Below are 113107 nucleotides of genomic sequence, written 5' to 3'. Positions count from 1 at the left end.
ATGGAAACGCTTGCAAAACAGGCGGCTTGGCTGTTGATGCGGCCAATCCAACTCTTAGCCGCGAATGTGCCGCCATGACAATTGATCCGCTTCACCCCGACCTGTCGCGCCGTGACGTCCTGCGCACGGCCCTTGCGGGGGGCGCCTTCTTCCTTCTGCCCGAACTGGCCCGCGCCCAGACCAAGGCCACCGGCCAAGGCAAGGCCACGCCCTTCTCTTTCGACATCCTGAAAGAGATGGCACGCAGCCTGTCGGCCAAGCCCTATGCGGCGCCCAAGGAGGCCGATGGCAAGATCCTCGACCAGATCGACTATGACGCCCACAACGCGGTCGAGTTCAGGAAGGACGCCACGCTCTGGCTGGACGACGGCGAGACCTCGCCGGTGCAGCCCTTCTTCCCGGGCCGCTATTTCCGCACCCCGGTGCGGATCTTCACGCTGGATCAGGGCATGGCGACCGAATGGCCCTTCTCTCTTGACCTGTTCAAGATCCCCAAGGACAACCCGGCCCGCAAGCTGACCCATACCAAGGGCTTTGCCGGCTTTCGCGTGATGGATGCGAAGTCCGAGCGCGACTGGATGGCCTTCCTCGGCGCCTCCTACTGGCGGACCGAAGGGTATTCCGGCCAGTTCGGCCTTTCGGTGCGCGGTCTGGCGATGGACACCGCGATCCCCGACGGGCCGGAAGAGTTCCCGCTCTTCACCCAGTTTTGGCTGGAACCGGCCGCCAATGGCGACATGACCGCCTATGCGCTTTTGGAAAGCCCGCGCGCCACCGGGGCCTACAAGATCGTTTCGACCCGCGACAAGGGCGTGATCCAAGAAGTGACGGTCAGCCTGTACCTGCGCGGCGATGTCGAACGGCTGGGCATGGCGCCGCTGACCTCGATGTATTGGTTCGGCAAGCATGACCGGTCCATCGCAATCGACTGGCGCCCCGAGGTGCATGACAGCGACGGGCTGGAGATTCACACCGGCGCGGGCGAGAAGATCTGGCGTCCGCTGAACAACCCGCCGCGCAACATGGCCAATGCTTTCTCCGCCCCCGGGGTCAAAGGCTTTGGCCTGATGCAGCGCGAAAGGGATTTCACGCAATATCAGGATGATGGCGTCTTCTACAACAAACGCGCCAGCGCCTGGGTCGAGCCTTTGGGCGATTGGGGCGATGGCGCGGTGTCCCTGGTCGAGTTGCGCACCGTGGACGAGACGCATGACAATATCGTCGCCAGCTGGCAGCCCGGCCCGGCGGCCAAAGCGGGCAATTCCTATGACTTCGCCTACCGCCTGTCCTGGGTCGAGGATTGCCCGGTGCCGCCGGTCGTGGCGCGCTTTGTGGCGACAAGGATCGGCGTCGGCGGGGTGCCGGGACAGGACCGTCAGCCCGATGTGGTGAAGGTGGTCTGCGATCTGGACAACCGCGGGATGGAAGCACTGACCCGCGCCGATGGGGTCGAGGTCGTGGCCAGCGCCTCGCGCGGCAAGATCACCGCCCCGGCGGTCTATCCGGTGGTGGGCGAGCCGAACTGGCGGACGATGTTCGACCTCGACATCTCGGAAATCCCGGCAGGCGACGACACCCCGATCGACCTGCGGATTTTCCTGAGCCAAAAGGGCCAGGCCAAAAGCGAGACCATGCTGTTGCAGCTGTTCCCCTCGCAGCTGCGCCATCTGCTGGCGACTGCGCCATGAGCGTCCTTGTAAGCGACGCTTTGGCGGCTTTGGAGGCTTTGGCAGATCCTGCCAAAGCCGAGGCGGCGCAGGCCTATCACAAAACCGAACGGCCCTATCTGGGCGTGACCGTGCCGCAGATCACCGAACTGGTTGCCGCCTGGCGGGCCGAACTGGACTTGCCGGGCCGGGTGGCGCTCGCCTCTGGCCTCTGGGCAAGCAACATCCACGAAGCGCGGGTGGCGGCGGCCAAGCTTCTGGTGCAGGCGCGAATGGCCGATGATGGCGCGGTCTGGGATCTGATCGCCTCCTGGGTGCCGGGGCTGGACGCCTGGGCGATTGCCGATACCGTGTGCGACGCGGGCGGGCGGCGGCTGATGGCCGACCCCTCCCGGCTCGATCAGGTCGAGGCCTGGACTTTGTCGGAAAACATGTGGACAAGGCGCGCCGCGCTGGTGATGACCCTGCCCTGGACCAAGCAGAATTTCCCCAAAGATCAAGATCTTGCGATCCGTGAACGGGTGCTCGGCTGGTGCGTCAGCTATGCCGCGGACAAGGATTGGTTCATCCAGAAGGCGGTGGCCTGGTGGCTGCGCGATCTGTCCAAACACGATGCCGGCCGGGTCGATGCCTGGCTCGAAGAGCATGGCATGACGCTGAAGACCTGGGCCCGCAAGGAAGCCGGGCGGCTTTTGCCGCAAGATGGGCAGATTGCCCATCCTACCGGACAGGACGCGCCTAGTGGAGACGAAACTCTCCCGTGACATTGCGCCACTCACCGGGGGAGATCATCTTCCGGTGGGTGAAGCGCACCGAATGCAGCGGGCCGTCGAGCTTTTCCTGCCAGAATTCGATGAACTTGAAGAGCGTCGGATAATCCGGCGCCAGATCATAGTCTTGCCAGATGTAGCTGTTGAGGACATGGCGGTAATCCGGCATCCGGTAGAAGAATTCCGCCGTGGTCAGCCCCCAGCCTTTCAGCATCAGTTCGGTTTCACTTGGACCGGTTTGCGAGCGCATGTGTGCCTCCTGTACTGCCTGATGAACCCAGTGTGACAAAGACGGATTAATTTGCAATTAAAACAGTGTGTTGTCACTCTCTCCCCGTGGCTGCCAGCATAAGAATCCAGCCCGCCTTGCACCTTGCCTCTGCTATGGGGTAAACTGCCGCCAACACGATCCTGACCTTGCACATGAAGGCGCGCCCCACGTGAGCGACACCACAGAACCACCGGAAAACACAGAAGATTCCCCGCGTCCGACCTATCACGGCCCGCAGGTGGACATCTCGACCGAGATGCGGACGGCCTATCTGGATTATGCGATGTCGGTCATCGTCAGCCGGGCCATTCCCGACCTGCGCGACGGCCTAAAACCTGTGCACCGCCGCATCCTTTTTGCGATGTCGGAAACCACCAACACGCATGACAAGCCCTACCGCAAGTCGGCGCGCCCCGTGGGCGACACGATGGGGAAATACCACCCCCACGGCGACTCGGCGATCTATGACGCTCTGGTGCGGATGGCGCAGCCGTTTTCGATGAGCCTGAAGCTGCTCGACGGTCAGGGCAACTTCGGTTCGATGGACGGCGATAACGCGGCGGCCATGCGCTATACCGAAGTGCGGATGGACAAGGCGGCCTCGTTCCTGCTGGCGGACATCGACAAGGATACCGTTGATTTCCAGGACAATTACGACGGCAAGGACAAGGAGCCGACCGTCCTTCCGGCCCGCTTCCCCAACATGCTGGTCAATGGCGCCGAAGGCATCGCGGTCGGCATGGCAACCCGCATTCCGCCGCACAACCTTGGCGAAGTCATCGACGGCACGCTGGCGCTGATCGAAAACCCCGACCTTTCAACCGAGCGGCTGATCGAGATCATCCCGGCGCCCGATTTTCCGACGGGTGCCCTGATCCTTGGCCGCTCCGGTGCCCGCAAAGCCTATCTCGAGGGTCGCGGTTCGGTCATCATCCGGGCGAAAACCCATATCGAAGAGGTCCGCAAGGACCGCTTCGCCATCGTGATCGACGAGGTGCCCTATCAGGTCAACAAGGCCCGGATGATCGAGATCATCGCCGAACAGGTGCGCGAGAAGAAGATTGAGGGCATCTCCAACGTCGCCGACGAATCCGACCGGATCGGCGTGCGCGTGGTGATCGAGCTGAAGCGCGACGCGACGCCGGATGTGGTGCTGAACCAGCTCTTCCGCTTCTCGCCGATGCAGACCTCTTTCGCCTGCAACATGCTGGCCCTGAACGGCGGCCGGCCCGAGACCCTGATGCTGCGCGATTTCCTCACGCATTTCATCACCTTCCGCGAGGAAGTTGTGGCGCGCCGCACCGCCTTTGAACTGCGCAAAGCCCGCGAGCGGAGCCATATCCTGTGTGGTCTGGCCGTGGCCGTCTCAAACGTCGATGAGGTGGTGCGCACCATCCGCGCCTCCGCCGACGCCGCCGAAGCGCGTGAAAAACTGATGACGCGGCGCTGGCCCGCCGCCGAGATTGCCGCCTATATCCGGCTGATCGACGACCCGAGCCATACGATGAACGACGATGGCACCTATAACCTGTCGGAAGCCCAGGCCCGCGCCATCCTGGAACTGCGCCTGCAGCGCCTGACCGCCCTCGGGGTCAAGGAAGTCACAGACGAGCTGGAAGAACTGGCCGCCAAAATCCAGGATTACCTGGAGATTCTGGGCTCCCGCGACCGGATCATGGCGATCATCTCGGATGAACTCCGCGAAGTGAAGGCCCTGTTCGCCGTCCCCCGCCGGACCGAGATTGTCGACTGGTCGGGCGATATGGAGGACGAGGACCTCATCGAGCGTGAGGATATGGTCGTCACCATCACCTCGGGCGGCTATATCAAGCGCACGCCTCTGGCCGAATTCCGCCAGCAGAACCGCGGCGGCAAGGGTCTGTCCTCGATGCAGACCAAGGATGACGATGTGGTGACCACGCTGTTTGTGGCCAACACGCACACCAACCTGTTGTTCTTCACCACCGATGGCATGGTCTACAAGCTGAAGTGCTGGCGCCTGCCGCTGGCGGGGCGCACCGCCAAGGGCAAGGCCATCGTCAACATCCTGCCGATCGTGCCGGGCATTTCGATCGCCGCCCTGATGCCGGTCGATGTGCCCGAGGAAGACTGGGACAGCCTGCAGATCGTCTTCGCCACTTCGGACGGCGATGTGCGGCAGAACGATCTGTCGGACTTCACCAACGTCAAACGCAACGGCAAGATCGCGATGAACCTGCCGGAGGGTGTGACTCTGGTCAACGCCGCCATCTGTGACGATCAGGACGATGTGATGCTGGTGACCGCTCTGGGTCGCGCCATCCGCTTCTCGACCACCGAAATCCGCGTCTTCAAATCGCGGGGGTCAACCGGCGTGCGCGGCATCCGTCTGGCCGAGGGTGACAAGGTCGTCTCGATGTCCGTCATCGGCCATTTCGAGGCCGATCCGGCGGAACGTGAGGCTTACCTCAAGCAGCGCCGCCTCATGGCCGGTGTGACGGAAGAGGCCGAAAGCGACGAGGAAGAAACCGTCGAGGCCGGCCAGCTTTCCCCCGAACGCTATGCCCAGATGTCGGCGGCCGAGGATCTGATCCTGACCATCACCACCTCGGGCACCGGCAAGCTGTCCTCCAGCCACGACTACCCGGTGCGCGGACGCGGCGGCATGGGGGTCAAGGCGATGGATTCGGCCATGCGCGGCGGCAATCTGATCGCCTCCTTCAAGGTGGATCTGTCGGATCAGATCATGCTCGCCACCTCGACCGGCCAGTCGATCCGGGTGCCGGTCGACCAGATCAGCTTCCGCTCGCGCGGGGCTGGTGGGGTCAAAGTGCTGAACACCCGCGACGGCGAAGAGGTCGTCTCGGTCGCCCGCGTGCCGGAACAGGACGAGGAATGATCGAAGGCCTGACAGCGCGGCTGGACGACCTGGCCGCGCTGAACCAGACGGTGACCTATGGCAAGCTGGCGCGCGATCTGGGCCTGACCGGCCCCGCCACCATCGCCCGCCTGACCGCCGCCCTGGAGGCGCTGATGGAGGAGGATGCCGCCCTGGGCCGTCCCTTCCGCGCCGTGGTCCTGTCGGGGCGTCTGGCTCGCGACCTGCCCGCGCAAGGGTTCTTCGACAAGGCCGCAGCCCTTGGCCGCTACCGGGCGCAGGACCCCGAGGCCTATATCGCCGAGGAGCGCCGTGCGCTCCATACCCTCCAGCGCCAGCTTGGTGCAAACGAGCCCATCTAACCCAAACCCTGTGCAAAAATGCAGAGCGACCCTGCGGTGATCGGCGTATATTGGCCGATCCACTTGCGGTAGTGCTGCCCGATGCCCAATGCGGCCCCTCAAAGGATCACGATCTTGAACAAACTGAACGCTTACGTCCCCTTCGTCGCCCGCCTTCTGATGTCGGTGCTTTTCATCGTTGCGGCCTATGGCAAGCTGTCGAATGTCGAGGGCTTTACCGGTTACCTGACCTCGGGCGGCCTGCCGGCTTTCCTCGCCTGGCCCGCAATCCTGTTTGAGGTAATCGTGGCCGCCTCGTTGATCCTCGGCTACCAGCTGCGCATCGTGGCCCTTCTGGCGGCTGGCTTCTGTGTGCTGACCGGCCTGATGTTCCACTTCGTCCCGGCAGATCAGATGGCGATGACCATGTTCTTCAAAAACCTTGCCATGGCTGGCGGCTTCCTGATGTTCTACGTCCACGGCGCCGGCAAAGTGGCGCTCGACAAAGCCTGATCTACACGGCCAGAGTTCGACGGGGTCCGGGGGATGTCCATCCCCCGGCCTTTCCTTTTCCCGCGACATCGCCTAAATCCGCCGCATGGAACCCTTACACATCATTGGCGGCGGCATGGCAGGCTCTGAAGCCGCCTGGCAGGCCGCGCAAGCCGGCGTCCCCGTGGTGCTGCACGAGATGCGGCCCCAGGTCAAAACCTTTGCCCACCGCACCGGCGACTTTGCCGAGATGGTCTGCTCGAACTCCTTCCGCTCGGACGACAGCGAGCAGAATGCCGTGGGCCTCTTGCATTGGGAAATGCGCGCCGCCAAGGGTCTGATCCTTGAGGCAGCCGAGGCGCACCGCCTTCCCGCCGGCGGCGCCCTGGCCGTGGACCGCGACCCTTTCGCGTCTTACGTCACCGCCAAGCTGAAATCACACCCGCTGATTTCCGTGTCCTATGAAGAAGTTACCGAACTTCCTTCATCCGGCCATTGGGTGATTGCGACCGGCCCCCTGACCTCCTCCGCCCTTGCCGAGAGCATTCGCGCCGAAACCCATGCCGAGGCTTTGGCCTTCTTCGACGCCATCGCCCCCATCGTCTATGCCGATACGGTCGACATGTCGGTAGCCTGGATGCAAAGCCGCTACGACAAGGGCGAGACGCTGGAAGAGCAGACCGCCTATATGAACTGCCCGATGACGAAGGAGCAGTACGAGGCCTTCATCGCGGCCCTTCTGGCGGCAGACAAGACCGAGTTCCACGAGGGCGAAACTGCCGGCTATTTCGACGGCTGCCTGCCGATCGAGGTCATGGCCGAACGTGGCCCGGAGACCCTGCGCTTTGGCCCGATGAAGCCGGTCGGTCTGACCAATCCGCATGATCCGACCGTCAAGGCCTATGCCGTGGTGCAACTGCGCCGCGACAACAAGCTTGGCACGCTCTACAACATGGTCGGCTTCCAGACCAAGATGAAGTACGGCGCGCAAGCCTCTGTTTTCAAGATGATTCCGGGGTTGGAGAATGCCAGCTTTGCAAGGCTCGGCGGCATCCACCGCAACACCTTCATCAACTCTCCCACCTTGCTTGATGACCAGATGCGCCTGAAATCGCGGCCGAACATCCGCTTTGCCGGCCAGATCACCGGGGTGGAAGGCTATGTCGAATCCGCCGCAATGGGCCTCGTGGCTGGCCGGATGGCCGCCGCCGAACTCAAGGGGCAAAGCCTGCCGCCGCCGCCGCCCGACACGGCCATGGGGGCGCTCATCACCCACATCACCGGCGGGGCGGAGGCCAAGACCTTCCAGCCGATGAACGTGAACTTCGGTCTCTTCCCGCCGATCGACGCCAAGGGCGGGCGCCGCGGCCGCAAGGACCGCTACAAGGCTTATACCGACCGCGCCAAGGCCTCTTTCACCCAATGGCTCGCGTAACCCGCTTCGCACCCTCGCCGACCGGGCCGCTCCATCTGGGCCATGCCTATGCCGCCCTGATCGCCGCCGCCCGCGGCGACAGGTTTCTGGTCCGGATCGAGGATATCGACCGCATCCGCTGCAAACCGGAGTATGAGGCCGCGATCTACGACGATCTGCACTGGCTGGGCCTGAGCTGGGAGGAGCCGGTGATGCACCAATCCGCCCGCCAGCCCGCCTATGACGCCGCTCTGGCGCAGCTCACCGCGCTCGGTCTGACCTATCACTGCACCTGCACCCGCGCCAAGATCGGGGCCGACATCCGCGCCGCCCTGAGTGCCCCGCAGGAAGGCACCGATGGCCCGATCTACCCCGGCACCTGCCGCGAGGCGGGCCACACAAGCGGCGCCCTGCGGCTGAACCTGACCAAAGCCGCCGCCCTCTTGCCGACGTTAAGCTTCACCGAAACTGGCATACACCCCGGTTCCTATGCCGTGCCTCCCAGCGATCTCATCATCACGACCGGAGACGTCATCCTCTCCCGCCGCGATATCGGTGTCGCCTATCACCTGGCCGTGGTGGTCGATGACGCGGCACAAGGCATCACGGAGGTCACGCGCGGTGAGGATCTGTTTGCCGCCACCCCGCTGCACACAGCCCTCCAGCACCTGCTAAACCTGCCGACACCGCAGTACCACCACCACGCGCTGATCCGCGATCCCCAGGGCAAGCGCCTCGCCAAACGCGACGACGCCCGCGCCCTGTCGAAATACCGTGCCGAAGGCGCCAGCCCGCAAGACATCCGTCGCCTGATCGGGCTCTGACCCATTTCATTGGTCCATAAATATCCCGCAGGGGGTCCGGGGGGCGCGAAGCCCCCCGGCCTTGGCGGCCGCAGGCCCAAGCCCTGACCTGTCAGGGCTTCTTCGGCCCATCGAGGTGCTTGCGCAACCGCGAAGGCGTGTTGAACTTGGGGTTCTTGAAGGGGTTCTTGTCGCCCTGTGACCGCAGCATCAGGCGGATCGGCGTGCCGGGCATGTCGAAATGCTCGCGCAACCCGTTGACCAGATAGCGCTTGTAGCTGTCGGGCATGTCCTCGGGGTGGGAGCACATCACCACGAAACCCGGGGGCCGGGTTTTCACCTGGGTCATGTAGCGCAGGCGGATCCGCTTGCCGCCCGGGGCCGGTGGCGGGTGGGCCTCGGTCATCGCACCCAGCCAGGTGTTCAGGCGGTTGGTCGCCACCCGGCGGTTCCAGACGGCATGGGCCTTCAGCACAGCCTCGTGCAGGCGGTCCATGCCGCGCCCAGTCTTGCCCGAGATCGTGACCAAGGGCGCGCCGCGCAGCTGGGGCAGCAGGCGTTCGAACATCTCTTTCAGTTCGGCCAGCTTTTCCTGCTTCTCGTCCTCAAGATCCCATTTGTTGATCGCCACGACCACGGCGCGCCCCTCGGTCTCGGCATAGTCGCAGATGCGCAGGTCCTGGGTCTCGAAGGGGATTTCCACGTCGAGCAGGACCACCACCACTTCGGCAAAGCGCACGGCGCGCAACCCGTCGGCGACCGACAGTTTCTCAAGCTTTTCCACGACCTTGCCGCGCTTGCGCATCCCTGCCGTATCGAAAATCCGCATCGGCGTGCCGCGCCAATCGGCCTTGACCGAGATGGCGTCGCGGGTGATGCCGGCTTCGGGCCCAGTCAGCAGGCGGTCATAGCCGAGGATCGTGTTGATCAGCGTCGATTTCCCGGCATTCGGGCGGCCGATGACGGCGATCTGCAAGGGATGCTCGGCCGAAGGCGCAAAGGATTTCTCGTCGCCCTCTTCCTCGGCCTCTTCTTCGCTGATCTCGACATCGACCAGCGGTGCATCGGCCTCGGCCCGCGCCTTGAACAGCTCTTCATAGGGCTTCAGGGCGTTGTAGAGGTCGTCGATCCCCTCGCCGTGTTCGGCTGACAGGCGGATCGGCTCGCCCAGACCCAGGCTCCAGCCTTCCAAGGCACCGGCGTCACCGGCCTTGCCCTCGGCCTTGTTGACCCCAAGGATCACCTTGGCGCCCTTCTTGCGCAGGATCTCGGCGAAGGTCTCGTCGGAGGGGGTCACGCCGACGCGGCCGTCGATCAGGAACAGGCTGACGTCGGCCATATCCACCGCGCGTTCGGTCAGGCGGCGCATCCGGCCTTGCAGGCTGTCGTCGGTGATCTCTTCCAGACCCGCTGTGTCGATCACGGTGAAGCGCAGGTCAAAGAGCTTGGCATCGCCCTCGCGCAGGTCGCGCGTCACGCCGGGCTGGTCATCGACCAGCGCCAGCTTGCGGCCCACGAGCCGGTTGAAGAGGGTGGATTTGCCCACATTCGGGCGCCCCACGATGGCGAGGGTAAAGCTCATCTGCATTCCTTGCGCGTTTGCAAGAGGGTGCCTTACACCGGAACCCGGTCAGCGGAAAGCCAGAAGTTGACCCTTGGTGTTCATCACGACCAGCAATCCCTGCGCCAGCGCCGGCGGCGTCGCCGCCCCGCCCGGGATCGCGACCTGGGCGGCAAGGCTGCCATCGGTTGGATTGAAGGCGCGCAGGTAACCGTCGGAGGTGACGACCACGACATGACCGCCCGCGAGGACCGGACCGAAGCTTGCATAAACCGCCTGCTGCTTCTTGGCCTTGTCCTTGACATAGAAGGGCAAGGCCACCGACCAGATGGTCGATCCGTCCTTGGCCGACAAGCGCACGAGGCGGCCATCGTCATTGGCGACAAAGACCGAGCCGCCCACCACCAGAGGCGGGCTCAAGGCGCCCTCCTCGGCAGTCCAGAGCCGCTGGCCGCTGGCCAGGCTATAGGCCCCGGTGCGCCCGCCCTGGGTGCCGACATAGATCGTCCCGCCCGACAGGACAGGATCACCGGTCACATCGCCCGAATCCGCGCCTGAACGGCCCAGGCGGCGGCCCGAGACGGCGGCGGTCCAGGTCTCGGCTCCGGTGGCGGCATTGACCCCGGCCAGGATTCCGCTGGCGAAGGGCAGGACCACGGTATTGCCCTCGACCGCCGGAGAGGCGCCGGCATCGAAGCGGAAGGACTCGACGCTGTCGGCCCCGGTGTATTGCCAGACGAGCCGGCCCGAGGCGGCATCCAGCGCCACGGCGCTGCCGTCATTGTTCAGGACATAGACCCGGTTGCCCGCGACAGCCGGCGCGCCGGCCGGCATCGCGTTCATCCGCTGACGCCACAGGATGCGGCCATCGGCGGCGTTGAGCGCCACCGTCTCGCCATAGCCGGTCGTCGCAAAGACCCGGCCCGCATCGACCGAAAGCCCGCCACCCGACAGGCCGCCGCCGTTGTCGAAGGCCGCCGTCAGGTCGGTGTGCCAGACCGTCCCGCCCTGCAGCGCGACCGCCGTCACCCCGGCGCCGGAATCCATCGCGAAAGCCATGCCGCCGGCGATCACCGGGGCGGCGTTGATCCGGTTCTTGTGCGAATTGCCCTTGCCGACCTGCGCCGACCAGACCAGTTGCGGGGTGGCGGACAACAGGGCATGCGGCCCGGCATGGCGGACATTGCCGCCACGCTGCGGCCAGTCGGCGTTGGAGATCATCGCCGGCAGGCCGATCGGCACCGCCTGGTTGGCGGGCAGATCCGGCGGCGGCACCGGCGCGGGCTGGCCATCGACCGGGATCGAGGCTTCCAACGGCGCACGCACCGGAAAGCGCGTGCCCTGCAGGATCACTTCCTTCTGACAGGCCGCAAGGAGCCCCGCCGCCGCCGTCAGCGCCAGAACCGGAAACCTGATCTTCACGCTGCGCATGCTGCCCAAACCACCACCAAGTGCCATCTGAATTCCTGCCTCACCCGGCCGAGGGCGCTGCGGCCCCTGCCGCAGGCTTGGCTTCGGGAACTTTGCCGCCGAGGGCGGTGATTGCCAAGGCCACGCGCTGGCGCAGGCCCGCCGGGGCCTCCTGATCCTGGATCAGGGTGATCAGCGCGGCCAGAGCTTCATCCTTCTTGCCCTCTTCGATCAGAAGATAGGCGAGTTGTTCTTCGGCGAGCACCCGCAAGGGGCGGCCCGCCACGTCGATCGCGGCGAGGGCCGCACGGCGGTCGGCCAGGGGTTCATCGGTGCCGGCAATCGCCACGCGCTTCAGCACGGCCAGATCGCGGTAGATCTGCGGGACCTTGCCGTCGGCCACCAGCGCATCGAGGGCGGCCAGCGCGCCGGCCTTGTCGGTGGCCGGGGTTCCGGCCTTCAGCAGGGCCAGCAAGGCGGTCTGGTCGCCATCGGCGGGCACGGCGGCCAATGCGCTGACGCGGGCGGCGGGATCGGGCAGTTCCAGCGCCGCCATGACGCTGTCGCCAAAAGCCTCGGCCCGGGTCCGCGCCTGCGATTTCTGCCATTCGTTATAGGCCGCGCCGCCGACGATCAGCACCACAAGCGCCACCCCGATCCAGCCATAGCGGCGGAAGGTGGCGTAAAGCCGGTCACTCCGGACGGCATCGGTGACTTCATCGACGAAACTGTCTGGCGTGCTCATGTCGGCTCCTCAACTTCAGGCCTGTCTTACAGGCAAACCGCGCGGCTTGCCAAGCCCTTGGGCCGAGAGCCGGGGCTGCGCCCGGCAAGATCGGGCCGGTGCAAGGTTTGTGCGGGTTTGTCTAGGTCAGCAGCAACTGACTGCTCAGATCGCCCGCRCCGACGCCGTGGAGGACCAGTTTCTCGCCGCCATTGAACAGGAACCGGACGGAGCCGTCGCCCAGCACCGTGGCGTAGTGGTCATAGACCTGTTGTGCCGTCGTCTCCCCGGCCAGAAGCAGATGGTTCAGCCGGACGACATCGCCATCGGCAATCGAGAAATCCCAGACGTCATCCTGCCCGCCGCCCACGCCGAACAGGATGGAATCGGCCCCGGCCCCGCAATAGATCCCGTCATTTCCAGCGCCCCCCGCGAGAAGGTCAGCACCGCCGCCACCATAAAGACTGTCCGCGCCGCGCCCGCCGTACAGGCTGTCCGCTCCCGTCAGGTCGCGCACATTGGTATCGCCGCCGAACAGACGGTCGGCACCAGTACCGCCCAGGACCAGATCTCCACCCAGACCGCCATAGCACAGGTCATTGCCCGCCCCGCCATCGACTTGGTCGGCGGCGGCGCCGCCGCTCAGCGTATCGGCGTCCAGCCCGCCATAGACCCGATCCTTCGCGTCCCCGCCCTCCAGCCAGTCGGCGCCGCCATTGCCCTCCAGAAGGTCGCGCCCCAGACCGCCATACCAGGTCTGCGCCGCGCCATCGCCGGAAAGCCGGTCATTCTCGGTGACGCTGATCGTGTTCGAGGTGCCATCGAGGATGATCGGATCGGCGGGCGAAAAGCTGCCCCGGGTGATCTGGCCGGCATCGCTGGTCAGATCCTCGATGAAGGGCAGAAGCTGCGTCAGGCTGCCCGCGCCAAAGACCGGCAGGGCGCCGTCCAGCCCCATGTAATACTCGCGGTGGGTGGCAAGGTCGCTGATGCCCCAGACATAGCCGGAAAACGCATTGCTGCCCGTGGTCTCGCCCAGAAAGATCGTATTCGAGGTGCCATCCGCGATGTCGTTGATGAAGCGGACCGAGCCGTCGCCGAAGCCGAATTGCAGCCCGTCTGGCTGGCGGAGCAAGTCCACCGGCGGGGCGCTGCCGCCGCTCCACCCGTCGGCGTAACTGTAGCTGAGGCTGTGGCCGCCGGTCCATCTGACCTCGGCGGTGCCGTAATCGACGATGGCCGTATGGCCCGCGTTCCATTCGACCCAGAGGCTGGACATCGTAATCGTTGTCATAATTCCCCCCATTGCTCAAATGGGGGAAGTGTCCGCCGCTTTGCCGAACCGGTCAAGCCGCTTCAGTCGTGGCGCAGGTCAGCTGGCGACGGTCACATGGGTAAAGCGGCCGCCGCGGCGCAGGGTCGAATATTCCGGTTCTTCGGGAGCAGGCTCCTCGGGGGCGACGCCCTCGGTTTCGCTTTCCTCGGCCGACTGGCGTTCCCACATCTGGGTATAGCGGCCGCCCTTGGCCAGAAGCGCCTCATGCGTGCCCTGCTCGACCACTTCGCCGGCTTCCAGCACCAGGATCTGGTCGCTGTCGGCGATGGTGGACAGGCGGTGCGCGATGGTGATGACGGACCGGCCCTGCCCCATCTCGTGCAGACTTTCCTGGATGTCGCGCTCGGTTTGGGTGTCTAGCGCCGAGGTCGCCTCGTCCAGCACCAGAATCGGCGGGTTCTTCAGAAGCGTGCGGGCTATGCCGACACGCTGCTTCTCGCCGCCCGAGAGTTTCAATCCGCGCTCGCCCACCTTGGCCTCGTAACCATCGGGGAGCGACATGATGAAGTCATGGATCTTGGCCGCCTTGGCCGCCGCCTCCACCGCCTCGCGCGGGGCGTCGGGGTTGCCATAGGCGATGTTGTAATAGACCGTGTCGTTGAAGAGGACGGTATCCTGCGGCACCACGCCAATCGCCTGATGCAGGCTGGTTTGCGTCACGCTGCGGATGTCCTGCCCGTCGATCTTGATCGACCCGCCGGTGATGTCATAGAAGCGGAACAAGAGCCGCCCGATGGTGGATTTGCCCGAGCCCGAGGGCCCGACCAGCGCGATCTTCTGCCCCGGGCCTACGCGCAGGCTGACGCCCTTCAGGATCGGGCGGTTCTCGTCATAGGCAAAGCGCACGTCGTCAAAGACCACCTCGCCCTGCGGCACGGTCAGATCCGGCGCGTTCGGGGCATCGACCACTTCAGCGGGCTGTGCCAGAAGGCCGAACATCTCGCCCATGTCGACGAGGGCCTGACGGATCTCGCGGTAGACGGTGCCGAGGAAGCCCAGGGGCAGCGTGATCTGCATCATGTAGGCGTTGACCATCACGAAGTCGCCCACGGTGAAGCGGCCCTGCTGCACGCCGATGGCCGACAGGACCATGACGATGATCAGGCCCACGGTGATGATGACATTCTGCCCGACGTTGAGCACCGACAGCGACTGGCCGGTGCGGACGGCAAAGCCCTCATAAGCCTGCATCGCGCGGTCGTAACGCGCGGCCTCGCGGGCTTCGGCGTTGAAATACTTGACGGTTTCATAGTTCAGCAGGCTGTCGATGGCCTTCTGGTTGGCATCGGTGTCCTGATCGTTCATCGCCCGGCGGATCTGCACGCGCCATTCGGTGACCTTGAAGGTGTAGGTCACATAGATGGCGATCGTGGCCAGCACGACGACGCTGTAGGCCCAGCCGAAGTAGACCGCGAAAATGACCGAAACCATGGTCAGTTCCAGGATCAGGGGGATGATCGAGAAGAGCATGAAGCGCAGAAGGAAATCGACGCCCTTCACCCCGCGCTCGATCACCCGGGACAGGCCGCCGGTCTTGCGGGTGATGTGATAGCGCAAGGACAGGCGGTGGATATGGGTGAAGGTCTCGAACGCCAGCTTGCGCAGGGCGCGCTGGCCGACGCGGACAAAGACCCAGTCCCGCATCTCGCCAAAGAAGACCGTGCCCATCCGGGCGAGGCCGTAGACCACGGTCAGCGCCACAGCGCCCATCAACAAGGGCGTGGCGGGATCAAGGCTCGCGTGGTTGGTCAGCGCATCGACGGCCTTCTTGTACAGATAAGGCGTGAAGACCGAGACGATCTTCGACACCACCAAGAGACAGAGCGCCAGAACCACACGCTGACGCACCCAGGGCTCGTTCTTCGGCCAAAGGTAGGGGGCGACGCGGCGCATCGTGGTCCAACCATTGGCGGGGGTCTTGGCGATATCGGCAGAGGTGGCAGTGGTGGTCAGGCGGCGCATGCGATGTCCTTTGGCCCCCGGAGGCGGGACATGCCGCCGGGGCATGGCAGACTTGGGTCAGCCGCGACCGGAAGTAAACCCCCGGCGCCGATTTTCGACACAGGGGGCCTTATTGGGGGCCAGTATTCGCAGACGGTTCTTCCGGTTCAGACCAAGGGCCCGAGGGCGCGGTGCGGGCCTTCCTGAAGCCGGGCGCTTCAGGTTTCGGCGTTCTGCTCCTGGATCTCAGTTCTTGGGCAGGGTGAAGACCTGTCCGGGATAGATCAGATCGGGGTTCCTGATCTTGTCCTTGTTGGCCTCCCAGACCTGCACATAGAGGAAGCCCGACCCCATCTGTTTGCGCGCGATGCCCCAGAGCGTGTAGCCCGGCTGCACCGTGACCGAGACCGAGGCTGGCGGTGCGGGCGGGCTTTCCGCCGCGGGCGCCGGGGCTGGAGCGGCGGCCGTGGCCTCTGCCGAGGGGGCCGTCTCGGGTGCCGGGGCCGCGGCATCGGGGCTTGCAACTGCGGAGGTCGAAGGGCTTGCCGCAGGGGCTGTCGCCACGGTGTCCGAGGGCGCTGCGGCGGTTCCGGACGAAGCGGTGCCGGATGCGGGGGCCGGCGTTGCGGCAGACGCCGCCTGCGCGGCTGCGGCCAGGGCCTCGGGCGTCTCGCGCTTGAAGGGCGTCTCGAAGCGCGAGGTCACCTTGCCGGTGGCATCGACCTCATCGACGCGCAGCGTGTAGATCTTCGGCGCGATCCCGGCCTCGGTGACCGTCCAGGCGCCATCGGTGCCGATCGGAGCGGCCTCGCCCAGGGCGGCATTGTCGAGGTAAAGCCGCACGAAGGCGCCCGCCGTGCCATGACCGGCGAATTGCACGCTGTCGGGGGTCGGATAGGCGATGACCTCAAGGCTGACATTGGCCGCGACCTCGGCCGGGACCGGGGTGCCGGACTGGACGAGCTTGGCGCCCTGGTCGGTGACCACAAGCGCGGTGGTTCCGGTCGCGGCGGGCGCAGGCGCTGCCGGCGCGGTCGTCGCACCCTCAGCGGGCGCGGGCGATGTCGTGCCGGCATCGGCCACGGCAGCCGGTGCCGCAGCAGGCGCTGAGGTCGCCGCCAGAGCGACGGCGGCGCCCGCCTCGGTCATCGTGCCATCGGGCAACGTGGTGATCATCGTCATGAGCCGCCCGGCCCCTGCGGCGGGCAGGGTGAAGAGGGCGACGAACTTGCCATTGGCATCAGGGATCGGGGCGGCAATCTCGATCCCGTCAACCAGAAGCGAGACCTTGGAGCCCGGCGCCACCTGCCCGGCCACGACCGCCGCGCCATCCGGGGCGACGCGGATCACGTCGAAGCTGGACGCCGGTGCCGGCGCTGCGGCGGATTCTGTCGGTGCCGGTGTGGGTGCCGTGCTGGAATCTGCGGCAGCCTCGGTCGCGGGCGCCGGAGCGGTCGCATCCGCTGCAGGCGCAGTGGCCGCTTCCGTGGCCGGCGCCGTTGCAGCATCTGTCGCCGGCGCAGCTGCAGGCGCTGTGGCGGGCGCCGTGCCTGTTGCAGCCTCCGGCGCGGCGGGTACTGCGGCCTCGGGCGCCGTGGTGGGCGCCACGGCCGCAGGTTCGGCCATCTTGGCGGCGGTCTTCTCCCCCTCCGGTTCCTCGGTCTTGAATATTTCGTAGGCGCCGGTTCCCAGAAGGATGACGATGATCGCAATCAGCGTCACCTTGGACCCCGAACTCATATCTTTCCACGCAGCCATACCGTCCCCCAAGTCGTAAAAGGTCAGCGGGAACTGTTGCCGTCCCCTGCTTTCCTTTGGTCACAATCCCGGATATCTGTGGCAAAGCAACTGGTTTTGAGAGATTTTTCCGATATGTCACCGCAAGGTTTCGCTTCGCAGAGCGTCACGGCCCCGCATCACGGTTCGGTCTGTGTGTTTTGTGGCGCGCGGTCCGGGACAAACCCGGCGCATCGGGCGGCGGCACAGGCCACCGGGGCTGCGATCGCGGCGGCGGGCTGGCGGCTGGTCTATGGCGCGGGCGATGTCGGGCTGATGGGCGAGGTGGCGCGGGCCGCTCAGGCGGCGGGGGCGCCGACGCTGGGGGTGATCCCGACCCACCTGCTGGGGATGGAGGTCGGCAAGCGCGATCTGACGACTTTCGTCATCACCGAGACGATGCATGAACGCAAGAAGGTCATGTTCATGAACGCCGATGCGATTGCCCTCTTGCCGGGCGGCGCAGGCTCCTTGGACGAGTTCTTCGAGGTGCTGACCTGGGCGCAGATCGGGCTGCACCGCAAACCGATCTGGCTGATCGACGTGGCCGGCTACTGGCAGCCGCTGATCGCCCTGATGGACCATGTGATCGCCGAGGGTTTCGCCGATGCCTCGCTGCGCGACCTGTTCACCGTCCTGCCCGGCGTGGAGGACTTCGCCGCAGCGCTGCGCTGACCCGAAGATGGGCAGATTGCCCATCCTACCGTCCGGCGGCGTCCTGCTTGGCTAGGCCGCCCTGCCCCGCCCGAGGCTCCGTCCCGGGCCAAGGCTGTAGATCGAGATCGCCGCCCAGATCAGCAGCAGCGCCACCCCGTGCCAGGGTGTCACCCGCTCTCCCATGATCAGCCAGGCCGAGAGGAATTGCAGCGTCGGGTTGAGGTATTGCGTCAGGCCCGTGGTGGCCAGCCGCACCCGCTGTGCGCCATAGGAAAACAGGATCAGGGGTCCGCCGCTCAGGGGCCCGGCCAAGGGCAGCATCAGGCTGTGATAAAGGTCGCGCCCGAACCAGCCCTGGCCCTGCACCGCGAGCCAGACCAGCCAGGCCAAAAGCGCCGGACAAAGCACCAGCACCTCGACCAGGACCGAGATCAGCGCCGGCGACCGTATCCGCTTCTTGGCCGCCGAATACAGCGCGAAGCTGACCGCCAGCGCCAGGGCCACCACCGGGGCCACGCCCAGCCCCCAGGTCAGAAGCCCGACCGCCAGCGCCACCAGGCCGATGGCCAGGGCCTGGGGCCCGCGCAACGCCTCGCCGAACAGCAGCATCCCGAGGAGGGCCGAGACCAGGGGATAGATGTAATAGCCCAGCGAGGCCTCGACCGCGCGGTCCGACACAACAGCCCAGATGAAGAGATACCAGTTGAAGCCGATCAGCAGCGCCGCGGCCAGGATCCGCCAGCGGTCCTCGCCCGTCAGCAGGGCGCGGACCTGGCCCCAGCGTCCGGTCAGACTGACCACAAGGCCAAAGCTGACCGCCGTCCAGACCGTGCGCTGCGCCATCATCTCGACAGCAGGCACCTCGCGCAGCGCGTGATAATAGAGCGGCGCAAAACCCCAGATCGCGCAGGCCGCGATGATGGCGAGAACGCCCTTTTGGGGATCGGTCATGAGCGGTGTCCGGTAGGATGGGCAATCTGCCCATCTTGCAAGAAAAAGGCCCGCCGATGGGGCGGGCCTTCAGCGGTTGGGAGGAGGCCTAGAGCTTGGCGGCCACGGCTTCCCAGTTCACCAGCTTTTCTAGGAAGTTGGACAGGTAAGCCGGGCGCTTGTTGCGGAAGTCGATGTAGTAGGAATGCTCCCACACGTCGCAGCCCAAAAGGGCGGTCTGGCCGAAGCAGAGCGGGTTCACGCCGTTCTCGGTCTTGGTGACCTTGAGCGCGCCCGATGCGTCCTTGACCAGCCAGGCCCAGCCCGAGCCGAACTGGCCGGCGCCGGCGGCGGCGAAGTCTTCCTTGAACTTGGCGACCGAGCCGAAAGCCTCGACCAGGGCCTTTTCCAGCGCGCCCGGCATCGTCTTGCCAGCGGTGCCCATCACTTCCCAGAACAGGTTGTGGTTCCAGTGCTGCGAGGCGTTGTTGAAGATGCCGTTCTGGGCGACGGAACCTGCGACATAGGTGCCCTTGATGATGTCTTCCAGCGACTTGGTTTCCCACTCGGTCCCGGCAATCAGCTTGTTGCCATTGTCGACATAGGCCTTGTGGTGCAGGTCGTGGTGGTATTCCAGCGTCTCTTTCGACATGCCGAGCGATGCCAGCGCATCATGGGCATAAGGAAGTTCGGGAAGGGTGAAAGCCATCAGAGTCTCTCCAATTCTTGTGTTCGCTGCGGTCAATAAGTGCCCAAGCGCGGCCAAGGTCAAGGCCGCTTGGACCCGGCAGCGCAATTTCGCGCCAAGGCCGCAGGAACCCGCCGCATTGGTGCGGGCTGGCCGCGCACCGGCGAGGGGCTGGCGCTGCCCCCCTGCCCTTTGCTCAGCCTCCGGGCACGCCAGGCTGATGCTACTTCATCGGCTTGCAGGTGCCGTCGCGGCTTTCCCTGTTCTCAAAGGCGCCGACGATGCTCTTTTCGAAGATCTTCATGTCGGCCTTCAACAGGGTCGCGTGGAAGGACACCTGTTCCTTGCTCGTGCCGAAGGACACGTTCTCGACGATCCAGTCGATTTCAAGCCGATTGGCGTTGTCCAGCCGGACCTTGGCCTTCATCGGCGCCTTGTAGACCTCCTTCACGACGCCATCGAAGACGCTGATCTCGTTGGTGGCAACGTCGCGCAGGATAAACAACCGGTCCCCGATCAGATTGGGATCACCGTTTGTGAAAGTGCAATCCAGAACCTGCAGATTCTCAGGAGGGGCGGTCTTGGCCTCCGCGCCTCCCGCAGCCAGCGCCAAGCCGAGAGGCAATGCCAGGGGCAAAGCCCGCAAGAACAACCCAAAACTCATTTACGAACTCCATTCCCTTCGATCACCGTGGTTTCCATCTGCCGCGCGCCCGCCCGAGGCTAGTTCGCTTGCAGGGCACAGGTGCCGCTGCGGCTTTCCTTGTTGTCAAAGCCGCGCACGACAGCTTTCTCCGAAACCGTGCTCTGCGCCTTGAGGAAGATCATGTGATAATCGACCGTGGTCGAACCGCGAGTGCCTGGCAGATTGGCCATGGTCCAGTCGATCTCCAGCCGGCTGGCACTGTCCAACACGACCTTGGCCGGGATCGGCTTCTTGAACACACGGTTGATAATGGGGTCCAAAACCTTGATCTCATTGGTCTTCAGGTCGCGGACGATGAAAAGCTTGTCCTTGATCCAGTCCACCTCGCCGCCGACAAAGTGGCATTCATAGACCTGGCTGGCGGCCGCAGGGCTGGTTTTCGCTGTGACCGCCCCGGGCAGCAGCGCTAAGGCGCATGACAGGGCGACAAGCAGGGAAGAATATCGCATCGAGAAAGATCCTTGATCAACAAACAGGTTACGGGTTCTGCACAGGCCCATTCAGGCACCTGAGGCGACGCTAGCCGTGCGGTTGACGCCATGCAACATCAGGTTGCATGGTCGGCGCCAAAAATCGCAAGCCCTGCCCGTCAAAGTGGCTCAGGGTAACGCAAAAAGCGGCCCCCGGGGGGGGACCGCTTTGCTTACGGACGTCGGATTGTGATGCCTCAGGCCAGTTCGGAACCCGGCTGGGCCGAAGTCTGCAACAGACCCATCACATAGCTCGCCACCGAGCGGAAGCAGACGAGGGTGAAACCGCCCTCCTCGGCCCAGAAGGCCGCCGCAACTTGCGCGGCGCGCGAGCGGCGCAGTTCGCCGGGGGCAAGGCGGTCCATGTCGACCGGGCTCAGCTTGCGCAGGACCTGGTCGGCCTTGGGGCCTTCGATGCGGAACACCGCGCGGGCGTCGGAGACGTTGACGGCCAAGTGGTGCTGGCCGGCAAGGCTGGCGGCGAGGCTCGCCAGGGCGGCATTCACCTCGGCATAGGGCAGGACGATCAGATATTCGTCGGGCCCCATCCAGCCGGCATGCCGCCCGCCCTGCGCCACGATGCGGCGCTGGTCGGGAAGGCTCAGACCAAGGCCCGCGAAAGCCTCGGCCAGGCCGGGGACATCGCGCTTGGCACGCAGGGTGATCATGCCGATCGGGCCGATCTCCCTGACCGTGGCAAAGCCGTCAAAACGGGCGCCCGACAGCGCCGAAACCGGATCAGCCATTCTGCTTGCTCCCTTCCTTGTCATAGAACACCGGGTCGACCACCCGCGCCTTGATCGTGCCGCCGGCGATCTTGGTGAATTCCACCTCGTCGCCCAGACGGTCCATGCCGCCCTTGATCAGCCCCATCGCGATGCCCTTCTTGAGCGTCGGCGAATAGTAGGTCGAGGTGACGCGGCCTTGCGTCCCCGCATGGCCATGGGCGTTGACGCCCGGTGCCACGATATAGGCGCCATCCGGGATCACCGAGCCATCGGGGGTTTCAAAGCCGGCGAGTTTCCAGCGGTCGGGCGAGGTCAGATAGCTGCGCTCTTGCCCGCGCTTGCCGATGTAATCGGCCTTTTTCTTGGAAATCGCCCAGCCGAGGTTGAGGTCCTGCGGCACCACGGTGCCATCGGTCTCGTCCCCGATCATGATGAAGCCCTTCTCGGCCCGCATGATGTGCATGGCTTCCGTGCCGTAGGGCATCACGCCGAACTCGGCCCCGGCCTCGATCAGCTTTTGCCACAGCTGCAACCCGTAACCCGCCGGAACCGCGATCTCGAACGACAATTCGCCCGAGAAGCTGATCCGGTGCACCCGCGCCGGGATGCCGCCGAGGTCGCCTTCAACGAAGGTCATGAAGGGCAAGGCCTCCGGCGACAGGTTCATGCCGCCGAGTTTCTCCAAGAGCAGGCGCGCTTTCGGGCCGGCCACGGCGATCTGGGCGTATTGCTCGGTCACATTGGCGGTATAGACCTGCCAATCCCACCATTCGCATTGCAGCCAGTCTTCCATATGGGCGTGGATGCGCTCGGCCCCGCCGGTGGTGGTGTGGCAAAGCCAGGAATCCTCGGTCAGGCGCACGACCACGCCGTCATCCGACAGGAAACCGTTTTCGTTGCACATCAGGCCATAGCGGCATTTGCCGACGCCGAGGTTCGACATGACATTGGTGTAAAGCATGTCGAGGAAGCGGCCCGCGTCCGGCCCCTTGACCACGATCTTGCCCAGGGTCGATGCGTCGAGCAGCCCGACATTGGCGCGGGTGTTCAGGATCTCGCGTTCGACCGATTGGCCGTGGGTTTCGCCGCCCCTTGTGTAGCAATAGGCGCGGCGCCAGAGGCCGACCGGCTCGAAATAGGCGCCGTTGGCACCGTGCCAGGACTGGATCGGCGTGGCGCGCAAAGGTTGGAAGATCTCGCCGCGAGCCTCGCCAGCCAAGGCGCCGAGCGTGACCGGCGTATAGGGCGGGCGGAAGGTCGTGGTGCCGACATTGGGGATCTCGGCATTCAAGGCGCCAGCCAGCACGGCCAGACCGTTGATGTTGCTGAGTTTCCCCTGATCGGTCGCCATGCCGAGCGTGGTGTAACGCTTGGTATGTTCGACGCTCTCGTAGCCTTCACGGGCGGCGAGCTGCACGTCAGCCACCTTCACGTCGTTCTGGTAATCCAGCCACATCTTGGACTTGAGCTTGACGCCCGCGCCCTGCGGCATGACCCAGACCGGCTCCAGCGGTGCTTCCTCGCGGGGTTCAGCGGTGGAAGCGGTCATGGGGGCGGCGCCTGCGGCCTCGGCCCCTGCCCTTGCGGCATCGGTCAGCGCCTCAGCGGCTTTCAGCGCGCCATTGGCGGCACCGGCGGGATAGACCATCGCCAGACCGTCATGGCTGGTCGGCGGGCGGGTCGCATCGGGGCGGAACATCGCGTTGGCGGTGTCCCAGTTCAGCTTGCCGCCGCAATGGCTCCAGAGGTGCACCACTGGCGACCAGCCGCCCGACATGGCGACGGCGTCGCAGGAGATATCCTCCAGAGGCGCACCCTCGCCCGCCTGCATGCAGAGCGAGACGCCGGTGACGCGCTTGCCGCCCTTGACCTTGGCGATGCCCTTGCCGGTTTCAACCCTGATGCCCATGGCACGCGCCTTGGTCGGCAAGGGGCCATTCGCCTGAGCGCGGGCATCGACGATGCAGGGCACGGCAAGGCCGGCTTCTTTCAGCGCGATAGCGGTGCGGTAGGCGTCGTCGTTGTTGGTGACGACCACGGTGCGATCACCGGGCGAGACCGCATAGTTCACGACATAATCGCGCACGGCGGCGGCGAGCATGACGCCCGGCACATCGTTGCCGGCGAAGGACAAGGGACGCTCCAAAGCACCGGTCGCAGCCACGATGCGCGTGGCCCGGATGCGCCACAGGCGCTTCTTCGGGCGGCCGTCGCCGGGGGTGTGGTCGGCGATACGCTCTTCGGCCAGGACATAGCCGTGGTCATAGACGCCCGAGGCCATGCAGCGGGCGCGAAGGGTGACGTTGGGCATCGCCTCCAGCTTGGCGAGGGTCTGGGTGATCCAAGCGCCAGCCTCCATCCCGTCGATCACATCGCCATCGACCGGGGCGCGTCCGCCCCAGACCGGGGTCTGCTCCATCAGGATGACCCGTGCGCCTTGCGAGGCGGCAGCCAAAGCCGCCTGCAGGCCCGCGATGCCGCCCCCGGCGACGAGCACGTCGCAGAAGGCATAGGCCTGTTCGTAGCGGTCGGCGTCGGTCTCGGTCGGGGCCTTGCCCAGACCGGCGGACTGGCGGATCACCGGTTCGAAGATGTGTTTCCAGGCGAAACGCGGGTGGATGAAGGTCTTGTAATAGAAGCCACCCGGCAGGAAGCGCGACAGCGAGTTGTTGACGACACCCACGTCGAATTCCAGGCTCGGCCAGTGGTTCTGGCTTTGCGCCTCAAGCCCGGCGAAGGTCTCGGTCGTCGTCACGCGCTGGTTCGGCTCCAGCCGCGCGCCGCGGCCGAGGTTGACGAGGCCGTTCGGCTCTTCGGCGCCGGATGCCACCAACCCGCGCGGGCGGTGGTATTTGAAGCTGCGGCCGACCAGCATCTGGTCATTGGCCAGAAGCGAGGCGGCGAGCGTATCGCCCTTGAAGCCGCGCAGGCGCTTGCCGTTGAAGGTGAAATCCACCGCGGCGGAGCGGTCGATCAGACGGCCCCCTTTGGAAAGACGGGTGCTCATTGGAAACCCTTCCAGTCGGGCCGTTTGGCCTTGATCTTGTCTTGCAGGTCGGCCGGCGGGGCCGAGGATTGGGCGGGATAGGTGCCGAACACCTCCAGCGTGGCGGTGTCGCGGGCGGCGAGGAACCACTTGCCGCAGCCATAGGCATGGCGCCAGCGTTCGAAATGCACGCCCTTGGGGTTCTTGCGGGCGAACATATAGGCCTCGAACTCTTCATCGGTCGAGCCGGGGCCGAAGCGCTTGAGATGCGCCTCGTAGCCGGGGCTCAGTTCGGTCTCTTCGGCCATGACGCCGCAATAGGGACATTCAAGCGTCAGCATAGCTGGTCTCCACGCAGAAAAACGGCGAGCGCGGAAAGGCGCTCGCCGAGAGGGGAAGGGGCAAAAACGGGAAGCAGGCAATCACGCTGCCGCAGAAACCTGCGACAGCGCCAGAGACGACAGTGTTACGGCGCAGCCGGAGCCGGAGCGGCCGGAGCCGGGGCAGCCGGTGCAGGCGCTGCGGGAGCGGTTGCCGCAGGCGGGGTTGCCGCAGGGGCAGGCGCTTCGATGGTGACGGAGGTGCTGGTGGAAGAGCCGGTGCCGACATGCTTGGGGCTGCCGCCATACATGAAGTAGCCGATGATCCCGACAGCGACGACAACGCCGCCGAGGATGAAGGCCATGGCAGAGATCCCGCCAGCTTCTTTCTTGGTTTCGACGGTTCGGATTTGATCAACCATGATGTACGCTCCAGATAAGGATATTTCACCTCATCAACGCCACCCGTCGGCAAAGGGTTCCCGCCCTTTGCATTTTTATTGTTCAAACTGCGGTTCAGCATGGCACCGTGCCGCATTTGAGCAGCTCGACCGGGATATCCCCGAAGGCCCAGATCAAGGTGCCGATGAACAGCCAATAGGCCTGCGCCCGCAAGGCCATGTCGTGCGCCCTTTGATGCGCCTGCTTGGCCTCCTGATAGCTGATGTTGCGCGCCTCGGCCAATTTGTTGAAGGATTGCGCGATCTTGGCCTGCTCCAGCGCCCGGCGCCGCGCGATGGATTGCGCGCGCGTCTTGACCGGCTCGGTCAGGTCCTCCAGCGCAGGGTCGAGCTTCTCGCGCTTGAGCACGGCAGGCGTCGTCTGCTTGCGGATCAGCCACCAGTCGTCCGTCGTGCGCGGATCGAAGAAATACACATAGGCGGCCACCCCGGCCACGATCGCCCCGGCGCGCGGCAACCAGAGCCCGGTGAGAAAGCGGTCCATCACCGCACCGATCAACAGGATCACGGAAAACCAGAAATGATAGAAGACCGCGGTCCGGCCCTCCAGAAAATGGCTGAGCGCGGTCCTGTGGCGCTTGTGGATCACGGGCGCCCCCGGTGAGGTTGATGGCTGAAGCTCCCATGGTTCAATGCGCGACCCCGGCAGCGACGCTTTCGTCGATGAAACGGCCTTCCTTGAAGCGCCAGAGGTCGAATTCGGCAGCCAAGCTGCCCGGTTCGCCCTTGGCCATCAGTTCGGCCATGGCCCAGCCCGACCCCGGGATGGCCTTGAAGCCGCCGGTGCCCCAGCCGCAGTTGATGAAGCAATTGCCGAGCGGGGTTTTCGAGATGATGGGCGAGCGGTCGCCGGTCATGTCGACGATGCCGCCCCATTGCCGCAGCATCTTGAGCCGCGAGATCATCGGGAAGGTCTCGATCAGGGCGCGCAGCGTTTCCTCGATATGCTGGAACGACCCGCGCTGGGTGAAGTTGTTGAAGCCGTCGGTGCCGCCGCCGATCACCAGCTCGCCCTTGTCGGACTGGCTGAGATAGCCGTGCACGGTGTTGGCCATGACGACCACGTCGATGCAGGGCTTGATCGGTTCGGAGACGAGGGCCTGCAGCGCCACCGCCTCGACCGGCAGGCGGAAGCCTGCCATCTCGGCGACCTGGCCCGAATGGCCAGCCACGACGATGCCCAGCTTCTTGGTGCCGATGAAGCCCTTGGTGGTCTCGACCCCGGTCACCTGCCCAGCCTCGGAGCGGACGCCCTTGACTTCGCAGTTCTGGATGATGTGCATGCCCATGGCCGAGCAGGCCCGCGCATAGCCCCAGGCCACCGCATCATGCCGCGCCGTACCGCCGCGCGCCTGGTACTGCGCGCCAAGGATCGGATAGCGCGGCCCGTCGATGTTGATGATCGGCACCAGTTCCTTGACCTTGGCGGGCGAGATCCACGAGGTCTCGACCCCCTGCAGCGAGTTGGCATGGACGGTGCGCAGGTAGCCGCGCATCTCGTGATGGGTCTGCGCCAGCATCAGAAGGCCGCGCGGGCTGAACATCACGTTGTAGTTCAGGTCCTGGCTCAGATTCTCGTACAGGCTGCGCGCCTTCTCGAAGATCGCGGCGGAGGGGTCCTGCAGGTAGTTCGACCGGATGATCGTGGTGTTGCGGCCGGTGTTGCCACCGCCGAGCCAGCCCTTCTCGATCACCGCGACATTGGTGATGCCGAAGTTCTTGCCCAGGTAATAGGCCGTGGCGAGGCCATGGCCCCCGGCGCCGATGATGATCACATCATAGCTGGCCTTGGGCGCGGGCGAGGCCCAGGCTCGTTCCCACCCCATATGGTAGGACAGCGCCTCACGCGCCAAGGCAAATACGGAATAGCGTTTCATGAGGGGCCCCTTCACTCGCAAAGGCGATGCGTCTTTAAATGGCAGGCAAGGTCGGTATAGCCACAGCCAGCAGCGGCACAATGGGGAAAATTGCGACAAAAGCGGTGACAAAGCGCAAGCCCGCCGCGAATGGCGCAGATTCGCCGGTTCACGATGTCGCGGCAGGGGCTTGGCCGGGGCATTTGCGCTTTTGCTGGGCGGCTGAAGCCGCTAATCAGGCCGCAACATGAGGAGCGGTGATGGTCGGATTCTGGATCTCTGCGACGGCGATGGTTTTGATGGTGGCGGTGGTGCTGGTGCAAGCCTTGCGGCAGGCCCGCGGCCCGGATGCCGGACCGCAGGGCGCCCCGGTGTCCGAAGTGGCGGAAGACCTGATCCTTTACCGCGATCAGCTGAACGAGGTCGAACGCGATCTGGCGCGCGGCGTCATCCCCGCCGAAGAGGCCGGTCGCCTGCGCATCGAAGTACAGCGCCGCATGCTGGAGGCCGACCGCGCCGCCCGCCCCGGCACAGGGACACCCGCTGCGCGCAGCGTCAGCCTGCCCCTTGCGGCGGGGGTCGTGGCGCTGGCGCTGGCCGGTTCGGCGGTCTTGTATTTCTATCTCGGGGTGCCGGGCTATCCCGACCTGCCCATCGCGGAACGTCTGGCCGCCGCCGAGACCGAATACCGGAACCGCCCGCATCAGGACGCGCTGGAGGCCAAGGCCCCGCCCTTTGTGGCACCCCCTGGGGTGGATCAGGACGCGCTTGACCTGATCGGCAAGCTGCGGACCCTCATGGCAAAGCGCCCCGACGATCTGACCGGGCAGAGCCTGCTGGCCGAGAACGAGACCAAGCTTGGCAACTTTGCCGCCGCCCACAAGGCGCAGGAGGCGGTGATCCGCCTCAAGGGCGAAACGGCCACGGCAGAGGATTACAGCACGCTCGCCGTGCTGATGATCTATGCCGGCGGCGGCATCGTCTCGCCCGAGGCCGAGACGGCGCTGGCCGAAACCCTGCGCCGCGACCCGAAAAACGGCTCGGCCCGCTTTTATCTGGGTGTGATGGCGGCCCAGGTCGGACGGCCCGACCGCACCTTCTCGATGTGGAAGCCCTTGCTGGACGAAGGCCCGGAAGATGCCCCCTGGATCGCCCCGATCCGCGCCCGCATCCAGGATGTGGCCGATGAGGCGGGGATTGCCTATGAGGCTGCCGACATGGCCCAGGTCACCAAGGGGCCGGATGCCACCGACATGGCCAATGCCGCCCAGATGTCGCCCGAGGACCGCCAGAAGATGATCGAAGGCATGGTCGGCGGCCTCGAATCCCGCCTGATGGCCGAAGGCGGCCCGGTCGAGGACTGGACCAAGCTGATCAACGCTTTGGGCGTGCTGGGCGCCGAGGACCGCGCCAAGGCCGCCTATGCCAAGGCCGAAGCGGCCTTCGCGGGCAAGCCGGGCGAACTTTCCGCCCTGCATGCCGCCGCCGTTCAGGCCGGGGTGGCGCAATGATCTATCCCGACATTCTGGAATTTGCGAAGATCCTGCCGCCGAACCGGGCGATCTGCGGCCTTGATCTCGGCGACAAGACGATCGGCGTCGCGATCTCGGACCTGCGGCGGCTGGTGGCAACGCCGGTCACCGTGATCCGCCGGGTGAAATTCACCCTCGATGCGGCAGCGCTGCTGAAGCTGCTGGCCGAGCGGCAAGTGCAGGGCATCGTGCTGGGATTGCCCCTGAACATGGACGGCTCCTCGGGCCCGAGGGTCCAGACGACGCAGGCTTTCGCGCGCAATCTCGTGAAGCTCTCGGACCTGCCCATCACCTATTGGGATGAACGCCTGTCGACCGTGGCCGCCGAAAGAGCGCTGATCGAGGCGGATACGTCACGAAAACGTCGCGCCGAGGTCATTGATCAGGTGGCAGCCGGGTATATCTTGCAGGGAGCGCTGGATCGGCTGGACGCCCTGGCCCGGTCCTCGCTGCAAAAGGACGCCTGAGATGGAAGACGAGATCTGGACCCGTAGCGAGGTGCAATCGCCCTGCATCAAGATCTGCGTGATCCACCCCGAAGAGCGGCTCTGCGTCGGCTGCTTCCGCTCGATGGAGGAAATCGCCCGCTGGTCCGCCATGACGGCCGGGGAACGCCAGACCGTGATGGCCGACCTGCCCGCCCGCGCGCCACGCCTGAGCAAGCGCCGCGGCGGCAGACTCGGCCGGCTCGACCGTTAGGCCCCGCCGGGCCGGAGGCCCCGATTTTTCGCAGAAAAATCGTCCTGCGCCCGGGCAAACGATTTTTCGTCGAGAAATCGCGGGAAAAATCGTGGCTGGCGTCCCGACAAACGATTTTTCTGCGAAAAATCGAGGCCAGGGTCTTTGGGGCCAGCGCCCTCGGCCCCCCCCATAGCCCGGCGATCCCTTGCTCAGCCCTGCTGACGCCCCATCCGCCCGCCGCGCCGGTGTGGCGGTTGAGGGGCGGCCAGACCCTCTTTCAAGGTTTGCGTCATCGGGTGATCGGGGGCCTCGGAGCCATATTGGACCAGAAGCACTTCGATCGCGGCGGACGTGTCCGCCCCGACCGGCAGGCTCAGCGCCCAGTCCAGAAAGATCGAGCGGCATTCGCCCGGCGTGATCCCTTCCATCCGGTAGCTTTCGCGCACCAGACCCTTGGGGTCTGCTGCGGCTCTTTGTGCCGTCTGGTCCATCAGTCCGTTCCTCCCGTCAAGGCCGGGGCAATGATTGCCTCTGCCGCCTCTGCCGCCCTGTCCAAAGCCGCGGTCAACCCGGCGGCATCCGCAGCCTCGGTCTCGCGCAGCAGAAAGGCCTGCGCGCCCTCACCCAGGGTCGCCGGATCCAGCACCCGGTCCGACAGAAGCCGCGCGCCCGCCTGCATCCGCCAGAAAAGCCTCATCGCATCCAGAAGCACCGTCTCGTCCGTTTGCGACAGATTGCCGGCCGAACGCCCCGCCGCCAGCTGCCGTTCGACGTTGCGCGCCGGGCTGCCGGCCTGCAGGGCCAGCATCTGGGCGAAAAGCTCAATGTCCAGCAACCGGCCCGGGCCGTTCTTGGCCTCCCACGCGCCCTGGGCGGGCTTGGCCTCGGCCAGCCTGGCGCGCATTTCGGCCACGTCGGGGCGGACCTTTTCGCCCTGCCCCTTGCGCGCCAGCAGATCGCGGCGAAAGGCCTCGACCGCGCTGCCCAGTTCGGCCTGCCCCGCCAGCACCCGCGCCCGGGTGAGGGCGAGATGTTCCCAGGTCCAGGCCTCGCCCTCCTGATAGGTGCGGAAGGCGTCGAAGGAGGTCGCAACCGGCCCCTGCCGCCCCGAGGGGCGCAGCCGCATGTCGACCTCGTAAAGCCGGCCCTCGGCGGTCTGGGTGGTCAGCGCCGTCACCAGGGTTTGCGTCAGCCTTGCGAAATAGGGCCGCGTGGCCAGCGGGCGCGGCCCGGTCGAGGTTTCCGCCCCCATCGGGTCATAGATCACGATCAGATCCAGATCCGACCCGGCGTTGAGCCGCGCCGCGCCGAGCGAGCCCATGCCCAGCACCACGGCCCCGCGCCCGGGCGGCGGGCCATGACGACGGGCGAACTCTGCCAGCACCACGGGCCAGAGCCCGGCAATCACCGCCTCGGCCAGATCGGCATAGGATTTCCCGGCCTCGAAGGCGTCGATCAGCCCGCGCAGGTGGTGAACGCCGATGCGGAAATGCCATTCCTTCATCCAGATCCGCGCCAGCCCCAGCGCCTTCTCATAATCGCCCGCGGTGGCGAGCACGCGGCTCAGATCCTCCAGCAGTCCGATCTTTCCCGGCCAGGGCGCAAAGAATGATCCGCCGATCACCGCATCCAGCACGGCGGCATTGCGCGACAGGTAACGGGCCAGCGCCGGCGCCGTGGCTGCGATGTCGATGATCAGGTCGACCAGCGGCGGGTTGGCCTCGAAAAGCGAAAAGATCTGCACGCCTGACGGCAACCCGGCCAGAAAGCCGTCGAGCGCCACCAGCGCCTCTTGCGGATGGGCCGAGCGCATCAGCTGACGCAGGAGCGTCGGCCGCAGCCGGGCGAAGATCGCCTGGGCGCGGTCCGAGCGCAGGGCGGGGTAATGCGGCCAGCGCGCGACGATGCCGCGGGCCTGAGGCGAAAGCTCGGGCAGTGCTGCCTCGGCCGGGTCGGCGGGGGCGAAGAAGCCTTCGGTCAGCCGGTCGACCTCGGTCAGGCGGGTGAGGAAGCTCTGGCGGAAGCCGGCCTCATCCTCGCCGCAGAAGGCCGCGATGCGGGCGATGGCCTCGGCCTGGGTCGGCATGGTCTGGGTCTGTTCATCCAGCACCATCTGCAAGCGATGCTCGATCTCGCGCAGGGCGCGGTAGGCTTGCGCCAGTTCTGCGGCCACCTCCTGCGGCAGCCAGCCCTTGGCGGCGAGCGCCTGCAGCCCCGCTTCGGTGCCGCGCGCGCGCAGGTCCGGATCGCGACCCCCGGCGATCAGCTGGCGGGTCTGGGTGAAGAACTCGATCTCGCGGATGCCACCGAGGCCGAGTTTGACATTGTGCCCCTCGACCACCAGGGGGCCGTTCAGCCCGCGATGTTCGCGGATCCGCAGCCGCATGTCATGGGCATCCTGGATCGCGGCGAAGTCGAGGTGCTTGCGCCAGACGAAGGGGATCAGGCCGCGCAGGAAGCGGTCGCCGGCTGCAATGTCGCCGGCGCAGGGCCGCGCCTTGATATAGGCGGCGCGCTCCCAGGTCCGGCCCTCGGCCTCGTAATAGGCCAGGGCCGCCGCCATCGAGATGCAGACCGGGGTCACCGAGGCATCGGGGCGCAGGCGCAGGTCGGTGCGAAAGACATAGCCCTCCGAGGTGAGGTCGGACAGAAGCGCCGTCATCTTGCGGGTGACGCGGATGAAAGCCGCCCGCGCCTCCTGTTCAAAGCCGGGGTGGCGGGTCTCGTCGAACAGGCAGATGAGGTCGATGTCGGAGGAATAGTTGAGCTCGAAGGCCCCCATCTTGCCCATGGCGAGCACGACCATCCCAGCCCCGTCACCGGGCGCGCCTTCCGAGGCGGGCAGCTTGCCGCGCCGGATTTCCTCAGCCACCAGGGTTGTGACACAGGCCTGCACCGCCGTGTCGGCGAGCCGGGTCAGGGCGGTGGTGACCTCGGTCAAGTCCCAAAGGCCGCCGAGGTCGGCCAGAGCGATCAGCAAGGCCGCGCGCCGTTTGGCCTGGCGCAAGAGCCCCGCGATGCTGTCGGGCGTCACGGCCTCCAGATCAGCCAGCACGGCGGCGAAGGCGGCCTCCGGCCCGGCAGCCAGGGCGGCGCGCAGCCAGGGCGCCTCGCGCCGGATCAGATCGCGCAGGTGGGGGGCACAGGAGGCGCTGGATGAGAGCAGGCCCTGCACCTGGGGCGGCAGATCGGCGAAAGCGGCGGCCAGTTCCGCCGCGACCGCAAGATCATGCGGCAGCGGCATCCGGGTGATGCGGGAGGCGAAACCTTGGTCCATGCCCCAGTCATGCCTTCTGCGCCAGGGCGGGTCAACCGCCCCGAGGCGCGCTCCCGGATGCCCGCCGCCACGACCTGCTTGCACTTTCCCGTTGCGCTTTGCCAAATACTCCCGCCGGAGGCCCCGACCGCCCCCGCGGCGCCCCATTTCAGAACCCACCCCTGCGAGACCCTGATGAGCAAAAGCCTGACCCGTGTGAAAACCGCCCTTGAGGCGCTTGGCCTGGCGCCCGAGATCATGGAAACCCCCGCCTCGACCCGCACGGCAGCCGAAGCGGCCTCGGCGGCGGGGGTGGCGCTGGACCAGATCGTGAAGTCGATCCTGTTTCAGGGGGCTGAGGGGCAGCTGGCCCTGTTCCTGACGGCGGGAGGCAATCAGGTCGATGGCACCAAGGCCTCGGCCCTGGCGGGGATGGCGCTGCAGCGGGCCGAGGCGGCGCGGGTGCGGGCGGTGACGGGCTTTGCGATCGGCGGCGTGTCGCCTCTGGGCCATCTGACACCCCTGCCCCTGTGGATGGACCCGCGGCTCTTGGATTTTCCGGTGATCTGGGCCGCGGCGGGGACGCCGAACCATATCTTCGCGCTGGCCCCCGCAACCCTGCAGCGCGTGACGGGGGCGGTGGTGGCGGATTTCACGCTGTGATTTTGCCCGGGTTCCGGGGCGCGCGCGGCGGCTCCGGCTGGGGGGCTGCGCGCCCCCCCGCAGCGCAGCAAACTGCTTCGCACCCCCCGCGGGATATTTCGGTCTGGATGAAGGGGAAAGGGGTGGCTTGCCTCGGGCCGCGATACGGGCCAATCAGGGGGAAAGGATGAGGTGACGTTTTGGCCACGATTGACGGACTGCCGCCGCTGCGCGAGGTGATCAATGCCCATGATCTGGTGGCCAAGCGGCAGCTGGGGCAGAATTTCCTGCTTGATCTGAACCTGACGGCGAAGATCGCGCGCCTTGCCGGCGACATCGCGCATTCCGATGTGCTGGAGATCGGGCCCGGGCCCGGCGGATTGACGCGGGGCTTGCTGGTCGAGGGGGCGCGGCGGGTCGTGGCGGTGGAGAAGGATCCGCGCTGCATCGTGGCGCTGAACGAGGTGGCGGCAGCCTACCCCGGGCGGCTGGAGGTCATCGAGGGCGATGCGATGGAGATCGACATGGTCTCCCTCCTGACGCCGCCGGTGCGGATCGCGGCCAACCTGCCCTACAACGTCGGCACTGAACTGCTGATCCGCTGGCTGACGCCCAAGATCTGGCCGCCGTTCTGGACCTCGATGACGCTGATGTTCCAGCGCGAGGTGGCGCTTCGGATCACCGCCAAGCCCGGGGACGATCACTATGGGCGGCTTGCCATCCTGTGTCAGTGGCGCTCGGACGCCAAGATCGTCATGCATCTGCCGCCCGAGGCCTTCACCCCGGCGCCCAAGGTGCATTCCGCCGTCGTCCACTTGACGAGGCTGGAGGAGCCGCGTTTTCCGGCCGATGAAAAGACGCTGAGCCGGATCGTCGCCGCGGGCTTCAACCAGCGCCGCAAGATGCTGCGGTCGAGCCTGAAAGGCATCGCGCCGGATATGGAGGCGGTGCTGGAAAGCGTGGGCATCCCGCCGACCGCCCGGGCCGAGGAGATCTCGCTGGAGCGGTTCTGCGCCCTGGCGCGGGCGGTGGCCGCTCGCGGCTGAGGTCAAGCTCTCAGCGGCCGCAACCGCCGTTTTGGAAAAGGAAAAGGGCGCCTCGGGCGCCCTTTTCCATGCCGTTTCGATGATTGGGTCGGCTTTACTCGCTGACCGGTTCCGAAGGCGACGCGGGCGGCATCACAGAATCCACCGGCTTTTTCGGGGTGCGCGGGCGTGTGGTTCGCGGCGCCGTGGCGGGTGCGGCTGCTTCGGGGGCGGCAGCCTCCGGGGCAGCGGCCTCGGTGGCGCGGGGGGCAGAACTGCGCGAGGTCGTGCGCGGCGCCGTCGAAGTGGTGCGCTTCTTGGCGGCGGGCTTGGCAGCCTCAGACGCCTCGGTCGCCGGTTGCGGCGCGGGCGTGCTGTGCTGGGACACCGGGGCCGCTTCGGTCACCACGACCGGGGTGGGCTGCACTTGCGCCGTCGCCGGTTGCGGATCGACCGGGAAGACCGGGACCGGCTTGAAGGTCACCGGGCGCGGTTGCTCGGCGGCGCGCTCCTGCGGAGCGCGATCTTGCTGGCTGCGGTCCTGCGGGGCGCGATCCTGCTGGCTACGGTCCTGCTGACCACGGTCTGCCTGACTGCGGTCTTGCTGACTGCGGTCCTGTTGCGGGCGGTCCTGCTGGTTGCGGTTCTGATCGACACGCGGCGGATAGGGGCGGCGCTGTTCGTTGCTGCGGCTGGCGTTGCTGTCGTTCCGGTTTGCATCGGACCGGTTGCCGTCAGAACGGTTGGACTCCGAGCGGTTGCCGTCATTGCGGTTCTGCTGGCCGTCTTGCGAGCGCGGCTGTTGCGGGCGGCGGTTGTCGTCGTAGCGCGGGCGCTGGTCGCCGCGCTGGTCATTTTGGCGCTGGTCGTTCTGGCGCTGGTCGTTCTGGCGCTGGTCGTTCTGGCGCTCATGGCGCATCGCCGCCTCGGGTGTTTCCACCAGACCGGCATCGTCATAACCCAGAACCTCGATCACGTCATGGCCCGAGGTATCGGGCTGGTCGTCATCGCGGTAATCCTGGCGGTAGTCCTGACGCTCGCCGCCCTGCGCACGCTCGCGCGGCTGGCCGTTCTGATCGCGGCCACCCTGGGTGTTGCCGCCCTGGCCATTTTGGCCATTCTGGCCATAGCCCTGCTGGCGGGTCTCTTGTTCGACGGCGATTTCGCGGTTCGCCTCGGCGAGCAGACGCGTGTAATGTTCGGCGTGTTGCAGAAAATTCTCGGCGGCGACGCGGTCATTCGACAGCTGGGCATCGCGGGCCAAAAACTGGTATTTCTCGATCAACTGGGCCGGCGTGCCACGCACCTTGCCCTCGGGGCCGGAGCTGTCAAACACGCGGTTGATGATGTTGCCGAGCGTGCGCGGGCGGTTCGACTTCGAACGCGAACGGGACTTGGAAGAGCGCATGTTGTCCTTTGATCCGGTTGTCCTGCGCCCCATCGCCTTGGCCAGAAGGACCAGAGGAAAAATCGGCGAGAGGCGGGCATCCGCAAGCTTCGTGGCGGCCAGAATGGCCTTCCGCGTCGGCTTGCGTAATTTCAATAAACACAGGCTCGCCCCCCGGGCAAGGGTTTTCTTGCGAAAACCCGCGCAAAAAGCGGGGGCGATGCCGCGCAACCCWGCGCGGCATCGGGATCTAGCCCGCAGCGCAATCCGTGTCGGAGACCGGCTTTTCGGCGCAGACCACGCGGTCGCGGCCATCCAGATCGGGCAGGATGCGGATCCCGGTCAGGCCCTGTTTGGCCAGAAGGGCCGAGACGGCGGGCCCTTGCGTCGGCCCGATCTCCAGCAGGAGACGCCCGCCGGGCAACAGGCGCGCCGGGGCGCCGGCGGCGATGGCGCGGTAGGCGGCAAGACCGTCGCCGCCGGGGGTCAGCGCCTTCTTCGGCTCCCAATCGCGGACCTCGGGGGAGAGGCCCGCCATTTCGGCCTCGGCGATATAGGGCGGGTTGGAAACGATGAGGTCGTAGCGGTCCGACACCGCGCGGAGCCAGTCCGAGGCCTTGAACTTGGCCCGGGTCAGCGCGTGGCGTTCGGCATTGCGGGCCGCAACCCGCAGGGCCGCTTCCGAGAGGTCGACGCCGAGGCCCGAGGCCATCGGCATCCCCAGAAGGCAGGAGATCAGGATGCAGCCCGACCCGGTGCCGAGGTCGAGGATCTTGATGAACGGCCGGCGCAGCGCCTCCTGCACCAGAACCTCGGTTTCCGGGCGCGGGTCGAGCGTGTCGCGCGTCACCTCGAAGCTGCGGCCCCAGAACAGACGCTCGCCGAGGATCTGCGCCATCGGCTGGCGGGCGGCGCGGGCCGCGATGAGGGCGGTGAAGGTCTGGGCGGCGGCGGCGGGCAAATCGTCCTGCAGATGCAGGGTCAGCCGGTCGGCGGGCACCGCCATCGCCTTGGCCATCAGAAGGCGGGCGTCGCGCGGGGCATCCTCGATCCCCGCGTCACGCAAGGTGGCGATGCCGGTGCGCAGGGCCAGGGCGGCGGTCATTCGACTTCGGCCAGACGCGTGGCCTGATCATGGGCGACAAGGGCGTCGATGACCTCGGTCAGGTTGCCCTCCATGATCTGGCCAAGGGAATAGAGCGTGAGGTTGATGCGGTGATCGGTCATGCGGCCTTGTGGGAAGTTATAGGTGCGGATGCGCTCGGACCGGTCACCCGAGCCGACCTGCGCCTTGCGATCGGCGGAGCGTTCGGAATTGATGCGGTCGCGCTCCATCTCATAGAGCCGCGCGCGCAGGACCGCCATGGCCATATCCTTGTTGCGGTGCTGCGATTTCTGCGCCGAGGTCACGATGATGCCGGTGGGCAGGTGGGTGATACGCACCGCCGAGTCCGTGGTGTTGACGTGCTGGCCGCCCGCGCCGGAGGCGCGCATCGTGTCGATGCGGATGTCGGCGGCGGGAATGTCGATATCGACCTCCTGCGCCTCGGGCAGGACCGCCACCGTGGCGGCCGAGGTGTGGATGCGACCGCCCGCCTCGGTCGTGGGCACGCGCTGGACGCGGTGGACGCCGGATTCGAACTTCATCTTCGCGAAGACGCCCTCGCCCTGGATATGGGCCGAAAGCTCCCTGAGGCCGCCAAGGTCGGTGAACTGCTCTTCGAGGATCTCGAAGGTCCAGCCCATTTTCTCACAGTATTTCTGATACATGCGCAGAAGATCAGCGGCAAAGAGCGCGGCCTCCTCCCCCCCGGTGCCGGGGCGGATTTCAAGGATGGCAGGCCGCGCATCGGCGGAATCCTTGGGCAGAAGCGCGAGGCGCAGGGCCCGTTCCATCTCCGGAATCCGGGCCTTGAGGCGGGGCATCTCTTCCTCGGCCAGGGCCTTCATCTCGGGGTCGGCGAGCATGATCTCGGCCTCGGCCAGATCGTCGAGCGCCTGGCGATAGGCGTTGATCTGGGCAATCACCGGGCCGAGTTCGGAATATTCGCGCGAGAGATTGGCGATCTCGCCCGGGTTGCCACCAGCATTCAGCCGCGCCTCGACATAATCGAAGCGCTGGGTGATCTGGGCGAGTTTGTCCAAGGGAACCATGGGCGGGGTGTGGCGCGAAAGGCGGGGTTGGTCAAGGGTGCAGTGGGGGCTTCGGGCAGGAGTGGCCGGGGCCCGGGGGGATCAACCCCCCGGGCCCCGGCTGGCAGAAGCGGGGGTTTCACACCCCCGCACCCCCGTGGGATATTTATGGACCAATGAAGCGGAAAGCACCGGTTCGGGGTCAGAAGGCCGCGAGCCAGTGTTTGAGGCGGGCTTCGTTCACCCCCATGTCCTTGCTGCCGTAACGTTGCCGCGACAGGATATCGAGCCTGGTGCCTTCGGGGGCGGTGGTCGCCTCGGCGGTGATGTAGTCGGGGAAGCCCATCACGGCGGAGCGCGCGACCCAGGTGATGCGGCCCTCGGCCGGGGTGCCGGCGAGGTGGGTGGTGCGCGGTTGTGCCAGAGCCGTGGCGTCGAGTTTGGTCAGGGCCTCCTTCGGCGTGCCGGGGAGGAGGCAGGTCGCGCGGGCGCCTTTGGGGACGAGCATGACCTTTTCGGCGCAGGGGCCGGGGCTGGCCTCGGGCGCGGCGGCGAGGGGTGTGTTCCAGACCGCGGGGTCATCGGGGGCGAGGCGGATCCAGGCCGCAAGGCCCAGAACCGCGATCACGGCCAGAAGGAGAAGGCTTTTCAACAGCATGCGGATCACCTTTGTGTCCTGGCCCAATGGTAGAGGCAGACCAGTTCGTACGCCACATGGGCGCCGGCAATGGCAGTCGCACCCGTCGTGTCATAGGGGGGCGAGACCTCGACCACGTCTCCCCCGACCATCCTGATGCCAGCCAGATCGCGCAGCATGGCGGCGGCTTGCCAGCTGGCAAGGCCGCCCCAGACCGGGGTGCCGGTGCCGGGCGCAAAGGCCGGGTCGAGCGCGTCGATGTCGAAAGTGACGTAGGTGTTTGATTGGCCTACGATTTCCTTGGCCTTGGCCACGACCCAATCGGTGCCCTTCTCATGCACCTCGCGCGCGGTGATCACATTGACGCCGAGGTAATCCTCGGTCGTCGTGCGGATCCCGATCTGGACGGAGCGTTTGGGGTCGACGAGCCCCGATTTCACCGCCTTGTAGAACATCGTGCCATGGTCGATGCGGGCATAATCGTCATCGGGCCAGAGGTCGGAATGGGCGTCGAAATGGATGAGGGAGAGCGGACCGAACTTCTCGGCATAGGCGCGCAGGATCGGGAAGGTGATGAAATGGTCGCCACCCAGCGTGACGCTCCCTGCCCCGGCGGCCAGGATCTTGCGGATGTGGTTGGTCAGCGTATCGGGGAAATCCTGCGTGCGGGCATAGTCGAAGGCGAGGTCGCCATAGTCGATGATATTGAGGTCTTCCAAGGGGTTGGTCGGCCAACCGGCGGGCGGATCGTAGGGCATCAGGGCAGAGGCCTCGCGGATCGCACGCGGGCCGAAGCGGGTGCCGGCGCGGTGGGTCACCGCCTGATCGAAGGGCACCCCGGTGATGGCGAGGTCCACGCCCGCGAGGTCCTTGGTATAGGTCCGGCGCAGGAAGGAGGTCGCGCCACCGAAGGCGTTTTCAAAAGCATAGCCGCGCTGGCTGGTGCGGGTGAAGGCGGTATCCACCTGTGACTTGGCGTCTTCAAGGGCCATGGGAATCTCGGAAATTCGGGATGCGTATCGTTTGGATCGGAGACCACGCTTATCCGGTGACCGGAACGTAAAGACTGGGATGGGATTGTCAACGGGGGATGAGGGGGTGGGGTAAGGTCTTGGCAAGACGGGGTTTTGCGGGAAAAGGTGGTCTTGCCGGCGTCTTCCTTTGGTCTTCCTTCCGTCTCTACGCGGGGCGGTGGAAGGGAGAGGCAAGGGAGTTCAGGAATCGTCCAGAAGCGGAGGTCTACGCCTTGTAAGAGGCCAACTCATGCTTTGCCGCAAGCGTGAAGATCCATCGGCATCGACGACAGCTCGCAAGCTTGTGTTCACCGGTCAGCGTTCTCGTGGAGTTTGCCTCCCTTCGCCGACGAGAGATCAACGGGTCCCGAAACCTAAAGTGGCCCTAACTATCGCCAAAAGTGGCCAGAAAATAAGCAATTCCGCCATCCAGATCACCAAAGCGCCAAGACCCGGAAAAACCGGCCATAGAAACATCCCTGCCATGCCCAGGCGACCGCCCCTGACGCCGTGCGGGGCATCCATGAAGCAAATCCAAAAAACGACACCTGAAAAAACCCAACACAGTAGAATTGCAGAAATCAGCGAAAGATCAAATTTTATGATCTTTTCCGGCATCCCTCCCGCCTTCCAACACAGAATTGCATGCAGGATCATCATGGATGGTACGAAGAATAGTCCAACCAACACAGTCCCAGTGAATGAAGCCACCGACCTTTCATCAATCACCTGCAAGAATCCTATTCGAGCGTCAAAAATCGATGTGAAACCAGACAGCCACCGAGTTGCCGCCAGCAGCCTATCGTCAAATGCCAATACGACCGCATAGCATAGAACTGCGCAAACGCAGAGGGCGGTCTCTGAAACCCTCTGCATGAATTTATTTCGCTTCGTAGATCTATCGTTCGGCACTTCCGCCATGGCAGCTCCGTTTCAAATCACCCGAAAATCGCTGCGGCATGACTGAACCGTTCTCTGGTCTTCTGGGTCAGTCAGCCAGAGCAGGTTACTCGCCAATCAGGTCTTCTTCCTTGCGACAGGTCCCCGTCTCTAAAAATAGTAACGGCACCAACGCGAAATCAATGGGACCCGAGCGTGGGGAAGGCGCATTTGGCCCCCCTACCCCAGCTTATACCCTTCGCACACCAGATCGTCGGTCACCTGCTTGATCGCGGTCTCCAGGGTCTCGGCGATGAAGTCGATCTGGCTTTCGGTGATCACGAGGGGCGGCGACATGACGTTCAGGTGGCCGATGGGGCGCACCAGGAGGCCGAGGCTTTCGCAGAGGTTGGAGATGCGTTTGCTCTCGTTGGCCGCGTCGGGGAGCAGTTCTTTCGTCTCCTTGTTGGCGACGTTTTCGACGCAGAGCATCAGCTTGCGGCCGCGGACGTCGCCCACGAGCGGCAGGTTGGCGAGCGGGGCCATGCGGGTCTCGAAATAGGTGCCGACTTTCATGGCGTGGGACAGGAGGTCTTCGCGCTCGATGATCTCGATGTTCTTGAGCGCCGCGGCGCAGGAGACCGGGTGGCCGGAATAGGTGAAGCCGGAGGTGAACCAGCGGCTGCCGCCTTCGGCCATCACATTCCAGATCCGGTCGGAGAAGATCAGGGCACCCAAGGGCACATAGCCCGAGGTCAGGCCCTTGGCCGAGGTGATCATGTCGGGCTGGACGCCGAATTCCGACAGGCTCGCGAACCAGTGGCCGATGCGGCCGAAGGCGGTCACCACCTCGTCGGCGATGAAGAGGATGTCGTGGCGCTGGCAGACCTGCCACATGCGGTAGAGGTAGTCTTGCGGCGGGATGATGATGCCGCCCGAGGCCTGGATCGGCTCGGCGATGAAGCCGCCGATGCGGTCAGCGCCGACGCGGGCGATCAGGGCTTCGAACTCGGCCACCAGACTGTCGCAGAAGGTGGCCTCGGTCATGCCGGCGGGGCGGCGGTAGGGGTTGGGGCAGGAGAGGTGGTGGATGCCCTCGGTCTTGTAGCGGAATTCGTCGACGCGGTCGCCGTTGCGCTTGCCGACCGACTGGGTGAGGTAGGTCGAGCCGTGGTAGGAGTTTTCCCGGGCGACGATGTCGGTCTTTTGCGGGTTGCCGCGGGCGTGGTGGTAGTAGCTGACCATGCGGACGGCGGTATCGACGGCGGTCGAGCCGCCGGTGGTGAAATGAACCCGGTTGAGGTCGCCGGGCGCCAGCTCGGCCAGTTTGGCGGCGAGACGGGCGGCGGGGTCATTGGTCACATCGACGAAGTAATTGGCGAAGGCGAGGTTCTGGGCCTGGGCGCCGATCGCCTCGGCCATTTCTGTGCGGCCAAGGCCGATGTTGGTGCACCACATGCCGCCCACGGCATCAAGGTATGCGCGCCCTTCGGCATCCCAGAGGGTACAGCCCTGCCCTTTCGTGATGACCAAAGCGCCCTCTTTCTCGAAGGGGCCGAAGTTGGTCCAAGGGTGGAGCGCGTGGCGGCGGTCCATCTCCCAGGCATTGGCGTTGGACAGGGCTTGCGGGGCGGTGGTGATGGGGGCGTTCATTTTGAATCTCCATTCAATAGGATGGAGGCTAGCAGAAGCGCGGCGAAAAGCCAGCGGACTTTGATCAAATTATTTTCGGAAATGTTAGGTGAGGTTACAGATGGGGGGGATGCCTTCAGGATGCAGGGGCATGCGGCACCGATCCGGCCCCTGCCCCCCGCGCGGCGCTCGGGGCGGGCCTGAGCCTCCGGCGGGAGTATTTAGGCAGAGGGCAAAGGGGGGTGCGTGGTGGCGGTAGGATGGGCAATGTGCCCATCTGACCGGAGGGTTAGCCGAGGGCGTAGCCGGCGCCGCGGACGGTGCGTAGGGGGTCTTCGCCGCCAAAGGCGCAGAGGGCTTTCCTCAGGCGGCCGACGTGGACATCCACGGTGCGGCTGTCGACATAGATGTCGCGGCCCCAGACCCGGTCGAGCAGTTGTTCGCGCGAGAAGACCCGGCCGGGCTTTTCGAGGAAGGTGGCCAGCAGGCGGAATTCGGTCGGGCCGAGTTTCAGCGTCTGGCCCGCGCGGATCACCCTATGGGTTTCGGCGTCGAGGCTGATATCCTCCCATTCCAGCACCATGCCGAGGGTCGAGGGCCGCACCCGGCGCAGCTGGGCGCGCAGGCGGGCCATCAGTTCGACGATGGAATAGGGCTTGATCACATAGTCGTCGGCACCGGTTTCCAGCCCGCGCACCTTGTCGACCTCTTCCGAGCGGGCCGAAAGCATGATGATCGGGATCGCCCGCGTCTCGGGCCGCATCTTCAGGCGGCGGCAGACTTCGAGGCCCGAGACATGCGGCATCATCCAGTCGAGCAGGATCAGGTCGGGCGGGCTTTCCGAGACCAGCATCAGCGCCTCTTCGCCATTGGTGGCGCGCTGGACGTCGAAGCCCTCGGCCTCGAGATTATAGGCCAGGACTTCGCGTTGTGCGGGTTCGTCCTCGACCAGAAGGACGGTGGGTTGCGCCATCAGTTGTCACCCGAGATGACGGATTCGGTCTTCGGGCGCGGTTCCAGCGGCAGGGCCCCGGTGGCAAGGTAGATCACCTGCTCGGCAATCGTGGTGGCATGGTCGCCGACCCGTTCGATGTTCTTGGCGATGAAATGCAGGTGCATGCAGGCGGTGATGTTGCGCGGGTCTTCCATCATATGGGTCAGGAATTCGCGGAACAGCGCCGTGTACATCTGGTCCACGTCCTTGTCCTGCTGGCGCACCGATTCGGCCAAGGCCACGTCGCGGGCGATGAAGGCATCCAGCGCGTCCTTCAGCAGAAGCCCGACCTGACGCGCCATCCGGCGGATCGAGCCGGCGGCACCTTCGATCGAATGCATGTTGGCCAGCACGACCGAGCGTTTGGCGAGGTTCTTGGCATAGTCACCGCAACGCTCCAGCGAGGCTGCGATCTTCATCACGGTCAGCACGGTGCGCAGGTCGGAGGCCGCAGGCGCGCGGATCGCGATCAGGCGGACGCATTCGGCGTTGACCTGGTCTTCCAGCGCGTCAATGGCCGTGTCGCCGAGGCGGACGCGTTCGGCCAGAGCCTCGTCGCGGGTCTCCAGCGCCAGGGCCGCGTCGGAGATGGCGGCCTCGACCAGGCCCCCCATTTTCAGGACAAGGGCCTGCACCCCTTCCAGGTCCCGGTCGAAAGCCGAGGCGATGTGGCGGTCTGTGTTCATGGTCATCTCCTCAGCCGATCCGGCCGGTAATGTAGCTTTCCGTGCGCGGGTCTTTCGGGTTGGTGAAGATCGTCCCCGTCTCGCCATATTCGACCAGATGGCCGAGGTGGAAGAAGGCGGTACGCTGCGACACCCGCGCGGCCTGTTGCATCGAGTGGGTCACGATCACCACCGAGAACTGCGAGCGCAGTTCGTCGATCAGCTCTTCGACCTGCGCCGTCGCAATCGGGTCGAGGGCCGAGCACGGCTCGTCCATCAGCAGAACCTCGGGCGAGGTGGCGATGGCGCGGGCGATGCAGAGGCGCTGCTGCTGGCCGCCGGAGAGGCCGGTGCCGGGCGAGGTCAGACGGTCCTTGACCTCGTTCCACAGCGCGGCCTTGCGCAGGCAATCCTCGACGATCTGGTCAAGCTCGGCCTTGTTGCGGGTCAATCCGTGGATCTTCGGGCCGTAAGCCACGTTGTCATAGATCGACTTCGGGAAGGGGTTGGGCTTCTGGAACACCATGCCGACCTTGGCGCGCAATTGCACCGGGTCGACGCGGGGGTCATAGATATCCTCGCCTTCCAGCTTGATCGTGCCTTCGACCCGGGCCGAGGCCACGGTGTCGTTCATCCGGTTCAGGCAGCGCAGGAAGGTGGATTTCCCGCAGCCCGACGGCCCGATGAAGGCGGTGACGGTCTTGTCGAGGATATCGACATCGACATCCTTCAGGGCATGGTTGGTGCCGTAATAGACCTGTACCCCACGGGCTTCGATCTTGGCGGTGTCAGTCTGCACGTCGCGCTCCAGTCTGAGGTCTTTCATGTTCGTTTTCCTACCTTACCAGCGGCGTTCGTATTTGCGTCGCAGAATGATGGCGACCGTGTTCATCAGGATCAGGAAGACCAGAAGGACGATGATCGCCCCCGAGGCCCGCTCGACAAACCCGGGGTCGCCGCGTTGGGTCCAGTTGTAGATCTGCACCGGCAGCGCCGAGGCCGGATCGAACAGCCCCTCGGGCGGCAGGCCGGGGAAGTCGCGGACAAAGGCCACCATGCCGATCAGCAAGAGGGGGGCGGTCTCCCCAAGGGCCTGCGCCAGGCCGATGATCGTGCCGGTCAGGATGCCGGGCATGGCGAGCGGCAGGACGTGGTGGGTCACGGTCTGCAGTTTCGACGCGCCGATCCCGAGGGCCGCATCGCGAATCGAAGGCGGCACGGCTTTCAGCGCGGCACGGGTCGGGATGATGATGCGCGGCAGGGTCATCAGCGTCAGCACAAGGCCACCGACGACGGGGGCCGACTGCGGCAGACCGGCGAAGTTGATGAAGATCGAGAGACCCAGGATGCCGTAGACGATCGAGGGCACGGCGGCGAGGTTGGCGATGTTGACCTCGATCAGGTCGGTCCAGCGGTTCTTCGGCGCGAATTCCTCAAGATAGACCGAGGCTGCGACGCCGATCGGCAGAGCCAGGACCAGCACCACGAACATCATGTACAAGGAGCCGATGATCGCGACACCCAAGCCGGCGGCTTCGGGCCGCTTGTCCGAGGCATCGGGGCGGGTCAGGAAGCCGGAGTTCAGCTTCATCGAAATCACCCCCGCCGCGCGCAGCTTGTCGGCGAGCGCCAGCTTCTCGGGCGAGGTGTTCTTGTCGCGGGCGGCACTTTCCATCGTGACCCGGCCCTTGAAGTAGCCGTCGATCCGGCCATTGGCGAGGGCTTCAAAGGAGATCGTGGTGCCCAGAAGTTTGGGGTCGGCCAGCACCATGTTGCGCAGGCCTGCGGCGGATTCCTCCGAGATCATCTCGGCGATATCCTTGTCCTTCATGGTACCGATGTCGATGCCGCGCTTGGCGACCTCGGCCGAGAGGGCCTTGGCCAGCACTTTGCCGTAACCGATGGTCGAGACCGAGGCCATCTCGGACGGGATGCCGTGGCCGGCCTTGTCGAGAACGGCGGCATCAAGGGTCACCGGGATCTCGATGAAGGTCTGGCGGAAGGCCGGAAGACCCGCCGAGAAGATGGAGATCATCAGCCACAACAGCGCCAGAAGTGCCAGGCTGATCGCGACCAGCCCATAGGCGCGGAAGCGTTTCTCGGCGGCGTTGCGGGCATTGGTGCGCTTGTCGGGGGCGAAAAGCGAATGCACTTCATGCGCCGCCATGGGGGAATGGCTGAGGTCGCTCATTCGTATTGCTCCCGGTATTTGCGGACGATGACCAGGGCCACGATGTTCAGGCACAGGGTCAGGGTGAAGAGCGTCAGGCCAAGGGCGAAGGCCACCAGCGTCTCGGGTGAGGCAAATTCGGTGTCGCCGGTCAGCTGGCTCACGATTTTCACCGTGACGGTGGTCATGGCGTCAAAGGGGTTCATCGAGAGTTTGGCCGCGGCCCCTGCCCCGAGGACGACGATCATCGTCTCGCCGATGGCACGGGAGGCGGCCAGAAGGACCGCGCCGACGATGCCGGGAAGGGCTGCGGGGATGACGACCTGGCGGATGGTCTCGGACGGCGTGGCGCCGAGGCCGAGCGAGCCATCGCGCAGGGATTGGGGCACGGCGTTGATGATGTCGTCGGACAGCGAGGAGACGAAGGGGATGACCATGATCCCCATGACGAGCCCCGCCGTCATCACCGAGGACGACGAATTGCCCAGCCCCATCGGCATCGCGATCCAGTCGCGCAGCAGCGGGCCGACGGTGATCAGCGCGAAGAGGCCGTAGACGATGGTCGGGATGCCGGCCAGGATCTCGATCAGCGGCTTGACGATGCCGCGTGTGCGTTTGGAGGCATATTCGGCGAGGTAGATGGCGGACAGAAGGCCGATCGGGACAGCGACAACCAGCGAGATCACCGAGACATAGAGCGTGCCCCAGACCAGCGGCCAGATGCCCAGCGACGAGCCGCCGCCGAACTTCGGGTTCCACTTGGTCGAGAAGAAGAACTCCGACGCCGGGTAAAGCCGGAAGAAGTGGATCGTCTCGGACAGAAGCGACAGCACGATGCCGACCGTGGTCAGCACCGCGATCAGCGAGGCTGCGATCAAAAGGCCCATCGAGACGATCTCGGTCGCGTTGCGGGCGCGGAAATCCGGGGTGATCCGGCTCAGCCCCCAGACGAGGCCCGCGCCGGCAATGGCGAGCGAGACCAGCGTCAGCAAGAGGCGCGACAGATGCCCGGTGGAGCGCACGGCCTCGGCCGCGGCGATCATCGTGGGGTTCGGGTCATCACCCATCGCAACCCCGGCATTGCCGAGAGCGGTCTTCAGCGCGGCGGGGTCCAGGGCCAGGGCCTTGGTATCGGCACCGGAGGCGGCCAGGGTGTTGAGCCCCGAGGCCAGGCGCGTCACATCGGCCATGACCAGATTGACGCTGCTGCCCTCGGGCACGTCAGCGGCGGAGATATGCGACAGGGCGGCGCCCTGGATGACGAAGCCCTCGGCCAGAAGCCAGACGACCATCAGCGCAAAGGCCGGCACCAGGACGCCAAGCGCGGTGATGCGGCCATAAAAGGCGGGGAGGGAATGCAGTTTGCGGATATCGCCATCTGCGGCGGCAATCGCACGGCGCTGGCCCAGCACATGGCCAAGACCGGCGAGGCCAAGCAGGATCAGGCACAAAAGGCCAAGGCTCATGATTTACCTTTGGGTAGGAGATGTCAGGATGGTTGGCATCAGGCAGGAAAAGGCGCGCGGAACCGAGGCTCCGCGCGCCCTTGTGGCGTGATCTTACTTCAGCGGGTCCATGACCTTGTCGGCCTTCACGTCGGCCTGGGTCTGGGCCAGGTTCGGGTCAGCGACCAGACCGTATTCGATCAGCTTGCCTTCGGGGCCAGCCATGTCGTCGGAGACGAAGAAGTCCAGGTATTCCTGCAGGCCGGGGATGACGCCGATATGCTGCTTTTTCACATACATGTAGAGCGGGCGCGAGACCGGGTAGGTGCCGTCGGCGATGGTGGCGGTCGAGGGCACGATGCCGTCCACGGTCGCGACTTTCAGCTTGTCGGTGTTGTTTTCATAGAAGGACAGGCCGAAGACGCCCATGGCGTGCTTGTTGGCAGCCAGACGCGACAGGGTCTCGGTATAGTCGCCGTCGATCTCGGTCACGACGTCGGAGCGCAGGGTGTGGCAGCCGGAGATGGCGTCCTTTTCCTTGGCCTTGTCGTCGGCGCCGGTCGAGGCGGCCTTGTAAAGGTCATAGGCGCCGGTGGCCTTGCAGCCGGCTTCGATCACCTTGGTGTCGAAGACTTCGCGGGTGCCGTGCTTGGAGCCGGGGATCAGCGCCAGGATGTCTTGCGCCGGCAGGCCGGCCGCGGCGTCAGCCCAGGTCTTGGCGGTGTTGGCAACCAGGGCGCCGTCCTTGACGACCTTGCCGCCGATGGCCGAATAGACGTCGGCGGGCTTCAGGGCGAAGTCCGGGCCGGCGATGTCCGAGGCGAAGACGATGCCGTCATAGCCGATCTTGATTTCCATGATGTCGGTGACGCCGTTGGTCTTGCAGGTGTCGATGTCCGACTGCTTGATGCGCGAGGAGGAGTTGGCGACGTCGATCGTGTCTTCGCCCACGCCCTTGCAGAGCGCGGCACGGCCAGCGCCCGAACCACCGCCTTCGACGACCGGGGTCTTGAAGGTGCCCTGCTCGCCAAACGCTTCGGCCACGATGGTGGCGAAGGGCAGCACGGTCGAGGAACCGGCGATCTGCAGCTGGTCACGGGCGGAAGCGGTCAGAGCCGAGGCGGCGAGGATCGCCAGCGCCGAGGCGGAAACTTTCATGAGGGACATCGTTATCTCCTGTCCTGCGTCAGAGGGAGGCCCGAGTGGCCACCCTTCGTGGCCTGCGTTTAGGCGGCTTAGCCTGCAGTTTTGCGACAGTTGTGTAACAGGTTTATGACGGCGCCTGCGACTGGGGCGCAGAGGGCAAGCAGGATGGCCAGGGCGGGCCACGATCTTTCTGCGAAAGATCAGGCCGTCGTGCCCTGCGGGCCCCTCCGGCGCAGGGCACCGATTTTTCGCAGAAAAATCGTTCCTCCGGCGCAAGGCCACGATTTTTCGACGAAAAATCGGGACGCGCTCAACCCGGGCCTTCCGGCAGCAGGACGGAGAAGGTCGAGCCCTTGCCCGGCTCCGAGGAAATCTCCAGCCGGCCGCGGTGCCTGTGGGCGATGTGCTTGACGATGGCCAGCCCCAGCCCGGTGCCGCCCTTCTCGCGGCTTCGGTGACCATCGACCCGGTAGAACCGCTCGGCCAGACGGGGGATGTGGAAAGAATCGATCCCCTCGCCCTGATCGCTCACCGACAGGCGCAGCTTGGGGCCGCGCGGGCTGGCCTCGCGCGCCAGCGTCACCCGGACCTCCTTGCCCGGCCCGCCGTATTTGATCGCGTTCTCGACGAGGTTGGTGGCGACCTGGGTGATCTGGTCGGGGTCCGAGATCAGCTCGACCGGTTGGTCCAGCCCGCTCAGGATCAGCTTGACCCGGTTCGCCTCGGCGAGCGGCCGCAGCGATTGCACCGCCGACAGCACCAGCCTTGCGATGTCATGGCGGCCGGTCGGGCGCTGGCGCTCTTGCGCCTCGACCTTGGACAGGTGCAGAAGGTCGCGCACCAGGCGGACCATCCGCTCGGCCTCGGTCTGCATGATGGCCAGAAAGCGGTCGCGCGCCGCGGCATCGTCGCGGGCCGGGCCGCGCAGGGTTTCGATGAAGCCCAAGACCGAGGTCAGGGGCGTGCGCAACTCGTGGCTGACATTGGCCACGAAATCGCGCCGCATCGCGTCCATCTGCTCGCGGTCCGACAGATCCTCGAAGGAGCACAGCACCCGGTCGCCGACCGGGGCGGCGGTGACGCGGTGGACGACCTCATGGCTTGGCCCCGGGATGATGTGGCGGGCCTCGGCCAGCTGGCCGGTGCGGGCGGCGGCTGCGATGGCCTCCAGCACCTCGGGCTGGCGCAGCACGAAAGCATGCGGCCGCCCGACCAGACGCGCGCCCAGAAGCCGCTCGGCCGCCGGATTGGCCGCGATGATCCGTTCATCCGCCCCGATCATCACCGTGGCCAGGGGCAGGCCTGCCAAAAGCTGGGTCAGCGTCGCGTCATCCATGGAATTTCCTTCATCCGGCCAGACATTCATGCATAAGATCGCCGCGAAGGTCCATCTGCGACATCCGCTTTCCCGTCATGCGTTCATTCTGTAGCAATCTGCTCGTTCGGGTTGCAAAATGCCCCGAGTTATCTCGGTGAGTCGCAGTCGATGGAAGTCCCACGCGGAACAATGTACCCAAGGTTGGTCACGCTCTCGGCAGGCGCCGAAGACCGGTTTCTGGCCCTGGATTGTGCGGGGCTGATGGCGCCCTATGGGCCGATTCCCCTGCCCGGTGCGGTGCACCACCGCTTTGTCGACCTCGACGAGGATCTCCTCACAGCGGTGATGCCGACCGTGGTGGTGATCCGGCTCTTCGCCGGGCCCTATGACGCAACGGCGGCGATCGAGCGGCTGGCCGAGCTTGGCTTTGGCGGCAGGATCTTCGTCATCGCCCCCGCGCTGCCCCGCCCGCATCTGGTGGAGCGCGAACTGCGCGAGGCCGGGCCGGGGCCCAGGCTCACCCTCATCACGCCCTGAACCGCGCCGGCCCAAATGGGCCGATGGGGGCCCGGAACGCCAGGACGGCGCCGCCGGTCAGGCGGCGGCGTCCTTTGCGCGGTCTGCGGGACCCGAAGCTGCGGGGCCGGAGGCGGTGGCGCCCAGGGCGAGCATCGCCTCGGCGCCGATCCTGAAGGATTCGCGCCGCGCCGCGGGGTCGAACATCATGCCGGTCAGCATCACCTCGTCGGGCTGGTATTCGGCGATCAGCGCCGCAAGGCGGGCGCGCACCGTTTCCGGCCCGCCGACGGCGGCGCAGGACAGCGCCTCGTTCACCCCGGCCATGACATGGGGGGCGATGCCCGTGAGGTCCGCTTGCGGCGGCGGCAGGCGGCCGGGCTGGCCGCTCCGCAGCCGGGCGAAGGACAGGATCTGCGAGGAGCGCAGATATTCCGCCTCGGCATCGCTGGCAGCGGCATGCAGGCCCACCGCCATCATGAAATGCGGACGCTCGCGCCAGACCGAGGGTCGGAAAGTGGTCTTGTAGACATGCGCCGCCTCGGCCAGCTGGGCCGGGGCGAAATGGCTGGCAAAGGCATAGGGCAGCCCGAGATAGGCCGCGAGCTGTGCGCCATAAAGGCTGGAACCGAGGATCCAGACCGGCACCTGCGCCCCCTCGCCCGGAAAGGCGCGCACCCTTGCCGCAGGGTCGGGTGCATCCATGTAATGAATCAACTCCAGCACATCCTGGGGAAAGTCGTCCGAGGCTTCCAGATGCCGGCGCAGCGCGCGCGCCGTGGCCATGTCGGTGCCGGGGGCGCGGCCCAGGCCAAGGTCGATCCGGCCGGGAAACAGCGCCTCCAGCGTGCCAAACTGTTCGGCGATGATCAGCGGCGCGTGGTTGGGCAGCATGATGCCGCCCGCGCCGACCCTTATGCTTTTCGTCCCCGCCGCCACATGACCGATCACCACCGAGGTCGCGGCCGAGGCGATCCCCGGCATGTTGTGATGTTCGGCCAGCCAGTAGCGGTGATAGCCCAGGGCCTCGGCCGCGCGGGCCAGATCCAGCGTGTTGCGCAGGGCTTCGGCACTGGACTGGCCCTCGGCCACCGGGGCCAGATCGAGAAGTGAGTAATGCATCCGCTTACCTTGCCGTTTTGGAGGATTGGCCTTAGCCTTTTACTTAACTTGGCGACGATCCGGAGGATTTGAAAGATGCCACGGGGAGCTTTTGCAACGCCGCCGGTTCTTGCCGGCGCCTTGCCCGGTCTGCGGGCCGTCTTTGCCCCCGTTCTCGCAGCCCTCGTGGCCCTCACGCTGGCCTGCGGCCCGGCCCTGGCCGAGATCCGCTTTGGCGGCGGCGATGGCCGTGCGGTGGCCCATGCCGTGGTGATCCTCGGCGCCGAGAGCGATTATGACGGGGTGCAGGCGGAATATGCCTGGCTGGCCGCGCAGTACCCCGGCTATGTGATGGAGGGGCAAAGCCTGCTCTATATCGGCAGCCGGCCCTTTGACCTGCTGCAATTCCGCCATCAGGGCCGTCAGCTTCAGGTCTATTTCGACATTTCCGGGTTTTTCGGCAAGAACTGACGGCGCTCAGACCGGCAGGCACCAGAGCGCCAGGAACGGCGCCTCGCCAGCCCGCATCGCGTGGCGGATGCCGGGCGGGTTGTAGACGGTCTGACCCGGGCTGCGCGGGCGCCACTCCGCGCCCTCCTGCCAGAAGGCACCCTCGCTGAGGACGAGATAGACCTCCTCCGGCGGGTGGTCGTGGTCGGGATAGCGGGTGCCGGGCGCCATCAGGCTGAGGCCGAGCCAGACATCCTCGCGCGCTTCGACCCCGCCGGGGCCGATCAGCATCGCATTGGCATGGGCCTCGGCAAAGCCGGGGCTGGCGGTGGGGCCGACCGATTTGCGCGTGGTCCAGCGCAGGTCGGGGGCGAGTTGGGCCAAGGCCGCCGCGAGACCGGCCAGCGCCGCGCCATGCCCGCGCAAGGCGTCGAGTGCGGCGCCAAACTGCGCCGCGACGACCGGCAGATCATCACCCGCGCCGGCGTCAGCCGCGGTCCCGGTCCGCACCAGCCGCGCCAGGGCCTTGTCCAGCGCCAGCCGCCCCGCGTCCGTCAGGTCCGATCCCGCAAAGGCCGCGGGCAAGGCCGCCAGAACCGCCTGCAAGGCGGGCGCGCGGCCTGGAGTTTGCGGCTTGTCCTGTGCGGTCATGGTCCTGGCTCCCCTGGCGTCCGGCGCGTCCTCTGGACCGGATCGAGCCCTGTCGCAGGGGGCAAGTCAAGCCCGGATCGCCAGAGCGAAGACCCGCCTCAGACGAAGAGGTAGTCGTCGAAGGCCAAGGCGCTTACCCCCGTCAGGGTCACGATGGTCTTGGCCGCCACCCCGCCCGCGCCATCGGCGTCATAGGTCAGAACCCCGGTGCTGGTGTTGAAGAACAGGCCCTTGTGGCTGGTGTTGAGGCTCGCCCCGCTCAGGATGCCGGTCGCCCCGCCAAAACCGGAGGAGGTGAAGATCAACCGGTCGGCCCCGGCGCTGTCAAAGTCGGTGATGCGGTCGCCACCCTCGGCGGCGCTGGCGAACAGGAAGCTGTCCGCCCCGGCCTCGCCCGACAGGACATCGGCCCCGGTGCCGCCACGGATCATGTCAAAACCCGCGCCGCCATAGATCCGGTCCGCCCCCGAACCGCCGTTCAGATTGTCGTTGCCATCGTTGCCGCGCAGCGTGTCGCGCCCGCCGAGACCGGAGAACACATCGTCCAGCCCGGCGCCGGTCATCGTATCGGCGCCGACCCCGCCATCGCGCTTGAGGCCCCAGGAGGCGGCGGTGTCAAAGACCTGACCCTGCAGGACAAATCCGGTGCCGACCGTCGGGTTCAAGCCATAGACCCCGGCATAAAGCGAGGTGCCCTTGGCGATCAGCGTGGCATGGCCATTGGCGAATTGCAGTTCGGTGTCCAGCAGCGCGAAATCCGCGCCCCTGGCCTTGCCGCCCTCGCCGAACATCCGGCCCAGAAGCGTCTGGTTCGACATGTCGCGCCAGGAGGCGGCAAAACCGCCATCCCCGAGCGCCACCAGCGAGAGGTCGGCCTCCTGCGTCGTCACCCCCGAGGACAACTCGAATGCTCCGCCGATCTTGTCCCCCGCCGCCGACATGATCTGCGCCTTCCAGACCCCGATCGCCCCGGTGGCCGAGGAGTTCTGCGCACTGTCGAGCCAGGCCACCACCAGTCGCCCGCCGGTCAGGGTGATGATCTGCGCCTGCTGGGCCGAGGTGCCGTCAATCTCCACCGCGGCGCCAAGGGCGGTGCCCGAGGCGCTGACGGTCTGGAACATCACCTTGGGCGTGCCGAACGTCGGCGCGGCGAAGGCGGTGGATTCGGTCCAGACCAGCGCAGTGTTGCCATTGGTCATCCGCGTCGCATCGACAAAGATCGGGTTGGCCTCGGTCGTGATCAGGCCGGCATTGGTGTGGTCGGCGATCACGATCTTGGGCGCCTCGGTGGGCGAGCCATCGGCGTTGAACCGCGCCACCCGGATCCCGCCCGACCCGTTCGAGCCCGAGATCTGTTCGTAATAAAAGACCGAGTAGCCGCCCTTCGCGCCATAGACCAGCGCGGAATAGGGCATGGTGAGATCGGCAGGCGTCGCCGGGTTGACCGCCACCGCGCTGCCCGCCGTGGCGGTGCCGTCATAGCGCTGCACCAGAAGCGCGTTGTTGAGGTCGCCCGTGGTTTCCGACATCGGCAGAAGGGCTGCCACCCGTCCGCCCGGCCCGGCCTCCAGATCGATCTTCAGAACCGTCGCCGCGGGCAACCCGCCCACCGCCTGGGCGTAAGAGGTGGTCTGCACCGAGGTCACGCTATCGCTCGCCTCGTCCAGGAGGCCAATCTTGACCACACCGTTCAGATCATTGCCGCCGCCAGCCCAGCCGAGCACAATCCTGCCGTCCGAACGGACCACGCCATCCACGGATCTGATGTTGAACTCGTTGGCCTCATGGACCCAGGTCCTTGCCGCCTCGCGGACAATCGCCATGCGCTATTCCCCCTCACCCAAAGCGACCGCGCCGGGCCAGGCAGAGCCATGGGGCGGGTCCAATTCCATCGTTCATTGGGGTGAGTTTGGCAAGAAAACGACAGGCGTCAAGCTTTTCGCGCGGCGCCTGTCGTAAAAATCCCTGGGTCGCGCAGCGACCTATTCCGCCGCCGTCACCGAGGGGTTGTTGGGGTGCTGCGTCCAGTTGGCATAATCGCCGACCGGGCGCTTGGTGCGCTCGTCGATGGCGCCTTTCGGCAGTTCGACCATGGTGATGCAATCCTCGACCGGGCAGACATTGACGCAAAGATTGCAGGCGACGCATTCGTCATCCATGACCTCGAACACCCGCCCCGGCTTCATCGCGATGGCCTGATGCGAGGTATCCTCGCAGGCCGCATAGCAGCGGCCGCATTTGATGCAGGCGTCCTGGTCGATATGCGCCTTGGTGACGTAGTTGAGGTTGAGGTACTGCCAGTCGGTCACATTGGGCGTGGCTTTGCCCACGAGGTCGGAGAGTTCCATCCCCTTCTCGTCCAGATATTCCGACAGGCCCGAGATCATCTCCTGCACGACCTTGAAGCCATAGGTCATGGCGGCGGTGCAGACCTGCACATTGCCCGCGCCAAGTGCCAGAAACTCCGCCGCGTCGCGCCAGGTGGTCACCCCCCCGATGCCGCTGATCGGGATGCCCGCCGTGGCCCGGCTGCGGGCGATCTCGGCCACCATGTTCAGCGCGATGGGCTTGACCGCCGGCCCGCAATAGCCGCCATGGGTGCCCTTGCCGTCGATCATCGGCTCCGGCGAGAAGCTGTCGAGGTTCACGCTGGTGATCGAATTGATCGTGTTGATCAGCGAAACCGCATCCGCGCCGCCCTTCTTGGCCGCCTCTGCCGGCCCGAGGATCGAGGTGATGTTCGGCGTCAGCTTGACGATGCAGGGCATCCGGCTGTGCTTTTTCACCCAGCGCGTCACCATTTCGATATATTCCGGCACCTGGCCCACAGCCGAGCCCATGCCGCGTTCGGCCATGCCATGCGGGCAGCCGAAGTTGAGTTCGACCCCGTCCGCCTCGGTATCCTCGATCCGCGACAGGATGTCCTTCCAGCTGTCCTCGTCACAAGGCACCATCAGCGAGATCACCAGCGCCCGGTCGCGCCACTTACGCTTGACCATCTTGATCTCGTCGAGGTTGACCTGCAAAGGCCGGTCGGTGATCAGCTCGATGTTGTTGAGGCCCAACAACCGCCGATCCGCTCCCCAGATCGCGCCATAGCGCGGCCCGTTGACGTTGACGACCGGAGGCCCCTCGGAGCCCAAGGTCTTCCAGACCACCCCACCCCAGCCCGCCGCATAGGCGCGCTCGACGTTATAGGCCTTGTCGGTCGGCGGCGCCGAGGCGAGCCAGAACGGGTTGGGGGATTTGATGCCGATGAAGTTGGATGCAAGATTTGCCATGGGTCATGCTCCTGCCAGCGCACTGCGGCGCGGATGCGAAAGGGTGAGAGAGGGGCGCTGTGACGCCGGGACGCCCAAAGCGTCCCGGCATGCGCCTGCCTGCCCCCGGCAGGCGCATTCGCGCCCGCCCAGGCCGGCGCATGCCTGTGTGATCTTGAAGTGAGGCCGGGCCTTTGCCCTGCGGCTTGCGCCTTCGGGCAAGGGGCCGGGCGTCCTTCCACAGGAAGGCCACCCTGTCGGCCCCGGCACTGGACGGGTCAGGCTGGTCATTTCGCCCCCGTCAGCATCGCGTTGATCTCTTCCGCCGCATCCCGGCCTTCGGCGACGGCGGTGACGGTCAGATCCTCGCCGCCCGCAGCACAGTCGCCACCAGCCCAGACCTTGCCGGCGTGTTTGACCAGTTTCTTGCCCTCGGTCGCGATGGGTGCGCCCGTGAGCGTCTGGCCGATGGCCTTGAAGACCTGATCGGCCTTCAGGGTGAAGCTTTCGCCGCCCTGATAGGCGAACTCGACGGCTTCCACCGCACCCGCGCCGAGGATCTTCACCGGCGAGGCGCCATACAGGATCGTCACGCCATGCGAGGTCGCGTGGTCTTGTTCATAGAGGCTGGCGCTCATGTTCTCCTTGCCGCGCCGGTAGACCATGGTCACGTTCTGCGCGCCCAGAAGCTTGGACTGCACGGCAGCGTCCACCGCCGTCATGCCGCCGCCGATCACCACGACATCGCGGCCGACCGGGAGCGTGGACTTGTCCGAAGCCTGCCGCAGCTCGGCGATGAAATCGACGGCATTGGCGACGCCGGGCAGATCCTCACCCTGGGCGTTCAGGGCGTTGACACCCGCCAGACCGATGCCGAGGAACACCGCGTCATAGGCCGATTCAAGGCTCGCGAGGGTGAAGTCGCGGCCCAGTTCGCGTCCATTCTCGATGGTGATGCCGCCGATCTTCAACAGCCACTCGACCTCGCGCGCGGCGAAATTGTCGGTGCTCTTGTAGGCGGCGATGCCGAATTCGTTGAGGCCGCCGGCCTTGGGGCGGCGCTCGAACACCGTCACCTCATGGCCATGCAGCGCCAGACGGTGGGCGCAGGACAGGCCGGCAGGCCCGGCGCCGACCACGGCGACCTTCTTGCCGGTGGCGGGCGCGCGGGTGAAGGGATGCACGCCCTTGCCCATCAAGGTATCGGTGGCGAAACGCTGGAGGCGGCCAATCTCGACCGGCTTGCCCTCGGCCACTTCGCGCACGCAGACCTCTTCGCACAAGGTCTCGGTCGGGCAGACCCTTGCGCACATGCCGCCCATGATGTTCTGCGCGAAGATCGTCTTGGCCGCCGCCTCCGGCGTGCCGGTCGCGATCTGGCGGATGAAAAGCGGAATGTCGATCGAGGTCGGGCAGGCCGTCATGCAGGGCGCGTCGTGGCAGAAGTAGCAGCGATCCGCCGCCACCCGTGCCTCATGGCCAGCATAGGCGGGCATGTAATGGGCGAAATTGTCGGCCACGGCTTCGGCCGGCAAACGATGGGCAGAAATCCCAGGAATCTGGGGCGAGTTTGACATGGGTAGCCTCCCCGGCTGGTCTGGCCCGGCGTTGAAACCGGTGCGTCTTTTGCGGTGATTTCCTGAGATCAGGCTGGCACAGGTCCGATTTTTTATCAAACGGTAAATAATCGTCGAAGTGAAGAATTCGCATCCATTCCGGCCAAAGCGCATCGGATGCTTTTCCTTTGGGCATAGCTGCCGTATATGGGGCCATCCAGCGCCCGATCGGCCCCTTGGGCCCGGGACAATCCGGCCCCTGTGCTATACCGGGGGACGGCAGCACACAAAGACGCCAACAGAGGATTGCATGAGCAAAAATTCCCCCGATGCGGACGTGGCCTTCATCTCGGCTCTCGCAGAACTGCTGAACAAGAACGACCTGACCGAGCTTTCGGTCAAGCGTGAGTATGGCGAGCGCGACAGCCTTGACGTCAAGGTGGTCAAGAAAGCTCCGGTCGTGCAGATGGCGGCTCCGGTGATGCAGGCCGCACCGCATTATGCGCCGGCTCCCGCAGCGGCCCCGGCAGCGGCCGCGCCCGCCGCCCCGCCGGAAGATCCGGCCCAGCATCCGGGTGCGGTGACCTCGCCCATGGTCGGCACGGTCTATCTGGCGGCAGAACCCGGCGCCGCGGCCTTCGTCACCGTCGGTGCCACCGTGGCCGAGGGTCAGACCGTTCTGATCATCGAGGCGATGAAGACGATGAACCACATCCCGGCCCCGCGCGCCGGCGTGGTCAAGCGCATCCTTGCGACCGATGGTCAGGCCGTCGAATACGGCGCGCCCCTGATGATCATCGAGTGAGGGCTGGATTTTGACCCAGCCCATCTTCGACAAGATCCTCATCGCCAACCGCGGCGAGATCGCCCTGCGCGTGATCCGCGCCTGCCAGGAAATGGGCATCAAATCGGTCGCGGTGCATTCCACCGCCGATGCCGATGCGATGCATGTGCGGATGGCCGACGAATCCGTCTGCATCGGCCCGGCCTCCTCGACGCTGAGCTATCTCAACAAGGCGGCGATCATCTCGGCCTGCGAGATCACCGGCGCGCAGGCGGTCCACCCCGGCTATGGCTTCCTGTCGGAAAATGCCTCCTTCGCGCAGGCGCTGGAAGACCACGGCCTGACCTTCATCGGGCCAAGCGCTGAACACATCCGGATCATGGGCGACAAGATCACCGCCAAGGAAACCGCCAAGGCGCTTGGCATTCCGGTGGTGCCCGGCTCGGATGGCGGCGTGGCGGATTATGAGACGGCGATTGGCGTTGCCGCGAAAATCGGCTTCCCGGTCATCATCAAGGCCACCGCCGGCGGCGGCGGGCGCGGCATGAAGGTCGCCAAGAACGCCGAAGAGCTGGAAATCGCCTTCCGCACCGCAAGGTCGGAATCCAAGGCCGCCTTCGGCAATGACGAAGTCTATATCGAAAAGTACCTGCAAAAACCGCGCCATATCGAGATCCAGGTCTTCGGCGACGGCAAGGGCAAGGCAGTTCATCTGGGCGAGCGCGACTGCTCCTTGCAGCGCCGCCACCAGAAGGTCTTCGAAGAGGCCCCCGGCCCGGCGATCACCCCGGAACTGCGCGCCAAGATCGGCAAGATCTGCGCTGAAGCCATGCAGAAGATCAACTACATCGGCGCCGGCACCATCGAGTTCCTCTATGAAGATGGCGAGTTCTTCTTCATCGAGATGAACACGCGGCTTCAGGTCGAACATCCGGTGACGGAAGCGATCTTCGGTGTCGACCTCGTGCGCGAACAGATCCGCGTCGCCTCGGGTCTGCCGATGTCCTTTGAACAGAAGGACCTGGAGATCAACGGCCATGCCATCGAAGTGCGCATCAACGCCGAGCGTCTGCCCGACTTCGCCCCGCGTCCGGGCAAGGTCAAGGTCTTCCACGCGCCCGGCGGGCTGGGCGTGCGGATGGATTCGGCCTTGTATGGCGGCTATTCGATCCCGCCCTATTACGACTCGCTCATCGGCAAGCTGATTGTCCATGGCCGCGACCGGCCGGAGGCGCTGGCCCGCCTGCACCGCGCTTTGGGCGAGCTGATCATCGACGGGATCGAAACCACGATCCCGCTGTTCGACGTGCTTCTGGCCGAGCCCGACATCCAGACCGGGGATTACAACATCCACTGGCTGGAAAAGTGGCTGGAGCAGACCTTCACGCCGGCCTGAGCCAGCGCCGGCACGCATGACGCAAGGGCGGTCGGGGTTGATACCGGCCGCCCTTTCCTATCGCGCGCGCTCTGCCGGGCACCCTGCGAAGCCCCGCAATTTTCCGCAAAAATTCCCCGTGCAGAACCGGGGATTTGGCATAGCCTCACCGCGAGGAATCGCTGCCCGGACTCCCGGTGCGGCGCAAATTGCCCGGGAGGAAGACCGCGATGCCGATGGAAGATGCCGAAGTCAAAGAGCTCAAGACCCTGCTGGAAGCCGCCAAGAAGAGCCCGGTGAATTTCGGCCTCTGTTTCGGCAAGGCGCCGGAAGACACGGTGATCAAGCTCAACAAGATCAAGGAAGGGAAATCGCTCGCCGCCACGGCCAAGAAGGCCGCCGGGGGCAGCCAGATCTGCTTCGGCTCCGCCAGTTCGGAATCCGGCAAACTGACGCTGACCTGCGAGGTCAAGCCGCCCTCGGAAATGGCCAAGAAGGTGCAGAGCTTCCTGCGCGGCCATGGCCTGTCGCTGACTGTGAAGCTGGGCGACGGCGACGATGCCAAGCCCGAGGCGGGGGCCGACGCCCCGCATCCCGACACCGGCAAATGGCAAAAGGAACTGGCGGATTTCAGCCCGCAATTCGACGGCTCCGTGTCGCGGATGTCGGATGCGGCCAGCCAGCGCGCTGTCTGGGAATTCGCGCTTTCCTCCGCCGAGGACGGCAATATCCCCGCCGCCCGCCAGGCTCTGGCCAAGGTCAAGACCGCCGTCGACAAGTTCCTGCCCGAATTCGCCGAGGGCCTGGCCCTGAAGCTGGCCAAACAGATCAAGGAGGTCGCCGCCGGGATCTCCGACACCGAACGCGGCACATTGCGCGGCGACATGGACAAGATTCTCAAAACCGCGCCCAAGCTGACCGCCGCCGTGATCGACGAGCGCTTCGCCGCCCTGACCAAGAGCCTCGACAAGATCGTGAAGGAGACCACCGCCTCCACCAAATCCACGCTCGACACCGAACATAAGGCACTGGCCGCCAAGATCCTCAAATCCGAAAACGCGATCAAGAAGCTGCTGGAGGATGTGACCAAGCTTGAAAACCAGGTGGCGGAAACCGCGAGGCAAATCAAGGAGGTGAACACCACCCTGAACGGCCCCAAGCGCCCGCCGCAGAAAAAGGCGCAACAGATGTCCGAGCGTCTGGTGACCCTGCGCGAGACCCTGGTCACCCAGCAGACCGCCGCGACCAATCGCGCGAAGGAGATCGAGCCGCTGGTGGCCGAGCTGGAAAAGACCAAGACCAAGGACACCCAGGATGTCTCTGCGCTGTTCGCCAATATCCAGAACCGGCTGGACGGGCTGAAACGCTCGGTCCCCGACCTGCCCTTCAAGGATATCCAGGACAAGCTGAAGGACACCATAGGCGAGATGGCCGAGGCCACCGTCTGGCGCGAGGGGCAGGAGGGTCAGGGCGGCGAGTTGCGCCGCAATGCCGAAGGCGGCTCGCATGGCTCGGCCCGACACGGCGCCCAGACCGGGGTCGAACGCCAGGCCCRCCGCTCGGCCACCGGCGGGATTGCCCCGGATGGCGAAGGTGACCGCGAGTCCGGGGTGACCACCCATATCAAGGAATGGAACGGCGCCACAATCGAATGGGAGGTCGTCGGCGGCAAGCGCAAGGTGAAGTCGCGCACCCCGGTGCAGAAGAAAATCGTCGAGGAGGTCGGCCGCAGCACGATGATCCCGGCCGATGGCTCGACCTCGATCTTCGCAACCCCGGTGCTGGAAAAACTCGCCGTCGACACCGCCGTCAAGCTTATGAACGGCAAGGGCTGGACCGAGGTCTATTCCAGCAGCAAATCGACCTGGAAGGCCCTGACCTCGGTCGCCGTCTACCTTGGCCCGCCTTCGACCTATGGCAAGCCCTACAAGGGCTGGGGCTATAGCCTGACCCGCAAGGAAGTGGCCACGATGGCACTGGACAAGGCCAACGAGGTGCTGACCCGCTTCGAGAAGGGCGAGATCAACGAGGCCAAGATGCTGGACGAGCTGGGCGTCGAATATCTGATGAAGGACGGGCTGATCGCGATGGTGCCCTATGTGCGGGTGATCCTGACCCGCCCGGATGGCGCCGCGAAATGGACGAGCCTGACCCATTACCCCGACAAGTCCCTGTCCGCCGAAGGCCTCGACATCGCCGGGCGCAAGGTGCGCAACGCCCGCCGCGTCGAATCCACCGCCGCCTTCTGACCCCGCCTGGCGGGGAGGCCCGGAGGGGCCCCGCCCCGCCGGCATGGAGGTTCGGAGGGGCGGCGCCCCTCCGACCTGTCCCGCGCCATCCCAAGACAAACCGCGCCCTTCCGGGCAAGGTCACACCCCCACCACAAGGATCCCCCACGCCACACGACCTTCTCCAAGACCCCACCGCACCTGCCCCACCTGGCGGGGAGGCCCGGAGGGGCCCCGCCCCGCCGGCAGGGTGGTTCGGAGGGGCGGCGCCCCTCCGACCTGCCCCGGCCTGGGCCCTGATCCAACCACGCCGACCTGTTCCCTCCCCCCCGGCCATGCGCTAAGCTCCCGCGAACAGCGCCCGCCGCGGCGCCAGCAAGGATCTTCCGGTGACCGACGAGCCTGCCCTGCCCCAGCTGACCCCCGAACTTCTGCTGCGCGCCTATGCCGCCGGGGTGTTTCCGATGGCCGAGGGCCGCACCACGACCGAGATCCACTGGATCGACCCCTTGCTCCGGGCGCATTTCCCGCTGGAGGGTTTCCACGTCTCGCAAAGCCTGGCCCGCCACATCCGCCGCGCCAATCCCCGCGTCACCGTCGATACCGACTTTGAAGGCGTGGTGCGCGCCTGCGCCGACCGGCCCGAGACCTGGATCAATGCCGAGATTTTCGCCGCCTATACGGCCCTGCACCGGATGGGCCATGCCCATAGCCTGGAGGTCTGGCAGGAGGATCGCCTGATCGGCGGGGTTTACGGCGTGGCGCTGGGCGGCGCCTTCTTCGGCGAAAGCATGTTCTCGCGCGCCACCAACGGCTCGAAAACCGCGCTGACCTACCTCATCCACCGCTTGCGCGCCGGGGGTTTCAGCCTGTTCGACGTGCAATTCCTGACCCCGCATCTGGCCAGCCTCGGGGCCGAGGAAATGCCACGCAGCACCTACCGCAAGCGCCTCGCTGCAGCGATCAGCCGCAAGGCCCGCTTTGCGCCAGAGGGTTATCCGTTGGAGCCGTMGTCAGGGTTCGTGCTGTCGGGATTTGTGCCATCGGGTGTGGCATCGGGTGCCGGATCCGGCGTCGCCTCCTGCGGCGGCAAGGCCGAAGCGGGCACATCGCAGTGCAAGACCCAGACGTCATAGCGCGGATGGTCCAGCGCCGACAAGGCCGGGCTTGAGGCCACCATCCAGCCCTTGAAGACCGGATCGACCTGACCCGCGTCCATGATGGTCAGATGGGCAAAGGCATCGGCGGTCGGGTTGTCGGCCGGATAGCGGCATTCGTCGAGCCGGACCGACAGGCGGCCCTCGGCCTGAACCTGGCCCGGGGCCAGGTCGTAATCGGTGACGATGCCGCTCATCCGGTCGAGCACGCGGACCATGCCGCCGGTGGCCACGACCGCATCCGCCGCCCGCACCGGCAGAGCGGTCAGCACTGGCACAGCGGTCAGCAAGGCCAGGACCAGACCGCAGCCGCCCGGAACGCGCAGCGCCGGGCGCCCTGTCCAGCCCGCCATCATGGCGCAGGCGGGGTCGTTGGCGCAGGCGGGGCCACAGGACTGGCCGCAGCATCAGGCGCCGGGTCAGCCGGGGACGCCGCATCGGTCTTGGCCGCCGCATCCGCCTTGGCGCCGCCACCGACGAATTTCATCAGAAGCGAGACCAGCGAGACGGCGCCCTGGGTATCCTCGATCTCGTCACCGGGGGCGAGGTTGTCGGGCATGCCGCCGGGCTGGATCTCGACGTAATTGCCGCCCAGCAGCCCTTCGGAGGAGATCAGGATCGCGCTGTCGGTCGGCAGCAGGATCGCCTTGTCGATCGAGATCACCGCATCGGCCATATAGGTCGTCGGGTTCAGCTTCAGCCCGGTAATCGTGCCGACCTTGACCCCGGCCAGTTTCACATCCGACCCCAGGGCCACGCCTTCCAGCGAACGGAACGAGGCACGCAAGGGATAGGTCTCGCCGCCCGCGCCGATCCCCGCGCCATGGCCGACATAGGCCGCAAAGGCCACCGCGGCGGCAACAACCAGTGCCCCGGTCAGAATCTCGAGCTTGTTTTCCGACATGCGCTTACCTCAGGCCTTGTTCCGCCAATTTCATTCGGGCGACCAGGCTTCGTAATCGGCCCGCGCCACCGGCTTGACGTGGCGGATCGAGCCGGGCGGCGCATAGGCGGCGGCGGTGCCGGTCAGGTTTTCCAGATGGGGCTCTTCCCAGGGCTTGTGGGCCAGGGGCGCCTTGGTGGGCGGCTGATCCCAGGTGAAATGCAGCCAGCCATGCCAGTCGGGTGCGACGCGCGAGGCTTCCATCTCGCCATTGTAGATCACCCAGCGTTTCTTGCTGTCGGCGGTCTGGTAATAGATGTTGCCCTGCGCATCCTCGCCCACCTTTTGCCCGCGACGGGCGGTGAACAGCTGGGTGCCGAGGGTCTGGCTGTTCCACCAGGTCAACATGCGCTTGAGGAAGTACATGGGCGAGCCTCCGATTGTGTTGCCCCTTCCTATGCCGGAACGGGGCGAAAAGGTCCAGAGCCGGCAGGGCGTGCCGGGGGCATGTGCCCGAAAATAGGCGCGACTTTTGGCCGATCGCAGAGGAAACAAGTTTTCTGCGAAAACTTCGCTCACGATTTTTCTGCGAAAAATCAGAAGACAAATCTTCGCAGAAGATTTGTTCCTTCGAGATTTTCGCAGAAAATCTGTGCGTCAGCCCTTGGGATGCGCCGACAGGGCCCGGTCGATGGCGTCCCACAAGGGTTCCACCGGTTCGATGCCGACCGAAAAGCGGATGAAGCCGGGCGCCACCGCATCGCCCCAGCGCGCCCGGCGTTCGCCCGCCGAATGGGTGCCGCCGAAGGAGGTGGTCTGGGTGACATAGGCGCAGGCGGCAAGGAAAGCCTCGGCGCTGTCCTCGTCCTCCAGCTCGAAGGTCATCAGGAAGCCGAAGCCCGCCATCTGGCGTTTGGCGATCGCGTGGGAAGGGTCAGACGCCAGCCCGGGATAGCGCAGCCCCCTGACACGGGGATGGGCGGCGAACCGTTCGGCAAGGGTCTGGGCACTGGCGCACATCCGCGCGAGGCGCACCTCCAGCGTTTCCAGCCCGCGATGCAGAAGCCAGGCCTCGAAAGCGCCGGGCACCGCGCCAGAGAGCTTGCGCCACTCCGCCACCCGCGCCATCAGCCCGGCATCGCGCCCCGAGACATGGCCATAGAGGATGTCCGAATGCCCCGCCGGCGCCTTGGTATCGGCGGCCACCACCAGATCGGCGCCGAGGTCGAGCGGGCGCTGCAACAGCGCCGTCATCGTGGTGTTGTCGACAATCAGCCGCGCCCCCGCCGCATGGGCCTTGCGCGCGGCCAGCGCGATATCGCAGCAGTCGAGGCCCGGGTTCGACGGGGTTTCGAGAAACACCACCGCAGCGCCGGTGAAATCGGCCGCATCGACCTCGCTCGTCGCGATCAGGCGGATCTTCACACCCAAGGGCTCCAGAAACCGCTCGGCCAAGAGCCGCGTGGTGTAATAGCCATCCGCAGGCAGGATCACCTCTTGCCCGGCCTGCAGGGTGCAGAACAGCGCCGCCGCAATCGCCGCCATACCCGAGGGGAAGCCCACCACCGTGGCGCCCTCCAGAATGGCCAGCTGCTCCTCGACCTCCTCCCAGGTCGGCATCGCCATCCGGCCGTATTTATAGGCGGCGTTCTCCAGCCCCGGCAGGTGGAAGGTGGTGGCCGACACCAGGGGCGGCGCCACCGGATCGCCGCGCCCCAGACGCTCGGCCCGGTGGTGGAGCATGTCGGCGAAGCGGCGGTCGGGTATATGGGTCATCGGGCGGCTTTCTTGCGGCGGAGGCCGGGGGTTTCACACCCCCGGACCCCCGTGGGATACTTGTGTCTGAATGAAGCCACAGAAGCCCGGGTTACTCAAGCCGTGCGGGGAAACCGGGGGCGCGCAGGTCGGTGCCAAGCGCGTCCTCCAGAAGCTTCACGATCTGCGTCGATTGCGCTTGCCCGCCATAGACCGACTTGCCCTTGACGAAGGTCTGCAGGGTTTGCGAGGCGAGATCCAGCGGCACGCCATATTCGCGGCCGAAACCCATCGCAAAGCCCAGATCCTTCAGCGCGAGGTCCATCGTGAAGGCGATGTCGTAAGAGCCGTTCAGGATCAGTTGCCCCTCGGTCTCGTGCACGAAAGAGGTGCCCGAGGAGGCCGAGATCGCCTCGTAAGCGGTTTTCAGGTCCAGCCCGCCGCGTTTGGCCAGCATCAGGGCCTCACCATCGGCCACCAGATGGATGAAGGCCAGCATATTGGTGATGACCTTGATCACCGCCGCCGAACCGAGCGGCCCCATGTGGAAGATTTTCTCGCCGATATCTTCGAGCGCGGGACGGTGCAGCTTGAACAGATCGGCGTCACCGCCGACCAGCACGGTGATCTCGCCCCGCGCCGCAAGGTGGACGCCGCCGGTCACCGGGGCCTCCAGCATCCGGACCTCGGCCATCCGGGCCAGCCCCGCCAGCCGCAACACATCGTCGCGGCCAAGGGTGGAATTCTCGATCCAGGTCGAGCCCGGCTTCATCACCGGCAGGATCTGCGCCAGGACCGCTTCCGAGACGGCGGGCGAAGGCAAGCAGGTGAAGACGTGATCCACCTGGCCCGCCAGCTCGGCCGGAGAGGTCGCGGCATAGGCCCCGTGTTTGACATGGCGCACGGCCAGATCCGGGTTGCGGTCATAGACCACGACCTCATGTCCGGCGCGGATCAGGCTGGCCGCAAGATGGCCGCCCAGATTGCCAAGACCGATATAGCCGTATTTCATGTTAGCCTCACTTGAAGTGGATATTGAACTTGGACCGGATGGCGCGGTCGATCTCGGGATCCACCACGCAACCCGCTTTCGACAGGATGTCATTCTTGCGCTGCATCGCGCGGTCGAGCAGGAGCGGCTTGCCAGCCTCGTTCCACTCCTTGGGACTCATCCTGTTGGCGACATTGGGATAAATATACTCGGTCTGCATCAGCTTCAACGTCTGATCGGAGCCGAGGTAATGGCCCGGCCCGCCGAGGCAGACTTCTTTCATCGCCTCGATCGAGGTGCTGTCCTCGGTCACCTCGATGCCGCGCACGCAGCGCATGGCCTGGCCAAGAAGGTCATCGCCGAGGATCAGGCTTTCCATGCAGAAACCGAGGAGAGAGGCATGCATGCCCACCGCCTCGTAACACATGTTCAGACCGGCGAGGCCGGCCAGCGTGTTGGTGATGCCCTGCTCCCAGCCCGCCTGCATGTCGGGGAGTTTGCTGTCACTGATGCCCGAGGCCGCCCCGCCCGGCAGGTCATAGAAACGGTGCATCTGCGCACAGCCCGCCGTCAGAAGCGCCTGTTCGGCCGAACCGCCCGACATGGCCCCGGTCCTCAGATCGCTGACGAAGGGCCAGGTGCCAAAGATCGCCGGCGCGCCCTTCCGGATCGCGTTGACATAGACGACCCCGGCCAGACATTCCGCCATGGCCTGCACGATGGCCAGCGCGATCGGCGCGGGCGCGGTCGCCCCGGCCTGCCCCGCCGACAACAGAAGCATGGGCATCCCGCGGCGGATGCAATCCTCCATCACGCGGCAGCTTTCCTCGGCGAATTTCATCGGCGGGACGACGAAGCAGTTGGAATTGCTGACGAAGGGCCGTTCCAGCCACTTGCCCTCGCCGCCCGCCACGGCATGCAGGATCTCGAAGGCCGGGGCGACGCTGCCCGGCTCGAAGAAGCTGGTGCCGACGTGCTTTTTCGTCCCCGCAAGGCAGGCGTAAAGCGTGTTGAGGTCCATGTCGATGTTGTCGATGACATCGCGGCAGACCATGGTACGCTGGTAGAAATGGATGTTGTCGAGGTTGTCGACCAGCCGCGCCGCATTATAAAGGTCCTGCGCGGTGGAATCGCGATAGGCCAGGGTCACCGGATCGACGATATGCACCGCCGCCCCCGCCGTGCCGAAATGCACATTGGTGCCCGACAGATGCAGGTCATGGCGCGGATCGCGGGCGTGCAGCGTGATGTTGCGGCCCGCCACGGCCAGCATGTCCTCGACCAGGGCGCGGGGAAACCGGATCCGCCCGTCGTCGCCCAGGATCGCCCCGACCCCGGTCAGGATCTCCACCCCCGAGGACGGCGCATTGGCCAGCCCGATCACCTCTAGCGCCTCCAGCGCCGAGGCATGGATCTTGGCCATCCCTGCCTCGGTCAGAGGCCGGTAAGTGCCCCCCGCCATGCCGCCGCGCACCGGACGGACATCATCGGCCAAGGGCGCCGCGCGCAGCGCCACCCGGGCCGAGCGCCCGCCGCTGCGCCCGCTGCGCGCCCGGGCCGGTTCGCACACAGCACCCAGATCGTCGATCAGATCGCTCATCTTCCGTCCTCCCTCAGGAACCGCAGTCCCGGTTTCAGATCTGCGCACCGCGCAGCAGCAAGGCGTCGATCTCATCGCCAGAAGCGGCGCCCTTCAGCGCGGCCAGGGACCCCTCCCCGAGCCCCAGCATCGCCGCCTTGATCGCCGCATGGGTCAGCCGCGCGATCTGGCTGCCAAGCGAGATCCGCCGCACCCCCATCGAAGCCAACTCCGCCACCGTCAGATCGCGCAAAGGCCCCGCCGCCAGCGCATTGACCGGCGCCTTGACCGCGGCCAGCACCTGCGCCAGCTCCGCCCGGCCCGGCGGCACCGGCAAATAGAGAAGATCCGCCCCCGCCGCCTCGAAGGCCTGCAAACGGCGGATGCCCTCGGCCAGATCATAGGCGCCGTTCATCACCCCATCCGCCCGCGCGCAAAAGACAAAGGGCCGCCCGAGGCTGCGCGCCGCAGCCACCGCCGCCCTCACCCGCTCCACCGCCAGATCAAAGGCATAAGCCGGCGCGCCGGGCAGCATCTGGGTATCCTCGACCGACAGGCCCGAAAGCCCGACCTCTGCCCCAAGCCGCACGGTCTCGGCCACCACCTCGGGCGCATCGCCAAACCCGTTTTCGAAATCGCCGCTCACCGGCAATCCGGTCGCCGCCACCATCGCCTCGGCATGGGCCAGCGCCTCATCCCGGCTCACCCCGCCCATATCCGGCCGCCCGAGCGTAAAGGCATGCGCCGCCGAGGATGTCGCCAGCGCCACCGCCCCCAAGGCCGCCATCATCCGCGCCGATCCCACATCCCACGGATTGGGGATCACAAAACACCCCGCCCGATGCAGCGCTGCAAATCTCTCGTGACGTTCCAGAAGCCGCATCCGTTTCACCCTTTCATTTTGGCACAAATATCCTCGGGGGGTCCGGGGGGCAGACAGCCCCCCGGGCGCCCGCTACAGACGCACCCTCTCGGCCTTGGGGTCATACATCGGCACCAGCGAGGCCAGCGCCCGATGTCGCACCCCCGCCACCTCGATCTCGTAGGCCGAGCCCAGAACTTCCGCCTCCGACTGCCCCTTGCAAGGCACATAGCCGAGGCCGACCGCGCCGCCGAGGAAATGCCCGTAATTGCCCGAGGTCACCGGCCCGACGATCCTGCCATCCCGCACGATCGCCTCGTTGTGGAACAACAGCGGTGCCGGGTCCTGCAGCCGGAACTGCACCAGCCGCCGGTCCAAGCCCGCCTCCGCCTTGCGCAACACCGCCTCCCGCCCGATGAAATCGGGCTTCTTCGTGCGCACCGCAAAGCCAAGCCCCGCCTCCAGCACATGATCCTCGTCGGTGATGTCATGGCCAAAGTGGCGATAGGCCTTCTCGATCCGGCAGGAATCCAGCGTGTGAAGACCGCAGAGCGTCAGCATGCCCGTCTCTTCCAGCGCCTCGAAGACATGCGCTGTCTGGTCGGAGCTTACATAGATCTCCCAGCCAAGCTCGCCGACATAGGTCACCCGATGCGCCCGGGCGATCCCCATGCCAATCTCGATCTCCCGCGCCGTACCAAAGGGATGGCCGGCGTTGCTGAAGTCGTTCGGGCTGACCGCCTGCATCACCTCGCGCGCCTTCGGCCCCATGACGCAGAGCACCGATTCCGCCGCCGTCACATCGGTGATGACCACAAACGCCTCGCCCAGATGCCGCCGCATCCAGGCCAGATCGCGCTGCAAGGTCGCGCCCGGCACCACGGCGAGGTAGGCCGTCTCGGAAAGCCGCGTCACCGTCAGATCGCTTTCGATCCCACCGCGCGCGTTCAGCATCTGGGTATAGACGATCCGCCCGACCGGCACATCCATCTCATTGCCGCAAAGCCGGTTGAGGAAAGCGCAGGCATCCCGCCCCTCGACCCGGATCTTGCCGAAAGAGGTCATGTCAAAGAAGCCGGCCCCGTTGCGCACCGCCAGATGCTCGGCCTTCTGGTTCTCGAACCAATTCTGCCGCTGCCAGGAATATTGATATTCCCGCTCCTGCCCCGCCTTCGCGAACCAGTTCGCCCGCTCCCAGCCCGCCACCTCGCCAAACACCGCCCCCCGCGCCGCCAGATGCGCGTGCAAGGGGCTGCGCCGCACCCCGCGCGAGGTCGCCATCTGCCGATAGGGGAAATGGTCGGCGTAAAGCAGGCCCAAAGTCTCTGAGACCCGCTCTTTCAGATATTTGCGGTTCTTCTGAAAGGGTTGGGCGCGGCGGATATCGACCTCCCACAGGTCAAACGGCGCCTCGCCCTCGACGATCCAATGCGCAAGCGCCATCCCCGCGCCCCCCGACCCTGCAATGCCGACCGAGTTATAGCCCGCCGCCACCCAATAGCCGCCAAGTTCCGGCGCCTCGCCCAGGTAATAGCGGTCATCGGGGGTAAAGGACTCCGGCCCGTTGAAGAAGGTATGGATGCCGGCGGTCTGGAACAAAGGCATCCGCTCGGCGGCCATTTCCAGGATCGGGGTGAAATGCTCCCAGTCCTCGGGCAGCGTGTCGAACATGAAATCCTCGCGGATGCCGCCCATGCCCCAGGGCTTGGCCTTGGGCTCGAAAGCGCCGACCATCATCTTGCCCGCATCGGACTTGTAATAGGCGCATTCATCCGGCACCCGCAGCACCGGCAGGTGGCCAAGACCCGGCACCGGCTCGGTGATCAGGTAGAAATGCTCGCAGGCATGGAGCGGCAGGGTCACCCCCGACTGCGCGGCCAGATCGCGCCCCCACATGCCACCGCAGTTGACCACCACATCGGCGGCGATATGCCCCGGCTCCCCGTCCGCACCGATATAGTCGACCCCGGTCACCCGGCCATTGGCCTTGGTGACCGCCGTCACCTTGGTATGCTCGAAAATCTGCGCGCCCTGCATCCGCGCGCCCTTGGCCAAGGCCATGGCGATATTAGCCGGATCACATTGGCCGTCCAAGGGCAGATGCACCGCGCCCACCACGCCATCCACATTCAGATGCGGGTACATCGCCTTGACATCGCTGGCAGAAATTTCCGTCACGTCAACATCGAAAATCCGCGCCACCGTGGCCTGGCGCAACAGCTCTTCGCGCCGCGCCTGCGTGAGTGCCACCGAGATCGACCCCACCTGCCGCATCCCCGTCTCGACCCCGGTCTCGGCGGCGAGCTTCACGTACAGATCGGCGGAATACTTCGCGAGCCGCGTCATGTTGGCCGAACCGCGCAATTGCCCGATCAGCCCCGCCGCATGCCAGGTCGTCCCACTCGTCAGCTGCTTTCTCTCCAGCAACACCACATCACGCCAGCCCATCTTGGCCAGATGATAGGCCACCGAACAGCCCGAGACGCCGCCGCCGATGACCACCGCTTGGGCTTTGGAAGGGATATGAGGCATGGGACAGCTCCTGAGGAAAAGGGGGATGACGGATCAATGATCCGCCCGAAATGAAATTTCAACCGTTTTCTTCATTCTGAAAGCATATCCTGAAGTTTCCATCACTCCAACCTTCATATCACATCCCTTTTTCATCCCGCCCCCTTGCCAAGCCGGTTGCCAGACCGCTAAATCCCCCAAAGGAGCAGCCACATGACGGCCCAGGTCGGACAGGACATTCGCGCCCTGCGCAAATCGCGCGGGCTGACCTTGCAGGCGCTTGCGAGCCAGCTCGACCGCTCTACCGGCTGGCTGAGCCAGGTCGAACGCGGCCAGACCATGCCCGCCATCCCCGATCTGGCAAAGATCGCCGAGATCTTCGGCATCACGATCAGCATGTTCTTCCGCGCCGCTTCCCGCGCAGCGGCGGAGCAAGGCCTGATCCAGCGCGCCGCCGACCGCGTGGCGCTCGGCGCTCCGGCCTTCGGCCTGACCGAGGAACTGCTCTCCCCCAACCTCGGCGGCAGCTTCGAGATGATCCAGTCCACCTTTGCCCCCGGTGCCGAAAGCGGCCTGCAACACCCCGCCCCCAACCGTCAGGACGGCGGCGTGGTGCTCGCAGGTCAGCTCACCCTGTCCATCGGCGATCTCGAAACCACCCTCGCCCCCGGCGACAGCTTCCAGTTCAGCGGCCAGCCCTACCGCTGGCGCAACCCCGGAGAGGTTCCGGCCGTGGTGCTCTGGGTGATCTCGCCCCCGATCTACTGACGCCACGACGAAACGCACGACCCGCTCCTTCATTCTGGTGCAAATATCCTCGGGGGTCCGGGGGTAGAAAACCCCCGGCCTTGATCACGCGCGGATGCGCTGGTTTTTCGCATCCCACAGCGGCGCATCCGCCTGCACCACCGCCGGATAGAGCTTGCCGAAGATCTCGACCTCGACGGCGGTCCCCGGCACATTCAGTTCGGTCTGCAACATCCCCAGCCCGATACAGGCCCCGACCCGGTGGCCGAAATAACCGCTGGTCACCTCGCCCACGACGCGGCCACCCGCCCAGATCGTCGACATCGGCGGCGGGTCCTGATCGCCCGCCTCGATCACCAGGGTGCAGAAGCGCTTGGAGACGCCGCGCTGCTTTTCCGCCTCCAGCGCCGCACGGCCGCGAAACTCGGGTTTGGCCCAGTCGACAAATCTCTCAAGACCGCCCTGCAAGATGCTGTAATCGGTCGACAAATCGCCCTTCCACGCCCGGTATCCCTTCTCGACGCGCAAGGAATTCAGCGCGAACATGCCGAAGGGCTTCAGCCCGAGCGGCGTGCCGGCGGCCAGAACCGCGTCCCAGACCTTGGGCGTATCCTGCAGCCGCGAATGGATCTCCCAGCCGAGTTCCCCCGCGAAGGACACCCGGAACAGCCAGACCTCCGCCCCGGCGATCTGCGCCTTTTGTAGGCTCAACCACGGCAGGGTCAGGTCGGCCTCGGCCACCTGTTCCAGAATGGCGCGCGATTGCGGACCTGTGAGGATCTGGCAGGACCAGTGATCGGTCCCCTCGGACAAGGTCAGGCCCGGCGCCAGATGCTTGACCAGCCATTCCCGGTCATGGGCCTGCGCCGTGGCGGCGGTGATCAGCAACAGCTCCTCTTCGCCCAGCCGCGCCACCGACATCTCGGTGACAATCCGCCCCTTCTCGTCGGCGAAATAGGCGAGGCCCAGGCGGCCGACCGGCGGCACCTTGCCGGTGATCTGGCGCGAAAGCCAATCCACCACGCCCGGCCCGGAGATCCGGAAGCGCGAGAAGCCCGGCAGGTCGAGGATCCCCGCCGCATCGCGCACCGCCGCGCATTCCGCCGCCACCGCCCCGAACCAAGGGCCCTGGCGGTCCCAGGTCTGCTGCGCGGCCTCCGAGGTGTCGTCGCCGGGCCGCGCATACCAGAGCGCCCGCTCCCAACCGTTATAGGGGCCGAACTGCGCCCCCATAGCTTCGGTGCGGTCATGGACGGCGCTCAGCTTCTTGCCGCGCGCCTCGGGCCAGACGTGGTGCGGGAACTGGATGGCATATTCGTGGCCATAGACCTCCATCCCCTTTTTCACGCAGTAATCGGGGTCCTCGAACCCGGTGAAGCGGCGCGGGTCGCAAGACCACATGTCCCATTCGGTGGCGCCCTCGGTCACCCATTCGGCCAGAACCTTGCCCGCCCCGCCGGCCTGACAGATGCCGAAGGTGAAGACGCAGGCCTCGAAAGCATTGGGCACGCCCGGCATCGGGCCGATCAAGGGGTTGCCGTCCGGCGTATAGGGGATCGGGCCGTTGATCACCTTGGTGAGGGCAGCTTTCTCCAGCAAGGGCACCCGGGCCATGGCATCCGATATATGCCACTCCAGCCGCTCCAGATCGTCGGGGAAAAGCTGGAAGCTGAAGTCCTGCGGGAAAGGATCGTCCGGCGTCACCCAATGGGCGCGGCAATTGCCCTCATAGGGGCCGAGGTTGAAGCCGTTCTTTTCCTGCCTGAGGTAGTAGGAGCTGTCGACATCGCGCAGCAAGGGCAGCTTGTGGCCGACCTCTTTCGACCAGGATTCCAGCTCGGGAATGGTGTCGAACAGCATGTACTGATGGCTCATCACCATCATCGGCAGGTCGCGGCCGAACCATTTGGCGACCTCGCGGGCGTAGTAACCTGCGGCATTGACCACATAATCGCAGCGGATCTCGCCCTTGGGGGTGGAGATCACCCAATCCTCGCCCTCGCGCCGGGCGCCGGTGGCCGGGCAAAACCGCTCGATCCGCGCACCCATCTGCCGCGCTCCCTTGGCCAGGGCCTGGGTCAGCTGGGCCGGGTCGATGTCGCCGTCGTAAGGGTCGTAGAGGGCGCCTTTCAGGTCGTGCAAGGCCAGGAACGGATATTTCGCAGAAATATCGTCGGGCGAAAGGAGTTGCAGATCCATGCCCTGATAGCGCCCCATGCCGACGACTCGGCGGAACTCCTGCATCCGTTCCTCGCTATGGGCCAGACGAAGCGAACCGGTGACATGGTAGTTCATCGGGTAGTCGACTTCATCACCCAAGCGCCTGTAAAGGCTGGCCGAATAGCGCTGCATGTTCATGATCGACCAGGAGGAGGAGAAGGTCGGCACATTGCCTGCCGCATGCCAGGTCGACCCGGCCGTCAGCTCGTTCTTCTCCAGAAGTACGCAATCGGTCCAGCCCGCCTTGGCCAGATGATAAAGGCAGGAGACGCCCACCGCCCCGCCCCCGATGATCACCACCCGCGCCCGTGTCGGAAATTCAGCCATCTCGCACTCCCTCTTCGCAAGCCAGTATCACCCCCCGGCCGCAGGCTTTCAATTCATCGCATATTGGGCTAATGATCGGAAAAACCGATCAGAGGGCCGCATGCAGATCGAGCTGATCGACACGTTCCTCGACCTGATCGAGACGCGCAGCTTTCACCGCACGGCGGAGCGGCTGCATGTGACGCAATCCACCATCTCGGCCCGGGTCCAGGCGCTGGAGGCCTCGGTGGGGGCGCGGCTCTTCGTGCGGTCGCGCGCGGGGACCGACCTGTCGACCGAGGGCCTGAAGTTCGAAGTCCACGCCCGCGGCCTGCGCCACGCCTGGGCCGAGGCGCAAAGGGCGGTGCTGCCCTCGGGCACCGCGGCGCTGGTCTTGCGGATCGGCATCCAGAACGACCTCGCGGCGGGGACGATCGGGGAATGGGTGTCGAACTTCCGCCGCGCCCTGCCCGATTGCGGCTTTTACATCGAGCAGGATTATTCGCTGCAAATGTGCCGTGACATCGACCGCGGCGCGCTGGATTTCGCCGTGGTCTATTCGCCGCAAGCCCTGCCCGACCTTTATGTCGAGAGCCTGGGCGAGGTGCGCTACCGGCTGATCAGCGCAGGCCCGGTCAGGCGGGCCGAGCTGATCCCGGCCAGCTACATCCGCGGCGCCTATTCCGCCGCCTTCGACGAAACGCACCGCCAGCTGATGCCCGAGTTCTCCTCCGCCCTCCTGGCCTCGGGCGCCAATGCGGCGGTGGCGGGGCTGTTGTCGGCGATGGGCGGGGCTGGGTTCGTGCTGGAGGAAACCGCAGCGCGGATGCTGGCCGCCGGCGGCTTTCGTGCGGTGGAGGACGCCGCGCCGATCAGCCAGCCGATCTATGCCGTGATGCACCAGCGCCACCGCACCAGCCGGATGCACCGCCGCCTGACCCGGATCGTCGCGCGGGAGATCGCGGGGCGGGCTTAAGCCGGGGGGCGCTCGGCGGACCCGGCTGGGGGGGCTGCGCGCCCCCCCAGACCCCCTGCGGGATATTTATGGACCAATGAAGGCCTTCAGTTACCCAGGATACCCGGCAGGCGGAGACCGTGATCCTTGGCGCATTGAATCGCGGTGTCATAGCCCGCATCGGCGTGGCGCCAGACGCCGGAGGCCGGGTCGTTCCACAGGACACGTTCCAGGCGCTTGGCAGCTTCGGGCGTGCCGTCGGCCACGATGACCACGCCGGCATGCTGGCTGAAGCCCATGCCGACGCCGCCGCCATGGTGGATCGAAACCCAGGTCGCGCCGGAGGCGGTGTTGACCAGCGCGTTCAGGAGCGGCCAGTCGGAGACGGCATCGGAGCCGTCCTTCATCGCCTCGGTCTCGCGGTTGGGGCTGGCGACCGAGCCCGCGTCAAGGTGGTCGCGGCCGATGACGATCGGGGCTTTCAACTCGCCGGAGGCCACCATCTCGTTGAACATCAGACCCGCGCGGTGGCGGTCGCCGAGGCCGATCCAGCAGATCCGGGCCGGCAGGCCCTGAAAGGCGATCCGTTCGGACGCCATGTCAAGCCAGCGGTGCAAGTGCTGGTTTTCCGGGAAGAGTTTCTTCATCGCCGCATCGGTCTTGCGGATATCCTCGGGGTCGCCCGACAGCGCCACCCAGCGGAACGGGCCGATGCCCTTGCAGAAGAGCGGGCGGATATAGGCCGGCACGAAACCGGGGAAGGCGAAGGCGTTCTCGAGGCCCTCTTCCTTCGCCACCTGGCGGATATTGTTGCCGTAGTCGAGGGTGGGCACCCCGGCGTTCCAGAAATCGACCATCGCGGAGACATGGGCACGCATGCTGTGGCGCGCAGCGGTCTGCACCGCCTGCGGATCGCTTTCCTGCTTTGCGCGCCATTCGCCCGTGGTCCAGCCCGCCGGGCAATAGCCGTGCAGCGGGTCATGGGCCGAGGTCTGGTCGGTGACGATATCGGGGCGCATGCCGCCGGCCTTCATGCGGGCGTAGATCTCGGGGAAGATCTCGGCGGCATTGCCGAGGAGGCCCACGGATTTCGCCTCACCCTTGGCGGTCCATTCGGCAATCATTCCAAGGGCTTCGTCGAGACTCTTCGCCTTTGCATCGACGTAGCGGGTGCGCAGGCGGAAGTCGATGCGGGTCTCGTCAACCTCGACCGCGAGGCAGCAGGCGCCGGAGAAGACGGCTGCGAGGGGCTGCGCGCCCCCCATGCCGCCAAGACCGCCGGTCAGGATCCATTTGCCCTTGAGATCGCCGTTGTAATGCTGGCGGCCGGCTTCGGCGAAGGTTTCGTAAGTTCCCTGCACAATGCCTTGCGTGCCAATGTAAATCCAGGAACCCGCGGTCATCTGGCCATACATCATCAGGCCCTTTTTATCGAGCGCGTTGAAATGCTCCCAGGTGGCCCAATGCGGCACGAGGTTGGAATTGGCGATCAGGACGCGGGGCGCATCGGTGTGGGTCTTGATGATGGCGATTGGCTTGCCGGACTGGACCAGCAGCGTCTCGTCGGCCTCGAGGTCGCGCAGGCCAGCGCAGATGCGGTCGAAATCCTCCCAGGTGCGGGCAGCGCGGCCGATGCCGCCGTAAACCACCAATTCATGAGGGTTTTCAGCGACATCCGGGTGGAGGTTGTTCATCAGCATCCGCAGGGGCGCCTCGGTCAGCCAGGACTTGGCGGTGAGTTCGGTGCCGGTGGCGGGGAAGATGTCGCGGGTGTTGTGGCGGGTCATGTCGGGCCTCACAAGGTGGGAAGGTTGATGCCAGCGGCGCGGGCGAGCGCGCCGGAGCCGATCAGGGTGGCGGCAGCCGCAAGGTCTGGGGCCATGTAGCGGTCATCGCCGAGGGTGGCGACGTCCTGGCGCAGGCGGGCGACCACGGCTTGCAGCGGGGAAGAGGTCGGCAAAGGCGCACGGAAATCAATACCTTGCGCGGCGGTGATCGCCTCGACACCAAGGATCACGTTCAGGTTGTCGATCATCCGGCTCAGCCGCCGCGCGCCATGGGCGGCCATCGAGACGTGATCCTCCTGATTGGCGGAGGTTGGGGTGCTGTCGATCACGGTCGGATGGGCCAGGTGCTTGTTTTCGCTCATCAAAGCCGCCGTCGTCACCTCGGCGATCATCAGGCCGGAGTTGAGGCCCGGCCGCGGCGTCAGGAAGGCCGGCAGATCAAAGGACAGAACCGGGTCCACCATCAGGGCAACGCGACGCTGTGCGATGGCGCCGATTTCAGAGATCGCCATGGCGAGCATATCGGCAGCAAAACCAACAGGTTCGGCGTGGAAGTTACCACCGGAAACGATCTGGCCATTGGCCAGGACCAGAGGGTTGTCGGTCGCGGCATTGGCCTCGATCTCCAGCGTGCGGGCGGCTTGACGGATGACATCCATCGCGGCGCCGGTCACCTGCGGCTGGCAGCGGATGCAATAGGGGTCCTGCACGCGGGTATCGCCCTCCCGATGGCTTTCGCGGATCACGGAGCCGTCGAGCAGGCTGCGCAGGGTCGCCGCCGCCTCGATCTGGCCGGGATGACCGCGCAGCGTGTGGATCTGCGGTTCCAGCGGCGCGGTGGAGCCCATGATGGCGTCGGTCGACAGGGCCGACGTCACCAGAGCGCTTTGCGCGGCATTCCAGGCACCGAAAAGGCCAGCCAGCGCATAGGCCGTGGAAAACTGGGTGCCGTTGATCAGGGCGAGGCCTTCTTTGGGGCCTAGAACCACGGGCGAAAGCCCAGCGTCGGCAAGGGCTTGCGCGCCGGTCTTGATCTTTCCGTCATGGCTGGCCTCGGCCTCGCCGATCATCACGGCGGCCATATGGGCCAGGGGGGCAAGGTCGCCGCTGGCCCCGACCGAGCCTTGCGCCGGGATCACCGGGGTCACGCCCTTGGCGAGCATGCCCTCAAGAAGCGCCACGATGTCCCACCGCACGCCCGAGGCGCCACGGCCCAAGGACAGAAGCTTCAGCGCCATCATCAGGCGGGCGACGGCGCGGGGCATCGGCTCCCCTACCCCGCAGCAATGCGACAGGATCAGGTTTTTCTGAAGCTTTGCCGTGTCTTGCGGGGCGATCTTCAGGCTCGCCAATTTGCCAAACCCGGTGTTCACGCCATAGACGGCGACGGTCCCCGCCGCTGCTTCGGCGATGCGGGCAGCCGCCCATTCGACGCCGGCGCGGGCCGAGGGGTGCAAAGTGGCGGGCGCCTCCTCGCGGTAGAGGCGTTCGAGTTGGGCGAGGGTCGTCTCGCCGGGGATCAGGATTTCAGGCGTCAAAGCGGCCTCCGAAGATGCGGGAACGGAGCGCAGTTGCTCCAATTCTGTAAGAGATTTCAGCGGGATGCTTGGCTTCCCAGATGCAGAGATCGGCCCGTTTGCCCGGGGCCACCACGCCGCAATCGGTCAGGCCCAGGGCGCGGGCGGCGTTAACCGTGGTGCCCTGCAAAGCCTCCAGCGGGGTCAGGCGGAAGAGGATGCAGGCCATGTTCATCGCCAGCGTCAGCGAGGTCATCGGCGAGGTGCCGGGGTTGCAGTCGGTGGCCACCGCCATCGGCACGCCGGCGGCCCGCAAGGTCTCGATCGGGGGAAGCTGGCGTTCGCGCAGGGCGTAGAACGCCCCCGGCAGGATCACCGCGACCGAGCCGGCGGTTGCCATCGCCTCCACCCCGTCGGCGCGCAGATATTCCAGGTGATCGACCGACAAGGCACCGTGATGGGCGGCCATGACGGCGCCCTTCAGGTCCGAGAGTTGTTCGGCGTGGAGCTTGACCGGCAGGCCCAGCCGCACCGCCTCGTCAAACAGGTGGCTGACCTCGGCGGGGGAAAAGGCGATGCCCTCGCAGAAGGCATCGACCGCGTCGATGAGGCCCAGAACGGCGGCCTGGCGCAGCGAGGGGATCGCCACCTCGTCGATGTAAGCCATGGAGCGGCCTGCATATTCCTGCGGGATGGCATGGGCAGCCAGATGAGTGACCTTGACCCGCACCGGGCGGTTGGCCGCGATCTGGCGGGCAACGCGGAGCATCTTGATCTCGTCCGCGACGGTCAGGCCATAGCCGGATTTCACCTCGATCACCGCGGCACCGGAGGCGATGATCTGGTCGGCGCGGGCGAGAGCCAGGGCCAGAAGCTCTTCCTCGGAGGCGGCACGGGTGGCGCGGACGGTGGCGACGATGCCGCCGCCGGCGCGAGCCACCTCCTCATAGCTGGCGCCGTTCAGCCGCATCTCGAATTCATTCGCGCGGTCGCCGGCGAAGACGATATGGGTGTGGCAGTCGATCAGAGCCGGGGTCACCAGTCGCCCGCCGAGGTCATGCGGCGGCAGGTGGGCATGGGCCGCGGGCAGGCTTTCCATCGGTCCGGCGAAGGCGATCTTGTCGTCCTCGATCACCACAGCGGCCTTGGGGATCAGCCCATAGCCGTTAACCATGGTGGCGAGCGTTGCATTGCTGAGAAGAATCGACATGCTCTTGCCTTATGTCTGGATATATGGCTATTATGTCTATACATATTCACCTGTCAAGGAGAGGCCATGCTGCTGCACGCACAACAGGCGCTTTTGCCCGAAGGATGGGCGCAAGATGTGACGGTCGAGGTCACCGCGGGGCGGATCACCGGCGTGACGCCGGGTGGCGCCGCTGTGGGGGCGCAGCGGGTGGATTGCCTTTTGCCGGCGCCGGTCAACCTGCACTCGCACATGTTCCAGCGCGCGATGGCCGGGCTGACCGAGTTCCGCACCGCGGGCCAGGACAGTTTCTGGACCTGGCGCAGCCTGATGTACCGCTTTCTGGAGCAGCTTTCGCCCGAGGATGTCGAGGCGATTGCCGCGATGGTTATGGTCGAGATGGCCGAGGCGGGTTATGCTGCCGTGGCGGAGTTTCACTATCTGCATCATGGGCTTGGCGGGAAATCTTACAGCGACCGGGCAGAGATGGGGGGGCGGATTGCGGCGGCGGCAAAGACGACCGGGCTGGGGTTGACCCTGCTGCCGGTCCTGTACGAGCGCGGCGGCTGTGACGGGCGCGCTTTGGCGGGCGGGCAGCTGCGCTTTGGCAACGACATGGCGGGGTTTGCCGAGCTGATGGCCGGAGCGAAGGTGCATCTGTCGGCGCTGCCGGAGGATACCGGTCTGGGTCTGGCGCCGCATTCGCTGCGCGCGGTCTCGGCCTCCAGCCTGTCGGCGGCGGCGGCGCTGTCGCCTGGGCCGATCCACATTCACGTCGCCGAGCAAGTGGCTGAAGTGGATGAGGTTTTGGCCTTTACTGGCCAGCGCCCGGTGGCCTGGCTTTTGGCGCACGAGCCGGTCGATGCCCGTTGGTGCCTGATCCACGCGACGCAGATGGAACCGGCCGAGACGCTGGCCCTTGCCGCTTCCGGCGCCGTGGCGGGGCTTTGCCCGATCACCGAGGCCAACCTGGGCGACGGCATCTTTGACGGTGCGCGCTATCTGGCGGCGGGGGGCAGGTTCGGCATCGGATCGGACAGCAATGTGCGGATCTCGCTCTCGGAGGAGATGCGGATTCTGGAATACTCCCAACGGCTTGGCATGAAGGCGCGGGCGGTTCTGGCCGATGGCAGCCGCTCGGTCGGGCGGGTGATCTTTGACGGCATGGTGGCGGGCGGGGCGCAGGCCGCCGGGCGCGCCTCGGGGGCGATCGAGGTGGGGATGTGGGCGGATCTGCTGGCGCTGGACGCTTCGGGACCGGACATGGCGGGGCGCAGGGGCGACCGCTTGCTCGACACCTTCGCCTTTGCCGGCGATGACCGGATGGTGCAGCATCTGTGGTCGGCGGGCCGCGCGATCGTGCAGGACGGCCGCCATGTCGCGCGCGGGCCCGTGCAGGCGCGGTTCGGCCGGGTGATGGCGCGGCTGGCCGAGGCGCTTTGATGGCGGGGTGGGAGGAGATCCGGCGCGAGGTTCTGGCGCGCATCCGCTCGCGCCTCTGGCCGCCGGGCGCGCTGATCCCGGGCGAGGAGGCCCTGGCGCAGGAGTTTGGCGTGGCGCGCGCCACCGTCAACCGCGCGCTGTCGGAACTGGCCCGCAGCGGGGTGGTCGAACGGCGCCGGAAGGCGGGGACGCGGGTCGCCGTCCTGCCGGTGCGCAAGGCGACGCTGGATATTCCCCTGATCCGTTCGGAGGTTGAGGCGCGGGGCGAGGTCTATGGCCTGCGCCTTTTGCAGAAGGAAACCGCCCATCCGCCGGTGCCGGTGGCGGCGCGGCTGGGCCTGCGCGATCCGGGGCTGCAGATGCTGCATCTGAAGACGCTGCACCTCGCCTCCGGCCGGCCCTTCGTGGTCGAGGAGCGCTGGCTGAACCCCGCCGCCCTGCCCGCGCCCCTGCCGGATTTCACGAAGATCAGCGCCAACGAGTGGCTGGTCTCGGAAGTGTCCTTCACCACGGGCGACATCGCCTTTTCCGCCGAACCGGCGAGCGGGGCGGAAGCGGCGGCCCTGGCGGTGCCCGAGGGCACGGCGGTTTTCGTGACCGAACGCTGCACCTGGGCGCCGGATGCGCCGATCACCTGGGTCCGGCTCGCCTATGCGCCGGGGTATCGGCTGTCGACCATGCTATAGGCTTGGGAAGATGGGCAAATTGCCCATCCTACCGGACACCGGCGCGTTGGTGGGAGGCGCAATCGGCGCCTTCTAGAGGACGCGGGGGTTCTTCTCGGCGGCGCCGGTCCAGATCGGGTTCGACCAGGCGCGGCGGCCTGCGGCGTCGATCACCGCGGCGCGCACCCAGGGCGAGTTGTTCAGGCGCTCCATCGGCACGGACCCCTTGGTCAGGGAATTGCCATGCACCGCCTTGGCCCCCGTGCCCCAGCCGATCGCGATGATCGAGGAGACGGCGGAACATTCGACCACCAGATGGCCATCTTCCACCCGCACGTCACGCAGCTCCGGCCCCTGGCTCGAGTAGAAAGCCCCGGCTTTCAGCGCGGCGAGCAGGGCTTCGGGGGTGTTTTCCTGGGATTTCACCATGACCCAGCCGCCGAAATGGTCGGGTTCGGAGAAATGCGCGTCGTCGGTGGCGATCAGGGTCAGGGCGCGGCCCTCGGTCAGGAGCTGGTCGGCGATGGCAAAGCCGTCCGCCCGGTCGCAGCCGGTGGCGCAGCCGTGGTTGTAGATCTCGACCGCATGGGCCGCGGTGATGGTGCGGGCGTCCTCCATGGTCAGGCCGGACCATTGCGGGTGGGCGATGGCGACAAAGGCCCCGGCGGCCACGGCGCGGGCGGCGATCTCGGCCCCGGTTTCCTGGCCCGGTTCGGGCAGGAAGGAGGGCGAGTTCGAGGGGGCGAAATCTTCCGGCAGGCCGACGGCGAGGATATGCCAAAGCTCGCCGTTCGCCATGGCGCCGGAATGCAGCTCGGCCCCGAGGATCGTGGTGAAATCATTGCGCCGGTAGCCCGTGGTGTCGACAATCGGATAGCCGTAGCGGCCGACGAAATGGTCGGTCAGGGCGAGGAAATCATAGCCCTCGGCCTGATAGCGGCGGCAGACCTCCTCGGGCGGCAGAACCCCGTCCGAGCGGGTCGAATGGGTGTGCAGATTGCCGCGCCAGAAACGGCCGGGGTTGGTGAAGGCGGGCAAAGTCAGCGGCATGGGGTCCTCGCAGGGTATTGTCGGGGGAGATGATCGGGAATTTGGCGGCAAACTGGCAGGCCTTGGTCACTGCCGCAAGCCACGCGGCGGATCCTGGCACGGAGAGGTCAAAGATTTGATGACAGGCCGGCACAGCCATGGGATCGAATTGGCGGTTTAACCATTTATCAAGATATCAACCCCAGATTGCCTGTTACAGTTTGAGCGGAGGACTGCCGACTTTGCCGCGACGCGGCAGAAAGGGGCTGCAGAGGCCACAGAATTGCCGCAAACCGTTGCTGTGATTTGATTCAAGGAGGATCCCTCATGACCGTGACTTACGCCATGACCCTTACTCTGGTCGTCACCGGCTGCCTGACCATCGGCGTCGTGCTGCATGCCTGCCTCAACATGCTGCGCCGGCGTCCGCGCGGCTGAGCGACCGGCGCACTTCAGCCGCGCCCGATATAGGGCATATCGCGCGCCATCAGCGTCATGAAGGGCACGTTGACCTCCAGCGGCAGGTTCGCCATCTGCAGGACGGCCTCGGCCACATGGGCCACATCCATCACCGGTTCGACCTTGATCTGGCCATCGGCCTGCGGCACGCCGTGCTGGAAGCGCGCGGCCATCTGGGTCAGGGCATTGCCGATGTCGATCTGACCGCAGGCAATGTTGAAAGCGCGGCCATCGAGGCCCAAGGTCCGCGTCAGCCCGGTCACGGCATGTTTCGACATGGTGTAAGGCACTGAGCCCGGGCGCGGCACATGGGCCGAGATCGAGCCGTTGTTGATGATCCGCCCGCCTTGCGGGTCTTGACGCCGCATCTGGCCAAAGGCCGCGCGGGCGCAGAGGAACATGCCGGTGATGTTGACGTTGGACAGCTCCAGAAAATCCTCCACCGGGATCTCGTCGATCGGGGCGGCCTTGGTGCCGATTCCGGCGTTGTTGAAGAGCACATCGAGCCGGCCGAAGGTTTCCACCAGCCGGGTGAAGGCGCGGTCGACCTCGGCGGGTTTGGCCACGTCGCAGGGCAGCAGGAGCGCGTTGGGCGCCTCGGCCGCAGTTTCCTCCAGCGCATCGGCGCGGCGGCCGATCAGGCCGACCTGCCAGCCGGCGCCCAGAAAAGCCCGCGCCGTGGCGCGCCCGATGCCAGAGCCCGCGCCGGTGATGAGGATGGTCTGGGTCATAGGCGGCTCTCCCGATAGGTGGCGCGAGACAGGAAATCGGGGTGGACCACCATGCCCCAGCCCGGTTCCTCGGTCACGATGACATGTCCCTCTTCGATCTGGTAGGGGTCATTGGCGAAGAGCCCCTCCTGCCAAGGGTAATAGTCCAGCCCCTCGATGGAAAATTCCAGATATTTGCCGGGGTTCGGGATCGCCTTGAGCAGATGCATGGTGCAGAGCGTGACAAGGCCGAGGTTGGCGGCATGCGGTGTCATCGGCAGGCCGGCAGCGGCCCCCATCCGGCAAACCTCCAGCGTGCGGGAGAGGCCGCCGAGGTACATGACATCAGGTTGCAGGATATCGACGGCCTTGTGTTCGATGGCGAGCTGCCAGGCGGTGAACTCGCAATCCTGCTCGCCACCCGCCACGTCAAGGGTCAGGGCGGCGCGGACTTCTGCCGTCTGATCGACCTCCCAATAGGGGCAAGGCTCCTCGAAATGGCCGATGCCGTGGTCTTGGCAAAGATGGCCGACCGCGATGGCTGCCTTGGGGCCGTAGCAGGAATTGCCATCAACCAGTTTGTCAATGCCGTCGCCCAAGGCTTTGGAGACGATGGGAATAACCGCCTCGGTCCGCCCCGGCCATTCGTCGCGGCCGCGCCCGCATTCGGCGCCGACGCGCCATTTGAACGCGGTGAAACCCTGCGTATCGCGCAGCTTCACAAAGCGGGCAGCCTCATCCTCCGGCGTGATGTCGCGCTTCATCGAGGAGGCATAGGCGCGCAGGCGCCCCGGTGTGCCGCCGATCAGGCGCACCACCGGCAGGCCCGCCTGTTTGCCGCGCCAGTCCCAGACGGCGGTATCGAGGCCCGACTGGGCGCGGCGCAGGTAGCTGCCGGGGTATTTGTGCTCGCGTTCCGAGATCAGGCGGAGCGTGTCCTCCATATCCTCGACCTCGGTGCCCAGGGCGTGGCGGGCGACCTGGCGGTGAAAGACTTCCGCCGTGATGTCGGCGTTGTAGGTCGAAAGCTGACCCCAGCCCTGCGCACCATCCTCGGTGGTCAGACGGGTGAAGGTGACAAATTCGTTCCCGATGGTTTCAAGACTGGTTATTTTCATTCTTTACCCGTGGGTTACAACCATTTCTTCCACTTGAACACCGCCCAGGTGATCAAGGCCGAGGCCACCATCATGCCCAAGGCCATCGGATATCCGAAGGTCAGGTCCAGTTCCGGCATCAAGTGAAAGTTCATGCCATAGACCGAGGCGATCAGCGTCGGCGGCAGGAACAGCACGGCCACCACCGAAACAATCCGCACCGTCGTGTTCTGCGCAAGGTTGATCATGCCCAGCGTCGCGTCTGTCGCCTGCGCGACACGGGAGGAGAGATAATCGCCATGGACCTCCAAAGCCTGGATGTCCTTGCTGAGGCCGATGATCGTGGCCTTGAAGGGCTCGACCGCGCCGCGTTCCTCCAGCCCGACACGAAAGAAGCCGAGGGCGCGGTCAAGGGTCAAAAGGGACAGGCGGCAGTTGCCCACCATGTCGCTTTGCCGGCCCGAGGTTTCCAGCGCCTTTTGCAGGACGGCGGCCTCCGGCCCCAGACCCTCGGTCGAAAAGATCGCCCTTGTGATCTTGTCGAGTTCGCGGCCCGCCCCCTCCATCAGGTCGGCGATGCGGCCGATGATCTCTTCGCAGAGGCCGAGGAAGACGCGGTCCGGCCCGGCGCAACCGAGGGCCACCTTGTCGGCGCGCCCGGCATAGGTCTCGAACGGGCGCGGGGTGTGGTAGCGCACCGTCATCACCCGCCCCTGACCCAGGATGAAGGCCACCGGCCCGGTGACCGGCGTGGTGAAATCCTCGCGCGACAGGCCGGGCACCAGCACGGTCATGTAATCAAAACCGTCCTCGCGGTAGAGGCGGGAAGAAATCTCGATCTCTTCCAGATCCTCCAGCGTCGGCACCTCGGGCACCAGACCCGCCACCGAAGCCACCTCTTCCGGCTCGGGCTTGCAGAGGTCGAGCCACAGGGCCGAGGCCGGGTCCGAGGCCACCAGCTTGCCGTTTTCAGTGCGATAGGCGAACAGCATCAGCGTCTCTCCCCTTGCGACGGCACAGGCTTGCCACGCATCAAGGCTGGACAAAAGCCCCCGTTTGGGCCGAAACCCGTGCGAGGCACCGGACCTGAGGGGGAGAACATGTTCGATCTGGTGATCTTTGACTGCGACGGGGTGCTGATCGATTCCGAGATCATCAGCGCGCAGATGCTGGTCGAGGCGCTGGCGGGCTTTGGCGTGAAGATCGACCTGGCCTATGTCGGACAGCATTTTCTGGGCCGCAGCTATCCGACCGTGATGGCGCAGATCCGGCAGGAGTTCGGTCTGGATATGCCGGCGGATTTCGAGGATCAGTACCGCATCCGTCTGATGGCCGCCTTCGAGGCCGGGCTGCAGGTGATGCCCGGCGTGACCGAGGCCCTGCGCGGGCTGGCCCTGCCCTGGTGCGTGGCGACCTCCTCCAGCCCGAAGCGCGCGGCGCGGTCCTTGCAGATCGCGGGGCTGGCCGATCTGGTGGGCGACGGGCTTTACACCGCGAGCATGGTGGCGCGGGGCAAGCCGGCGCCGGATCTATTCTTGCATGTGGCGGCGGCGCGGGGCGTGGACCCGGCGCGCTGTCTGGTAATTGAGGATTCGCTCAACGGTGTCAGGGCGGGCCTTGCGGCGGGGATGGTCGTCTGGCGCTTTGTCGGCGGCAGCCATCTGCGCGGCCAAAGCCTTGACGCGCCGCCCGATGCCAGCGCTCATCTGACATTCACCGAATTCGCGGGGTTTGCGGACCTGCACCCTGCCCTGTCGCGGAGACTTTGATGGCCCGTCCAGTCACCAGACCCGAATCGGATGCGAGCCTTCAGGACGAGGCTGCCCGCGCCGGCTGGCTTTACTATCTCGGCGGCCTGACCCAGGACCAGATCGCCGCCGAACTTGGCGTCTCGCGCCAGAGGGCGCAGCGTTTGGTCAGCCGGGCGGTGACCGAAGGCCTGATCCAGGTGCGCCTGTCGCACCGGATCGGCACCTGCCTCTCGCTCGAGGCCGAGTTGATGGCGCGCTATGGGCTGACGCGGTGCCGGGTGGCGCCCTCGCCCGGCATCGGCGGCGATCTGGTGCGCGCCACCTCGCCCGTGGCCGCGGCGGAACTGGAGCGCGTGCTGCGGATGCCCGAGCCCAAGGTGATCGCGCTTGGCACCGGACGGTTCCTGCGCGGCATGGTCGATGCGATGGAGGAGGTCGAGGCGCCGCAGCACCGCCTCGTCTCGCTGATCGGGAATATCGCGCCGGACGGCTCGGCCAGCTTCTTCGATGTCGTGATGCGGATCGCCGACAAGGTGAGGGCACCGCACTACCCGATGCCGGTGCCGGTGATCTCGCCCACGCCCGAGGAGAACGCGGCTTTCCACGCGCTGGGGCCGGTGCGCAAGGTGGTCGACCTCGCCCGCGCCGCGGATGTGATCTTCGTCGGCGTCGGGCAGATGTCGATGGATGCCCCGCTCTTGACCGACGGCTTCGTCACCCTGGGCGAGCTGGAGGACATGCAGCAGGCCGGCGCGACCGGCGAGGTTGCCGGCTGGGTCTATGATTCGCACGGCAATTACCTGGAAGTCGGCACCAATCGCCGCACCGGCGGGGTCCGGGTCGAGCCTGGCCTGGCCCGCACCGCGATTGGAATCGCGGCCGGACCCAGCAAGGTCCGCGCGATTGCTGCGGCGCTGCAATCGCGCATTATCAATGGCTTGATCACCGACGAACATACCGCAACCGCGATTCTGGCGCGCTGATCCCTTCGCAACTGCGGCGTGGAATGGGGCTTGACGGATCACGGCTTCGTATGAGTAATTGCCCACTAAGCGATGAAATGCTCAATCGCTGATCTGGGAGGATACCAATGCAAATGACGCTGCGCGCGCTTCTTGGCGCGACGGCCGCGCTTACCCTGTCGGGTATGGCCATGGCCGAGACGACCGAGATCACTGTGGCGACCGTGAACAACGGCGACATGATCCGGATGCAGGGCTTGATGGATGATTTCTATGCCAAGCACCCCGACATTCACGTCAACTGGGTCACGCTGGAAGAGAACGTCCTGCGCCAGAAAGTCACCACCGACATCGCCACCAAGGGCGGTCAGTTCGACGTTCTGACCATCGGCACCTATGAAGTTCCGATCTGGGGCAAGCAGGGCTGGCTCGTCTCGCTGGACGATCTGCCGGCGGACTACAAGAAAGACGACCTTCTGCCCGCAATCGCTGGCGGCCTGACGGTCGATGGCCACCTCTATGCCTCGCCCTTCTATGGCGAAAGCTCGATGGTCATGTACCGCAAGGACCTGATGGATGCGGCCGGCCTGAAGATGCCCGACGCGCCGACCTGGGCCGATATCGAGAAGGCCGCCGCGGCCATGACCGACAAGTCCAAGGAACAATACGGCATCTGCCTGCGCGGCAAGGCCGGCTGGGGCGAGAACATGGCCTTCCTGACCGCCATGTCCAACTCCTTCGGCGCCAAGTGGTTCGACATGGACTGGAAGCCCCAGTTCGACCAGAAGCCCTGGGCTGATACCCTGGCCTTCTATCTGCACCTGATGAACGACTACGGCCCGCCCGGCGCCTCGAACAACGGCTTCAACGAAAACCTGGCGCTGACCCAGCAAGGCCATTGCGGCATGTGGATCGACGCGACCGTTGCGGCTTCGTTCGTGACCGGCAAGGACTCGACCGTGGCTGACAAGATGGCCTTCGCTCTGGCCCCTGACAATGGTCTGGGCAAGCGCGGCAACTGGCTCTGGGCCTGGTCGCTGGCCATCCCGGCCGGTTCGCAAAAGGTCGAGGCTGCCAAGGCCTTCGTCGATTGGGCAACCAACCCCGACTATCTGGCGCTGGTCGCCTCCAAGGAAGGCTGGGCCAACGTGCCTCCGGGCACCCGGTCGTCGCTTTATGCGAACCCGGAATATGCCAAGGTGCCCTTCGCCAAGATGACGCTGGACAGCATCAACGCCGCTGATCCGACCCATCCGACCGTGGACCCGGTGCCCTATACCGGCGTGCAGTTCGTGGCGATCCCCGAGTTCCAGGGCTTTGCGACCGAAGTCGGTCAGCAGTTCTCGGCCGCTCTGGCAGGTACCACCAAGCCGGAAGATGCGCTGAAGAACGCGCAGGACCTGGTGACCACCGCGATGACCAAAGCCGGTTACATCAAGTAACAGGCCGTCAGGGCGGGGCCGCGTCTCCCAAGGGCGGCCCCGCATCTTTCCCCCCAAATTCCCCGAAATTCGCGTTTGGAGTCCGTCATGGCCACCCAGCATTCGCGCCTTGCCGCCCGCTTCATGGTGGCGCCCTCGGTCATCCTGTTGTTCTTGTGGATGATCGTGCCCCTGGTCACGACAGTCTACTTCAGCTTCATCCACTACAATCTGCTCAGCCCGCAGAACACCGGCTGGGCCGGCTTGTCGAACTACTATTACTTCATCACCGATCACGCCTTCCTGCAGGCCTTGTGGAACACGGTGGCGATTGTGGTCGGCGTGCTTCTGATCACCGTGATCGGCGGGGTACTTCTGGCGCTTTTGATGGACATGCCCTTCTGGGGCCAGGGCGTGGTGCGGGTTCTGGTGATAGCACCCTTCTTCGTGATGCCCACCGTGTCGGCGCTGGTCTGGAAGAACATGTTCATGAACCCGGTGAATGGCATGTTCGCCCATATCGCCAAGGGTCTGGGGATGCAGCCCTACGATTTCCTGAGCCAATCGCCGCTTCTGTCGATCATCGTCATCGTGGCCTGGCAATGGCTGCCCTTCTCGACGCTGATCCTCTTGACCTCCTTGCAATCGCTCGACAGCGAGCAGCAGGAAGCGGCGGAGATGGACGGCGCCTCCTGGATGTCGCGCTTCATCTACCTGACGGTGCCGCATCTGACCCGCGCCATCACCGTGGTCATCCTGATCCAGACCATCTTCCTGCTGTCGGTCTTTGCCGAGATCTTCGTCACCACCAATGGTGGCCCCGGCACCGCGTCTACGACGATCACCTACCTGGTCTATGTGCAATCGCTGTTGAACTACGACGTCGGCGGGGGGTCAGCAGGCGGTATCGTCGCGGTGATCCTGGCCAATATCGTCGCCTTCTTCGTGATGCGCATGATCGGCAAGAACCTGGACGCATGAGGGGCAACAATCATGGCACGCAAAGTCACAAACACCCGCAAAGCCGTCACCACCGTCGCCGCCTGGGGCATTGGTCTTCTGATCTTCTTTCCGATCCTCTGGACCATCCTGATGAGCTTTCACAGCGAGGGCGACGCGATCAAGAACCCGCTCGACATGCTGCTGTCGCCGTGGAATTTTGACAGCTACGCCGAGGTGCAGACCCGCTCGAACTACTCGCTGCACTTCATGAACTCGGTGGTGATCTCGGTCGGTTCCACCATTCTGGCCCTGATCATCGCGATCCCGGCGGCCTGGGCCATGGCCTTTGTCCCCGGACGCAGGACCAAGGACCTGCTGATGTGGATGCTGTCCACCAAGATGATGCCGGCGGTGGGCGTGCTGATCCCGATGTACCTCGGCTTCAAGAACATGGGGCTTCTGGATACCCGCACCGGGCTGGTCGCCGTCATGACCCTGATCAACCTGCCGATCGTGGTTTGGATGCTTTACACCTACTTCAAGGAAATCCCCGGGGAAATTCTTGAGGCGGCGCGGATGGATGGCGCCACCCTGCGGTCCGAGATCCTTTATATCCTGACGCCGATGGCCGTGCCGGGCATCGCCTCGACCATGCTCTTGAACGTCATCCTCGCCTGGAACGAGGCCTTCTGGACCCTGCAGCTGACCACGCATAACGCAGCACCTTTGACGCAATTCATCGCCAGCTATTCCTCTCCGGAGGGGTTGTTCTACGCAAAACTCTCGGCGGCCTCGACCATGGCCATTGCGCCGATCCTGATCCTGGGCTGGTTCAGCCAAAAGCAACTCGTCCGTGGCCTGACCTTTGGCGCGGTGAAGTGAGGACAAAATGGGTAAAATCACTCTCAACGCCGTGCGGAAGAGCTTCGGGGATGTCGATGTCATCCCCTCGATCGACCTGAACATCGAAGACGGCGAGTTTGTCGTCTTCGTCGGCCCCTCGGGCTGTGGCAAGTCCACGCTCCTGCGGCTGATCGCCGGGCTGGAGGATGTCACCTCGGGCCAGATCGCGATTGATGGCAAGAACGCCACCGATCTGCCCCCGGCGCAGCGCCGCCTGGCCATGGTGTTCCAGTCCTATGCGCTTTATCCGCATATGAGTGTCCGCAAGAACATCGCCTTCCCCCTGAAGATGGCGGGCATGACGCCGGAGCAGCAGGAGGCCAAGGTGCAATCCGCGGCCAAGGTGCTGAACCTGACCAACTACCTTGACCGGCGTCCGGGGCAATTGTCGGGCGGCCAGCGCCAGCGCGTCGCGATTGGCCGAGCGATTGTTCGGGAACCCGCTGCCTTCCTGTTTGACGAACCGCTGTCGAACCTTGACGCCGCTTTGCGCGTCAACATGCGGCAGGAGATCACCGAACTGCACCAGCAGCTCAAGACCACGATGATCTATGTGACCCACGACCAGGTCGAGGCGATGACCATGGCCGACAAGATCGTCGTGCTGAATGCGGGCCGGATCGAACAAGTGGGCTCGCCCCTGACGCTGTATGAAAACCCGGCCAATACTTTCGTGGCAGGCTTCATAGGCTCGCCCAAGATGAACCTGATCACCGGGGCCGAGGCGCAAAAGCTCGGCGCCACCACCATCGGCGTGCGGCCTGAACATCTTGATATCGTGGATGTCGGTGGTTGGGCGGGGGTTGTCGGCCTGTCGGAACACCTCGGCTCGGACACGTTCCTCAAGGTGCAGACCGAGGCGGTCGGCACGATCAACGTGCGCGCCGGCGGCGAGGTCAAACTGCGCCACGGCGACCGGATCAACCTGATGCCGCAATCCGGCAAGGTGCACCGCTTTGGCCCGGACGGAAAGGCCCTGGCATGAGCACCCAAGGCAGCAGGCTTGCGGGAAAAACCGCGCTGATCACCGGCTCGGCCCGTGGCATCGGGCTTGAATTCGCCCGGGCCTATATCGCCGAGGGGGCCAAGGTCGCCCTCGCCGATATCAATGCCGATGCGGTGGCCAAGGCGGCGGCAAGTCTCGGCCCGCAGGCCGTGTCGGTGCAGATGGATGTCACGCAAGCCGCCAGCATCGAGGCGGGTTTTGCCGAGGCGATCTCGAAGCTGGGCAAGCTGGATATTCTCGTCAACAACGCGGCCCTCTTCTCGGCGGCACCGATTGTCGAAATCACCCGCGCCGATTACGAACGTTTGTTCAGCGTCAACGTCGCGGGCACGCTGTTTTGCCTGCAGGCGGCGGCGCGCCACATGGTGGCGCGCGGCGAAGGCGGCAAGATCATCAACATGGCCTCCCAAGCGGGCCGTCGCGGCGAGGGTCTGGTGGGGGTCTATTGCGCCTCCAAGGCCGCCGTCATCAGCCTGACGCAAAGCGCCGGGCTCGACCTGATCAAACACCGGATCAACGTCAATGCCATAGCCCCCGGCGTGGTGGATGGCGAGCATTGGGACGGAGTGGATGCTTTCTTTGCCCGCTACGAGAACAAGCTGCCCGGCCAGAAAAAGCGCGAAGTGGGTGATGCGGTCCCCTTTGGCCGCATGGGCACCGCACAAGACCTGACCGGCATGGCGATATTCCTCGCCACGCCGGAAGCCGATTACATCGTCGCCCAATGCTTCGGCGTGGACGGCGGCAACTGGATGGCCTGATCATGCAAGCAAAGCTTCCCGCCTATGACCGCAAGAGCCTGAAAGCCGGGATCGTCCATATCGGCCTCGGCAATTTTCACCGCGCCCATATGGCGGTCTATCTGGACGATCTTTTCGCGCTGGGGGAAAGCCACGACTGGGCGATCATCGGCGCCGGGGTCCGGGCGCCCGACGCGCGGATGCGCGATGCGATGCTGGTGCAGGATTGCCTGTCGACCGTGATCGAGCTTGACCCTTCGGGCCGTTCGGCGCGGCGGATCGGTTCGATGATCGACTTCCTGCCGGTCGAGCCCGACAATGCCAGCCTCATCGCCGCAATGACCCGGCCCGAGATCCGCATCGTCTCGCTGACCGTGACCGAGGGCGGCTATTTCATTGATTCGGCGGGCCATTTCGACCCGACCGCTCCCGAGATCGCCGCCGACGGCGCCAATCCTTCCAAACCTGCAACCGCCTTCGGCGCCATCGTGGCCGCCCTGAAGGCGCGGCGGGCGGCGGGGGTGCAGCCCTTCACCGTGATGTCCTGCGACAACCTGCCGGGCAATGGCCATGTGGCGCATTCCGCCGTCGTGGGCACCGCGCGCCTGTCGGACCCCGACCTTGCCGACTGGATCGCGGCGCATGTGGCCTTTCCGAACGGCATGGTCGATCGCATCACCCCCGCCACCGGCCCGCGCGAACGCGCCATGGCGGCAGAGTTCGGCCTGGCCGACGACCCGGTGCCGGTGACCTGCGAGCCCTTCCGGCAATGGGTACTGGAGGACAATTTCCCCGCCGGCCGCCCTGCCCTCGAAAAGGTTGGCGTCACCTTCACCGATCAGGTTCATGCCTTTGAGGTGATGAAGATCCGCATCCTGAACGGCGGCCACGCGATCATCGCTTATCCGGGCGGCCTCAAGGGCATCCATTTCGTCCATGAGGCGATGCAGGATGCGCTGATCCCGAAATTCCTCGACGCGATCGAAAGCCGCGAGATCCTGCCGATCGTCCCCCCGGTGCCGGGCCAGGACCTTGCGACCTACAAGGCCTTGATCATCCAGCGTTTCTCCAACCCCGAGGTGGCCGATACCGAGCGGCGGCTCTGTCTGGACGGGTCGAACCGCCAGCCAAAGTTCATCGTGCCTTCGATCCGCGAGGCGCTGGCCGCCGGTGGCAAGGCCGAGGGGCTGACGCTTCTGTCGGCCATGTGGTGCCGCTATTGCTTTGGCACCACCGAGGCGGGCGAGGTCATCGAGCCCAACGATCCGAACTGGGACCTGCTGCAGGCCAATGCCAGGGCCGCGCGCAGCAATCCGGCGGCCTGGATTGGGATGGAGCCGGTCTATGGCGACCTGGCGCAGAACGCGGGCTTTGTCGCGCGCTTTGGTGAGGCGTTGGATTACGTCTGGGCCAATGGCGTCGATGCGGCGATGCAGCGCTATATTGCTGCCGCCTGAGCTGGTTGAGAGCGCCGGGGGTTTCACACCCCCCGCTACGAAGTTTCTTCGCTACTTCGTAGCAAACTTCTGCGCACCCCGTGGGATATTTATGGACCAATGAAGGGGTCAGGGCAGGTTGATCTTGCCGCCACCGACCGCTGCGGGCACGCCGGTCGTGCTGGCGCAGGAGGTCGGCAGGCCGGCTTTGACCCGTGCTGCGAGATAGGCGAAGGCCTGCGCCTCGAGCATGTCGCCGTTGAGGCCCTGGGTTTCCACCGGGCTGACGTTGGGCAGGCGCTGCGCAAGCTCCCGCATCAGCGCGGCGTTGTGGCGACCGCCCCCGGCGACGAGAAGTTGAGTGATGGCCTTGGGAAAATGCTCGGCGCCCTTGGCGACGGCGGCGGCGGCGCAGGCGGTCAGAGTGGCCAGAGCGTCGGCATCGCCGAGTTGTGCCACGGATGCCATCAGGTCGGGGAAAGCGTTGCGGTCCAGCGACTTGGGCGGCATCCGGTAGAAATAGTTATGGGCGAGGAAGGCCGCGACTGCGGCCTCGTCCACCGTGCCGGAAAGGGCGAGCGCACCGCCCGCGTCCAGCGTCTGGCCCTTGCGGGCGAGCATCAGGTCATTCAGGGGCGCATTGGCCGGGCCGGTGTCGAAGGCCAGAAGCGCGCCTGCGGATTCCGGCTTCGCGATGCGCGGATCGACCCAGGTGAGATTGCCGACGCCGCCGAGGTTCAGGAACGCCAGCGGCGCGTCGGCCCCGATCATCCGCGCCAGCGCGTGGTGAAAGAAGGGCACCAGCGGCGCGCCCTGCCCGCCCAGTTCGACATCCGAGGAGCGGAAATCCCAAACGACCGGCAGGCCCAGCACCTCGGCCAGGACCGCGCCATTGCCGGCCTGATGGGTGCCGCACCCGCCCGGGTCATGCGCCAGGGTCTGGCCGTGAAAGCCGACCAGGGTCACGTTGGAAAAGCGCGAGATCAGCTCGATATGGGCGGCCTCGACCACTTCGGCGGCGGCGTCCACGCCCTCCTCGCCGGGCCAGCGCCCGAAGGCGGCGCGGATCGTCGCCTGTTCGGTGGCGCTATAGGGGCGGTAGGCATGCGGGCCGAATTCGACGACCTTGACCCCATCGGTCAGCACCATCGCAGCATCCACCCCGTCAAGCGAGGTGCCCGACATGGTGCCCAAGACCCAAACCGGTGCCTCCAGACCCTTTCCCTTCATCCCCGCCCCCGATATAGCACTGCTACCTTTACGCCCAGCTTAGTAGATGAGGCTCTCATGACCTACCATCCGAAATCCGACTTCATGCGTGTGATGATCGAGCGTGGCTTTTTGGCCGATTGCACCGATTATCAGGCGCTCGACGAGGCGTTTCTCAAAGGGGTCGTGCCGGGCTATATCGGCTTTGACGCCACGGCGAAAAGCCTGCATGTCGGATCGCTGATCCAGATCATGATGCTGCGCTGGCTGCAGAAATGCGGCGGCAAGCCGATCGTGCTGATGGGCGGCGGGACGACGAAGATCGGCGATCCCTCGTTCCGGGCCGACGAGCGCCCGCTGCTGACCGATGCCCAGATCGACGACAACATCGCCGGGATCAAGCGCGCCTTCTCGCCCTATGTGACCTTTGGCGCGGGGGCGAACGATGCCGTCATGGTCAACAATGCCGAATGGCTGGACGGGTTGAACTACATCGGCTTCCTGCGCGACATCGGCAAGTATTTCTCGGTCAACCGGATGCTGAGTTTCGAAAGCGTGAAGTCGCGCTTGGACCGCGAGCAGTCGCTGTCCTTCCTCGAATTCAACTACATGATCCTGCAGGCTTATGACTTCCTGGAGTTGAACCGCCGCTATGGCTGTCTCTTGCAGATGGGCGGCTCGGACCAGTGGGGCAATATCGTAAACGGCGTCGATCTGACCCGGCGGGTGGTGGAGCATGAGGTCTATGGCCTGACCTCGCCATTGCTCACCACCTCGGATGGCAAGAAGATGGGCAAGAGCCAGAATGGCGCGGTCTGGCTGAATGCCGACCTCCTCAGCCCCTACGAGTTCTGGCAGTTCTGGCGCAACACGACCGATGCCGACGTGGGCAAGTTCCTGAAGCTGTACACCGACCTGCCGCTGGAGGACTGCGCCCGGCTTGGCGCCCTGCAGGGGTCCGAGATCAACGTGGCCAAGATCGCGCTGGCCAATGCGGTGACGACGCTTCTGCACGGGGCGGATGCGGCGGCGGCGGCGGAAGCCACGGCGCGCGAGGTCTTCGAGAAGGGCGGCGTCGGCGACGACCTGCCGACCCTGACCCTGACCCCCGCGGAACTGGCCGAGGGCATCACCATGGCGCAATTGTTCGTCCGCACCGGTCTGGCCTCGACCGGCAAGGATGCCAAGCGGTTGATCACCGAAGGCGGCGCGCGGATGAATGACGAGATCGTGCTAGATGCAGGCTACCGGGTGGGCGCGGGCGAACTGGCCGAGCCGATGAAGCTGACCGCCGGCAAGAAACGCCATGCGCTGGTGATCCTGGGTTAGGCCCCGGGCACCCCTCCCGGGATTTCATCCAGATCCAAATATCCATCTTCCGGGGCCAGCCCCGGGCACGTGGGTCCGAAAGCTGAGACCAAAGACAAAGGCCCGCCGGAACACGGCGGGCCTTTCGCTCATTCGGGGGCGTCCACGGGGCCGGGGCCCCGCAGGTCCGCCTCGCCTATTCCTGGACCGTGACTTTCGTCATCACGTCGGGGTCCTTGACCTCGCCATTGGCGCCTTCGCCGCGCTTGATCTGGTCCACCACATCCATGCCTTCGATCACCTTGCCCACCACGGTATATTGCCCGTTGAGGAAATCGCCCGGGGCGAACATGATGAAGAACTGGCTGTTGGCCGAGTTCGGGTCCTGCGCCCGCGCCATGCCGACGATGCCCCGCTCGAACGGCACCGAGGAGAATTCGGCCGGAAGATCCGCCATTTCGGAGCCGCCCATGCCGGCCATCGAGGTGTCGCCACCCTTCTTGCCGTATTTCACATCGCCGGTCTGCGCCATGAAACCGTCGATCACGCGGTGAAACACCACGTTGTTGTAGGCGCCCGACTTGGCCAGGGCCACGATCTGAGCCACGGCTTTCGGCGCGATGTCGGGGTTCAGGTCGATGACGATCTTGCCATTGGCGGTGCCGGCAACCTCGATCACCAGGTTCGGGCCCGGGCCGTCGCCCTCGGCAAAGACCGGGGTCGAAAGGAGCACAAGGGCTGCCGCCGCGAGAAGCTTACGCAACATCGGCGGCCACCTTGACAGAGATCATGCGGTCGGGATTGGCCGGCGGCTCGCCGCGGGTGATCGCATCGACATGTTCCATCCCCGAGATCACCCGGCCATAGACCGTGTATTGCTTGTTCAGGAAGTGGTTGTCCGAGAAGTTGATGAAGAACTGGCTGTTGGCCGAGTTCGGGTTGGACGAGCGGGCGGCGCCAATCGTACCGCGGTCATGCGGCAGGTTGGAAAACTCGGCCGGAACGTCGGGGTAGGACGAACCACCCGTGCCGGCGCGGCGCAGGTTGAAGTCCTTTTCCATGTTGCCATTCTCGACATCGCCGGTCTGCGCCATGAAACCGTCGATCACGCGGTGGAAGGCCACGTGGTCATAGGCGCCGTCGCGGACCAGTTGCTTCATGCGCTCGACATGCTTCGGGGCCACGTCGGGCAGCAGTTGAACCACCACATCGCCGCCTTTGAGCGTGATGATGATCGTGTTCTCGGGGTCCTTGATCTCGGGCATCGGTCCGTCCTTTGTTGCGCCGTTCCTTTCGGAAGCGGGCTGGGCTTGCATTTGGCCGCGAAACTATCCGAAAGCAGGGGTCAAGGGAAAGGCCCGACAGTTGACCTTTGCCGCCTTTGCGCGGAAACAGGAACAAATCAGACAGGAGGCAAGGATGGCCTGGAAGACGATCGACGATGTGGCGCTGGCGGGCAAGGTTGTGCTGACGCGAGTTGACATCAACGTGCCGATGGAAGGTGACGAGGTCACCGACACGACCCGCATCGACAAGATCCGCACCACGGTGGAGGATATCATAGCGCTGGGCGGTCAGGTCGTGCTTCTGGCCCACTTCGACCGGCCCAAGGGCAAGGTCGTCCCCGAGATGAGCCTTGGCCGGATCCGCGCCGCGGTGGAGGCCTCGCTGGGCCGCAAGGTGATCTTTGCCGCCGATTGCGTTGGCCCGGTGGCCGAAGCGGCGATCAAATCGGCCGCCCAGGGTGATGTGGTCCTTCTGGAAAACACCCGCTTTCACCCCGGCGAAGAGAAGAATGACCCGGCCCTTGCGGCGCAAATGGCGGAATTGGGCGATATTTTCGTCAACGACGCCTTCTCGGCCGCGCACCGCGCCCATGCCTCGACCGAAGCCTTGGCCCGACTTCTGCCCGCAGCGGCGGGCCGTCTGATGGAAGCGGAGCTGAAGGCGCTGGAAGCGGCCCTCGGGACGCCGCAGCGCCCGGTGGTGGCGGTGGTCGGCGGGGCCAAGGTCTCGACCAAGCTGGAGCTTCTGGGCAACCTCGTGACCAAGGTCGATCATCTGGTGATCGGCGGCGGCATGGCGAACACCTTTCTCGTCGCGCAGGGCATCGAGGTCGGCAAATCCTTGGCCGAACGCGACATGGCGCCGACGGCGCTGGAGATCGTCGCCAAGGCCAAGGCCGCGGGCTGCACCATCCACCTGCCGGTCGATGTGGTCGTGGCGGGCGAATTCAAGGCGGGGGCCGCCAACAAGGTCGTGGCCGCCAAGGATTGCCCGGCCGATCAGATGATTCTGGATGCTGGCCCGAAAACCGTGGCCGAACTGACCAAGGTCTTCGCCACCTGCAAGACGCTGATCTGGAACGGCCCGCTCGGCGCCTTCGAGATCACGCCCTTCGATGCGGCCACCACGGCGGCAGCACGGGCCGCGGCGGAGCTGACCCGGGCCGGCAAGCTGATCTCGGTCGCAGGCGGCGGGGATACGGTCTCGGCCCTGAACCATGCCGGGGTGGCGCAGGACTTCACCTTCATCTCGACAGCCGGCGGCGCCTTCCTTGAATGGATGGAGGGCAAGGAATTGCCCGGCGTCGCGGCGCTGATGGGCTAAGAGCCTCCGGCGGGGATATTTTGCCAGAATGAAAGGGGGTGCGGGGGGGAACCTTTGCACCCCTCTGGCTTTGCGGGAGGGGATCATGCGGATCAGGGCGGCGGTGGCGGCGGATCAGGCGGAACTTTTGGCCATGGTGCAGGCGCTGACCCGGCATCACGCCGATGAGCCCTTGCTGACGGCGGAGAGCCTGGCGCGGGATGTCTTCGGGCCGGAGCCCTGGTTTCGCGTCCGGGTGGCGGAGGGGGAGGCGGGGCTTCTGGGCTATGCGGCGACCTTGCCCCTCGCCCGGCTGGGCTACGGCGCGCGCGGGATGGATCTGCACCATCTTTTCGTGACCGAGGCGGCGCGGGGTCAGGGGGTGGGCCGCGCCCTGGTGGCCGCATGCGAGGCCCTCGCGCGGGACCTCGGCTGCAGCTACCTGATCATCGGCACCCATCCGGGCAATCTGGCAGCGCATCGCTATTATCAGGGCTTGGGCTATGCGCAGATGCCGACGACCGCGCTGCGGTTCACCAAAGTTCTGGACTGAAACGGGATCAGAAACGTCCTGACAGCGCCATCCAGAGCAAGCCGCCGCGCCGGGCGAATTCCGACAGGGCGAGCTTGCCCTCGCCCACACGGGTCGGGTTGTCCTCAGCCTGGCGCAGGAGCGGCCCGGCCTGCCATCCGGCGAGGGCCGCAGGGGCGGCGGCACCGAAAGTGCTGCGCTGGTTGCGGGCGATGGTCAGGTGGTTCAGCCCCTCCGCCGCAAGGATGCGGATCGCCTTGGGGTCCGGGTCGACCAGCGGCCGCAGGTTGCGCGCGGTCAGCGCCGGCACCGCGCGCAGATAGTTCGCAAGGCCCGAGGCCCAGCCCAGGGCGCGAAAGGCGGTCTCGGCCTCGGGCCTGGCCCCCAGCACCAGACCGGCAGCCCAGAACAGGCTGGCCGAGGTCTCCTCGATAAAGGCGTCAAAGGCGGTGGCGGAGGCAAAGGGTTCGCGGCTGATGTCATGACGGCGCGCCTCGATCACCCGGTCGAGCAGGGCGGCGAGGCCCGGGGTCTGGCTGGTCAGCGCATGAAGCGGTCCCGCCACCTCATGCGCGCGCGGCGTCGGGGCCGCCAGCATGTCGCGCCAGAACTGCAGACGCATCTCCGCGATCAGCGGTTGCTGGGTGACCCAGGGGGCGCGCGCGACCTCCAGATTGAAGGCATAGAGCGGCCAAAGCCGGGCCCGCGCCGCCGGAGGCGCCGCCATGACGGCGGCAAAGCGGTCCGGGTCGCCGCGCTGGACCAGGGCGGCACAGGCATCCAGGCTCATGCCGCCTGCCCCGCACCGACATCGCGGATCAACTTCCAGGTCACCGCATCGAGCAGCGCCTCGAAGCTTGCGTCCACTATGTTGGCCGAGACGCCGACCGTTGACCAGCGCTGGCCCGAGGAATCCTCCGAATCGATGATGACACGGGTCACGGCCTCGGTGCCGCCTTGGGTGATGCGGACCTTGAAATCGACCAGATGCAGATCGTCGATCACCGCCTGATAGGGGCCGAGGTCCTTGGCCAGCGCCTTGGACAAGGCATTGACCGGGCCATGGTCATGCCCCGTCTCATCGGCACTGTCGCTGACCGACATCATCATCTGATCGCCGATCTTGACCACCACCACCGCCTCGGACAGCGTGGTCGTCCGACCGGAGGAGGATTTGCGCCGCTCCACCGTCACCCGGTAGCGCAGCACCTCAAAGAAGCTCGGGCAGAGGCCCAAGGCGCGCCGCGCGAGCAGCTCGAACGAGGCCTGGGCGCCATCATAGGCATAACCCTGATCCTCACGCTCCTTGACCGCATCCAGGATCTGCGACAGCCGCGGATCCCCCGCCGCGATCGAGATGCCGATGGCGGCCAGCCTGGCGCGCAGGTTCGACTGGCCGGCCTGATTGCTCATCGGGATGACCCGGGCGTTGCCCACGACCGCAGGGTCGACATGCTCGTAGGTCGAAGGGTTCTTCAGGATGGCCGAGGCATGCAGCCCCGCCTTGTGCGCAAAGGCCGAGGCCCCGACATAGGGCGCCTGGCGCAAAGGCACCCGGTTCAAGATATCGTCGAGCATCCGGCTGTCGCGCAGCAAACCCTTCAGCGCCTCTGGCGTGACGCCAGTGTCGAACCGGCTGGCATAGGGCTCCTTCAGAAGCAGCGTCGGGATCAGCGTGGTCAGATTGGCATTGCCGCAGCGCTCGCCCAATCCGTTCAGCGTGCCCTGGATTTGGCGCACCCCGGCCTCGACCGCGGCGAGAGAGTTCGCCACCGCATGGCCGGTGTCGTCATGGCAATGGATGCCGAGGCGGTCGCCCGGGATGCCCGCCGCGATCACCTCCCGCACGATGCGGAACACTTCCGACGGCAGGGTGCCGCCGTTGGTGTCGCACAGAACCAGCCAGCGCGCCCCGGCCTCCCAGGCCGCCCGCAGACAGTCGAGCGCATAGCCGGGATTGGCCTTGTAGCCGTCAAAGAAGTGCTCGGCATCAAACAGCGCCTCGCGCCCCTGCCCCACGACATGGGCAAAGCTCTCGGCGATGGCCTGGCGGTTCTCCTCCAGCGTCACGCCCAAAGCGGTGGTGACATGAAACTCATGCGTCTTGCCAACCAGACAGACTGCCGGCGTCTGCGCATTCAGGACCAGCGCCAGCACATCGTCATTGTCAGCCGAACGCCCGACCCTTTTGGTCATCCCGAAGGCCGTCATCGTGGCCCGCGTGCGCGGCGGGCTGGCGAAGAACTCGCTGTCGGTCGGGTTGGCCCCCGGCCAGCCGCCCTCGATAAAATCTACCCCCAAAGCATCCAGCGCCACCGCGATCTGCCGCTTCTCATTGGTCGAAAACTGCACACCTTGCGTCTGCTGGCCATCGCGCAGGGTGGTGTCAAACAGGTAAAGCCGCTCTTTCATGCCTTCACCCATTCACGCTGGTCCAAATATCCCCCGGGGGTGAGGCCGCAGGCCGAGGGGGGCAGGCAGCCCCCCTGATTTTTCGCAGAAAAATCGCTCACTTCAGCCCCTCCAATTTCACCGCGTCAAAGCCGGCACCGGGCAGCAATTCCACCCCCGCCTTCGACATCCGCACTTCCACCCCCGCCGCCGTCAGCGCCGCCTTCAGCGCATCGACTTGGGAAAAATCCTTGCGCGCCATGGCCTCAGCCCGCAGATCCGCGAGCTTGCCGGCAAGGGCCGAAAGATCCACCGCCCCCGCCCAAGCCCCCATCTCCTCGGTCAGAAGCCCCAGCATCCGCCCCGAGGCGAGAAGCCCCGCGAAATCCCCGCGCCCCGCCGCCGCATGCAGCTCCGCCAAAGCTCCCGCCGTGTTCAGATCATCCACCAGCGCAGAAATCACCCCCGGCAGCGGGCTTGGCGCGGGCTCGATGCCCGCGACAAGCCCTCTCCACTTGCGCAGGGTCGCCTCGGCCTGCGCGGCCTTCTCCGCCGTCCAGTCCATCGGCTTGCCGTAATGCGTGCCCAGAAACACCATCCGGATCACCTCGCCCGGTACACCCTTGTCCAGCAAATCGCGCACGGTGAAGAAATTGCCGAGCGACTTCGACATCTTCCGCCCCTCGACCTGCAGCATCTCGTTATGCATCCAGACCCTGGCAAACCCCGCCTCGGGATGGGCGCAACGGCTTTGCGCGATCTCGTTTTCGTGGTGCGGAAACTGCAGGTCGAGCCCGCCGCCATGAATGTCGAACGAGGCACCAAGCAATTCATGGCTCATCGCCGAGCATTCGATATGCCAGCCGGGCCTCCCGCGGCCCCAGGGCGATGTCCACCCGGGAAGATCGGCATCCGAGGGCTTCCACAGGACGAAATCCATCGGATCTTCCTTGAAGGGCGCCACTTCGACCCGGGCGCCTGCGATCATGTCATCGACCGAGCGGCCCGACAGAGCGCCATAGTCCTTGTAGGAGCGCACCCGGAACAGCACATGGCCCGCCTTCTCATAGGCATGGCCCGAGGCCACCAGCCCCTCGATCATCGCGATCATCTGACCGATGAAATCGGTGGCGCGCGGCTCCAGCGTCGGGCGCAAAGCACCCAGGGCGTCCATGTCGGCGTGATACCAGGCGATGGTCTCATCGGTGCGCTCGTGGATCAGCGCCTCCAGATCGCGCGGGTCGCCTGCGGCCTTGCGGGCCTGGGCGGTTGCGTTGATCTTGTCATCGACATCGGTGAAGTTGCGCACATAGGTCACATGATCCGCGCCGTAGACATGGCGCAAAAGCCGGAACAGCACGTCGAACACCACGACGGGGCGCGCATTGCCGATATGGGCGCGGTCATAGACTGTCGGTCCGCAGACATAGATCCGCACATTCAGGGGATCAATCGGCGCGAAATCCTCTTTCGCGCGCGTCGCCGTGTTATGCAGCCGGATCGTCGTCATGGTCCCTCCAATCGCCCCAAATTGCCCACCAAATCCCCCCGCGGGCGGAACCGGCTTCGTTCAGAGTGACGAAAGGACGGAGCCGCCTGACGAAAGTCAGTCGGTAATGCAGCACAGGTTGATGATGCTTTTGCCCGTCATGCGCCGCCTTCTAGCGAAAGAAGGCGGCCAAACCAAGGGGAAACTTGCGGGCGGCGCAGCGCCCGCCACAGGATCAGTCGCCGAGCCGCGAGAAGGTGCCCCTGTCGTCCGGCCCGATGCCAAGCCAGGCCGCGATGGTGGCCGCCACATGCTGGGTGATCATCGACTTCTGCGTCACCCCCCGCGCCCGTGCGTCCTTCATCTGCTGGCCCGACCAGGCCGGCAGGTCGGCCTGGATATGCACCGGCCCCGACAGGATCTGGTGGCTGCGCGCATCGACAACCTGGATGTCGAACTGGATGTTGTGCACGCCCGCATCCGACAGCTGGGTCTCGGCCTCGAAGGACAGGGCGTGGAAACGGCTGACGGTGGCTTGCAGGACCACCGGGAACGGACCGCGCAAGCCGCTCGCGCCGGCCGCGATCGCCTTTTGCATGATCACCGCCACCTGCGCATGACGGTCGCCCTTGGGATCATCCTCGCGCCAGACGATGTCGGCGTGCGGGATCCAGGCGGCCTCTTCCGACACGGTCAGGCTCTGCGGCACGCTGACCTGAACCGAGGCGACCCGCCAGCCGCGCGTCACCTCCGGCGACAGCTGGGCCGGGAACGAGGTTTCATAGACATTGCCACAGGCCGCCAAAGGCAGGGCACAGGCCGACAAAAGGAACAGACGGCGGGAAAGGGGCATGGTTCACTCCACAAAGTATTTCTGGCCCCATCTCACACGGACTGCGCCCGCCGTCCCACAAAATTGCGGCACGGCATAGAATATCCGCTGCGATTTCCGACCACTGTTTCCGCCGCGCCACCTTTGGGCGCCCAAGGCGATCCGCGAGGCGCGGGACGCCAGCGACCGGGCCGCCAAAGGCCGCCCCCCCCCTTGCGCAGCGCCCCCTTGCACAGATCCCGGCACTCTGCCTTTCATCGCGGGCAAAAGGGGGATGTGCCATGAACCATGACGATCTGCGCGACTGGTCGAAACGGGCCGCCGACTGGGCCCATGCCTATCATGCCGGCCTGCGTGACCGCCCGGTGCGCGCGCCGCTGATCCCCGGCGCCATCGCGCGCCAGCTCCCCCCCGCCCCGCCCGAGGCGGCCGAGCCGATGGAAGCGATCTTCGCCGATTTCGAGCGGATCGTGCCGCCCGGCCTGACCCATTGGCAACACCCGCGCTTCTTCGCCTATTTCCCGGCCAATGCCGCCCCCGCCTCGATGCTGGCCGAACAGCTGGCCAATGCGATTGCAGCACAAGGCATGCTCTGGCAAACCTCCCCCGCCGTGACCGAGGTCGAACAGGTCATGGTGGACTGGCTGCGTCAGGCGCTCGGCCTGCCCGAAGGCTTCACCGGCACGATCCATGACAGCGCCACCACCGCCACCCTCTCGGCCGTCCTCACGATGCGCGAACAGGCGCTGGAGTGGCGGGGCCTGACCGAGGGCCTCTCCGGCCAGCCCCGCCTGCGCCTTTATGCCAGCGCCGAGACGCATTCCTCGGTCGACAAGGCGGTGCGCGTCGCGGGGATCGGCCAGGCCAATCTGGTCAAGGTGCCGACCGATGCCCATCTGTCGATGGACCCCGCCGCGCTGCAAGCCGCGATCCAGGCCGACCTCGCCGCGGGCCATTTGCCCGCCGGCGTGGTGCTTTGCGCCGGCGGCACCTCGGTCGGCGCCTTCGACCGCATCGGCGCCTGCATCGCCGTTGCCAAATCTTACGACCTGCCCGTCCATGTCGATGCCGCCTGGGCCGGTTCCGCGATGATCTGCCCCGAGTTCCGCCCGCTTTGGGAGGGCATCGAGGGCGCCGATTCCATCGTCTTCAACCCGCACAAATGGCTCGGCGCGCAGTTCGACTGCGCCGTGCAGTTCCTGCGCGACCCCGGCCCGCAGATCCGCACCCTCGGCCTGCGCCCGAGCTTCCTGCAAACCGCCGGGCGCGAAGAGGTGGTGAACTTCAACGAATGGACCGTCCCCCTCGGTCGCCGTTTCCGCGCCCTGAAGCTTTGGTTCACCCTGCGCGCCTATGGCCTCGACGGCCTGCGCGCCCGGATCCGCAACCATGTCCTCTGGTCGCGCAACCTTGCCACTTCCCTCGCAAGCCTGCCGGGGGTGACGGTGGTGACCGGCCCCAACCTCTCGCTCTTCACCTTCGCATTGCACGACGACGCCGCCACCGAAGCGCTCTTCACCAAGATCAACGACGACGGCCGCATCTACCTCACGCAAACCCGCCACCAGGGCCGCTTCCTGATCCGCGTCCAGGTCGGCCAGTTCGACTGCACCGAGGCCGATGTCGCGATGGTCGCCACGGTGGTGAAGGATCTCCTCTGATGGAGGGCCATCCGCTGCAGAACCGCGTCCTGCCCGATCAGAGCATCGTCGCCCTGCCGGTGCGCGGCACGCTGACCGGCAATCGCGGCATCCTGCACGATGCTGCAGGCAGACTGCGCCGCCGCTGGACCTCGAAAGCCTGGATCTGCTGCAGCCTCTCATGGAAGGAGGTGCGGCGCGTGCCGATGTCGCCCGGCACCTGGACCGAGTTGTTCTTTCTGGACGAGGCCACGGCACTCGCCGCGGGCCACCGCCCCTGCGCCTTCTGTCGCCGCACGGCCTTCACGGCCTTTCGCGCCGCCTGGACCAGCGCCGGCCTGCCCGGCACCACGGCGCCCGCGCTGGACGCCCATCTCCACGCGAGCCGCCTGACCGCTGACCGCCAGCAACAGCGCCACACCGCCCGGGCCGAGAGCCTGCCCGACGGCACCTTCATCCTGCAGGCCATGCCCCAGCTGATCCTCGGCGCACTTGCCTTTCCCTTCACGCCCGCAGGCTACCTCTCCCCCATCCCCCGTCCGACAGGCCCGGTGCAAGTGATGACCCCCGCCCCCAGCGTCGCCGCCCTCAGCGCCGGCTACCGCCCCCTCCTCCACCCCTCCGCCCGCTGACCATTCTGTGCCGCGCGGGGGGTCTGGGGGGACGCGCAGTCCCCCCAGCCGGGTCCGCCGAGCGCCCCCCGGCCGCCMCCCCCGCCACCTTATGCCGCAGCCTGACCCCTTCCTGACGCATTCAGCCCTTGCCCCGGCGCCGATCCGGCCTAAAAAGCCTGAACGCTTCAGGAGACTGCCATGAAAGATGCCGCCCCGACCGACGCCTTGGTGATCTTCACCCCCTCGGGCAAGCGCGGGCGCTTTGCCTTGGGCACCCCGATCCTGACCGCGGCACGGCAGTTGGGCGTCGATCTCGACTCGGTCTGCGGCGGGCGTGGCATCTGTTCCAAATGCCAGATCCAGCCCGGCTATGGTGAATTTCCCAAATTCGGCGTCACCGTCGCCGAGGATGCCCTCAGCGAATGGAACGAGGTCGAGGCGCGCTACAAGCGGATCCGCGGCATGATCGACGGGCGGCGTCTGGGCTGCCAGGCCAAGGTGATGGGCGATGTCATCGTCGATGTGCCGCCGGAAAGCCAGGTCCACAAGCAGGTGATCCGCAAGAGCGCCTCTGACCGCGTGATGGTGATGGACCCGGCGACGCGGCTTTACTTCATCGCCGTCGATGAACCCGACATGCACGAACCGACCGGCGATTTCGAACGCGTCCAGCGCGCCCTGAAGGACCAATGGCAGATCGAGGGGGTTCAGGCCGACCTCGGCCTCTTGCGCCGGTTGCAACCCGCACTGCGCAAGGGCGAATGGAAGATCACCGTGGCGCTCAACAAGGGCAACCATGACGACGCCTATCACATGCTGGATATCTGGCCCGGCTTCCATGAGGGCCCGCTGCTCGGCCTCGCCATCGACCTCGGCTCCACCACCATCGCCGCCCATCTCTGCGATCTGACCGATGGCAAGGTCCTGGCCTCGGCCGGCGTCATGAACCCCCAGATCCGCTTCGGCGAGGATCTGATGAGCCGCGTCTCCTATGCGATGATGAACCCCGGCGGCGATGTCGAGATGACCGCCGCCGTCCGCGCCGCGATCAACACGCTGGCCAAGGAGATCGCCACCGAAGCCAAGGTCGAGACCGATGCGATCTACGAACTGGTCTTCGTCTGCAACCCGGTGATGCACCACCTCCTGCTCGGCATCGACCCGGTGGAGCTCGGTCAGGCGCCCTTTGCGCTGGCCACCTCGGGCTCGCTCAGTTTCGATGCCAAGGAACTGGATCTTTCGGCGGTCAACCGCACCGCAAGGGTCTATGTCCTGCCCTGTATCGCAGGTCATGTCGGCGCCGATGCCGCCGCCGTGGCTTTGGCCGAGGAACCCAACAAGTCCAAGGACATGGTGCTGATCGTCGATGTCGGCACCAATGCCGAACTTCTGCTTGGCAATGAGACGCGGGTTCTGGCCTGTTCCTCGCCCACCGGCCCGGCTTTCGAGGGCGCGCAGATCTCCTCCGGCCAGCGCGCCGCCCCCGGCGCCATCGAGCGGGTCGAGATCGACCCGGTGACCAAGGAGCCGCGCTTCCGCGTGATCGGCTCCGACCTCTGGTCCGACGATCCGGGCTTTGCCGAGGCGATTTCCGGCATCGGGATCAGCGGCATCTGCGGCTCCGGCATCATCGAGGTGGTGGCCGAAATGCGGATGGCGGGACTTGTCGATGCCAGCGGCTTGATCGGCGGGCCGGACCAGACCGGCACGCCACGCTCGGTGCCCGAGGGGCGCACGCATTCCTACATCCTCCACGATGGCACGGCCGAGGGCGGGCCGCGCATCATGGTGACGCAGGGCGATATCCGCGCGATCCAGCTTGCCAAGGCGGCACTTTACGCCGGGGCCAAGCTTCTGATGGACACAATGGGGATCGAGACGGTCGAGCGCGTGGTGCTGGCCGGGGCCTTCGGCGCCCATATCTCGCCCAAACACGCGATGACGCTGGGGATGATTCCGGATGTGGCGCTCGATCATGTGATCTCGGCCGGCAATGCGGCGGGAACGGGCGCGCGGATCGCGCTCTGCAACCGGGCCGCGCGCGATACGATCGAAGCCGTGGTCCACGAGATCCACAAGGTCGAAACCGCCATCGAACCGCGCTTTCAGGAGCATTTCGTCAATGCCTCGGCCATCCCGAACGCGGTCGACCTGTTCCCGCATCTCGCCCCCCTGCCCGAGGTCAGCTTCAACACCAATGGCCAGGGCACCGAAGGCGGACGCAGGCGGCGGCGCTGAGTTCCTTGCCCTTTGAAATTCCTGCGCTAACTGCGAGCTATCCTCTTTCCTAACCGCAGGGATTGCCCGATAGTGCCCGCATGAGTGACGATCCGATCTCAGATCTGCTGCAAAGCGTGGCCGCACAGGACCGCGCGGCCTTTCGCCAGCTATATTCCGCGGCCGGGTCGAAACTTATGGGCGTTCTGATCCGTATGTTGGGCACAAGGTCCGAAGCGGAGGATGCGTTGCAAGAGGTTTTCACCAGGGTATGGCTCAGGGCCGGGCGCTACGATGCGTCCAAGGGCCGTGGCATGACCTGGCTGATTGCCCTGTCGCGCAACCACGCGATTGACCGGCTGCGCGCGCGGCCTGACCATGTCTCCGACGATCTGGCGATGGAAGCCGCCGCCGACCCCGCCCCCCGCGCCGAAACGCAACTGGTCGCCAGGGGCGAGGCGCGGCGGATTACAGATTGCTTTGACACGCTGGAGCCCGACCGCGCCCTGGCGCTGCGCGGCGCCTATCTCGACGGGCAGTCCTATATCGACCTTGCGACCCGTTTTGACGTGCCTTTGAACACGATGCGGACCTGGCTGCGGCGCAGCCTGCAAAAGCTGCGGGAGTGCATGGACACATGACGCCCTTCCCGCCCACCCCCGAAGAAGACGACGACTTCCTGGCCAGCGAATATGTGCTGGGCACGCTGGATCTGGCCGAACGCAGCGCCGCCGAGGCCCGCCTGCGCGAGCCCGATTTCGCCGCCCGCGTCGCTGGGTGGGAGGAACGCCTCTCCGGCCTCAACGACGATTTCGCCCCGGCCCCGCTGCCCGACCTTTTGCCGAAGATCGAGGCCCGGCTCTTCCCGCAACCGCCGCGCCGCAGCTGGTGGGCCGGGCTGCGGCTGTGGGGCGGCGTGGCGCTCGCCTCGGTGGCGCTGGTCGCCTATCTCGCCATGACCCCGCCAAGGCCCGACCTGACCGCGATGATCACCGCCGATCAGGGCAACCTGCAATTCGCGGCCACCCTGACCGAGGGTCGCCTGACCATCACCCGCGTCGCGGGTTCGGTGCCCGATGCAACCCATAGCCACGAGCTCTGGATCATCGCGGGCAACGACCCGCCGGTGTCGCTGGGCGTGATCCCCGCCGCGGGAGAGGTGATCTCGCTTCCGGGGGCCACGGCAGGCGCGGTTCTGGCCGTGACGCTGGAGCCGCCGGGCGGCTCGCCCACCGGCAAGCCCACCGGCCCGATCGTCGCCAAGGGCGCGCTGATCAAGGCCTGAATATCCTGATGCGGACCGAAGCGGGGGGGGCAATTTCAGCCCCCCTTTTTTCCTCCGCCAACCCCTTGTTTTAGAATGGTAATTTTTTCCCGCCAAAAGTTTTTCAGAAAATCGCGAAAATTCTGCAGGCCGCTGAAACTTCCGCCCTCCAGCTTCCGTTCCTTCAGCAGAGAGACGGGAATGGACCTGTCTCCAAGACGCTTGAGGGAGACCACCATGACCCATTTCGCCAAGAAGATCGCTCTGTCGCTCGCCGTGTCCTGCGCCGCGCTGACGGCTGGCATGGCGCTGGCCGCAAACCCGATGGTCGGCGGCGCGCCGATGCTGGAAACCAAGAACATCGTCGAGAACGCGGTGAACTCCAAGGACCACACCACCCTGGTCGCCGCCGTGAAGGCCGCGGGCCTGGTCGAGACGCTGGAAGGCAAAGGCCCCTTCACCGTCTTCGCACCGACCAACGAAGCCTTCGCCAAACTGCCCGCCGGCACCGTGGAAACCCTGCTGAAGCCGGAAAACCACGACACGCTGGTCAAGATCCTGACCTGCCACGTCGTTGCGGCTGACGCGATGGCGGCCACCGTCGAATCGATGATCAAGGCGGACGGCGGCAAGCACATGATCAAGACCGTCGGCGGCTGCATGCTGGAGGCCACCTCGAAGGGCGGCAAGATCATGCTGAAGGACGAACAGGGCGATGTCGCCACCGTCACCATCGCCGACGTGAAGCAATCGAACGGCGTGATCCACGTCGTCGACACCGTTCTCCTGCCCAAAATGTAAGGAGCGGGAGCGTAACGAGTTGTCTTTGTTTGTCACGAGTGGCCTTTTTCAACAGTAACCACGCTTTGTGATGTGCGAGTGACGCGAGCGGTGCCTGGCCAGTATAAGGTGCCATGCCCCGCTTGCGAGCACCGGCGGCGCCTATCCGCCGCCGGTGCAACCCTTTGCCGGGCCGGTGCCAGCCCCCAACACAGGCCTGCCAAAGCAGGGTCCCCGGGCGAGTCCGGGGGCCCTTTTTTCTGCGCCTCCGCCTGGCCGCAACCTGCAGGGGCCTTGCGCAAAACACCCGATCCCGACTTGACGCGCCGCTTTGCCTCGATTACCTCTGCGGCCCATGCGGGTGTAGCTCAATGGCAGAGCAGCAGCTTCCCAAGCTGAATACGAGGGTTCGATTCCCTTCACCCGCTCCAGCCGCCACCTTATCAAGACAGTGATATTGCAGCGAAATTTCGCGCTGTGGCGAGTATTCTGAACATCACCGCACCGCGAACAACATGCCAGCTTTGGCCGCTTTGGGACAACGCAAGCCGAAGCATCGACCGGATTCGCTCTGCCGCATGATTTCGTTTGCCCCCTTAGGCGACCTATCCTGCGGCGACCGCCCAAGCGCCGCCACACCGAGCGTGATCCACCCGTCGCGGACCTCGCCTTGAAGCTTCCTCATCGCCTCCCCCGCGTCGTTTCAAACAAAGGTCGCGTCGTCGAGGTGCGCACAGCCGGGCGTGCCTTGGCGATCATTGGCCACCCGGACATGAGCCCTTGCGAACCTGATGAGGGCTGAGGCTGCGCGGCGCATGAGGCGTTGAATCCTAAAGACCGGCCAAGGCGACGGGGAGACAACCCTGCTCGCCCGGGGACCGCACTTGGATGCCATCCCGCTCTTTGCCGCGCTGCCCAGTTTGGTCTGGTTCCGAACACGAGAAACGTGGTACTTGTTGCCGGATCGATGCTGCGGACACTCTGTGTTCCAGGCCGATTCTGCCGAGTGATGACTCGCTTCGCGAGTTTTCGGCCGACGAGGGCCATAGATGCCAACCAAATCAAAAAGCTATGTCGAAGCGCCGAGCACACTCGCGGTTGTGCTCCTCTCGAACGAGCCGCTGCTGTTCCTTTCGTCGGATCTGCAGATCATCGCAGCCAGCCTCTCGTTCTGCAAAACCTTTGACATTGATCCTGCGACGATCGTTGGCAAAAGCATCAGCACGCTTGGACATGGCGAATGGGCGATGCCGCGGTTGGCCTCGTTGCTGAAGGCAACCGCTGCCGGCAGCGCAAAGATCGACGCCTATGAGATCGACCTGAAGCGACCCGATCAGAAGACGCGACACCTGGTGGTCAACGCTCAGCTTCTTGATGACGGCGTGAAGGATCACATCCGGCTGTTGCTGGCCGTCACGGACGTGACCGACGCGCGGGAGGCCGCCCGGCTCAGGGATGATTTGCTGAACGAGAAAGAGGTCTTGATCCAGGAAGTGCAACACCGCGTTGCCAACAGCCTGCAGATCATCGCCAGCGTGCTGATGCAAGCCTGCAGATCATCGCCAGCGTGCTGATGCA

At 65.7% G+C, this 113107-nt stretch carries 100 protein-coding genes, 1 tRNA gene and 3 pseudogenes; 42 read left to right on the top strand and 62 right to left on the bottom strand.

The features are described 5' to 3' along the window. Window positions 1-74 precede the first annotated feature (74 nt). The gene (locus AC1DVR_RS11785) at window positions 75-1688 is read left to right on the top strand and encodes an OpgD/OpgG family glucan biosynthesis protein (RefSeq protein ID WP_478000767.1); all 1614 of its coding nucleotides are present in this window, start codon (window positions 75-77) and stop codon (window positions 1686-1688) included. Beyond that, on the top strand, window positions 1685-2431 hold the full coding sequence (locus tag AC1DVR_RS11780; RefSeq protein ID WP_478000766.1) for a DNA alkylation repair protein: 747 nt from the start codon (window positions 1685-1687) through the stop codon (window positions 2429-2431). The genes AC1DVR_RS11785 and AC1DVR_RS11780 overlap by 4 nt, the downstream gene beginning before the upstream one ends. On the opposite strand, the gene AC1DVR_RS11775 is transcribed toward AC1DVR_RS11780, so the two are convergent. Then, a complete protein-coding gene (locus AC1DVR_RS11775) occupies window positions 2406-2687 on the bottom strand; it encodes an usg protein (RefSeq protein ID WP_478000765.1) in 282 nt (93 codons plus the stop codon). The two genes, AC1DVR_RS11780 and AC1DVR_RS11775, sit on opposite strands and share 26 nt — an antisense overlap. A gap of 190 nt (window positions 2688-2877) precedes the next feature. On the opposite strand from AC1DVR_RS11775, the gene gyrA reads away from it, so the two are divergent. The 5 genes from gyrA to gluQRS all read left to right on the top strand — a co-directional run bounded on the left by gyrA (window position 2878) and on the right by gluQRS (window position 8636). Beyond that, window positions 2878-5586 carry a DNA gyrase subunit A gene (gyrA, locus tag AC1DVR_RS11770; RefSeq protein ID WP_478000764.1) on the top strand — a complete coding sequence of 903 codons (2709 nt, stop codon included), beginning with the start codon at window positions 2878-2880 and terminating at the stop codon, window positions 5584-5586. Further along, window positions 5583-5927: a hypothetical protein gene (locus AC1DVR_RS11765; protein WP_478000762.1), complete on the top strand. Its 345-nt coding sequence runs from the start codon at window positions 5583-5585 to the stop codon at window positions 5925-5927. Before gyrA ends, AC1DVR_RS11765 begins: the two co-directional genes overlap by 4 nt. 114 nt (window positions 5928-6041) lie before the next feature. Next, the gene (locus AC1DVR_RS11760) at window positions 6042-6419 is read left to right on the top strand and encodes a DoxX family protein (RefSeq protein WP_478000761.1); all 378 of its coding nucleotides are present in this window, start codon (window positions 6042-6044) and stop codon (window positions 6417-6419) included. Window positions 6420-6504: 85 nt separating this feature from the next. Then, window positions 6505-7833: a methylenetetrahydrofolate--tRNA-(uracil(54)-C(5))-methyltransferase (FADH(2)-oxidizing) TrmFO gene (trmFO, locus tag AC1DVR_RS11755; RefSeq protein WP_478000760.1), complete on the top strand. Its 1329-nt coding sequence runs from the start codon at window positions 6505-6507 to the stop codon at window positions 7831-7833. After that, entirely contained in the window at window positions 7821-8636 is an 816-nt protein-coding gene (gene gluQRS, locus AC1DVR_RS11750) for a tRNA glutamyl-Q(34) synthetase GluQRS (protein WP_478000759.1), read from the top strand. The genes trmFO and gluQRS overlap by 13 nt, the downstream gene beginning before the upstream one ends. A 91-nt stretch (window positions 8637-8727) precedes the next feature. Here gluQRS and der read toward each other — a convergent pair whose 3' ends face one another. The 6 genes from der to AC1DVR_RS11720 form a co-directional block, all read right to left on the bottom strand. Then, the gene (gene der, locus AC1DVR_RS11745) at window positions 8728-10197 is read right to left on the bottom strand and encodes a ribosome biogenesis GTPase Der (protein ID WP_478000758.1); all 1470 of its coding nucleotides are present in this window, start codon (window positions 10195-10197) and stop codon (window positions 8728-8730) included. 48 nt (window positions 10198-10245) lie between these two features. Continuing rightward, the gene (locus tag AC1DVR_RS11740; RefSeq protein WP_478000757.1) at window positions 10246-11634 is read right to left on the bottom strand and encodes an outer membrane protein assembly factor BamB family protein; all 1389 of its coding nucleotides are present in this window, start codon (window positions 11632-11634) and stop codon (window positions 10246-10248) included. A gap of 13 nt (window positions 11635-11647) precedes the next feature. Next, the gene (locus tag AC1DVR_RS11735) at window positions 11648-12331 is read right to left on the bottom strand and encodes a hypothetical protein (RefSeq protein WP_478000756.1); all 684 of its coding nucleotides are present in this window, start codon (window positions 12329-12331) and stop codon (window positions 11648-11650) included. A 121-nt stretch (window positions 12332-12452) separates the two neighbouring features. After that, the gene (locus AC1DVR_RS11730) at window positions 12453-13604 is read right to left on the bottom strand and encodes a calcium-binding protein (protein WP_478000755.1); all 1152 of its coding nucleotides are present in this window, start codon (window positions 13602-13604) and stop codon (window positions 12453-12455) included. A gap of 78 nt (window positions 13605-13682) precedes the next feature. Beyond that, complete coding sequence (locus AC1DVR_RS11725) at window positions 13683-15608, bottom strand: ABCB family ABC transporter ATP-binding protein/permease (protein WP_478000754.1); 1926 nt, start codon at window positions 15606-15608, stop codon at window positions 13683-13685. Between the two features lie 225 nt (window positions 15609-15833). Continuing rightward, a complete protein-coding gene (locus AC1DVR_RS11720) occupies window positions 15834-17345 on the bottom strand; it encodes a LysM peptidoglycan-binding domain-containing protein (RefSeq protein WP_478000753.1) in 1512 nt (503 codons plus the stop codon). A 114-nt stretch (window positions 17346-17459) separates the two neighbouring features. On the opposite strand from AC1DVR_RS11720, the gene AC1DVR_RS11715 reads away from it, so the two are divergent. Beyond that, on the top strand, window positions 17460-18038 hold the full coding sequence (locus AC1DVR_RS11715; protein ID WP_478000752.1) for an LOG family protein: 579 nt from the start codon (window positions 17460-17462) through the stop codon (window positions 18036-18038). A 51-nt stretch (window positions 18039-18089) separates the two neighbouring features. On the opposite strand, the gene rarD is transcribed toward AC1DVR_RS11715, so the two are convergent. The 10 genes from rarD to AC1DVR_RS11665 form a co-directional block, all read right to left on the bottom strand. Continuing rightward, window positions 18090-18971, bottom strand: coding sequence for an EamA family transporter RarD (rarD, locus tag AC1DVR_RS11710; RefSeq protein WP_478000751.1), 882 nt, complete (start codon window positions 18969-18971; stop codon window positions 18090-18092). Window positions 18972-19059: 88 nt separating this feature from the next. Continuing rightward, complete coding sequence (locus AC1DVR_RS11705; protein ID WP_478000750.1) at window positions 19060-19659, bottom strand: superoxide dismutase; 600 nt, start codon at window positions 19657-19659, stop codon at window positions 19060-19062. Between the two features lie 202 nt (window positions 19660-19861). Continuing rightward, on the bottom strand, window positions 19862-20143 hold the full coding sequence (locus AC1DVR_RS11700) for a hypothetical protein (protein ID WP_478000749.1): 282 nt from the start codon (window positions 20141-20143) through the stop codon (window positions 19862-19864). Window positions 20144-20361: 218 nt separating this feature from the next. Further along, complete coding sequence (locus AC1DVR_RS11695) at window positions 20362-20793, bottom strand: hypothetical protein (RefSeq protein ID WP_478000748.1); 432 nt, start codon at window positions 20791-20793, stop codon at window positions 20362-20364. 218 nt (window positions 20794-21011) lie between these two features. After that, on the bottom strand, window positions 21012-21560 hold the full coding sequence (locus AC1DVR_RS11690; RefSeq protein ID WP_478000747.1) for a sarcosine oxidase subunit gamma: 549 nt from the start codon (window positions 21558-21560) through the stop codon (window positions 21012-21014). Beyond that, window positions 21553-24549, bottom strand: coding sequence for a sarcosine oxidase subunit alpha family protein (locus tag AC1DVR_RS11685; RefSeq protein ID WP_478000746.1), 2997 nt, complete (start codon window positions 24547-24549; stop codon window positions 21553-21555). Before AC1DVR_RS11685 ends, AC1DVR_RS11690 begins: the two co-directional genes overlap by 8 nt. Then, on the bottom strand, window positions 24546-24869 hold the full coding sequence (locus AC1DVR_RS11680) for a sarcosine oxidase subunit delta (RefSeq protein WP_478000745.1): 324 nt from the start codon (window positions 24867-24869) through the stop codon (window positions 24546-24548). Before AC1DVR_RS11680 ends, AC1DVR_RS11685 begins: the two co-directional genes overlap by 4 nt. Before the next feature lie 125 nt (window positions 24870-24994). Next, the gene (locus AC1DVR_RS11675) at window positions 24995-25270 is read right to left on the bottom strand and encodes a hypothetical protein (protein WP_478000744.1); all 276 of its coding nucleotides are present in this window, start codon (window positions 25268-25270) and stop codon (window positions 24995-24997) included. A 94-nt stretch (window positions 25271-25364) separates the two neighbouring features. Then, window positions 25365-25898 carry a hypothetical protein gene (locus AC1DVR_RS11670; protein ID WP_478000743.1) on the bottom strand — a complete coding sequence of 178 codons (534 nt, stop codon included), beginning with the start codon at window positions 25896-25898 and terminating at the stop codon, window positions 25365-25367. 40 nt (window positions 25899-25938) lie between these two features. Further along, a complete protein-coding gene (locus AC1DVR_RS11665) occupies window positions 25939-27186 on the bottom strand; it encodes a sarcosine oxidase subunit beta family protein (protein WP_478000742.1) in 1248 nt (415 codons plus the stop codon). Window positions 27187-27425: 239 nt separating this feature from the next. On the opposite strand from AC1DVR_RS11665, the gene ccmI reads away from it, so the two are divergent. The 3 genes from ccmI to AC1DVR_RS11650 are packed head-to-tail and all read left to right on the top strand — an operon-like array spanning window position 27426 to window position 29396. Beyond that, a complete protein-coding gene (gene ccmI / locus AC1DVR_RS11660; RefSeq protein WP_478000741.1) occupies window positions 27426-28676 on the top strand; it encodes a c-type cytochrome biogenesis protein CcmI in 1251 nt (416 codons plus the stop codon). Then, window positions 28673-29164: a Holliday junction resolvase RuvX gene (gene ruvX / locus AC1DVR_RS11655; RefSeq protein WP_478000740.1), complete on the top strand. Its 492-nt coding sequence runs from the start codon at window positions 28673-28675 to the stop codon at window positions 29162-29164. The genes ccmI and ruvX overlap by 4 nt, the downstream gene beginning before the upstream one ends. Window position 29165: 1 nt before the next feature. After that, window positions 29166-29396, top strand: a complete 231-nt coding sequence (locus AC1DVR_RS11650) for a DUF1289 domain-containing protein (RefSeq protein ID WP_478000739.1) — start codon at window positions 29166-29168, stop codon at window positions 29394-29396. A 191-nt stretch (window positions 29397-29587) separates the two neighbouring features. Here the strand turns inward: AC1DVR_RS11650 and AC1DVR_RS11645 are convergent, their stop codons facing one another. Both AC1DVR_RS11645 and AC1DVR_RS11640 read right to left on the bottom strand, forming a co-directional pair. Further along, window positions 29588-29869: a hypothetical protein gene (locus tag AC1DVR_RS11645; RefSeq protein ID WP_478000738.1), complete on the bottom strand. Its 282-nt coding sequence runs from the start codon at window positions 29867-29869 to the stop codon at window positions 29588-29590. Beyond that, window positions 29869-32655 carry a [protein-PII] uridylyltransferase family protein gene (locus tag AC1DVR_RS11640; RefSeq protein WP_478000737.1) on the bottom strand — a complete coding sequence of 929 codons (2787 nt, stop codon included), beginning with the start codon at window positions 32653-32655 and terminating at the stop codon, window positions 29869-29871. The genes AC1DVR_RS11645 and AC1DVR_RS11640 overlap by 1 nt, the downstream gene beginning before the upstream one ends. A 174-nt stretch (window positions 32656-32829) precedes the next feature. Here AC1DVR_RS11640 and AC1DVR_RS11635 point away from each other — a divergent pair, with 174 nt between their 5' ends. Both AC1DVR_RS11635 and rsmA read left to right on the top strand, forming a co-directional pair. Then, entirely contained in the window at window positions 32830-33297 is a 468-nt protein-coding gene (locus tag AC1DVR_RS11635) for a YbaK/EbsC family protein (protein ID WP_478000736.1), read from the top strand. 179 nt (window positions 33298-33476) lie between these two features. Further along, window positions 33477-34322 carry a 16S rRNA (adenine(1518)-N(6)/adenine(1519)-N(6))-dimethyltransferase RsmA gene (rsmA, locus tag AC1DVR_RS11630; protein WP_478000735.1) on the top strand — a complete coding sequence of 282 codons (846 nt, stop codon included), beginning with the start codon at window positions 33477-33479 and terminating at the stop codon, window positions 34320-34322. A gap of 1138 nt (window positions 34323-35460) precedes the next feature. Here the strand turns inward: rsmA and AC1DVR_RS11625 are convergent. The 14 genes and pseudogenes from AC1DVR_RS11625 to AC1DVR_RS11560 all read right to left on the bottom strand — a co-directional run. After that, window positions 35461-35709, bottom strand: a pseudogene (locus AC1DVR_RS11625) (DUF4167 domain-containing protein); the annotation flags it as partial. Between the two features lie 229 nt (window positions 35710-35938). Next, window positions 35939-36793, bottom strand: coding sequence for a peptide chain release factor N(5)-glutamine methyltransferase (gene prmC / locus AC1DVR_RS11620; RefSeq protein ID WP_478000734.1), 855 nt, complete (start codon window positions 36791-36793; stop codon window positions 35939-35941). Continuing rightward, the gene (gene prfA, locus AC1DVR_RS11615; RefSeq protein ID WP_478000733.1) at window positions 36790-37842 is read right to left on the bottom strand and encodes a peptide chain release factor 1; all 1053 of its coding nucleotides are present in this window, start codon (window positions 37840-37842) and stop codon (window positions 36790-36792) included. The genes prmC and prfA overlap by 4 nt, the downstream gene beginning before the upstream one ends. 181 nt (window positions 37843-38023) lie before the next feature. Further along, the gene (locus tag AC1DVR_RS11610) at window positions 38024-38479 is read right to left on the bottom strand and encodes a DUF1499 domain-containing protein (RefSeq protein ID WP_478000732.1); all 456 of its coding nucleotides are present in this window, start codon (window positions 38477-38479) and stop codon (window positions 38024-38026) included. Window positions 38480-38484: 5 nt separating this feature from the next. Continuing rightward, the gene (gene speB / locus AC1DVR_RS11605) at window positions 38485-39450 is read right to left on the bottom strand and encodes an agmatinase (RefSeq protein ID WP_478000731.1); all 966 of its coding nucleotides are present in this window, start codon (window positions 39448-39450) and stop codon (window positions 38485-38487) included. A 378-nt stretch (window positions 39451-39828) separates the two neighbouring features. Beyond that, window positions 39829-40392, bottom strand: coding sequence for a hypothetical protein (locus AC1DVR_RS11600; RefSeq protein ID WP_478000730.1), 564 nt, complete (start codon window positions 40390-40392; stop codon window positions 39829-39831). Between the two features lie 198 nt (window positions 40393-40590). After that, window positions 40591-42003 carry an aminotransferase gene (locus AC1DVR_RS11595; protein ID WP_478000729.1) on the bottom strand — a complete coding sequence of 471 codons (1413 nt, stop codon included), beginning with the start codon at window positions 42001-42003 and terminating at the stop codon, window positions 40591-40593. A gap of 268 nt (window positions 42004-42271) precedes the next feature. Then, window positions 42272-42955 (bottom strand): phosphate regulon transcriptional regulator PhoB, encoded by a 684-nt coding sequence (gene phoB, locus AC1DVR_RS11590; RefSeq protein WP_478000728.1) that lies wholly within the window; start codon window positions 42953-42955, stop codon window positions 42272-42274. After that, window positions 42955-43662 (bottom strand): phosphate signaling complex protein PhoU, encoded by a 708-nt coding sequence (gene phoU, locus AC1DVR_RS11585; protein ID WP_478000727.1) that lies wholly within the window; start codon window positions 43660-43662, stop codon window positions 42955-42957. Before phoU ends, phoB begins: the two co-directional genes overlap by 1 nt. Before the next feature lie 10 nt (window positions 43663-43672). Continuing rightward, entirely contained in the window at window positions 43673-44467 is a 795-nt protein-coding gene (pstB, locus tag AC1DVR_RS11580) for a phosphate ABC transporter ATP-binding protein PstB (RefSeq protein WP_478000726.1), read from the bottom strand. 15 nt (window positions 44468-44482) lie between these two features. Further along, window positions 44483-45832, bottom strand: a complete 1350-nt coding sequence (pstA, locus tag AC1DVR_RS11575) for a phosphate ABC transporter permease PstA (protein ID WP_478000725.1) — start codon at window positions 45830-45832, stop codon at window positions 44483-44485. Further along, window positions 45829-47277: a phosphate ABC transporter permease subunit PstC gene (pstC, locus tag AC1DVR_RS11570; RefSeq protein ID WP_478000724.1), complete on the bottom strand. Its 1449-nt coding sequence runs from the start codon at window positions 47275-47277 to the stop codon at window positions 45829-45831. The genes pstA and pstC overlap by 4 nt, the downstream gene beginning before the upstream one ends. A 93-nt stretch (window positions 47278-47370) precedes the next feature. Beyond that, window positions 47371-48423 (bottom strand): substrate-binding domain-containing protein, encoded by a 1053-nt coding sequence (locus tag AC1DVR_RS11565; protein ID WP_478000723.1) that lies wholly within the window; start codon window positions 48421-48423, stop codon window positions 47371-47373. Between the two features lie 289 nt (window positions 48424-48712). Next, entirely contained in the window at window positions 48713-49738 is a 1026-nt protein-coding gene (locus tag AC1DVR_RS11560) for an ATP-binding protein (RefSeq protein WP_478000722.1), read from the bottom strand. A 171-nt stretch (window positions 49739-49909) separates the two neighbouring features. On the opposite strand from AC1DVR_RS11560, the gene AC1DVR_RS11555 reads away from it, so the two are divergent. Next, complete coding sequence (locus AC1DVR_RS11555; protein ID WP_478000721.1) at window positions 49910-50257, top strand: hypothetical protein; 348 nt, start codon at window positions 49910-49912, stop codon at window positions 50255-50257. Between the two features lie 57 nt (window positions 50258-50314). Here the strand turns inward: AC1DVR_RS11555 and AC1DVR_RS11550 are convergent, their stop codons facing one another. After that, window positions 50315-51358 (bottom strand): LLM class flavin-dependent oxidoreductase, encoded by a 1044-nt coding sequence (locus tag AC1DVR_RS11550; RefSeq protein ID WP_478000720.1) that lies wholly within the window; start codon window positions 51356-51358, stop codon window positions 50315-50317. A 75-nt stretch (window positions 51359-51433) separates the two neighbouring features. Between AC1DVR_RS11550 and AC1DVR_RS11545 the strand changes: the two genes are divergently transcribed. Continuing rightward, window positions 51434-51808, top strand: a complete 375-nt coding sequence (locus AC1DVR_RS11545; protein ID WP_478000719.1) for a hypothetical protein — start codon at window positions 51434-51436, stop codon at window positions 51806-51808. 6 nt (window positions 51809-51814) lie between these two features. Here the strand turns inward: AC1DVR_RS11545 and AC1DVR_RS11540 are convergent, their stop codons facing one another. The 4 genes from AC1DVR_RS11540 to AC1DVR_RS11525 form a co-directional block, all read right to left on the bottom strand. Continuing rightward, on the bottom strand, window positions 51815-52438 hold the full coding sequence (locus AC1DVR_RS11540) for a dimethylsulfonioproprionate lyase family protein (protein WP_478000718.1): 624 nt from the start codon (window positions 52436-52438) through the stop codon (window positions 51815-51817). A gap of 98 nt (window positions 52439-52536) precedes the next feature. After that, a complete protein-coding gene (locus AC1DVR_RS11535) occupies window positions 52537-54261 on the bottom strand; it encodes a calcium-binding protein (RefSeq protein WP_478000717.1) in 1725 nt (574 codons plus the stop codon). 159 nt (window positions 54262-54420) lie between these two features. Beyond that, entirely contained in the window at window positions 54421-55719 is a 1299-nt protein-coding gene (gene preA, locus AC1DVR_RS11530) for an NAD-dependent dihydropyrimidine dehydrogenase subunit PreA (protein ID WP_478000716.1), read from the bottom strand. Window positions 55720-55985: 266 nt separating this feature from the next. Beyond that, on the bottom strand, window positions 55986-57275 hold the full coding sequence (locus AC1DVR_RS11525; protein WP_478000715.1) for an NAD(P)-dependent oxidoreductase: 1290 nt from the start codon (window positions 57273-57275) through the stop codon (window positions 55986-55988). 289 nt (window positions 57276-57564) lie between these two features. On the opposite strand from AC1DVR_RS11525, the gene accB reads away from it, so the two are divergent. The 4 genes from accB to aat all read left to right on the top strand — a co-directional run bounded on the left by accB (window position 57565) and on the right by aat (window position 62777). Continuing rightward, window positions 57565-58059, top strand: a complete 495-nt coding sequence (gene accB, locus AC1DVR_RS11520; RefSeq protein WP_478000714.1) for an acetyl-CoA carboxylase biotin carboxyl carrier protein — start codon at window positions 57565-57567, stop codon at window positions 58057-58059. A 22-nt stretch (window positions 58060-58081) separates the two neighbouring features. Then, the gene (accC, locus tag AC1DVR_RS11515; protein ID WP_478000891.1) at window positions 58082-59434 is read left to right on the top strand and encodes an acetyl-CoA carboxylase biotin carboxylase subunit; all 1353 of its coding nucleotides are present in this window, start codon (window positions 58082-58084) and stop codon (window positions 59432-59434) included. Between the two features lie 209 nt (window positions 59435-59643). Beyond that, a complete protein-coding gene (locus tag AC1DVR_RS11510) occupies window positions 59644-61662 on the top strand; it encodes a hypothetical protein (RefSeq protein WP_478000713.1) in 2019 nt (672 codons plus the stop codon). A gap of 368 nt (window positions 61663-62030) precedes the next feature. After that, window positions 62031-62777 carry a leucyl/phenylalanyl-tRNA--protein transferase gene (gene aat / locus AC1DVR_RS11505; protein WP_478000712.1) on the top strand — a complete coding sequence of 249 codons (747 nt, stop codon included), beginning with the start codon at window positions 62031-62033 and terminating at the stop codon, window positions 62775-62777. Window positions 62778-62812: 35 nt separating this feature from the next. On the opposite strand, the pseudogene AC1DVR_RS11500 reads toward aat, so the two are convergent. From AC1DVR_RS11500 to AC1DVR_RS11465, 8 genes and pseudogenes are all read right to left on the bottom strand, one after another. Further along, window positions 62813-62995 (bottom strand): annotated as a pseudogene (locus AC1DVR_RS11500) (DUF2155 domain-containing protein); the annotation flags it as partial. Window positions 62996-63258: 263 nt separating this feature from the next. After that, window positions 63259-63702 (bottom strand): annotated as a pseudogene (gene mlaD, locus AC1DVR_RS11495) (outer membrane lipid asymmetry maintenance protein MlaD); the annotation flags it as partial. A gap of 30 nt (window positions 63703-63732) precedes the next feature. Continuing rightward, window positions 63733-64107 carry an NADH:ubiquinone oxidoreductase subunit NDUFA12 gene (locus AC1DVR_RS11490; protein ID WP_478000711.1) on the bottom strand — a complete coding sequence of 125 codons (375 nt, stop codon included), beginning with the start codon at window positions 64105-64107 and terminating at the stop codon, window positions 63733-63735. 231 nt (window positions 64108-64338) lie between these two features. Then, window positions 64339-65457 (bottom strand): cystathionine gamma-lyase, encoded by a 1119-nt coding sequence (locus AC1DVR_RS11485; protein ID WP_478000710.1) that lies wholly within the window; start codon window positions 65455-65457, stop codon window positions 64339-64341. A 91-nt stretch (window positions 65458-65548) separates the two neighbouring features. Further along, a complete protein-coding gene (locus tag AC1DVR_RS11480) occupies window positions 65549-66448 on the bottom strand; it encodes an NAD(P)-dependent oxidoreductase (protein WP_478000709.1) in 900 nt (299 codons plus the stop codon). Window positions 66449-66455: 7 nt separating this feature from the next. Then, complete coding sequence (locus tag AC1DVR_RS11475) at window positions 66456-68027, bottom strand: trimethylamine methyltransferase family protein (RefSeq protein WP_478000708.1); 1572 nt, start codon at window positions 68025-68027, stop codon at window positions 66456-66458. A gap of 34 nt (window positions 68028-68061) precedes the next feature. Further along, entirely contained in the window at window positions 68062-68889 is an 828-nt protein-coding gene (locus tag AC1DVR_RS11470) for an isocitrate lyase/PEP mutase family protein (RefSeq protein ID WP_478000707.1), read from the bottom strand. A 72-nt stretch (window positions 68890-68961) separates the two neighbouring features. Beyond that, entirely contained in the window at window positions 68962-71400 is a 2439-nt protein-coding gene (locus AC1DVR_RS11465; protein WP_478000706.1) for a GcvT family protein, read from the bottom strand. Window positions 71401-71592: 192 nt separating this feature from the next. Between AC1DVR_RS11465 and AC1DVR_RS11460 the strand changes: the two genes are divergently transcribed. Next, window positions 71593-72147 carry a helix-turn-helix domain-containing protein gene (locus AC1DVR_RS11460; protein ID WP_478000705.1) on the top strand — a complete coding sequence of 185 codons (555 nt, stop codon included), beginning with the start codon at window positions 71593-71595 and terminating at the stop codon, window positions 72145-72147. A gap of 84 nt (window positions 72148-72231) precedes the next feature. Here the strand turns inward: AC1DVR_RS11460 and AC1DVR_RS11455 are convergent, their stop codons facing one another. Next, window positions 72232-74673: a GcvT family protein gene (locus AC1DVR_RS11455; RefSeq protein WP_478000704.1), complete on the bottom strand. Its 2442-nt coding sequence runs from the start codon at window positions 74671-74673 to the stop codon at window positions 72232-72234. A 100-nt stretch (window positions 74674-74773) separates the two neighbouring features. Here AC1DVR_RS11455 and AC1DVR_RS11450 point away from each other — a divergent pair, with 100 nt between their 5' ends. Further along, a complete protein-coding gene (locus AC1DVR_RS11450; RefSeq protein WP_478000703.1) occupies window positions 74774-75628 on the top strand; it encodes a LysR family transcriptional regulator in 855 nt (284 codons plus the stop codon). A gap of 86 nt (window positions 75629-75714) precedes the next feature. Here AC1DVR_RS11450 and hutU read toward each other — a convergent pair whose 3' ends face one another. From hutU to hutI, 3 genes are read right to left on the bottom strand one after another with little or no spacing between them, the layout of a single operon-like run. Further along, complete coding sequence (gene hutU / locus AC1DVR_RS11445) at window positions 75715-77394, bottom strand: urocanate hydratase (protein ID WP_478000702.1); 1680 nt, start codon at window positions 77392-77394, stop codon at window positions 75715-75717. Between the two features lie 8 nt (window positions 77395-77402). Next, the gene (gene hutH / locus AC1DVR_RS11440; protein ID WP_478000701.1) at window positions 77403-78932 is read right to left on the bottom strand and encodes a histidine ammonia-lyase; all 1530 of its coding nucleotides are present in this window, start codon (window positions 78930-78932) and stop codon (window positions 77403-77405) included. Then, window positions 78922-80121, bottom strand: coding sequence for an imidazolonepropionase (hutI, locus tag AC1DVR_RS11435; RefSeq protein WP_478000700.1), 1200 nt, complete (start codon window positions 80119-80121; stop codon window positions 78922-78924). Before hutI ends, hutH begins: the two co-directional genes overlap by 11 nt. 66 nt (window positions 80122-80187) lie before the next feature. Between hutI and AC1DVR_RS11430 the strand changes: the two genes are divergently transcribed. Continuing rightward, window positions 80188-81543, top strand: a complete 1356-nt coding sequence (locus AC1DVR_RS11430) for a formimidoylglutamate deiminase (protein WP_478000699.1) — start codon at window positions 80188-80190, stop codon at window positions 81541-81543. Continuing rightward, entirely contained in the window at window positions 81543-82229 is a 687-nt protein-coding gene (locus AC1DVR_RS11425; protein ID WP_478000698.1) for a GntR family transcriptional regulator, read from the top strand. The genes AC1DVR_RS11430 and AC1DVR_RS11425 overlap by 1 nt, the downstream gene beginning before the upstream one ends. A 72-nt stretch (window positions 82230-82301) precedes the next feature. Here the strand turns inward: AC1DVR_RS11425 and AC1DVR_RS11420 are convergent, their stop codons facing one another. From AC1DVR_RS11420 to AC1DVR_RS11405, 4 genes are all read right to left on the bottom strand, one after another. Next, window positions 82302-83252: a PHP domain-containing protein gene (locus AC1DVR_RS11420; protein ID WP_478000890.1), complete on the bottom strand. Its 951-nt coding sequence runs from the start codon at window positions 83250-83252 to the stop codon at window positions 82302-82304. A 437-nt stretch (window positions 83253-83689) separates the two neighbouring features. After that, entirely contained in the window at window positions 83690-84427 is a 738-nt protein-coding gene (locus AC1DVR_RS11415; protein ID WP_478000697.1) for an SDR family oxidoreductase, read from the bottom strand. Beyond that, the gene (locus AC1DVR_RS11410; protein WP_478000696.1) at window positions 84424-85524 is read right to left on the bottom strand and encodes a mandelate racemase/muconate lactonizing enzyme family protein; all 1101 of its coding nucleotides are present in this window, start codon (window positions 85522-85524) and stop codon (window positions 84424-84426) included. Before AC1DVR_RS11410 ends, AC1DVR_RS11415 begins: the two co-directional genes overlap by 4 nt. Before the next feature lie 14 nt (window positions 85525-85538). Beyond that, window positions 85539-86495: a magnesium transporter CorA family protein gene (locus AC1DVR_RS11405; RefSeq protein ID WP_478000695.1), complete on the bottom strand. Its 957-nt coding sequence runs from the start codon at window positions 86493-86495 to the stop codon at window positions 85539-85541. Between the two features lie 108 nt (window positions 86496-86603). On the opposite strand from AC1DVR_RS11405, the gene AC1DVR_RS11400 reads away from it, so the two are divergent. The 8 genes from AC1DVR_RS11400 (at window position 86604) to AC1DVR_RS11365 (ending at window position 94685) form a co-directional block, all read left to right on the top strand. After that, a complete protein-coding gene (locus AC1DVR_RS11400) occupies window positions 86604-87272 on the top strand; it encodes an HAD family hydrolase (RefSeq protein WP_478000694.1) in 669 nt (222 codons plus the stop codon). Further along, window positions 87272-88237, top strand: a complete 966-nt coding sequence (locus AC1DVR_RS11395) for a sugar-binding transcriptional regulator (RefSeq protein ID WP_478000693.1) — start codon at window positions 87272-87274, stop codon at window positions 88235-88237. Before AC1DVR_RS11400 ends, AC1DVR_RS11395 begins: the two co-directional genes overlap by 1 nt. Before the next feature lie 107 nt (window positions 88238-88344). Further along, window positions 88345-89658, top strand: coding sequence for an ABC transporter substrate-binding protein (locus AC1DVR_RS11390; protein ID WP_478000692.1), 1314 nt, complete (start codon window positions 88345-88347; stop codon window positions 89656-89658). Between the two features lie 87 nt (window positions 89659-89745). After that, window positions 89746-90618, top strand: a complete 873-nt coding sequence (locus AC1DVR_RS11385; RefSeq protein ID WP_478000691.1) for a carbohydrate ABC transporter permease — start codon at window positions 89746-89748, stop codon at window positions 90616-90618. A gap of 12 nt (window positions 90619-90630) precedes the next feature. Continuing rightward, window positions 90631-91461 carry a carbohydrate ABC transporter permease gene (locus tag AC1DVR_RS11380; protein ID WP_478000690.1) on the top strand — a complete coding sequence of 277 codons (831 nt, stop codon included), beginning with the start codon at window positions 90631-90633 and terminating at the stop codon, window positions 91459-91461. A 7-nt stretch (window positions 91462-91468) separates the two neighbouring features. After that, entirely contained in the window at window positions 91469-92467 is a 999-nt protein-coding gene (locus AC1DVR_RS11375; RefSeq protein WP_478000689.1) for an ABC transporter ATP-binding protein, read from the top strand. Continuing rightward, window positions 92464-93249 carry an L-iditol 2-dehydrogenase gene (locus tag AC1DVR_RS11370; protein ID WP_478000688.1) on the top strand — a complete coding sequence of 262 codons (786 nt, stop codon included), beginning with the start codon at window positions 92464-92466 and terminating at the stop codon, window positions 93247-93249. The genes AC1DVR_RS11375 and AC1DVR_RS11370 overlap by 4 nt, the downstream gene beginning before the upstream one ends. Then, on the top strand, window positions 93246-94685 hold the full coding sequence (locus AC1DVR_RS11365) for a mannitol dehydrogenase family protein (protein WP_478000889.1): 1440 nt from the start codon (window positions 93246-93248) through the stop codon (window positions 94683-94685). Before AC1DVR_RS11370 ends, AC1DVR_RS11365 begins: the two co-directional genes overlap by 4 nt. 108 nt (window positions 94686-94793) lie before the next feature. On the opposite strand, the gene AC1DVR_RS11360 is transcribed toward AC1DVR_RS11365, so the two are convergent. Next, the gene (locus AC1DVR_RS11360) at window positions 94794-95894 is read right to left on the bottom strand and encodes an anhydro-N-acetylmuramic acid kinase (RefSeq protein WP_478000687.1); all 1101 of its coding nucleotides are present in this window, start codon (window positions 95892-95894) and stop codon (window positions 94794-94796) included. Between the two features lie 57 nt (window positions 95895-95951). Between AC1DVR_RS11360 and tyrS the strand changes: the two genes are divergently transcribed. Next, window positions 95952-97202: a tyrosine--tRNA ligase gene (gene tyrS / locus AC1DVR_RS11355; protein ID WP_478000686.1), complete on the top strand. Its 1251-nt coding sequence runs from the start codon at window positions 95952-95954 to the stop codon at window positions 97200-97202. A gap of 175 nt (window positions 97203-97377) precedes the next feature. On the opposite strand, the gene AC1DVR_RS11350 is transcribed toward tyrS, so the two are convergent. Continuing rightward, window positions 97378-97947, bottom strand: coding sequence for a peptidylprolyl isomerase (locus tag AC1DVR_RS11350; protein WP_478000685.1), 570 nt, complete (start codon window positions 97945-97947; stop codon window positions 97378-97380). Beyond that, window positions 97937-98446, bottom strand: coding sequence for a peptidylprolyl isomerase (locus AC1DVR_RS11345; protein WP_478000684.1), 510 nt, complete (start codon window positions 98444-98446; stop codon window positions 97937-97939). The genes AC1DVR_RS11350 and AC1DVR_RS11345 overlap by 11 nt, the downstream gene beginning before the upstream one ends. A 154-nt stretch (window positions 98447-98600) precedes the next feature. Here AC1DVR_RS11345 and AC1DVR_RS11340 point away from each other — a divergent pair, with 154 nt between their 5' ends. Together AC1DVR_RS11340 and AC1DVR_RS11335 are read left to right on the top strand one after the other, a co-directional pair. Next, a complete protein-coding gene (locus tag AC1DVR_RS11340; protein ID WP_478000683.1) occupies window positions 98601-99791 on the top strand; it encodes a phosphoglycerate kinase in 1191 nt (396 codons plus the stop codon). Between the two features lie 85 nt (window positions 99792-99876). After that, the gene (locus tag AC1DVR_RS11335; RefSeq protein ID WP_478000682.1) at window positions 99877-100323 is read left to right on the top strand and encodes an N-acetyltransferase family protein; all 447 of its coding nucleotides are present in this window, start codon (window positions 99877-99879) and stop codon (window positions 100321-100323) included. 7 nt (window positions 100324-100330) lie between these two features. Here the strand turns inward: AC1DVR_RS11335 and AC1DVR_RS11330 are convergent, their stop codons facing one another. The 4 genes from AC1DVR_RS11330 to AC1DVR_RS11315 all read right to left on the bottom strand — a co-directional run bounded on the left by AC1DVR_RS11330 (window position 100331) and on the right by AC1DVR_RS11315 (window position 105035). Continuing rightward, a complete protein-coding gene (locus AC1DVR_RS11330; RefSeq protein ID WP_478000681.1) occupies window positions 100331-101092 on the bottom strand; it encodes a squalene/phytoene synthase family protein in 762 nt (253 codons plus the stop codon). Further along, a complete protein-coding gene (cimA, locus tag AC1DVR_RS11325) occupies window positions 101089-102726 on the bottom strand; it encodes a citramalate synthase (RefSeq protein WP_478000680.1) in 1638 nt (545 codons plus the stop codon). Before cimA ends, AC1DVR_RS11330 begins: the two co-directional genes overlap by 4 nt. Window positions 102727-102811: 85 nt before the next feature. Next, the gene (cysS, locus tag AC1DVR_RS11320) at window positions 102812-104203 is read right to left on the bottom strand and encodes a cysteine--tRNA ligase (protein ID WP_478000679.1); all 1392 of its coding nucleotides are present in this window, start codon (window positions 104201-104203) and stop codon (window positions 102812-102814) included. 214 nt (window positions 104204-104417) lie between these two features. Beyond that, window positions 104418-105035, bottom strand: coding sequence for a DUF6778 family protein (locus tag AC1DVR_RS11315; RefSeq protein ID WP_478000678.1), 618 nt, complete (start codon window positions 105033-105035; stop codon window positions 104418-104420). Between the two features lie 260 nt (window positions 105036-105295). On the opposite strand from AC1DVR_RS11315, the gene AC1DVR_RS11310 reads away from it, so the two are divergent. The 5 genes from AC1DVR_RS11310 to AC1DVR_RS11290 all read left to right on the top strand — a co-directional run bounded on the left by AC1DVR_RS11310 (window position 105296) and on the right by AC1DVR_RS11290 (window position 110770). Next, window positions 105296-106675 carry a pyridoxal phosphate-dependent decarboxylase family protein gene (locus tag AC1DVR_RS11310; RefSeq protein ID WP_478000677.1) on the top strand — a complete coding sequence of 460 codons (1380 nt, stop codon included), beginning with the start codon at window positions 105296-105298 and terminating at the stop codon, window positions 106673-106675. Further along, window positions 106675-107286, top strand: a complete 612-nt coding sequence (locus tag AC1DVR_RS11305; RefSeq protein ID WP_478000676.1) for a hypothetical protein — start codon at window positions 106675-106677, stop codon at window positions 107284-107286. Before AC1DVR_RS11310 ends, AC1DVR_RS11305 begins: the two co-directional genes overlap by 1 nt. A gap of 180 nt (window positions 107287-107466) precedes the next feature. Further along, the gene (locus AC1DVR_RS11300) at window positions 107467-109506 is read left to right on the top strand and encodes an ASKHA domain-containing protein (protein ID WP_478000675.1); all 2040 of its coding nucleotides are present in this window, start codon (window positions 107467-107469) and stop codon (window positions 109504-109506) included. A gap of 80 nt (window positions 109507-109586) precedes the next feature. Further along, entirely contained in the window at window positions 109587-110126 is a 540-nt protein-coding gene (locus AC1DVR_RS11295; protein ID WP_478000674.1) for a sigma-70 family RNA polymerase sigma factor, read from the top strand. Beyond that, a complete protein-coding gene (locus tag AC1DVR_RS11290; RefSeq protein ID WP_478000673.1) occupies window positions 110123-110770 on the top strand; it encodes an anti-sigma factor in 648 nt (215 codons plus the stop codon). The genes AC1DVR_RS11295 and AC1DVR_RS11290 overlap by 4 nt, the downstream gene beginning before the upstream one ends. A 35-nt stretch (window positions 110771-110805) precedes the next feature. On the opposite strand, the gene AC1DVR_RS11285 is transcribed toward AC1DVR_RS11290, so the two are convergent. Further along, window positions 110806-110988, bottom strand: a complete 183-nt coding sequence (locus AC1DVR_RS11285) for a hypothetical protein (RefSeq protein ID WP_478000672.1) — start codon at window positions 110986-110988, stop codon at window positions 110806-110808. Between AC1DVR_RS11285 and AC1DVR_RS11280 the strand changes: the two genes are divergently transcribed. From AC1DVR_RS11280 to AC1DVR_RS11270, 3 genes are all read left to right on the top strand, one after another. Then, complete coding sequence (locus tag AC1DVR_RS11280) at window positions 110987-111550, top strand: fasciclin domain-containing protein (protein ID WP_478000671.1); 564 nt, start codon at window positions 110987-110989, stop codon at window positions 111548-111550. The genes AC1DVR_RS11285 and AC1DVR_RS11280 overlap by 2 nt on opposite strands. Window positions 111551-111886: 336 nt before the next feature. Next, window positions 111887-111960 (top strand) — tRNA-Gly (locus AC1DVR_RS11275). Window positions 111961-112578: 618 nt separating this feature from the next. Then, the gene (locus AC1DVR_RS11270; protein WP_478000670.1) at window positions 112579-113103 is read left to right on the top strand and encodes a PAS domain-containing protein; all 525 of its coding nucleotides are present in this window, start codon (window positions 112579-112581) and stop codon (window positions 113101-113103) included. Window positions 113104-113107: the final 4 nt, after the last annotated feature.

It is taken from the genome of Rhodobacter sp. P2_H5, assembly GCF_056403335.1.
This window is presented reverse-complemented; position numbering and strand designations above follow the sequence as displayed.

Bases quoted from the DNA above. Each gene is read 5' to 3' on its own strand.
- AC1DVR_RS11470 (WP_478000707.1), bottom strand. From the start codon at position 68,889: ATGCGGCTTCTGGAACGTCACGAGAGATTTGCAGCGCTGCATCGGGCG.
- tyrS (WP_478000686.1), top strand. From the start codon at position 95,952: ATGACCTACCATCCGAAATCCGACTTCATGCGTGTGATGATCGAGCGT.
- AC1DVR_RS11675 (WP_478000744.1), bottom strand. From the start codon at position 25,270: ATGGTTGATCAAATCCGAACCGTCGAAACCAAGAAAGAAGCTGGCGGG.
- AC1DVR_RS11685 (WP_478000746.1), bottom strand. From the start codon at position 24,549: ATGAGCACCCGTCTTTCCAAAGGGGGCCGTCTGATCGACCGCTCCGCC.
- AC1DVR_RS11370 (WP_478000688.1), top strand. From the start codon at position 92,464: ATGAGCACCCAAGGCAGCAGGCTTGCGGGAAAAACCGCGCTGATCACC.
- AC1DVR_RS11665 (WP_478000742.1), bottom strand. From the start codon at position 27,186: ATGAAACGCTATTCCGTATTTGCCTTGGCGCGTGAGGCGCTGTCCTAC.
- phoU (WP_478000727.1), bottom strand. From the start codon at position 43,662: ATGAACACAGACCGCCACATCGCCTCGGCTTTCGACCGGGACCTGGAA.
- AC1DVR_RS11305 (WP_478000676.1), top strand. From the start codon at position 106,675: ATGGAGGGCCATCCGCTGCAGAACCGCGTCCTGCCCGATCAGAGCATC.
- AC1DVR_RS11295 (WP_478000674.1), top strand. From the start codon at position 109,587: ATGAGTGACGATCCGATCTCAGATCTGCTGCAAAGCGTGGCCGCACAG.
- pstC (WP_478000724.1), bottom strand. From the start codon at position 47,277: ATGAGCCTTGGCCTTTTGTGCCTGATCCTGCTTGGCCTCGCCGGTCTT.
- AC1DVR_RS11720 (WP_478000753.1), bottom strand. From the start codon at position 17,345: ATGGCTGCGTGGAAAGATATGAGTTCGGGGTCCAAGGTGACGCTGATT.
- trmFO (WP_478000760.1), top strand. From the start codon at position 6,505: ATGGAACCCTTACACATCATTGGCGGCGGCATGGCAGGCTCTGAAGCC.
- AC1DVR_RS11690 (WP_478000747.1), bottom strand. From the start codon at position 21,560: ATGGCTGATCCGGTTTCGGCGCTGTCGGGCGCCCGTTTTGACGGCTTT.
- AC1DVR_RS11715 (WP_478000752.1), top strand. From the start codon at position 17,460: ATGTCACCGCAAGGTTTCGCTTCGCAGAGCGTCACGGCCCCGCATCAC.
- cimA (WP_478000680.1), bottom strand. From the start codon at position 102,726: ATGGGTGAAGGCATGAAAGAGCGGCTTTACCTGTTTGACACCACCCTG.
- rarD (WP_478000751.1), bottom strand. From the start codon at position 18,971: ATGACCGATCCCCAAAAGGGCGTTCTCGCCATCATCGCGGCCTGCGCG.
- preA (WP_478000716.1), bottom strand. From the start codon at position 55,719: ATGGCAAATCTTGCATCCAACTTCATCGGCATCAAATCCCCCAACCCG.
- AC1DVR_RS11780 (WP_478000766.1), top strand. From the start codon at position 1,685: ATGAGCGTCCTTGTAAGCGACGCTTTGGCGGCTTTGGAGGCTTTGGCA.
- gluQRS (WP_478000759.1), top strand. From the start codon at position 7,821: ATGGCTCGCGTAACCCGCTTCGCACCCTCGCCGACCGGGCCGCTCCAT.
- AC1DVR_RS11330 (WP_478000681.1), bottom strand. From the start codon at position 101,092: ATGAGCCTGGATGCCTGTGCCGCCCTGGTCCAGCGCGGCGACCCGGAC.
- AC1DVR_RS11300 (WP_478000675.1), top strand. From the start codon at position 107,467: ATGAAAGATGCCGCCCCGACCGACGCCTTGGTGATCTTCACCCCCTCG.
- AC1DVR_RS11375 (WP_478000689.1), top strand. From the start codon at position 91,469: ATGGGTAAAATCACTCTCAACGCCGTGCGGAAGAGCTTCGGGGATGTC.
- AC1DVR_RS11400 (WP_478000694.1), top strand. From the start codon at position 86,604: ATGTTCGATCTGGTGATCTTTGACTGCGACGGGGTGCTGATCGATTCC.
- speB (WP_478000731.1), bottom strand. From the start codon at position 39,450: ATGGCCCTTGAAGACGCCAAGTCACAGGTGGATACCGCCTTCACCCGC.
- AC1DVR_RS11705 (WP_478000750.1), bottom strand. From the start codon at position 19,659: ATGGCTTTCACCCTTCCCGAACTTCCTTATGCCCATGATGCGCTGGCA.
- AC1DVR_RS11650 (WP_478000739.1), top strand. From the start codon at position 29,166: ATGGAAGACGAGATCTGGACCCGTAGCGAGGTGCAATCGCCCTGCATC.
- ccmI (WP_478000741.1), top strand. From the start codon at position 27,426: ATGGTCGGATTCTGGATCTCTGCGACGGCGATGGTTTTGATGGTGGCG.
- hutU (WP_478000702.1), bottom strand. From the start codon at position 77,394: ATGACCCGCCACAACACCCGCGACATCTTCCCCGCCACCGGCACCGAA.
- cysS (WP_478000679.1), bottom strand. From the start codon at position 104,203: ATGACGACGATCCGGCTGCATAACACGGCGACGCGCGCGAAAGAGGAT.
- AC1DVR_RS11485 (WP_478000710.1), bottom strand. From the start codon at position 65,457: ATGACCCATATACCCGACCGCCGCTTCGCCGACATGCTCCACCACCGG.
- ruvX (WP_478000740.1), top strand. From the start codon at position 28,673: ATGATCTATCCCGACATTCTGGAATTTGCGAAGATCCTGCCGCCGAAC.
- AC1DVR_RS11395 (WP_478000693.1), top strand. From the start codon at position 87,272: ATGGCCCGTCCAGTCACCAGACCCGAATCGGATGCGAGCCTTCAGGAC.
- AC1DVR_RS11680 (WP_478000745.1), bottom strand. From the start codon at position 24,869: ATGCTGACGCTTGAATGTCCCTATTGCGGCGTCATGGCCGAAGAGACC.
- AC1DVR_RS11345 (WP_478000684.1), bottom strand. From the start codon at position 98,446: ATGCCCGAGATCAAGGACCCCGAGAACACGATCATCATCACGCTCAAA.
- AC1DVR_RS11525 (WP_478000715.1), bottom strand. From the start codon at position 57,275: ATGTCAAACTCGCCCCAGATTCCTGGGATTTCTGCCCATCGTTTGCCG.
- accB (WP_478000714.1), top strand. From the start codon at position 57,565: ATGAGCAAAAATTCCCCCGATGCGGACGTGGCCTTCATCTCGGCTCTC.
- prmC (WP_478000734.1), bottom strand. From the start codon at position 36,793: ATGACCGCCGCCCTGGCCCTGCGCACCGGCATCGCCACCTTGCGTGAC.
- AC1DVR_RS11740 (WP_478000757.1), bottom strand. From the start codon at position 11,634: ATGGCACTTGGTGGTGGTTTGGGCAGCATGCGCAGCGTGAAGATCAGG.
- AC1DVR_RS11385 (WP_478000691.1), top strand. From the start codon at position 89,746: ATGGCCACCCAGCATTCGCGCCTTGCCGCCCGCTTCATGGTGGCGCCC.
- AC1DVR_RS11280 (WP_478000671.1), top strand. From the start codon at position 110,987: ATGACCCATTTCGCCAAGAAGATCGCTCTGTCGCTCGCCGTGTCCTGC.
- prfA (WP_478000733.1), bottom strand. From the start codon at position 37,842: ATGGTTCCCTTGGACAAACTCGCCCAGATCACCCAGCGCTTCGATTAT.
- AC1DVR_RS11490 (WP_478000711.1), bottom strand. From the start codon at position 64,107: ATGTACTTCCTCAAGCGCATGTTGACCTGGTGGAACAGCCAGACCCTC.
- AC1DVR_RS11535 (WP_478000717.1), bottom strand. From the start codon at position 54,261: ATGGCGATTGTCCGCGAGGCGGCAAGGACCTGGGTCCATGAGGCCAAC.
- AC1DVR_RS11540 (WP_478000718.1), bottom strand. From the start codon at position 52,438: ATGACCGCACAGGACAAGCCGCAAACTCCAGGCCGCGCGCCCGCCTTG.
- AC1DVR_RS11290 (WP_478000673.1), top strand. From the start codon at position 110,123: ATGACGCCCTTCCCGCCCACCCCCGAAGAAGACGACGACTTCCTGGCC.
- AC1DVR_RS11430 (WP_478000699.1), top strand. From the start codon at position 80,188: ATGCTGCTGCACGCACAACAGGCGCTTTTGCCCGAAGGATGGGCGCAA.
- der (WP_478000758.1), bottom strand. From the start codon at position 10,197: ATGAGCTTTACCCTCGCCATCGTGGGGCGCCCGAATGTGGGCAAATCC.
- AC1DVR_RS11465 (WP_478000706.1), bottom strand. From the start codon at position 71,400: ATGCCTCATATCCCTTCCAAAGCCCAAGCGGTGGTCATCGGCGGCGGC.
- AC1DVR_RS11775 (WP_478000765.1), bottom strand. From the start codon at position 2,687: ATGCGCTCGCAAACCGGTCCAAGTGAAACCGAACTGATGCTGAAAGGC.
- AC1DVR_RS11415 (WP_478000697.1), bottom strand. From the start codon at position 84,427: ATGACCCAGACCATCCTCATCACCGGCGCGGGCTCTGGCATCGGGCGC.
- AC1DVR_RS11550 (WP_478000720.1), bottom strand. From the start codon at position 51,358: ATGCATTACTCACTTCTCGATCTGGCCCCGGTGGCCGAGGGCCAGTCC.
- AC1DVR_RS11635 (WP_478000736.1), top strand. From the start codon at position 32,830: ATGAGCAAAAGCCTGACCCGTGTGAAAACCGCCCTTGAGGCGCTTGGC.
- AC1DVR_RS11350 (WP_478000685.1), bottom strand. From the start codon at position 97,947: ATGTTGCGTAAGCTTCTCGCGGCGGCAGCCCTTGTGCTCCTTTCGACC.
- AC1DVR_RS11405 (WP_478000695.1), bottom strand. From the start codon at position 86,495: ATGCTGTTCGCCTATCGCACTGAAAACGGCAAGCTGGTGGCCTCGGAC.
- AC1DVR_RS11545 (WP_478000719.1), top strand. From the start codon at position 51,434: ATGCCACGGGGAGCTTTTGCAACGCCGCCGGTTCTTGCCGGCGCCTTG.
- AC1DVR_RS11600 (WP_478000730.1), bottom strand. From the start codon at position 40,392: ATGGCGGAAGTGCCGAACGATAGATCTACGAAGCGAAATAAATTCATG.
- AC1DVR_RS11310 (WP_478000677.1), top strand. From the start codon at position 105,296: ATGAACCATGACGATCTGCGCGACTGGTCGAAACGGGCCGCCGACTGG.
- AC1DVR_RS11390 (WP_478000692.1), top strand. From the start codon at position 88,345: ATGCAAATGACGCTGCGCGCGCTTCTTGGCGCGACGGCCGCGCTTACC.
- AC1DVR_RS11340 (WP_478000683.1), top strand. From the start codon at position 98,601: ATGGCCTGGAAGACGATCGACGATGTGGCGCTGGCGGGCAAGGTTGTG.
- AC1DVR_RS11380 (WP_478000690.1), top strand. From the start codon at position 90,631: ATGGCACGCAAAGTCACAAACACCCGCAAAGCCGTCACCACCGTCGCC.
- AC1DVR_RS11640 (WP_478000737.1), bottom strand. From the start codon at position 32,655: ATGGACCAAGGTTTCGCCTCCCGCATCACCCGGATGCCGCTGCCGCAT.
- AC1DVR_RS11565 (WP_478000723.1), bottom strand. From the start codon at position 48,423: ATGTCCCTCATGAAAGTTTCCGCCTCGGCGCTGGCGATCCTCGCCGCC.
- AC1DVR_RS11610 (WP_478000732.1), bottom strand. From the start codon at position 38,479: ATGCTGTTGAAAAGCCTTCTCCTTCTGGCCGTGATCGCGGTTCTGGGC.
- AC1DVR_RS11460 (WP_478000705.1), top strand. From the start codon at position 71,593: ATGACGGCCCAGGTCGGACAGGACATTCGCGCCCTGCGCAAATCGCGC.
- pstB (WP_478000726.1), bottom strand. From the start codon at position 44,467: ATGAAAGACCTCAGACTGGAGCGCGACGTGCAGACTGACACCGCCAAG.
- AC1DVR_RS11645 (WP_478000738.1), bottom strand. From the start codon at position 29,869: ATGGACCAGACGGCACAAAGAGCCGCAGCAGACCCCAAGGGTCTGGTG.
- AC1DVR_RS11270 (WP_478000670.1), top strand. From the start codon at position 112,579: ATGCCAACCAAATCAAAAAGCTATGTCGAAGCGCCGAGCACACTCGCG.
- AC1DVR_RS11335 (WP_478000682.1), top strand. From the start codon at position 99,877: ATGCGGATCAGGGCGGCGGTGGCGGCGGATCAGGCGGAACTTTTGGCC.
- AC1DVR_RS11450 (WP_478000703.1), top strand. From the start codon at position 74,774: ATGCAGATCGAGCTGATCGACACGTTCCTCGACCTGATCGAGACGCGC.
- AC1DVR_RS11455 (WP_478000704.1), bottom strand. From the start codon at position 74,673: ATGGCTGAATTTCCGACACGGGCGCGGGTGGTGATCATCGGGGGCGGG.
- AC1DVR_RS11425 (WP_478000698.1), top strand. From the start codon at position 81,543: ATGGCGGGGTGGGAGGAGATCCGGCGCGAGGTTCTGGCGCGCATCCGC.
- AC1DVR_RS11315 (WP_478000678.1), bottom strand. From the start codon at position 105,035: ATGCCCCTTTCCCGCCGTCTGTTCCTTTTGTCGGCCTGTGCCCTGCCT.
- AC1DVR_RS11725 (WP_478000754.1), bottom strand. From the start codon at position 15,608: ATGCGCCGCCTGACCACCACTGCCACCTCTGCCGATATCGCCAAGACC.
- AC1DVR_RS11285 (WP_478000672.1), bottom strand. From the start codon at position 110,988: ATGGTGGTCTCCCTCAAGCGTCTTGGAGACAGGTCCATTCCCGTCTCT.
- phoB (WP_478000728.1), bottom strand. From the start codon at position 42,955: ATGGCGCAACCCACCGTCCTTCTGGTCGAGGACGAACCCGCACAACGC.
- AC1DVR_RS11555 (WP_478000721.1), top strand. From the start codon at position 49,910: ATGTACCCAAGGTTGGTCACGCTCTCGGCAGGCGCCGAAGACCGGTTT.
- AC1DVR_RS11360 (WP_478000687.1), bottom strand. From the start codon at position 95,894: ATGAAGGGAAAGGGTCTGGAGGCACCGGTTTGGGTCTTGGGCACCATG.
- AC1DVR_RS11785 (WP_478000767.1), top strand. From the start codon at position 75: ATGACAATTGATCCGCTTCACCCCGACCTGTCGCGCCGTGACGTCCTG.
- AC1DVR_RS11695 (WP_478000748.1), bottom strand. From the start codon at position 20,793: ATGCGATATTCTTCCCTGCTTGTCGCCCTGTCATGCGCCTTAGCGCTG.
- AC1DVR_RS11480 (WP_478000709.1), bottom strand. From the start codon at position 66,448: ATGAAATACGGCTATATCGGTCTTGGCAATCTGGGCGGCCATCTTGCG.
- AC1DVR_RS11410 (WP_478000696.1), bottom strand. From the start codon at position 85,524: ATGAAAATAACCAGTCTTGAAACCATCGGGAACGAATTTGTCACCTTC.
- pstA (WP_478000725.1), bottom strand. From the start codon at position 45,832: ATGAGCGACCTCAGCCATTCCCCCATGGCGGCGCATGAAGTGCATTCG.
- AC1DVR_RS11475 (WP_478000708.1), bottom strand. From the start codon at position 68,027: ATGAGCGATCTGATCGACGATCTGGGTGCTGTGTGCGAACCGGCCCGG.
- AC1DVR_RS11560 (WP_478000722.1), bottom strand. From the start codon at position 49,738: ATGGATGACGCGACGCTGACCCAGCTTTTGGCAGGCCTGCCCCTGGCC.
- AC1DVR_RS11765 (WP_478000762.1), top strand. From the start codon at position 5,583: ATGATCGAAGGCCTGACAGCGCGGCTGGACGACCTGGCCGCGCTGAAC.
- hutI (WP_478000700.1), bottom strand. From the start codon at position 80,121: ATGTCGATTCTTCTCAGCAATGCAACGCTCGCCACCATGGTTAACGGC.
- AC1DVR_RS11735 (WP_478000756.1), bottom strand. From the start codon at position 12,331: ATGAGCACGCCAGACAGTTTCGTCGATGAAGTCACCGATGCCGTCCGG.
- AC1DVR_RS11595 (WP_478000729.1), bottom strand. From the start codon at position 42,003: ATGAACGCCCCCATCACCACCGCCCCGCAAGCCCTGTCCAACGCCAAT.